Below are 115,343 nucleotides of genomic sequence, written 5' to 3' on the forward strand. Positions count from 1 at the left end.
CCTGCTGTTCTTCCTGCCTGCAGCGCTGGTGCTGTACCTGGGCCTGAAGGCCATCGGCAAGGGTGAGAAGTTCATCAGCATCGGCATGCTCAGCATGACCCTGGTGCTGGTCATTGCCACGCTGGTCCACGACAACACCCGGTTTGCCAATCTGCTGGAAGGCGATTGGGTCTACATGATCCCGGTGTTCAACATTGCCGTGTTCTGTTTCTCGGCCCAGTACGTGGTCCCGGAAATGGCGCGTGGTTTCAGCCACGCACCCAAGCGCCTGCCGCTGGCGGTGATCACCGGGATGCTGATTACCTTTATTTTGCTGGCGATGGTGCCGATGTCGGTGATCGCCCTGACCGGTCTGGAAAACCAGAGTGAAGTCGCGACCCTGGCCTGGGGCCAGGCGCTGGGGCAGTGGGCGTTCTACACCGCCAACACCTTTGCCCTGTGCGCGATGATGACGTCCTACTGGGGCCTGGGTGGCAGCTTCCTGACCAACATCTTCGACAAGTTCCAGAGCCTGGGTTCGGAGAGCAACCCCAAGACCCGCCTGATGGTCTTGGCCATTGTCTGCGTGCCGCCGTTTATCCTGGCCTACAGCGGCATGGTCGGCTTCGTCAGCGCCTTGTACTTTGCCGGGGTTTTCAGCGGGGTGATCCTGTCGATCATGCCGATCCTGATGCTACGCTCGGCACGCAAGAACGGCGACATCGTCCCGGCCTGGCAATGCGGCTGGATTGCCCATCCGCTGATCCAGGTCACGGTAGTGGTGCTGTACCTGATCAGCATGGCCTACGCCATCTGCGCGGCACTGGGTTGGTTGCCTGCCAGCTGGTAGGGTTTTGCGGCTACGCCAGTTGAGATAAAAAACGCCCCGACAGGTCGGGTAATGCTGTTCAGTTAAGTGAGTGCAGTACCTTGTAGGAGCGAGCTTGCTCGCGAAAAACGTCAACGATAACGCGTGTATTCAGTATAAACGCGGCGTCTTTGAGTTTTTCGCGAGCAGGCCGCAAGCGGGCACCCGCTCCTACAATGGTCGGCGTCGCTTAACTGAACAGCATTACCCGACCTGTCGGGGCGTTGTTGTTTTTGCGCGAGACACATCAGTAGCCGCTGTCGAGCAGCGCGAGGCTGCGTCGGCGGCAGCAGGATGGCAATACCGCTAGAGGGCTTTTTCCCGGCAATGCAGCAGGGCTTCGCGGATCATTGCGCTGACCAGGGGCGCGGACACGCCGAGGTCCCTGGCGATGTCCTTCTGCTTCATGCCATGGATGCGGCACATCTCGAATACATAGCGGGTGCGCTCGGGAAGGTCGGCCAGTGCGCCGCATACCCGCTCCAGCAGTTGCTGGTCGGAAACCAGGGCTTCCGGGGTTTCGGCGTGGTGCGCAGGCGCCTCGTTGCTATCGCTGTCCTGGCATATCAGGCGTTCCTCGAACTGGCGTCGACGGTAATGGTCGATCGACAGGTTGCGCACGACGCGTGTGAGGTAGGAGGCCTGGGATCGGATCTGCTCGTTGTCACCCGCATCGTCGACCTTCATGAAGGCTTCATGAACGATGTCTTCGGCGTGACTGCGGCACCCGGTGATCCGGGCTGCGAGACCGATCAGGCGTGAACGCTGGTCATAAAACACCTCAAGCAAGGGGGAACCATTTCTGGCTGCATCGATTTTTTGCATGAGGCACCTGATGAATTCTTGGTAGTACGCCAGCGAGGGTGAAAAATCTAATACTATTAAGAACTATTTGCAACAACTCCCTAAATCAATCTCCACCTGGTCATGATCCAAGGCCGCAAAAGCACCGTCTGAAGTTATTTCTCTGTCATTCGTCGATCTAGGAAACCGCGAGACAGGGCGTCATGCCCCTCGCATTGACTCCACAGATCGAGGAATTGCAAATGGCTTTCGACCGCGAAGATGCAACGTTCAAAGTACTGGTCAACGCAGAGGAGCAGTATTCGCTGTGGCCCGACTACAAGGCAGTGCCTGCGGGCTGGCGTGAGGCGGGGAAAAGCGGTCTGAAGCAAGACTGCCTGGACTACATCGAGTCGGTCTGGACCGACATGCGCCCCCTCAGCCTGCGTCAGCACATGGACGGGCAGGCCGGCCGGTGAGCGTTTTGCTGACCCTGTTCTGCCTGCCCTATGCGGGCGCCAGTGCCATGAGCTATGCACGCTGGCGTCGTAGCGCACCGGCCTGGCTGGACATTCGTCCGCTCGAGCTGCCGGGGCGGGGCAGTCGTGCCGGCGAGCCGCTGGCGAGCGACCTGGTCGACCTGGCCGCGCAACTGGCCCGCGAGCTGCGCGGTGAAACCTATCGGCATTACGCGCTGTTCGGCCACAGCATGGGCTCGCTGCTGGCGTTCGAACTGGCCTGTGCCCTGCGTGCGCAGGGCTTGCCGGCGCCTCGTGCATTGCTGGTGTCTGGCGGCTCGGCCCCCGCGCACCGCGACTACCTGCGCTTTCGCCAACCCCTGGGCGATGAGCAACTGATGGCCGAGTTGGCCTCCCTGCAAGGCACGCCTATTGAGGCCCTGCAAGACCCCGAACTGATGCGTCTGGCGCTGCCTGTGCTGCGTGCCGACTTCCTGCTGTGCGGCCGCTATCGCTATCAGCCGACGGCGCCCCTGCAGTGTCCGGTGCATGTGCTGGCCGGCACTGAGGATCGTGCCAGCCAGGCGCAACTGCTGGCCTGGCGCGAGCATGCCGGTGCAGGTTTCAGTCTCGAACTGTTCGCCGGTGGTCACTTCTTCATCCAGGAGCAGGAGCGGGCGGTGCTCGACCACCTGATTGCCTGCCTGGCGGCCACGTTGCCTGGCGCTGCCGCTGTGCGCCCTGACTCTCACTTTCTTTGCAAAGGTGCGACATGACAGTCCTCCATACGTCTCTGGTTGACGCGCTGAGCGCGCACGCGGTGCGGCGCGGTGACAAGCCGGCGGTGCATTTTCTCCTCGACGGCGAAGCGCAGCGCCTGACGCTGACCTATGCCGAGCTCGACCGCCGGGCCCGTGAGCTGGCGGCAGTGCTGTCACGCCATGCCGGCGTCGGTGAGCGGGCGCTGTTGCTGATGCAGAGCGGTCCGAGCTATGTGGTGTCGTTCTACGCCTGCCTGTACGCAGGCATCATCGCCGTGCCGGCATTGCCGCCCGAGTCGTTGCGCCAGTACGAACTGAGCCGGGTGCGCTCGATCCTCGACGATGCCCAGCCAAGCCTGGTGCTGACCGAGGAGCATCTGCGCGAGTCGCTGGTACAGGCCTTCGCCCAGGCGTTGCCGACCACCCTGTCGGTCGACGCGCTGGATGCATCGACACTGGAGGGCAGTGCCAACTGGCCGGTGCGGCAACCGGCCAACGAGGACATTGCCTTCCTGCAATACACCTCCGGCTCCACCGCGACCCCCAAGGGTGTGGAAGTCAGCCACGGCAACCTGGTCGCCAATGAACAGATGATGCTCGGTTGCTTCGACCTGCGTGAAGACGACACCTTCGTCAGTTGGCTGCCGCTGTACCACGACATGGGGCTGATCGGCTGTCTGTTGCTCTCGGTCTATCGGGGCGCGAGCCTGGTCCTGATGTCGCCGCGGCACTTCGTCGAGCGGCCTGCGCGTTGGCTCGAAGCGATCAGTGACTATCGCGCGAGCCACAGCGGTGCCCCGGACTTTGCCTTCCGCCTGGCCGCCGAGCGGGTCAATCAAAGCGTGTTGGCCAAGCTCGACCTGAGCTGCCTGCGCGTGCTGTTTTCCGGTTCCGAGCCGGTGCGCCAGGACAGCCTGCAAGCCTTCGCCCAGCACTTCGCGCCTTGCGGGTTCAAGCCGGCGGCGTTCTTGCCGTGCTATGGGCTGGCCGAGGCCACCCTGTTCGTCGCCGGTACCACCGCTGCGGAGCACTTCGTCAGTGCCAGTTTCGACAGCCATGCGCTGGGCGAACACCGCGCCGAGCCGGGGCAGGGCAGCTTGCTGGTCAGCAGCGGCATCCTGCACGAAGGGCTGCAGGTGATGCTGGTGGATCCGCACACCGGCGCCATCCAGCCGGACAGCCATATCGGCGAGATCTGGACCAGTGGCGACAGCGTCGCTCGTGGCTACTGGCGCAACCCGCAGGCGAGCGCGCGGACGTTTGTCAGCCGTGAAGGGCGCACGTGGCTGCGCACCGGCGACCTGGGTTTCCTGCGCGGCAACCGCTTGTTCATCACCGGGCGCCTCAAGGACATGATCATTGTCCGTGGCCAGAATATTTACCCGCAGGACCTTGAGCGCGCCGTCGAATACAACGTCGAAGGCGCGCGCAAGGGCCGGGTCACGGCATTCGTGGTCGAGCAGGTTGACGGCGAGGGTATCGGGATCGCGGTCGAGATCGGCCGCACCACCCAACGCAAGATCAGCGCTGCACAACTGTGTGCGCAGATCGACCGAGTCGTGGCGGATGTTTGTCAGCAGACGCCGGTATGGATTGCCTTGCTCAACCCCGGCGAACTGCCCAAGACCTCCAGCGGCAAACTGCAACGCTCCGCCTGCCGGCAGATGCTCGAACGCGCGGAGCTGGACTGCTTCCATCTGCGGCGCAACGACCAGCCGCTGGTGCGCGAGGGCCAGGCCTTGGTTGACGATCAGCAGCGACTGGTCGCGGCGGTCTGGGCCGAGGTGCTGGGGCAAGATGAGATCTTTGGCGACGACAACTTCTTCGCCCTGGGTGGCAACTCCATTGCTGCCGCGCAGATTGTCGGACGCCTGCGTGAGCGCCTGGGGGTGAACCTGGCGCTGGCGAGCGTGTTCGACCACCCCGAGCTGGCTGGCTTTGCAACATCTCTGGCCCAGGCCGTTGCCGGCCAGCCCCAGCCTGTCCTGAGCCCCAGTGTGACTGACGAACTGCTGCCGTCCTTTGCCCAGGAGCGCTTGTGGTTCGCCTGGCAGTTGGACCCCCACAGCTCGGTGTACAACGTGCCGCTGGCGCTGCACCTGCGTGGCCCGCTGGACGTCGATGCGCTACGTGCTGCGTTCGGCGCGCTGCAGCAGCGCCATGGGGTGTTGCGCACCACCTTTGCTGCGCAGGGCGAGGGTGTGCGCCTGCTGCTGCAGGAGACCCTGGCGCTGGAATTTGCCATTGACGATCTGTCCGACCTGTCGCCCGAGCAGCGTCTGGCCCAAGCTCGCCAGCGCGCCGCCGCGCACGCCCGGCAACCGTTCGACCTGAGTACCGGGCCCCTGCAGCGGGTGTGCGTACTGCGCCTGGATCAGCGCGAGCACGTGCTGTTGCTGACCACCCATCACATCGCGGTGGATGGCTGGTCAATGCGCAACCTGGTGGATGAACTGGAAGTGCTCTACACCGCCCGGTTGGCCGGCATCGACGCGCAACTGCCAGCGTTGACCGTGGGCTATGGCGACTTTGCCCGCTGGCAGCGCCAGCTGTTGGCCGGTCCCGAGCATGCCCGGCAGTTGGCTTACTGGCATCAAGCGTTGGCCGGCGAGCATAGCTGGCTGGAGCTGCATGGGCAGCGGCCCCGCAACAAGCAGGCGATGGCCGTCGGCGAACACTTCACCTTCAGTGCCGTGCAGACCAGCGCCTTGCGTGACTTCGCCAGGGCCCGCGCAGTCACGCCGTTCATGCTGCTGCTGGGGGCGTTCGCAGTCAGCCTGCGCGAGCAGAGCGGCCAGTCGCGTATCCGCCTGGGCAGCGACATCGCCAACCGCAGTCATCCGGCCACAGAGCCGTTGGTAGGGTTTTTCATCAATCAGTTGGTGCTGCAGGTTGATCTGGACCTGGCCGCCAGCACCGATGCCCTGCTGGAGCAGTGCCGGGGCGTAGTGCTGGGCGCCGCAGGGCACCAGGATTTGCCCTTCGAGCAACTGGTGGAAGCGCTGCGCCCGCCGCGTCGGGCCGGTCGCTCGCCGTTCTTCAGCATCAAGCTCAATTACCAGGAAGGCGAGCCACCGCTGCCGCGTCTGCGCGATGTGCGCGTGCAAGGGTTCGACGCCGGCCAACAGGCTGCCGAGCTGGACCTGATCCTCGGTTTCTACAGCAGTGCCAGCCGCCTCGAAGCGCGTTTCGAAATGCCCGAAGGGCTGTTCCAGCCTGGTGAAATTTCCCAGCTGTTCGCGCAGATCCAGGCCGTACTGCACTGCTGGCTGGGCAAGGCTGCGTTGACCCAGGCCGACCTGCTGGAAGCGGCCGCCCAGGTGCGGCGCGAAGCACGGGCGGTGGATAGCCAGCAGCGCCAGACCCTGCTCGCCAGCCAGCGCCCGATGCGCCGGCGCGCAGCGCAGCCGTCCACTCAACCGCACAGTGTCCAGGAGCAATGATGAGCGAGGTTAAAGTCACCGCACTGCCGACCATGGGTCGGGCACGCAGAAGCATCACCGCCAGCCAGGAGGAGCGGGTGGTGTTCACGCCCCTGCTCGAAGGGCACACGCTGCCACTGTTGTGTCGGCCACGGTTCGCCGGCACCGACCTGGTGGAATGGCTGGGGCAGCACCGCGAGCTGATCGAGGCGCGACTGCTGGAACACGGCGCGATCCTCCTGCGCGGATTTGATGTGGATGGCATCGATGGCTTCGACCGCTGCGTCCAGGCGATCTCCGGCGGGGCGCTCGAGTACCTGTTCCGGGCCTCGCCACGGACCCAGGTGACCCGCCAGTTCAATATCTACAGCTCCACCGATTACCCGAGCAATGAACGGATTTTCCCCCACAACGAGCATTCCTATTCGCCGGTGTTTCCGCTGCACCTGTACTTCTATTGCGACCTGCCGTCGCTGACCGGTGGCGAAACCCCCTTGGGCGATACCCGCGCATTGTTACAACGCATCGACCCGGCCGTGCGCGAGGAATTCCGCCAGCGCCGGATCATGTACGTGCGCAACTACGGCGACGGTATGGGCCTGCCCTGGCAGACCGTGTTCCAGAGCGAGGACCGGGCGGAAGTCGAGGCGTATTGCGCGCGCATCGGTATCGAACCGCAGTGGAAGAGCGGCAACCGCCTGCGCACCCGCCAGGTGGGGCCGGCCATCGTCCGTCACCCGCGCAGCGGCGAAGAGCTGTGGTTCAACCATGGCACGTTCTTCAACGCCCTGACCCTGCCTGAAACCCTGCGCGCGGCATTGATCACCGAGTTCGCCCCCGACGATCTGCCGCAGAACACCTTCTTTGGCGACGGCGCAGTGATCCCCGACGCAACCATCCGCCACCTGCAACAGGCTTACCGCGACGTGATGGTCGAATTCCCCTGGCACCAAGGCGACGTGGTCCTGCTGGACAACATGCTGTCGCTGCACGCCCGTAATGCATTCACTGGCCCGCGCAAGATTCTCACCGCGATGGCAATTGCGCAGAAAAGCGCCGACCTGGCACTCGATTGAGGTTCCCCTACATGCAACTGCCTGCCCACCCAGAAGCTTTCCCTCTTTGCGCACAGCAAGGCGCCGTGCTCAGCCGCCAGGACCGTCTCGGTCGGCCGTTGAACGCCTTGGTCCGTGTGTCTATCGCCGGCGTTTGCCAGCCGTCACGGCTGCAGGCCGTGCTCGATGAGCTGCAACAGCGCCACGAAGTCCTGCGTACTCGCTACCTGCGGATCGACGGCTTGCGCCGCCCGGTGCAGGCGGTGGAGCAGGAGGTTCGGTCGCCGTTGTATCCGGCGCTGGCGGGGGAAGCCGGCGAGGTGGTGCGCCGTGCCCTGGAGCAGGTGGCGTTCGCCGCCGCCGTGGTGCAAGAGGCCAGTGATGCCAATGGCTTCGTGGTGGTGCTTGGCGCGTCCCTGGCCAGCGTCGATGCCCAGGCCTTGCAGCAATTGGCCGAGGAGCTGCGACAAGGCTACAGCAGCCACTTGCCGGCCGCCGATGAGGAGGCCCTGCAGTACATTGACTACGCCACCTGGCAAGGTGAACTGGTGGCTGCCGACCTCGGTGCGCAAGGCGCGTGCTATTGGCGCGGGGTACAACAGACAGTGTTGCCACGCGGGCCGTTGCCGTTCGAACGAGACGTGCAGGCCAGCCGGGTCGAGCAGTTGCGGGTGCCTGCTGACGAATTGCTGCAGGCCTTGGACCAGCGCGCCGCAGCCCTGGGGATGCCGGCCGACGACCTGCTGCTGTGCCTCTGGGGTGGTTTCCTGTGTCGCTTGACCGAGCAGCCACAGGTAAACCTGACGGTGACCCTGGAGGGGCGCAACGAGCAGGTGCAAGGAATCCTCGGCCGCTTCGAGCGTCGTCTGCCGATCAACCTGGTGTATGCCGCCGATGCCAGCCTGGTGCGTACGCTGGAGGATCTGCGTGGGCGCCTGGACGAGGCCCGCTCGTGGCTGGAATGCCTGGATGAAGGTGCCGTGGCCGGGCTCGACAGCGACGGCGGCTTTGGCTTCAGCGCTGAGTGTCGGCAGGTGGCGGGCGTCGAGGTGGAGCTCGATGCCTATGAATTGCCATTGCTGAGCCTGGGCCGGGAAGGCCGGATGCTGCGCCTGGAACATGCCGCCGAGCGCTTCGAACCCGCAGTGGCGGCGCTGTGGCTGGAGCAGTTCGGAGTCTTTGCCGGTTATGCGCTGACCGATCTCGAGCAGCGCCTGGCCCAGGTCAGCCTGCTGGGCGCCGCGGAGCGGGCGCGCATCGCCGCCTTCGAACTGGGCCCGGACATGCCCCTGGCATCGCCGGGGCTGTTGCACCGTCTGTTCGAGGCGCAAGTTGTCCGCAAGCACAACCAACTGGCGGTGCGCCAAGGCGAGCAGACACTCGATTACGCCACGCTGGAGCAGCGTGCCAACCAACTCGCCCATGCCTTGCAGGCCGTGGGCGTGGGGCGTGAGCGGATCGTCGGGGTGTATGCACGGCGTTCGCTGTCCGCCCTGGTGGCGATGCTGGGGATTCTCAAGGCCGGTGGCACCTATCTGCCGCTGGACCCGGACTACCCGGCCGAGCGCCTGGGTTTCATGCTCGCCGATGCCGGCGCGTCGTGCCTGCTGACCCTGGACCCCCTCGACAGCGAACTGCGCCTGCCAGCCGGGCTGGCGGTGCTGTCCCTGGCATCGGACTCGGTCATCTGGCAGGGGCCGGACGCACCTGTGCCAGTGACGGTGAGCGGCGATGACCTGGCTTATGTCATCTATACCTCTGGCTCCACCGGCACGCCCAAGGGCGTTGCCGTCAGCCATGCCAACGCCCTGGCCTCGACCCTGGCACGTTTCGTCCACTACCAGGCACCAGTGGAGTCGTTCCTCTTGCTCTCGTCGTTGTCGTTCGACAGTTCCGTCGCCGGGCTTTTCTGGACCCTGGGCCAGGGTGGCTGCCTGCACCTGCCCACACCCGGGCAAGCCAAGGACCCGCGGGCCATAGCGCAACTGCTGGGTGAACAGCGGATTTCCCACTACCTGGCATTGCCCGGCCTGCACGGCGAAGTGCTGGAACACCTGGGCGAGCAGCGCCTGCGCGTGGTGGTGGTCGCCGGCGAGGCGTGCACGCCGGCCTTGGTCGCGCGGCATTACCAGCGACTGCCCGACACCTTGTTGAGCAACGAGTACGGGCCGACTGAAGGCAGCGTCTGGTGCAGCGCCTGGAACGCCGACCTGGGGCCGGTGACCATCGGCCGCCCGGCACCGGGAATGCGCATGCTGCTGCTGGACGCCCAACTGGAACCGGTGCCGATCGGCCAGATTGGCCAGCTGTATGTCGCAGGGCCGGGGGTCACCCGTGGCTACCTGGATCGCCCGGCACTGACCGCTGAACGCTACCCGACGCTTGCCGATGGCAGTCGGGGCTATTGCACCGGCGACCTGGCGCGCTGGCGCACCGACGGCCAGTTGGAGTTCCTTGGGCGAATCGACGCCCAGGTGAAGATTCGCGGGTTCCGCATCGAGCCCGGCGAAGTGGAAGCCGTGCTGGCGGGTTGTGCAGGGGTCAGCGAGGCGGCGGTGGTGGTTCGTGAAACGGCCAATGGCGCGCAATTGCTGGCGTTTGTCGTGGCCCGCGCACAGGGCGCCGAGGAACCGCTTGCCGAGCGCCTGTTGGCCCAACTGGCACAGCGGCTGCCGGCGCACCTGATTCCGAGCGCTGTGCACCAACTGGAACACCTGCCGTTGATGCCCAACGGCAAGGTGGACCGCCGTGCACTGTCGGCCGAAGCCGTCGTCGAGCAGGCCTACCAGGCACCGCAGACTGAACTGCAACGCATCCTCGCCGGTGTCTGGCAGGACGCGCTGGGGGTTGAGCGGGTCGGCTTGCAAGACAACTTCTTCGCCCTCGGCGGTCACTCGCTGCTGGCCACCCGCTTGCGCGCGCGCCTGGCGGAACAACTGGGCATCGAACTGCCGTTACGGCTGTTCTTCGAGGGCGAAACCCTCGAGCGTTTCTGCGCCAAGGTCGCCCAATTGCAACAAGCACCCGGCAGTGACCTGGATGCGCTGGAAAATCTGTTTGCCGAAGTGGAGGCACCATGACTGTCGCTGATCGTTTGCTCGCCCTGGCCCGGCGCTTCGCCGAACTCGACCCGGCCGCGCGTCGCCAACTAGGTGAGAAGCTCAAGTCCCAGGGCATGAGCATTGAAAGCCTGCCGATTCCACCGCGCCCGGACAATGCTTCAGCACTGGCGGCGTCCTATGCGCAGCGTCGCTTGTGGACTCTTTGGCAACTGGACCGGGAGTCGGCCGCCTATAACCAGGCAGGCGTGCTGCACCTGCAAGGTGAGCTGGACGAGGCGGCATTGCAGGCGGCGCTCCACAGCCTGGTCGCCCGCCATGAAATCCTGCGCACCCGCTTTGCCGAGGTTGATGGCGAGCTGTCGCAAGTGATCCAGGCCCCCGTAGCGCAGGCCTGGCCAGTCCTCGATCTGCGCGCCATGGCCGATCCTGATGCGGCCCTGGCCACAGCCTTGCAAGACGCTGCCGGGCAAGCGTTTGACCTCTATCAAGGGCCGTTGCTGCAGTTCACCCTGGTACGTTTGGGCGAGCAGCGTCACGCCTTGTTGCTGGCGTTGCACCACATCGTTTCCGATGGCTGGTCAATGCAGATCCTGCTCGGCGAACTCGCGCAGGGCTATGCCGCCTACCTGCAGGGGCAGGCCCCGCAGTTGGCGGATTTGCCAGTGCAATATGCCGACTACGCGCTGTGGCAACGCAATTGGCTGGAAGCCGGCGAGGGCGAGCGCCAACTGGCCTATTGGCGCCAGACCCTGGGCGAGCGTCCGCCGATCCTCGAACTGCCGGCCGATCATGCGCGACCGGCGCAAATGAGCTTTCGCGGCGCGAGCCTGGGCTTTGAACTGGAACCGGCACTGAGCACGCGCCTCAAGGCGCTGGCCGCTGCCAGTGGTTGCAGCGTGTTCATGCTGTTGCTGGCCGCCTTCAAGGTCCTGCTGCACCGTTATACGGCGCAACAGGAACTGCTGGTGGGGGTACCGGTGGCCAACCGTCAGCGCCAGGAAGTCCAGGGGCTGATCGGCTTTTTCGTCAATACCCAGGTGTTGCGCAGCGAGCTGCAGCCGCGCCTGGCGTTCCGCTCCGTGCTCGACGCGGTCCGGCAGACGGTCATCGCCGCCCAGGACTGCCAGGACCTGCCGTTCGAGGAACTGGTGGACGCCCTCGGTGTAGAGCGCAGCCTGAGCCGCAACCCGCTGTTCCAGGTGATGTTCAATCACGAGCAGCGCAGCACTGCCGAACTCTCCGGCATGCCCGGCTTGCACGCCCGGCTGCAGGTGGCTACGCCGCAGATGGCCAAGTTCGACCTCAGCCTCGATACCGAGGAAGACGCCAATGGCGTGCTCAGTGGTGCCTTCACCTATGCCACCGACCTGTTCGATGCCGCGCGGATCGAGCGCATGCGCGGGCATTTCCTGCGTCTGTTGCACGACTGCGCCGAGCGTCCCGACGCGGCGATCGGCGACCTCACGCTGCTTGACGCCGATGAACGCCAGCAGGTCCTCGATGGCTGGAACGCCACTGCAGTCGACTACGCGCAGCCGCAGTGCCTGCAGGTGTTGCTGCAGGCGCAGGCGCTCGCTACACCCGAGGCTACGGCGCTGATCGTCGGCGATCGGCAACTTAGCTACGGCGAACTCAACGCTGCCGCCAATCGCCTGGCGCATTACCTGCGCTCGCGCGGCGTCGGCCCGGAGCATCTGGTCGGGGTGTTCGCCGAGCGTTCGCTGGAGATGGTGGTCGGCCTGCTCGCCGTGCTCAAGGCCGGCGCTGCCTACCTGCCGCTGGAACCGGATCAGCCTGACCAGCGCCTCGCCTACATGCTTGAGGACAGCGGCGCCAAACTGCTGCTGACCCAGGAGCATCTGCTGGCGCGCCTGCCTGCCAGCGATCGCCAGGTGCTGTGCCTGGACCGCGACGCTGCGCTGTTTGCCGAGTACCCGGTGGATGACCCGGACCTGCTCAACCACCCCGACCAGCTCGCCTATAGCATCTACACCTCCGGCACCACCGGCCGGCCAAAAGGGGCGGGCAACAGTCACGCCGCGCTGTGCAATCGCCTGCAATGGATGCAGGCCACTTTTGCCCTCGATCAGCACGACCGGGTGCTGCAAAAGACGCCGTTTGGTTTCGACGTATCGGTGTGGGAGTTCTTCTGGCCGCTGATGACCGGCGCGACCCTGGTCATGGCCGCTCCCGGCGCCCATCGCGACCCGGCCGAGCTCAAGGCGATCATCGCCGGGCACGGCATCAGCGTCCTGCACTTCGTGCCGTCCATGCTGCAAGCCTACCTGGCCACCGAGTCCCTGGCTGACTGTCCGCGCTTGCGCCTGGTGATGTGCAGCGGCGAAGCCTTGCCCGTGGATCTGCAGCAGCGCTTCCTGGCGCAGAGCAGCGCCGGCCTGCACAACCTTTATGGCCCCACCGAGGCGGCCATCGACGTCAGCCATTGGGCTTGCCATGACACCCCGGGCCTGCACAGCGTGCCGATTGGCCGGCCGATCGCCAACCTGCGCCTGTACGTGCTCGATGGACAATTGTTGCCGGTGGCCAAAGGTGTGCCGGGCGAGCTGTACATCGGCGGTGTTGGCCTGGCCCGGGGTTACCTGGGACGTCCCGGGCTGACTGCCGAGCGTTTTATCGCCGATCCGTTCGGCCAGGGCAGCCGGCTGTACCGTACCGGTGACCTGGCGCGCTGGCGTGACGATGGTGCGATCGAATACCTGGGACGAATCGACCATCAGGTAAAAATCCGTGGCTTGCGCATCGAGCTGGGGGAGATCCAGGCGCGTCTGCTGGAACACCCAGCGGTCAGCGAAGCGGTGGTGGTAGTGGCGCAAGCGATAGCCGGCAGCAAGCAATTGCTCGGCTATGTGGTCGCGGCGGCCGACGACGGCCTGGCAGACGCCCTGCGTCTGCGCTTGGGTGAAGCACTGCCGGAGTACATGGTGCCGGCGCAGATCATCGTGTTGGCGCAGATGCCCTTGAGCGCCAACGGCAAGCTCGACCGCAAGGCCTTGCCGGAGCCGGTGCGCAAGGTCCGCACCCTGGACGCGCCACAAGGGCCGGTGGAGCAGGCGCTGGCGACGATCTGGAGCCAGTTGCTGGGTGTCGATGAGATCGACGCCCAGGATAATTTTTTCGAACTCGGTGGCGACTCCATCATCGCCATCCAGGTCGCCAGCCGCGCCCGGTTGGCCGGTTGGCAGGTCGGTCCGCGGGATCTGTTCCGCCACCAGACCCTGCGCCAACTGGCACAGGTGGCCACGGCCCTGGGCCAGCAACGCGAAGGGGCTGCACGCCCGGAGCCGGGCGTTATCGCCCTGACGCCAGTACAGCAAAGGTTCTTCGCCACGCCCATGGTCCAGCGTCAGCACTGGAACCAGTCGTTGTTGCTGACCGTGGCAACGCCGCTGGCGGTGGCGCAACTGGAACAGGCGCTCACTACCCTGGTTGCTCATCACGATGCCTTGAACCTGCGTTGGCATCAGGAGCCCGCGGGCACCTGGCATGGCGCCTACGCGGCGCCCACCGGGGTCGAGGTCTGGAGCCGCGAGGCGGCGGATGCCGACGCCCTGGCGCTGCTCGTCAACCAGGCGCAACGCAGCCTGGACCTGGCGCACGGTCCACTGTTACGGGCCGTGTTGATCGACCTGAAAGGCGCTGGCCAGCGCCTGTTCCTGGCGATTCATCACCTGGTCGTGGACGGCGTTTCCTGGCGCATCCTGCTTGAAGACCTGCAGCAATTGCTGGCCGATAGCACTGCGGCGTTGCCGCGGCGCAGCCATGCCTTCGGTGAGTGGACGGGTTTTCTGGCGCAGCGCGCGCAGCACAGCGAGGTGCTGGCGCAAATGCCCTGGTGGCTGGCACAACTGGGCGAAGCTGCGGCCAGTTTCCCCGGGGCGCGCCACGCTGGCCCGGCCGCGGTCAGTGAGGCCGTGACGCTGGCCTTGGAGTTGGACCAGACCCAGACCCGCCAACTGCTGCGCGATGCCCCGGCGGCCTATCGCACCCAGGTCAACGACCTGCTGCTGTGTGCCCTGGCCCGGGCCTGGTGGCGCTGGAGCGAACAGGGCGAACTGTTGGTAGAGCTGGAAAGCCATGGCCGCGAGGAACATCTGGCTAACCTGGACCTGAGTCGGACCGTAGGCTGGTTCACTTCTACCTATCCTGTGCGGCTCCAGGCCGGCGCTGACCTGGGCCAATCGCTCAAGGCCACCAAGGAACAACTGCGTCGGGTGCCGGACGGCGGCCTGGGCTTCGGCCTGCTGCAACAGTTGGCTCCCGCACAGGTGCGGGCGCAGTTGGCGGCGCGGCCGGTGCCGCGCATCACCTTCAACTATCTGGGTCAGTTCGATACCAGCTTTGACGCTGGCCTGCTGCGCCGTGCGACGGAGCCTTGCGCAGACAGCCTGGACCCGGCGGCGCCGTTGTCCAATTGGCTGTCGATCGACGGCGGGGTGAACGACGGTCGCCTGCAGTTGGCCTGGACCTTCAGCCCGCAGCAACTCGACGCGCCGCGGCTGGCCGAACTGGTGGCACTGTATGAGGCCGAACTGTTGGCGCTGGTCGCCCATTGCCTGACGCCAGGCGTCGGCGGTGCGACGCCGTCGGACTTCCCCTTGGCGACCCTTGACCAAGCGCAACTGGATGCCCTGGCGCTGCCGCTGAGCCAGGTTGAAGACCTCTACCCGCTGTCGCCGATGCAGCACGGCATGCTGTTCCACAGCCTGTATCAACCGGGCGATGGCAGCTACATCAACCAGGTGCGCATGGATGCCGAAGGCCTCGATCCCGAGCGTCTGCGTGCCGCCTGGCAAGCGTCTTTGGACAGCCATGGCGTGCTGCGCAGTGGATTTGTCAGTCCGGCGGGCGGGGTGCCGTTGCAGGTCATCATGGGTGCTGTCGCGCTGGACTGGAGCGAGGCCGAGGCGGGTGATATCGAAGCCCTCGCCGAGGCCGAGCGCCGTCCCTTCGACCTGCTGCGTCCACCCTTGATGCGGCTGCTGCTGGTGCAGACCGGCACCGACCGGCATCACTTGATCTGGACCTGCCATCACTTGCTGCTCGATGGCTGGAGCCAGGCCCAGTTGTTCGCCGAGGTGATGCAGCGCTATGCCGGGCAAGCGCTGCCGACCCCTGTGGGGCGCTATCGTGACTATATTGCCTGGTTGGCCGGCAACCCTGCGGCCGCCAGCGAGCGCTTCTGGCGCGAGCAGTTGGCGCCGCTGCAGTCGCCCACCTCGCTGGCGGCGGCTATTGCCCTGGAAAATCCCGGGCAAGGCACCGCCGAGCATCGCTCGCAGCTGTCCAGCGCGACCAGCGAGCGTCTGCGCCAATTCGCCCGCCAGCGCAAGGTCACCCTCAGCAGTCTGCTGCAGGCTGCCTGGCTGTTGCTGCTGCAGCGCTACACCGGCCAGGCGTGCGTGGCCTTCGGCGCCACCGTCGCCGGGCGTCCGGCCGAGTTGCCGGGGATCGAGCAGCAACTGGGGCTGTTCATCAATACCTTGCCGGTGGTTGCCAGCCCGCACCCACAGCTCACCGTCGGCCAATGGCTGGACCACGTCCAGGCTCTGGGCCTGGCGGTGCGCGAGCATGAACACTCGGCGCTGTATGACATTCAACGCTGGGCCGGGCAGGGCGGGCAGAGCCTGTTCGAGCAGATCCTGGTGTTCGAGAACTACCCGCTCGATAGCGCGTTGTTGAGTGGCCAGGGCGATGGCCCACGGTTCTCCAATCTGCTCAGCCGCGAGCAGGGCAATTACCCACTGATGCTGCTGGTCAACCAGGGCGACTCGTTGGCGTTCTGCTACAGCTATGACCGTGCCCGCTTCGATAGCGCGGCGATCGAGCGCCTCGACGGCCACCTGCAGCAGCTGTTGCTGGCGATCAGCGAGGACGCCAGCCTGCGTTTGGGGCAACTGCCGTTGTTGGGCGTCAGCGAACGGGCAGCGGTATTGAATGCCGGTGCTGCCCACGACCACGGGGTGGCCGATTTTGACCTGGTGCAACAATTCCAGCGCCAGGCCGCCCGTGTGCCGCAGGCGATTGCGCTGCGCCAGGCGCAACTGTGCCTGAGCTACGCCGAACTGAATCGCCAGGCCAACCGCTTGGCCCATCGCCTGCAAGCCGCGGGCGTGGGGCCGGATGTGTTGGTGGGCGTGTGCCTGGAACGCGGGCCGCAGCTCCTGGTGGCCTTGCTGGCCGTGCTCAAGACCGGTGGCGCCTACGTGCCGCTGGACCCTGAGTTCCCGGCCGAACGGCTGCGGCACATGCTCGATGACAGCGGCGCTGCGCTGTTGCTCAGCGAGACCGCGTTGCAGCCCGCGCTGCAGGCGCTGGGCACGGTCGCCGAGTGCTGGTGGCTGGATCAACTGGAGGAGCAAGGCCGCGACTGCAACCCAGCTCCATTGGCCGGCGGCGAGCACTTGGCCTACGTGATCTACACCTCTGGCTCCACCGGCAAACCCAAGGGTGTGGCCGTGCGCCGTGCCGGGCTGGGCAACTTCCTGGCGAGCATGGCCCAGGCGCCGGGCTTGGAGCAGAGCGGTCGATTGCTGGCCCTGACCTCGCTGTCGTTCGACATCGCGGTCCTGGAGCTGTATTTGCCGCTGGTCAGTGGCGCCAGCGTGGTGCTGGTGGACCGCGACACCGCCCGTGATCCGCAGCGCCTGTGGGCGCAGATCGAACAACAGCAAGTGACCGCGATCCAGGCCACGCCTTCGACCTGGCGCATGCTCGCCGAACACCCAAGCCTGCCGGCCCTGGCCGGCCGCCAGGTGCTGTGCGGTGGCGAAGCCTTGCCGGCCGATCTGGCGCGCAGCCTGAGCGCGGTCGCCGGTGGTTTGTGGAACCTGTATGGCCCGACCGAGACCACGGTGTGGTCGGCGCGTTACCGGCTGGACGCCGAACACCCGCAGGTGTTGCTCGGTGAAGCCCTGGCCAACACCGCGCTGCACGTCCTCGATGATGACCTTGAGCCGTTGCCGCTGGGAGTGGCCGGCGAGCTGTACATCGGCGGCGAAGGCCTGGCGCGGGGTTACCACGCCCGGCCGGCACTCACGGCCGAGCGTTTTGTCGCCGACCCATTTGGCGACGGCGCGCGGCTGTATCGCACTGGCGACCTGGTATGCCGCCGTGCCGATGGTGCGCTGGAATACCTGGGCCGGATCGACCAGCAGGTGAAGATCCGTGGGTTCCGCATCGAGCTGGGCGAAATCGAAGCCTGCCTGCTGGCAGAGCCGGGGGTGCGCGAAGCAGCGGTAGTCGCGCGGCACAACCAGTTGATTGGTTATGTGGTGGCCGAACCCGACGACGCCCTGTTGGGCCGCTTGCGTGAACGCCTGCAAGCACAGCTGCCGGACTACATGGTGCCGGCGCGGTTGATGCGTCTGGAGCACATGCCGCAGACACCGAACCGCAAGCTCGATCGCAAGGCCTTGCCGGAGCCGGAGCTGGAAACCCGGGTGCACGTGGCGCCGCAAGGCGCGGTAGAAACCCTGCTGGCCGCGATCTGGCAAAGCGTGCTGAACGTGCCTCAGGTCAGTGCCGAGGACAACTTCTTCGAACTGGGCGGCGACTCGATCGTCTCGGTGCAAGTGGTGGCGCGGGCCCGTGAAGCCGGCCTGACGCTGACCCCGCGCGACCTGTTCGAGCAACAGACGGTACGTCGCCTGGCCTTGGTCGCCGGGCATCTGCTACCGCAGGCGGCACCACCGCTCGCCGGTGGCACTGGTCTGGGTTGGCTGGATGACGCCGCCTGGGCGCGGTTGCCGGTCAGCCGCGCGGCACTGGCAGATGCCTACCCCCTGTCGCCGATGCAGCAAGGCTTGCTGTTCCATGGCCTGAGCGACACCACCGCCGGCGTCTACGTCAACCAACTGGCATTCGACGTCGATGACCTCGATCCCCAGCGCTTGCGCCAGGCCTGGCAACAACTGATCGCGCGCCATCCGATCCTGCGCACCGCCTTTGCCTGGGATGGCCTGGATCAGCCCCTGCAACTGGTTTACCAGCAGGTCCCAGAGGCCTGGGAAGAGCACGACTGGCGTGGCCGCGATGTTAGCCCAGAGGCCCTGGCGGAGTTCGCCGAGCAACAGCGTGGCGTGGCATTCAGCTTTGACGTGCCGGTGTTGCAGCGGGTCCAGGTATTGCGCCTGGACGCCCAGCGCTCCCGCCTGGTGTGGACGTACCACCATCTGCTGCTCGATGGCTGGAGCAGTGCGCGGATGATCGAGCAATGGCTGGGTCTGTATGTCGGTGAAGACACTGGCGCCCAGGCCGGCCGTTATGGCGACTACATCGACTGGCTGCAGCGCCAGGATCCGCTGCGTGGCGAAGCATTCTGGAAGGCCCGCACCGCGACACTCGATGCGCCGACCTTGCTCGCCGGGACCGCGACCGCGACCGGGACCGGGACCGCGCCGGCGTCGCAGCACCTGCTGGAGTTCAATCTGGAGGTCCAGGCGACCGACCGCCTGAAGGATTTTGCCCGCCGCCAGCGGGTCACCCTCAATACCCTGGTGCAAGCGGCCTGGCTGCTGCTCCTGCAACGCCACAGTGGCCAGCGCGTGGTGTGCTGCGGGGTCACGCTGTCGGGGCGTCCGGCCGATCTGGCCGGCAGTGCCGAGATGCTTGGGCTGTTCATCAATACCTTGCCGCTGATCGCCGAGCCGCTGGTCCAGCAGCCGTTGGCTGACTGGCTCTTGCAGTTGCAGGGCGAGACCTTGCAGTTGCAAGAGCAGGCGCAGGTGCCGTTGTACGAGGTGCAGCGCTGGGCGGGCAGTGCCGGCCAGTCACTGTTCGACAGCTTGCTGGTGTTTGAGAACTACCCGGTGGACGCAGCCCTGCGCAGCCGTGCGATCCAGCGGTTGGGCATCGCTGGGGTGCACCAGCGCGAGTCCAGCCACTATCCGCTGACCCTCACGGTCAACCCGGGTGAGCAACTGCAATTGGCCTTCGCGGCCCGTAGCGAGGCATTCAGCGAGGAATTCCTGGCACAACTGGCGGGGCACCTGGGTGAGTTGCTGCGCGCGCTGCCGGGGGATCCACAGCGCTGCCTCGGCGAGCTGGCGATGCTTACGCCAGAAGCCCGTGAGCGCGCCATCGACCGCGCTCGGCAAACCCCGGCGCTGGCGGAGGGGCTGAGCCTGCCGACGCTGTTCGCCGAGCAAGCGCGGCGCACGCCGTCTTTGCCGGCGGTCAGCGACGCCGCCGAAACGCTCGACTATGCCAGCCTCGATCAGGCCTCCACGCGCCTGGCCCAGCACCTGCTGGCCCATGGTGTGGGGCCGGCGACGTTGGTCGGGGTGTGCCTGGAGCGTCGGGCCCAGTTGCTGGTGACCTTGCTCGCCGTGCTCAAGGCCGGCGCTGCCTACGTGCCGCTGGACCCGGAGTTCCCGGCTGAGCGCCTGCGCCACATGCTCGATGACAGTCAGGCGCGCTGGGTGTTGACCGACAGTGCGTTGCTCGACCAACTGCCGCCAGCCACCCCCGGCCAGCAGCGCTGGTGCCTCGACCAACTGGACTTGCCGGCTGCCGAGCCGACCTCGCCAGGCCTGCCGAGCATCGACCCGCAGCAACTGGCCTACATCATCTATACCTCGGGCTCCACCGGGCTGCCCAAGGGTGTCGCCGTGCACCACGGGGCACTGGCCAACTTCCTGTCGAGCATGGCCCAGGCTCCGGGCCTGGCAATCGGCGAAAAGGTCCTGGCGCTGACTTCACTGTCCTTTGATATCGCGGCGCTGGAGCTTTACCTGCCACTGGTGTCGGGCGCTAGCGTGGTGATGGCCGATCGGCTGCTGGCCCGCGACGCCGGCCGCTTGCTGCAGTACATCGCCGACCAGGGCGTCGGCTGCGTGCAAGCCACACCGTCGACTTGGCGGATGCTCAGTGAGCATCCGCAGTTCAGCACCCTGAATGGGGTGCGCGCGTTGTGCGGCGGCGAGGCCTTGGCCAGCGATCTGGCGGCACGCCTGCAGACTGTGGTCGGTGAGTTGTGGAACCTCTATGGCCCGACCGAGACCACCATCTGGTCGGCGCGCAAGCGCCTGGACCGTGATGCACCGCAAGTGCTGCTCGGTGAAGCCATCGCCGGCACCGCCTTGCATGTTCTCGACGAAAGCCTGGAGCCAGCGGCCGAAGGCGTGGCCGGTGAGCTGTACATCGGTGGCGTCGGCCTGGCCCGCGGGTATCACCGCCGTCCGGGCCTGACGGCCGAGCGTTTCATCGCCGCGCCCTTCGGCGCTGCTGGCGAGCGTTTGTACCGCACGGGCGACCTGGTGCGCTGGCGCGGCGCGGCGCTGGAGTACCTGGGGCGGATCGACCAGCAGGTGAAGATCCGCGGCTACCGCATCGAACTCGGTGAGATCGAAGCCTGCCTGCGCCGCTTCCAGGGCGTGCGCGAAGCCGCTGTGGTGGCGCGTCCCGGACCTGCCGGGAGCGTGCTGGTGGGCTACGTCGAAGCGGATGCGGCGCCTGGGCTGGCGGCACTGCTCAAGCAGCAACTGCAAGCGGCACTGCCGGATTACATGGTGCCGGCGCAGATCGTGGTGCTGGCGCGGATGCCGCATACCCCCAATGGCAAGCTCGATCGCAAGGCGTTGCCGGCGCCTGGTTGGCAGGCACGCCAGCATGTCGAGCCGCGCACGGCGCAGGAGCGTCAGTTGGCCGCGATCTGGTGTGAGCTGCTGGGCCTGGAGCGCGTGGGCATCGACGACGATTTCTTCGAGCTCGGCGGACATTCGTTGCTCTTGACCCGCCTGGTGTCGCGGATCCGCGAGACCTTTGGCCTCGATCTGCCGATTCACACGCTGTTCGACTACCCCAGCGTCGGCGCCCTTGCCGCACAGCTGGCACATGCACCTGCCGTCGCTGACGACGGGTTGCAGCTGGATTTCATGAATGATTTGCTGGAAGAACTGGAGCAGGCCGAATGAGTAGTGTCCTAGACCCCAAGGTAGCGGCGCAGGACCGTGAGTTTCAGGCCATCAGTGCGCGCCTGGCACAACTGCCGCAGGACAAGCAGCAACTGTTTCTCGCCAAACTGGCCGCCGCGGGCGTCAACCTGCGGCGTCTGCCGGTACCGGGCCTGGCGCGTGACGGCGCCCTGGCCCTGTCTGCCGCGCAGAGCCGGCAATGGTTCATCTGGAAACTCGATCCCCAGGCGCCGACCTACAACCTGCACCGCGCCGTGCGCCTGACCGGCAAGGTCAACCAGGAGGCCATCGGCAATGCGTTGCGCGCTATCCTCGCGCGACACGAAAACCTGCGCAGCCGTTTCCATGAGGTGGACGGCCAGCCGCACCTGTTGATCGAACCCAAGGTCGAACTGGACGTGGTTTACCAGGACCTCGCCGAGCTTGCAGCGCCAGCGCGTCAGGCGCGGGTCGACGAGCTGCACATGGCGTGCGCCATTACCCCTTATGACCTGGCCAACGGACCGTTGCTGCGCGTGACCGTGCTGCGCCTGGCGGCCGATGAGCATCTGCTGTTGCTGGGGGTGCACCACATCGTCGCCGATGGCTGGTCGATGAACCTGCTGGTGGACGAGTTCACCCGTGGCTACAACGCCCATTGCCGAGGCGTGGCCACTGAGTTGCCGGTGCTGACGGCACAGTACGCCGACTGCGCCGCATGGCAACGCAAGTTGCTGGCAGCGGGCGAGGGCGAGCGCCAGCTGGAATATTGGCTGCAACGCCTGGCCGGTGAGGCGCCGTCCCTGGAACTGCCGTTCGACCACCAGCGTCCGGCGCGCCCCAGCGGCCAGGGCGCAGTGCTGTGCTTCGAGATCGAGCCCGCACTGGCCGGGCGCCTGCGCAAGGTGGCCCAGGCCCGTGGGGCGACGCTGTTCATGTTGCTGCTGGCAGCGTTCAAGGTGCAGTTGTATCGCTACAGCGGGCAGGGCGACCTGCGCGTCGGCGTGCCGATTGCGGGCCGGGGCAACAGTGAAAGCGAGCGTCTGATCGGCTTCTTCGTCAACACCCTGGTGATGCGCACCGCGCTGGATGGGCGTGAGTCCTTTGAAACCCTGTTGGCGCGTGTGCGCCAGGGCGCGCTGGCCGATCAGGCCAATCAGGACCTGCCATTCGAGCAATTGGTCGAGGCGCTGGCGCCGCAGCGCAGCCTCAGTCACAACCCGCTGTTCCAGGTGATCTATAACCACCAGTGGTACGCCAGTGCGGCCCTGCAGACCCTGGACGGGGTGGTCATGCAATCGTTGCCGCCGGTCATGCGCGCGGTGGATTGCGATCTGGCGCTGGACACTGCCGAGGATTCCACCGGCCGCCTGTTGTGTGAACTGAGTTACGCCACCGATCTGTTCAGCGCGCCGCGTATCGAGCGCTGGCGCCGGCACTTCGAGGCGCTGCTGGAGCAGATTGCCGACCACCCGCAAGCGCGCCTGTGCGATTTCGATTTGCACGAGCCGGCGGCCTGGCAGCAGTTGTTAGCCTGGAACGCGCTGCCTGCCAGCATCCAGGACGAGCAACGGGTAGACCTGCGGATCGCCGAATGGGCGGTGCGTACCCCAGACGCCCCCGCCGTGCGTTGCGGCGAGCAGGTCCTGAGCTTTGCCGAGCTTGAGCGCGAGGCCAATCAACTGGCCTGCTACCTGCACGCCCGTGGTGTCGGTCCCGAGTGTCGGGTCGGTGTCGGCCTGCCACGTTCGCCACGGTTGCTGGTGGCGCTGCTGGCGGTGCTCAAGACCGGGGCGGCCTATGTGCCGCTCGACCTGGACTACCCGCAGGAGCGCCTGGCGTACCAGATCCGTGATGCCGGCCTGGCCTGGTTGCTGGGCGACAGCCGTGACCCTCGCCGGGCGCCGCTGCCTGAAGGGGTCGAACGCCTGGACCTGGACCTGCTGGACCTGACGCGCGAGCCTGACCTGGCGCCGCCGGTCACCCCCCATGGGCACAACCTGGCGTATCTGATCTACACCTCCGGTTCCACCGGTTTGCCCAAGGGGGTAGCGGTGGCCCATGGTCCGTTGGCCATGCATTGCCGGACCATCGGCGCGCGCTACGAAATGACCCCGGCCGACCGTGAATTGCACTTCATGTCGTTCGCCTTCGACGGTGCCCACGAGCGCTGGCTGACGGCCCTGACCCACGGTGCCAGCCTGGTGCTGCGCGACGATAGCCTGTGGACGCCGGAGCAGACCTACCAGGCCATGGGCCGTTACGGGGTGACCGTCGCGGCCTTCCCGCCAGCCTACCTGCAGCAGATTGCCGAACACGCCGAGGGCCGCGATGACGTGCCTGCGGTACGGGTCTACTGCTTTGGCGGGGACGCGGTACCCCACGCCAGTTTCGAGCAAGTGCGCCAGGCCTTGCGCCCGGCGTGGATCATCAACGGCTACGGGCCGACCGAGACCGTGGTCACGCCTCTGATCTGGAAGGCCGGCCCGGCCGATCACTGCCAGGCCGGTTACGCGCCGATCGGCGACCGCGTCGGCGCGCGCAGTGCCTGGGTCCTGGACGCTGACCTGAACCCAGTGTCGACGGGCGTGTGTGGCGAGCTTTACCTGGGCGGCGAAGGCCTGGCCCGGGGCTATTTCCAGCGTCCGGGGCTGACCGCCGAACGCTTCGTCGCCGACCCGTTCGGCGCGCCGGGCGCACGCCTGTATCGCACCGGCGACCTGGTGCGCCAGCGTGCGGACGGGATCCTCGATTACCTGGGCCGGGTCGACCATCAGATCAAGGTCCGTGGCTTTCGCATTGAGCCGGGGGAGATTGAAGCGCGCCTGCGTGCCGACGCCCGGGTGCGCGAGGCGCTGGTGGTGGCGCGCGAAACCCTCACCGGCAAGCAACTGGTGGCTTATGTAGCGGCTGACGATGAGCAGTTGGGCGCTGAACTGCGGGCGTTGCTGCGTGAACAACTGCCGGACTACATGGTGCCGGCGCGGATCATGGTGATGCCGCAGTTGCCGCGCAACGCCAACGGCAAGCTGGACCGCAATCAACTGCCCGAGCCGGTGTGGCAGGCAGACAGCGAAGGCTACCAGGCCCCGGAGGGCGAACACGAGCAACTGCTGGCGCAGATCTGGAGCGAAGTGCTCGGCCTGCCGCAAGTCGGCGCGCTCGATCACTTCTTCGAGCTAGGCGGCCATTCGCTGCTGGCGGTGCAAGTGGTGGCGCGCCTGAAGAAACGCCTGGGCCTGGAAGTGCCGGTGCGCCAGCTATTCGATACGCCGCGCTTGCGCGACCTGGCGGTGACCTTGGCCCAGCCCGCCAACGCCAGCGGTGCGCCGTCGTTGCACGCGTTGACGCATACCGACGGCGCACCGCTGTCGTTCAATCAGCAGCGCCTGTGGTTCCTGTGGAAACTGGCCCCCGAGAGTGCGGCCTACAACATTGCGGGTGGCCTGCGTTTACGCGGCACGCTGCGGGTGACCGCGCTGCAGGTGGCATTCGAGCAACTGCAGGCGCGCCATTCGGCGCTGCGCACGGTGTTCGAGGACGATGGCGAGCGGGTGTGCCAGCGGGTCATTGATGACCTGCCATTGGCGTTCAGCGAAGTCAGCCTGCAACACCTGGCGGCCGATGAGCGCGAAAGCCAGTTGGCCCAGCGCATGGCCGAGGAGGCGAACTACGCCTTCGACCTGGCCGCTGGCCCGTTGATGCGGGTGTGCCTGGTGCGCCTGGCGGCAGAGGAACACGTGTTGCTGCTGACCCTGCACCACATCATTGCCGACGGTGCCTCGGTGAAACTGCTGCTGGAGGAGTTTGCCAGTTGTTACCGCGCCCAGTGCGCCGGTGCGGTCCCACAGTTGCCAGGGTTGACCATCCAGTACGCTGACTTCGCCGTGTGGCAGCGGCAATGGCTGGCCAGCGGCGAGTGCGCGCGACAGTTGGCGCACTGGTCGCGGCACCTGGGCCGCGAGCATCCGCTGCTTGAACTGCCCCTGGACCACCCACGTCCGGCGCAGCAGAGCTTTCGCGGCGACAGCTGCGAATTCGCCGTGCCGGCGGCACTGGCGCAGCAACTGCAGCGCCTGGCGCTGGAGCAGGGCAGTTCGCTGTTCATGCTGTTGCTGGCAGCTTTCGGCGTGTTGCTGATGCGCTACAGCGGTCAGCGCGACCTGCGGATCGGCGTGCCGATTGGCGGCCGGCAGCAAGAGGAAACCGAGGGCCTGGTGGGCTTTTTCGTCAACACCCAGGTATTGCGCCTGCAGATCGACGGCCAAGCCTCGTTCAGCCGGCTGCTGAGCCAGACCCGCAACGACGTGCTGGACGCCCAGGCCCACCAGGACCTGCCGTTCGAACAACTGGTCGAGGCCTTGCAGCCGCAACGCAGCCTCAGCCACAACCCGTTGTTCCAAGTGCTGTTCAATCACGATCGGGTCGACAGCCTGGCCAGCCTGGCACTGCCGGGGCTGACGGTCGAGGCGCTGGCCGGCGCCCGACGCAGCACCCAGTTCGACCTGGTACTGGACACCCGCGAGTGCGCCGACGGTCAATTGCTCGGTAGCTTCGGCTATGCCAGCGACTTGTTCGAGCGTGCCACGGTGACACGCCTTGGCGGGCACTTCCTGCGCTTGCTGCAGGCGATCGCCCAGGCGCCAGAAGAGGCGGTGGAGCGCCTGCCGTTGCTCGCCTTCGAGGAGCGCGAGCAACTGCTGCAAGGCTGGAACGCCACCGAGCGCGACTACCGCCAGGTGCCGATGCTGCCGCAACTGATTAGTCACCAGGCCGAAAAAACTCCCCACGCCTGTGCGCTGGTCTACGGCGAGCGCCAGTTCACTTATGCCGAGCTTGAGACACGGGCCAACCGCCTGGCCCACTGGCTGCGCAGCCAAGGGGTGGGTTGTGATGTGCGGGTTGGGGTGTTCGCCGAGCGCTCGGCAGAACTGGCCATCGCTTTGCTGGCGATCGTCAAGGCGGGCGGCGCCTATCTGCCGCTCGATCCGGACTACCCGGCCGATCGCCTGGCCTTCATGCTCGAGGACAGCCACGTGCCGTTGTTGCTCACCCAGCAGGCGCTGCTCGAGCGCTTGCCGGCGTGCAACGCGCCGGTGTGGTGCCTGGACCGCGACTGGGCGCAGACCGACGACCAGCCCGAGCACGCGCCCGCCATCGAGTATCCGCCGCAGAGCCTGGTCTACTGCATCTACACCTCCGGCTCCACGGGCCGGCCCAAAGGCGTGGGCAACCATCACGCGGGCCTGCTCAATCGCCTGCAGTGGATGCAGGACGAATATCGCCTGGATGGCGATGATCGGGTCCTGCAAAAAACCCCTTTCAGTTTCGACGTGTCGGTGTGGGAGTTCTTCTGGCCGTGGCTGGCCGGCGCCACACTGGTGCTCGCCGAGCCTGGCGCGCACCGTGATCCGGCGCGCCTGCGCGAGGTGATCGTCGAACAGCGCATCAGCACGCTGCACTTCGTGCCGTCGATGCTCCACGCGTTCGTTGCCGCCGGCGAGCTGGCGGCCTGTAGCGGGTTGCGCCAGGTGATGTGCAGTGGCGAGGCGCTGCCCCATGAGTTGCAGCAGCAATTCCAGGCGCAGCATCACGCGGCGCTGCACAACCTTTATGGGCCGACCGAAGCGGCCATCGATGTCAGCTACTGGCATTGCGTCGACGAGCCGGGTCGGCACAGCGTGCCCATCGGCCGGCCGATCGCCAACACCCGCTTGATGATTCTCGACAGCCAGTTGCAGCCGGTGCCGGTGGGTATCGCGGGCGAGCTGTACATCGCCGGCGCCAACCTGGCGCGGGGTTACCTGGGCCGGGCGGGGCTGACGGCTGAGCGGTTTGTCGCCGATCCGTTTGGCTCTGGGGGCGAGCGCATGTACCGCACCGGCGACCTGGCGCGTTGGCGCCCGGACGGGGTGATCGACTATGTCGGCCGGATCGACCATCAGGTCAAGCTGCGCGGCCTGCGGATCGAGCTGGGCGAGATCGAGGCGCGGCTGCTCGAGCATGGCGTGGTGCGCGAGGCGGTCGTGGTGGCCTGGCCGGGCGACGCGGGGGCGCAGTTGGTCGGTTATGTCACGCCTGACAGCCCGCAAGCCGACCCCCAAGGGTTGCTGGACGCGTTGCGCGAGCATCTGCGTGAGCACCTGCCGGACTACATGGTGCCGGCCCAGTTGCTGTACCTGGAGGTCATGCCGCTGAGCCCCAATGGCAAGCTTGACCGCAAGGCGCTGCCCGCGCCGCAATGGCAAGCACGCAGCTACCAGGCCCCGCAAGGTGAGCGCGAAACGCTGCTGGCGGCGATCTGGCAAGCGGTGCTGGGGGTGCAGCAGGTTGGCCGCGACGACGATTTCTTCGAGATTGGCGGACATTCGCTGCTGGCGGTGCGGATCATTTCGAAAATCCGTGAAGTGTTCGCCATCGAGTTGCCCCTGCGTTCGCTGTTCGATACGCCGAACGTCGCAGGGCTGGCCTTGGCCCTTGAACGGAGCCGCAGCACCTCTGCCGATGGCCCGCGGCGTCGGCAACGCCCGGCCCGTGCGCCGTTGTCGTTTGCCCAGCAACGCATGTGGTTCCTCTGGCAACTGGACCCTGCCAGCGACGCCTACAACATGCCGGTGGCCCTGGAACTGGTGGGCGCGCTGGACCGGTTGGCCCTGGAACGCGCCTTCAGTGGCTTGCTCGAGCGCCATGAAGCGCTGCGCACCTGCTTCCCGAGCGACGGCGGCGAGGTCTACCAGCAGGTGCTGCCGGCAAGCGGCTTCAGCCTGTCGTTCAGCGACCTGCGTGCCGCCGCCGATCCCCAGGCTGAGGCGGCAGCCTTGCGCGCGCAGCAGGCCCACGCCGGGTTCGACCTGGTCCAAGGCCCCTTGCTGCGCGGCCAGTTGCTGCGTTTGGGCGAGCAGCAGCACCACGTGCTGTTGACCTTGCACCATATGGTGGGTGATGGCTGGTCGATGGAGATCCTGGTCCGCGAACTGGGCCAGCTGTATGCCGCCGAGTGTGCGGGGGCTGACGCGGCGTTGGCAGTCTTGCCGATCCAGTACATCGACTATGCCCTGTGGCAGCGCGACTGGCTGGCCGGCGGGGAGGGCAAGCGTCAGCTCGACTATTGGCAGGCGCAGTTGCAGGACGCGCCGCGCATCCTCGAATTGCCGGCCGATCACCCGCGTCCGGCGCAGCAGAGCAACCGTGGCGCGAGTGTCAGCGTCAGTCTGCCGGAGACGCTGGCGGCTAATCTGCTGCGTCAGGCACAGGCCCATCACGTGACGCCATTCATGCTGTTGCTGGCGGCTTTCAATGTTCTGCTGCAACGCTTGAGCCGCCAGGATGACCTGTGTGTCGGGGTGCCGGTGGCCAACCGCTTGCGCGGCGAGTGCGAAGGCCTGATCGGCCTGTTCGTCAACACCCAGGTGCTGCGCACCCGCATCGATAGCGCGCAGCCGTTCAGCGCTCTGGTGCTGCAGGTACGCGACAGCGTGCTGGCGGCCCAGGCGCACCAGGACTTGCCATTCGAGCAACTGGTGGAAGCGCTGCAACCGCAACGCAGCCTCAGCCACAACCCGCTGTTCCAGGTGCTGTTCAGCCTGCAGCGGCACGACGTGGCGCTGCGCGATCAGTTGCCCGGGCTGCAGTTGTCGAGCCTGCCGGGCGAACGACGCACTGCGCAGGTTGATCTGGGGCTGTTTGTCGATCAGCGTGGCGAACAGCAGTTTGATTGCACCTTCAATTACGCCAGCGATCTGTTCGAGCGCGCCAGCATCGAGCGCCTGGCCGGGCATTTCCTGCAACTGCTTGAAGCCCTGCTGGCCGAGCCTGCCCGGGCGCTGGGGCGGGCGCCACTGCTGGCTGCCAGCGAACGGGCAGCGGTATTGGCTGCCGGCGCTGCCCACGACCACGGGGTGGCCGATTTCGACCTGGTGCAACAATTCCAGCGCCAGGCCGCCCGTGTGCCGCAGGCGATTGCGCTGCGCCAGGCGCAACTGTGCCTGAGCTACGCCGAACTGAATCGCCAGGCCAACCGCTTGGCCCATCGCCTGCAAGCTGCGGGGGTGGGGCCGGATGTGTTGGTGGGCGTGTGCCTGGAACGCGGGCCACAGCTCCTGGTGGCCTTGCTGGCCGTGCTCAAGGCCGGCGGCGCCTATGTGCCGCTGGACCCTGAGTTCCCGGCCGAACGGCTGCGGCACATGCTCGATGACAGCGGCGCTGCGTTGCTGCTCAGCGAGACCTCGTTGCAGCCCGCGCTGCAAGCGCTGGGCACGGTCGCCGAGTGCTGGTGGCTGGATCAACTGGAGGAGCAAAGCCGCGACAGCAATCCAGCACCATTGGCCGGCGGCGAGCATTTGGCCTACGTGATCTACACCTCCGGCTCTACCGGCAAACCCAAGGGCGTGGCCGTGCGCCGTGCCGGGCTGGGCAACTTCCTGGCGAGCATGGCCCAGGCGCCGGGCTTGGAGCAGAGCGGTCGATTGCTGGCCCTGACCTCGTTGTCGTTCGACATCGCGGTCCTGGAGCTGTATTTGCCGCTGGTCAGTGGCGCCAGCGTGGTGCTGGTGGACCGCGACACCGCCCGTGATCCTGAGCGCCTGTGGGCGCAGATCGAACAACAGCAAGTGACCGCGATCCAGGCCACGCCTTCGACCTGGCGCATGCTCGCCGAGCATCCGAGCCTGCCGGCCCTGGCCGGCCGCCAGGTGCTGTGCGGTGGCGAAGCCTTGCCGGCCGATCTGGCGCGCAGCCTGAGCGCGGTCGCCGGTGGTTTGTGGAACCTGTATGGCCCGACCGAGACCACGGTGTGGTCGGCACGTTACCGGCTGGACGCCGAACACCCGCAAGTGTTGCTCGGCGAAGCCCTGGCCAACACCGCGCTGCACGTCCTCGATGATGACCTTGAGCCGTTGCCGCCAGGCGTGGCCGGCGAGCTGTACATCGGCGGTGAAGGCCTGGCGCGGGGTTACCACGCCCGGCCGGCACTCACGGCCGAGCGTTTTGTCGCCGACCCGTTTGGCGACGGCGCGCGGCTGTATCGCACTGGCGACCTGGTGCGCCGCCGTGCCGATGGTGCGCTGGAATACCTGGGCCGGATCGACCAGCAGGTGAAGATCCGTGGGTTCCGCATCGAGCTGGGCGAAATCGAAGCCTGCCTGCTGGCAGAGCCCGGAGTGCGCGAAGCGGCGGTAGTCGCGCGGCACAACCAGTTGATTGGTTACGTGGTGGCCGAGCCCGACGACGCCCTGTTGGGCCGCTTGCGTGAGCGCCTGCAAGCACAACTCCCGGACTACATGGTGCCGGCGCGACTGATGCGTCTGGAGCGCATGCCGCAGACGCCGAACCGCAAGCTCGATCGCAAGGCCCTGCCGGAGCCGGAGCTGGAAACCCGCGTGCATGTACCGCCGCAAGGCCCGGTAGAAACCCTGCTGGCCGCGATCTGGCAAAGCGTGCTGAACGTGGCGCAGGTCAGTGCCGAGGACAACTTCTTCGAGCTGGGCGGCGACTCGATCGTCTCGGTGCAAGTGGTGGCGCGGGCCCGTGAGGCCGGGTTGGCCCTGACCCCGCGTGACCTGTTCCTGCACCAGAGTGTGCGGGCGCTCGCCGCCCAGGCGCGGCCATTGGAGGAGGTCGCGCCGCGCGCTGTGGCACGCATCGATCTCAGTGCGCTCAGCGCGCAGGCCCTGGCCGCGCTGCCGGTGGGGCTGGAGGCGATTGAAGACATCGTGCCGCTGTCGCCGATGCAGCAGGGCATGTTGTTCCATGCCCTGGACACCGGCAGCGAGCTGTATGTGAACCAGCTCGACGTGGTGATCGACGGCCTGGATGCACCGCGCTTCATTGCCGCCTGGGACGAGGTCAGCGGGCGTCATGACAGCCTGCGTGGCAGTTTTGTCTGGCAGGGTTTTTCCGATGCCATGCAAGTGATCCATCACGCCGTGACGTTGCCGGTGGAGCAATTGGACTGGCGTGCATTCACGCCCACCGAGGAACAGGCCCAGGCCGTGGCCCGAGAGCAGCGCGAACGGCCGTTCGATCTGAGCCAGGCGCCACTGCAACGGCTGTTGCTGGTGCAACTGGGGCCACGGCGCTATCGCCTGGTCTGGACCTATCACCACCTGCTGCTCGATGGTTGGAGCCTGTCGCTGCTGATCGGCCAGGTCCTGCGTCGCTATCTCGGCCAGCCACTGCCGGAACCGGGCCGCTACCGCGACTACATCGACTGGTTGCAAACCCGCGACCCGCTGGTCAGCGAGCGCTTCTGGCGCGAGCGCCTGCAGCCGCTGGAAGAACCGACCTTCCTCGCCCAGGCACTGACCGGCAAACGCAGCGAACGTGGTCACCAGGCGATCTACAGTCACCTGGACAGCGTGCGCACCGAGCGCCTGAAGGATTTTGCCCGCAGCCAGCGGGTCACCCTCAATACCCTGGTGCAAGCCGCTTGGCTCCTGCTATTGCAGCGTTATACCGGCCAGCGTTGCGTGGCATTCGGTGCCACTGTCTCGGGCCGGCCTGCACAATTGCCCGGTTCCCAAGACACCCTGGGGCTATTCATCAATACCTTGCCGATCGTCCAGGCGCCGCTGCCCGAGCAGCGCTTGGGGGACTGGTTGCAGGAGCTGCAGGCCTACAACCTGGCGGCGCGCGAACACGAGCACACACCCTTGAGCCAGGTTCAGCGCTGGGCCGGGCGCGGTGGCCAGGCGCTGTTCGACAGCATCGTGGTGTTCGAGAATCAGCCGGTCGACCGTCTCCTCAGTGAATGGGACGATGGCGAGTTGCAGTTCGAGACGGCGCGCGGCCATGGCGTGACCAACTTCGCCATGGACCTGATGGTCACCCTCGGCGACGCGCTCGAGATCGAGTACATGTTCCTGCGCGAGCACTTCGACCTGAGCCAGGTGGAGGGCATTCGCGGTCACCTCGAGCAACTGCTCGAGGGCTTCTGTGCCAGCGCCGACACAGCGCTGGGTGAGCTGGGCATGCTCGGCGAAGTCGAGTTGCGCGCCCGGGCCCAGGCCAACCACCTGGCGCAGCGGCGCAGCTTGCCGTCGGTCACCCAGGGCATCACCGAATGGGCGCGGCGCAGCCCGCACTGGGATGCGGTGCTCTGCGGTGAACAACGCCTGACGTTCGCTGAACTGGAATCGCGCTCCAATCGCCTGGCGCAGTTCCTGCGGGCCCAGGGGGCCGGGCCGGAAACCGTGGTCGGCGTGGCTTTGCCACGCTCGGTGGACTGGCCGGTGGCGTTGCTGGCAGTGCTCAAGTGCGGCGCCGCCTACCTGCCGCTGGACACCGCTCATCCGGCCGAGCGCCTGGCGTTCATCATGGGCGATTCGGGCATGCGCCTGTTGGTCACCCATTCCAGCCTCGCGGGGCAACTGCCGGTACAGCAGGGTGTGATTCCCTTCGCACTGGACCGCCTGGCGCTGGAAGGGCTGGACGATCAAGCGCCGGTAGTGGACCTGCATACCGACAGCCTGGCCTACCTGATCTACACCTCCGGTTCCACCGGACAACCGAAGGCGGTGGCGGTGGCCCACGGGCCGCTGGCCATGCACTGCGAAGCGATCGGTGAGCGCTATGGCATGAGCCCGGCGGACCGTGAGCTGCACTTCATGTCATTTGCTTTCGACGGTGCCCATGAGCGCTGGCTGGTACCGCTGCTGTTCGGCGCCAGCCTGCTGGTGCGTGACGATGAGCTGTGGACCCCGGAACAGACCTTGGCGGCCATGACCGCACACGGCGTCACGGTGGCCGCGTTCCCGCCGGTTTATCTGCAGGCGTTGGCCAGCCAGGCCGAGGCCGCAGGCAAGGCACCGGCGGTGCGGGTGTATTGCTTTGGTGGCGACGCGGTGCCTGAGGCCGCGTTCGAACGTGCCCGCGCGGCACTACGCCCGCAAGCGATCATCAATGGCTACGGACCGACCGAGACCGTCATCACGCCGCTGTTGTGGAAGGCCGAAGGATCGACCACCTGTGGTGCGGCCTATGCGCCGATTGGCCAGCGGGTCGGTGCGCGGACCCTGCATGTATTGGATGCCGACCTCAACCCGGTTCCCGAAGGTGTGGCCGGCGAGTTGTACATCGGCGGCGAAGGCCTGGCGCGTGGTTACCACCAGCGCTCGGGGCTGACGGCCGATCGTTTTGTGGCTGATCCGTTCAGCGTCGGCGGGCGCCTGTATCGCTCTGGCGACCTGGTGCGCCGCCGCGCTGACGGCACCTTCGATTACCTGGGACGACTCGACCATCAGGTCAAGGTTCGCGGTTTCCGTATCGAACTGGGTGAGATCGAAGCGCGCTTGCGTGAGCAGCCGGATGTGCACAGCGCGGTGGTGGTCGCCCGCGACAGCCAGACCGGCAAGCAACTGGTCGCCTACGTGGCGGCGGTGGCTGCCGAGGGCCTGGGCGAATCATTGCGCCAACGCCTGCGCGAGCGGCTGCCGGACTACATGGTGCCGACTCACGTGGTGGTGCTCGAGGCGTTGCCACTCAACCCCAACGGCAAGGTCGATCGCCTGGCCTTGCCGGCGCCGCAGATCAGCCTGGATAGCCGCTTCGTCGCCCCGCAGACCGCTGAGCAACGAGCCCTGGCGCAGATTTGGCAAGAGGTGTTGGGTGTGGAGCGGGTGGGCCTCGCCGATAACTTCTTCGAGCTCGGTGGCGACTCGATCCTCAGCCTGCAGGTGGTGTCGCGGGCTCGCAACCATCCGCAGTTGCAACGGGAGATCCGCCTGCGCGACCTGATGCGCAAGCCGACTATCGCCGAACTGCTGGCGGTCGTCGACGCGCCGACGGCGGGCGCGATCACCGCGGAGCTGGCCTTGCCCGAGGGTGAACTGTTCAACCTGCTGCCGATCCAGCAGTGGTTGTTCGACGTGCCGATGGATCAGCGCCAGCACTTTAACCAGGCGCTGCTGTTGGACGTGCTGCAACCGCTGCAGACCGACGCCCTCAAGCAGGCGGTGCAACAGCTGCTGGTGCGTCACGAGGCCCTGCGGTTGCGCTTCGTCCAGGGGCCGGGTGGCTGGGCGCAACGTTACGCCAGCCTTGAGGAGGTCGAGCAGGTCCCAGTGCTCTGGCAACAAGACCTCGCCGACAGCCAAGCCATGGAATCGGCCATCCAACTGGCCCAGCGCAGCCTCGACTTGACCAGCGGCCCGCTGCTGCGGGTGCTGCATGCACGGCTGGCAGAGGGCGGCGAGCGCCTGCTGCTGGTGGTTCATCACTTGGCAGTGGACGGGGTGTCCTGGCCAGTCCTGCTCGAGGACCTGCTGGCGACGTACCAGGCCGCATGCGCCGGGTGCGCGCCTGAGTTGGCGTTGCCTGGCAGTCGCTACCGTGACTGGGCGCAGCGCCTGCAGGCGCGGGCGCGCAGCCCTGAAGGCGAGGCTGAGCTGGATTACTGGAAGCACCAGTTGGGCGCGGATACGCCGCCGAGCCTGCCGGTCGATAACCCGCGTGGGCGCAATCTGGTGGGCACTTCGGCCGAGGTCCGGTTCACGCTTGATCAGCCGCGTAGCCAGTTGCTGCTCAAGGCTGTGCCGGCGGCCCTGCAGGCGCAGATCAATGATCTGTTGCTGAGCGCGCTGTCGCGTGCCGTATGCCGCTGGAGTCAGCACGATTCGGCGTTGATCCAGCTCGAAGGTCACGGCCGCGAGGACCTGTTCGATGAACTCGACCTCAGCCGCACCGTGGGCTGGTTCACCAGCATGTTCCCGGTGCACCTGCACCCGGGCAACGGCGAGGTGGCCGAGTCGGTCCGGGCGGTGCGCGAGCAGTTGGCGCGACTGCCGGAGCGTGGCCTGGGCTTTGGTGTCCTGCGTTACCTGGGGCGTAGCGAAGTGCGCGAGGCCCTGGCGCAACTGCCGCAGCCGCGCATCACCTTCAACTACCTCGGGCAACTCGACCAGGCGAGCAGCCCACAGTCGTTGTTCGGCGCCGCGCCAGAAAGCCTGGGCGACTTCCACAGCCCGTCGGCGCCGTTGGCCAACTGGCTGGAAATCATTGGCCAGGTGCATGACGGCCGCTTGGGAATGCGCTGCATCTATAGCGCCAAGCGCTACCGCCCGCAAACCGTGCAACGGCTGCTGGACGCTTTCCAGGCCGAGCTGCACAGCCTGATCGATCAATGCGCGGGGCTCGAATGAGCCGCGCGACCCCCTTTCAAGGATATTCATCCATGTCATTGCATCCTGAACTGAGCGCTTTCCTCGACCTGGTGGAGGAGGGGCGGCTGGCCGGCCGTCCACCGCTGCACGCCTTGTCGCCGGAATTGGCCTGCGACACCTTCGAGCAGGCTTCCGCTGGGCTGGTCTGGGCTTGGCCCCAGACCCAGCAAGTGGCACGCCGCGAGTTGACGGTTCGTACCCGCGACGGCGCCAGCCTGGCGCTGCGCCTTTATCTGCCCGAGGTCGCTGGCGCGCAGCCGTGGCCGGTGCTGTTGTACTTGCACGGCGGCGGTTATGTGGTGGGCAGCCTGGATTCCCATGACGGTATCTGCGCAGAGCTTGCCTGGCGCACGCCTTGTGCGGTGCTCGCGGTGGATTACCGGCGGGCCCCGGAGCACCGTTTCCCCACCGCGCTGTTCGATGCCGAGGATGCCTTGTTGTGGCTGGTGGCCGAGGGCGCCGAGCATGGCCTGGACGCGACCCGGCTGGCGGTTGGCGGTGACAGCGCCGGCGCGACTCTGGCCACCGTGCTGGCAATCCAGGCGGCGCAGGCACCGCAGCAATGGCCGCCGATCCGCCTGCAACTGCTGTGTTATCCCACTACCGATGCTTCGCGCAGCACGGTGTCCAGCGAGCTGTTCGACGAAGGTTACTTGCTGGAGAGCGCGACGCTGGAGTGGTTCTACAGCCACTACCAGCGCACCCCGGCCGATCGCCTGGACTGGCGCTTTTCGCCCCTGCTGTGTGAGCACTTGCAGGGCGCGGCCCCGGCGTTCGTCGGGCTGGCCCAATACGACCCGTTGCACGATGAAGGCCAGGCCTACGCCGAGCGCTTGCAACAGGCGGGGGTGACGGTGACCTGCCGCTCCTACGCCGCGACCCACGACCTGCTGCGGATGGGCGCGGTCATGCCGGGTGTGGATCAGGTCTACAAAGAGTTGGCGAGCCATCTGGCCCAGGCATTGGCGAACTGAGGACAAGACGGCCGGGCGCCAAGCGCCCGGCAGGGGAGGGTCAGCCCGCGAGCAGCGGGCCGAAGTCGTCGCGCTCAAGCACCATCAGTGCCGCGCGTTTGTGTGGGAAGTCGAACTCCTTGTGCTTGCCAAAGCCGACCGAGGTCATGTAGCCGATCATCTTGTCGTTGTCGGCCCGAGGCTCGGCCACCACGCGCTGGGTGCGCGGTTCGTCGAGCAGCAGCCAACTGACCAGCGAGCGCAGCCAGCAATCGACCTTGGCCGGGCCGCGATGATGCTCCTCGCCCACCAGCATATGGATGCCGCGGTCGAATTCAGCTGCAGGGTAGAACGGCGCGATGCGGTCATGCGCAGCCCAGTAGACCTCGTAATAGGCAAAGGGCTGGTCATTCAGGCAGCCGATGACGCTGAAGATGTGCGGGGTGTCGCTGATCTTCTGCAGGTATTCACGGTGCTCGTCGAGCGTGCCTTGCTCCTGCCAGAAGTGCGCGACGCGCGGGTTGTTCTGCCAGCGGTTGAACAGCGCCAGGTCCTGCTCGATGTCCAACGTGCGCAAGGACATCCACAGCCCCAGTTGCTCGTCGTAGCGACGGTAGAGCTCGCCTTGGGGTTTGCTGGCGATAGCCGCGGTCAGCGCTCCGGTGGTCATGTTCATCCAGGCAGCTCCATTCAGGCGGACGCCGACAGGGCAGTGTCGAGCAATTGCAGGTGTTCGTGCTCGCAGGACTCGGCCATCTCCAGCAACGCCTCGGAGATCTCCCAGGCGCGGGCCGGCAGGACCGACAGCAGGGTATCGCTGAGGCCGTGGTTGGCCTCCGAGAAACCCTGGACGAACACGCCGGCCTTGAGGTTCGGCGTGGCGCGCACGCGGTAGCTGCGCTCGACGTCGAAGTCGCCCAGGTAGTCGGCCAGCGGTGCCAGCAGGGTCTTGTGCGAGGTGCGTTCGTAACCGGTAGCGAGGATCACGGCATCGTAGTGCTGGACTTCTTCCTGGCCCGTGGCGACATCGCGCAGGTGCAGGCGCACTCCGTGTTCGCCGGACGTGGCGCTCTGCACCTGAGTCCGGCAGCGGAAGGCATGGCGCTCACGCTTGGAGACTTTCTGGCGATAGAGAATGGCGTAGATCTGTTCGATCAGGTTCAGGTCCACCACTGAATAGTTGGTGTTGTGGAATTCGCTGATCAGCCGCTCGCGCTCGGGCTCGGGCTGATCGAAGAACAGGTGGGTGTTTTCCGGAGCGAAGATCTGGTTGACGAAGGGGCTGTCGTCGGCCGGCTTGAGCACTTCGCTGCGCAGGATCAGGTCAACCTTGACGTTCGGGTAGCTGTCGTTGAGGTCGATGAACGCCTCGGCCGCGCTCTGCCCGCCGCCGACCACGGCAATGCGCATTGGCTCACCACGGGCGCAGCGTTGCTGGGTGATGCGGCTCAGATACCGCGAGTGGTGGAACACCCGGTCGTCGTCGCGCAGGTCCCGGAACACCGCAGGAATGCGTGGCGTGCCACCGGTGCCGACCACTACCGAGCGGGTGCGTCGGCGATGTTCACGGCCCTGGCTGTCCACCGAGACCACGTCCAGTAGTTCGACGCTGCCATCCATGCCAATCACCGGCTCGACCCGGTCCACGCGGTTGCCGTAGGCACACTGCTCGCGGAAATGCCCGGCGACCCAGCGCAGGTAGTCGCTGTATTCCATGCGGCAAGGATAGAACGTGCCCAGGTTGATGAAGTCGATCAGGCGGCCGTGCTGTTGCAGGTAATTGACGAAGCTGTGGCGGCTGGTGGGGTTGCGCAGGGTCACCAGGTCCTTGAGGAAGGAGATCTGCAATTCGCTCTGGCTGACCAGGGTATCGCCGTGCCAGTGATAGTCAGTCTGCCGGTCGAGGAACAGGCTGTTGGCTCGGCGACCCGCCGTTTCGGCCTGTTCCTCGAGGGCGATGGCCAAGGCCAGGTTGGAAGGGCCGAAGCCGACGCCGATGACGTCGAAGGGCTTGTTGCTGGACTGTCGCTGGGACATTCGCGAATCCTCCTTTGAAGTGGTGCCCTGAGCGAGCGGCCATGTGCAGGCCGTGTCAGAGGCGTTCATGAGAGTTGACGAATGAACCGACAGCTTCTTCAGAAGTGGTCGAAGGAGCGCGTAGGCAAATGAACGATTTAGAGTGAAACCAACCAAAAACCAAGTGGATGGAGTAAGCTTGGCGAAATTCTTCCGCTGTCTACCACCATGCCCAACCCCTCTGTTCCCCAGCAATCCCCGAGCGAAATGGCCGCCGACTGGTGCGTGCGTTTGCATTTCGAGGATTGCACCGACGCGGACCGTGCCGAGTTCCTGCGTTGGTACGATGCCGACCCGGAACACGCTGCGGAGTACCTGAAGATGTGCCGGGTGTGGCAGGTCAGCGAGCAGTTGCCGCCGCGTGCGCAAGTGCCGCTTGAGGCTCGTTCGCGGCGCCGCCGCGCGCCGTTGCTGGCCCGCGCCGCGGTGCTGGCACTGGCCGTGGGTGCTGCATGGGCGGGCGGTTGGTCGGGGGGCATGTTGCCGGGCAGCGTGCGCTACTTCATGGCCGAGCAAGCGCGGCGCCAGGTTCAGCTTCCCGATAACAGTCAGGTGGAACTCAATCAGCGCACCGGGATGCTGTACCTGGGCTTTCGTGATCGGCGCCAGGTGTTGCTGCGTGACGGCGAGGCCTATTTCGATGTACAACGCGACGTCGACAAGCCGTTCTTGATCAGTACCGACAACGCCAGCGTGCGGGTCACCGGTACGCACTTCAATATCTGGACCGCACCGGCGCAGACCACCGTCAGCGTGAGCGAAGGCACGGTACTGGTGTCGCGTGGCGAGGACGGCGACGGCCGCAACCAGGGCACCGAACTGACTGCCGGTTTGCAGGCCGTGGTGAGCCAGGGGCGCATGCTCCAGCTCAAGCGCATCGACCCCGCGCGTTCGATGGCCTGGCGCAACGGCAAGCTGATGTTGGACGACATCAGCCTGCGCGATGCCATCGTACAGATCAATCGTTACCTCAAGGTGCCTCTGCAACTGGAAGGCAACGAAGTCGGCGAGCTGCGTTTCGGCGGCATCTACGACACCAGCGACCTCGGCCAGTTGATCAGCGCGCTGCCACGGGTGCTCCCGGTAAAACTGCGCCGTGGCGATGACGTGATCCTGATTTCGTCCCGCTGACCTGCGCCTCGGCAGTTGTTTACAGCTAATTTGCTGAACAAACCCCACTCTCATTCGTCGATCAGGCATGCCCCTTAACACGCCCTCATTCCGGCCGTCTGCGGACGGGACGATGACGGGCGTCAAGCCTGGAAGCCGAGACAATGAGTGCACCTGCACGAAGTACCTTGCATGAATTGACGCAGGTTTTGCGTCCCTTCTGGCCGTTGCTGCTGGTTTCGACCGTGCTGGGCATTCTCGGCGGCTTGAGCATCACTGGCCTGCTGGCGACCATCAACCACGCCCTGCACGCCGAAGGCGGCGCCAGTCGCGGGGTGTTGCTGGGTTTCGCCGGGCTGTGCCTGATGGCGCTACTCGGCTCGGTGATCTCGGACATCGGCACCAACTACGTTGGCCAGCATGTGATCGCCCGGCTGCGCAAGACCTTGGGCCTGAAGATCCTCAGCGCGCCGATCGATCAACTGGAACGCTACCGCAGCCACCGGTTGATTCCGGTGCTGACCCACGATGTCGACACCATCAGTGACTTTGCCTTCGCCTTCGCGCCGCTCGCGGTGTCGTTCAGCGTCACCCTTGGCTGCCTGGTGTACCTGGTGCAGTTGTCGCCAGGAATGTTCCTCACCACCACCCTGGCGATTCTGCTGGGCTCGGTTGCCCAGTATTACGCCCGGGCTCGTGGCATCAAGGGCTTCTTCGAGGCCCGTGACCTGGAAGACGATCTGCAAAAGCACTACCGCTCCATCGCCGAGGGCGCCAAGGAACTGCGCATCAACCGTCCGCGCCGCCAGCGCCTGCTCAAGGACAGCATCGAAGGCACTGCCGACAGTATCTGCCGCAAGCAAGTCAACGCGATCAACCAGTTTGTGGTGGCCAAGGGGGTCGGCTCCACGCTGTTCTTCATCGTGATTGGCGTGGCCCTGGGGTTCCAGGCCATGTGGCCGAGTACCAGCACCGCGACCCTGAGCGGCTTCATCCTGGTGCTGCTGTACATGAAAGGGCCGCTGGAGCATCTGCTCGGTACGCTGCCCAATATCAGCCGTGCGCAAGTGGCGTTCCGCCGGGTGGCCGAACTCAGCGAGCAGTTCGCCTCACCCGAGCCGCACTTGCAGGAGGCAAACGACAAACCGCTGCCTGAGCAAATCCACAGCATCGAACTGCGTGACGTGCATTACCGTTATCCGAGCGAAGAGGGCGCCAGCGGTTTTGCCATCGGCCCGGTCAACCTGTCGATCCGCAAGGGCGAGATTGTGTTCATCGTCGGCGAGAACGGCGGCGGCAAGACCACCCTGATCAAGCTGTTGCTGGGCTTGTACGTACCCCAGAGCGGCAGCCTGCTGCTCGACGGCAAACCGGTCGACGCCACCCAGCTCGACGATTACCGCCAACTGTTCACCACCGTGCTGTCGGACTTCTTCCTGTTCGAGGACCTCGTCCAGCAGGGCGCCGATGTGCCGCCAGAGGCGATGGTGTACCTGGAACGCCTGGAGATCGCCCACAAGGTACGCATCGAAGACGGGCGTTTTTCCACCCTCGATCTGTCGACCGGCCAACGCAAGCGCCTGGCGCTGCTGCAAGCGTGGACCGAGCATCGCCCGGTGCTGGTGTTCGACGAGTGGGCAGCGGACCAGGACCCGACCTTCCGCCGCATCTTCTACACCGAGTTGCTGCCAGACCTGCAGCGCCTGGGCAAGACCATCGTGGTGATCTCCCACGACGACCGCTATTTCGATGCCGCCGACAGCCTGTTGCGCATCGACAACGGCCGTCTGGTGCAGCACCACGCCAGCGCTGTCGAGGCCGGCTGAGGTGAACCTGACCCTGGCCCAGCGCTTGCCGCCGGACCTGCAGCCGCTCGCAGCGCGGATGCGTGTGGTGCCCGGCAGTGAGGCGCCCGCGCTGAGCCGCTGGTTGCAACCGGACATGCTGGCGCCGGTGTTGGCGCGTTATGCCCGGCATTGGCCACAGGCGGATCCGCGAGCAGTTGCATCGCAATGGCACCAGCAGCTCTGCGCGCTGATCCTGCCACCGCTGCTGCTGGCGCGCCTGCTGTATGCCGAGCCTGTAAGCCTGGACCCGCAGCAGTTGCGTATCTGCGTGAGTGAACAGGGCGAGCCTGACGAACTGCATGTCCCGGCGTCAGGGCCGGCGCTACTCAACTTGGGCAATGGCGCACGCCAGCTGGACGCGTTCGATGAGCAACTGCTGCAGCCTTTCGTCAACCGTTTTGCCGCCCATACCGGGCTGTCGCCGCGCCTGCTGTGGGGCAACGTGGCGCTGTGTATCGACTGGGTCATGGAGGTGGCCCAGGGCTGTGTGCCAACCCGCGCGCTAGGGGAAGCGCGGGCGCATTTTTGCAGCAGCCACCAGGGGCAGGGTAGCCAGGCCTTGCGCAGTGCCTTGCGTCGCGACGCCGCTGGAGCGGTCAAGCGCCGGGTCTGCTGTCTGCGTGAGCGCCTGGGGTTCGAGCGGTGTGCGGCCTGCCCCCTGGCCACACGCCAAGCCCCATCCAATATGCCAACAAAACTATAAATCCATAGGGAACATCATGAGCGTTCATCCACTGAATCAACCGGCACAGCGCCTGCGTCGCTGCATCGCCGCCGCTACTCTCGGGCTTGCCATGGCGGTGGCGGTCCCGGCGCTGGCCGAGCCTGTGCAGATCAACATCCCGGCCAAGTCGCTGTCCTCGGCCTTGTACGAGCTGGGCAACCAGGCAAAACTGCAGATTATCTACAATCAGGACACCGTCTCCGGCCTGCGCAGCCGCAGTGTGTCCGGGCAGATGGAGCCCGAAGAAGCGCTGCGCCAGTTGATCCAGGGGACCGGCATCGCCTATCGGATCGAAGGCAATCATGTGACCTTGCAAGGCAGCTCCGACGATGCGGCGCTGACCCTGCCGGTCAGCAGCGTGGTCGGCCAGGCGTACAGCTCGGTGAGCGCCGATGACGGCTATGTGGCCAAGCGCGCTTCGGCGGGGACCAAGACTGACACGCCGATCATCGAGACGCCGTACTCGGTGTCGGTGGTGACCCGTGAGCAGATCGAAGCCCAGCAACCCAAGACGGTCTCCCAGGCCCTGCGCTACACGCCGGGGATCAACGCCGAACTGGCCGGCCCGCAGTTCGTCACCGACCAGTTCACCATCCGTGGCTTCCAGCAAGGCACCGGGCGCATGCTGCGCGACGGCACCCGCACCTTCCTGCCCGACTTCCTTGGCTGGGACGCCCCCGAACCCTATGGCCTGGAGCGGATCGAAGTCCTGCGCGGTGCCAGCTCGGTGCTCTACGGTGCTTCCGACCCCGGTGGCCAGATCAATCTGGTGAGCAAACGCCCGACCACCGAACCGCTGCGTCAAGTGCAGTTGCAGATGGGCAACCACGACTACCAACAGACCGCCTTCGACCTCGGCGATGCGCTGGATGAGGAGGGGGTGTGGAGCTATCGCCTGACCGGCCTGTTCCGCGAAGCCGATGCCCAGGCCGACCACATCACCAATCGTCGCGAGTACCTGGCACCGGCCATCAGCTTTCGTCCCAACGACGATACCGAGCTGACCGTGCTGGGCGAGTACCAGAAGCAGACGGGCAACTTCGCCAACCCATTGCCCGCCCAAGGCACGGTATTTCGCGACCCGCGTGGCCGCCTGGATCGCGATACCTACGTCGGCGACAGCGCCTACGACTACATGACCAACGAGAAGACGTCGTTGGGTTATGTGTTCGAACACGACCTGAACGAGATCTGGACCCTGCGCCAGAACGTGCGTTACAGCGACTACCGCCAGTCCAGCTCCGAGATTGCCTTGTACGGCCCGGCGGGCGACGTCTACTCGCGCTACAACGACCAGCGCAAGGGCGACGGCCGGCTGTTCACCATGGACAACCAGGTCCAGGCCAACTTTGCCACGGGGCCGGTGGAGCACACCTTGCTCACCGGGGTCGACTACAACAACGGCAAGTTCAACCAGGACCAGTCGCTGGACTTCATCCTGCAGCCGTTCGACGTGTTTAATCCGGTCTATGGTAAACCGCTGACCCTGGTCCCGTTCAGTGCCTCCAGCTATGAGCAGAAACTGTCGCAGACCGGCGTGTACCTGCAGGATCAGTTGAAGATCGACAAGTGGGTGTTCCTGCTCGGTGGTCGCTACGACTGGGCCAGCAACCAGAAGGACGACCGCGCACCGCAGACCCAGAAGGATGAGAAGTTCAGTGGTCGTGCGGGCCTGGTCTACCTGTTCGACAATGGCTTTGCACCGTACGCCAGCTACAGCGAGTCGTTCTTGCCAGTAATGGGCATGACGCTGGACAACTCGCAGCTCGACCCGGAAATCGGCAAGCAGTACGAAGTCGGCCTGAAGTATGAGCCGCCAGGCAGCAACAGCCTGTACACCGTCGCGGTGTTCGACCTGACCAAGCAGAATGCCACCGAGTACGTCAGCGGCTTCGCACGCCAGGAAGGCGAAGTTCGCTCCCAGGGTGTCGAGTTGGAAGCCAAGACCGAGATTACCCAAGGCTTCAATCTGATCGGCAGCTACACCTGGAACGACGTCGAGGTCACCAAGTCCGACGTCGGCAACAAGGGCAATACACCGTTCCGGGTGCCGGAGCACATGGCGTCGATCTGGGGCGACTATATCGTCCAGGGCGGCACGTTCGAAGGGCTGCGCCTGGGCGGCGGTGCCCGCTACGTGGGCAGCACCTTCGGCGACTCGGCGAACAGCTTCAAGGTCGACAGCTACACCGTGGTCGACGCCTTGGTCGCCTACCAACTGGGCAAGGTCGATGCCTCGCTCGACGGTATGGAAGTCTCGCTCAACGCCTCGAACCTGTTCGATAAAGAATACGTGGCAGGCTGCTACAGCAACGTTGGCTGCCAGTACGGCCAGCAGCGGACCGTGTATGGCACGGTGAGCTACAACTGGTAAGTCTCTTGGGACTGGGCCGTGCTTGATTGCACGGCCGTATACCGTCTGCTCAGAGACGATCCGGATGCCAAAGGTCCGGTACGCTGCGCTTATCCCTCTTCGTCGCTCCCCACTGCTCGTTCTTCGAATGCGTAGCGCACGGCTTCCACAACGCGTTCCGCCCGTTCAGCGTCGTCGAGTTGCGGATACGTTTTCTTCAGTTTGCCAGATACCCGCCAGCCATTTTCCTTGAGTGAACGAATGATCCGGTTCGCGTCCTGATCCGGCATTTCCAGCACTTCTTTGAGCCGCTCCTGGGCGTGCTGGAAAATGACCAGCACCCGGGCTTCCTCGGCCATTTCGGTACGGACCGTGTGCGCAACGACCTGCGCCGTGTACAGCACGTGTTCGGTCAAGTCGGGATAGCGCCATGCGAATTGCGCGTCGTCGTAATCATCGAAGACCAGGTTGCTCGTGGTGCCGTCCTCGTAGTCGACTAGTTTTGCGAACCGATGGGACGATGCGTAGCGTTGCATGAACGGCCGCGAAAATACCTCCAGCGTACGATCGTAGCGCGCCCGCAATTCAATCGAACTCGTGATGGTGGCTGATACCGGGAGGATCACGCCATCGGGCATCGCCTTATCGCGGATCAGGGTGTCGTTGATCAAAAATCGATGGATTCGACCATTACCGTCCCGCATCGGATGGATATACACAAAGGCAAAGGCGATAGCTGCTGCCCGGGCCAACGGCTCGGCACCCCGTGTTGCCAACTCGAATGCCTTCAGGCCATCGAGCAGTTGTGTTAACAACTCAAATTGCGGCGCAATGTAGTGCACGATGTCCTCGCGCATGGTCGCCTGGCCCACGAAAACCGGCGAGCGCCGCAGGCCAAGTCCGAAGGCCTCATGACCGAGGATGCCGGCTTGTAACGTGTGCAGGCTGTCGTTGCTCAATGGATCCTTGATATGGCCACAGTACTTGGCGATAACGTGGGCAAACCGCTGGATCCTGTCGGCCTTGTCGGCCTCTCTTTCAATCAGAAAGCTTGCGCGCGACTCCTTGAGTGTCAACCAACTGGCCGTGCGTATCAGGATGTCGGCGCCGAAGGTTTGGTTCAGCTCGCTTAATGCCGCAGCCAAGTCAAATTGCAGCGCTTGTTGCACGGCTTCGGTACGGCGGATCAAGGGGGAGAATTGCGGTACGCCGGGAAGATTGTCGTTGATGCGCCAGCGCCGTATCCGCAGGGGCTCAACGCGGGTCAGGTAGTGTTGCGGTGAAACGGCATCGATATAGCCGCCATTGGTGACGTCTGGCACAGCAAGTTGCTGACCGGTCAGCCACTCGTAGAGGAATCCGGTGCGGCGGGCATACTGACCAAAAGGCGCTTGCTGGCACCAGGCTTCGATGGGCTTGGGGCCAATCACCGCAAACAGCCGGGCGAAAAACTCAAGGTGAACTTCTTCGTACTTGAGCCCAAACTCAAAATGCCCCGCGAAATCATCTGCCGGCTGATAGCTCGCAGGATACTTGCGTTCGACATGTCCATCGCTCTCGCGGCTCATTCGCGTCGTACCGATTACCGACTCAACCCGTAAAGGTTGTGCAAGCGCAATGCCGTAGCGGTCGGCGAGTACCTTGAAGCCTACTTGCATTGTCGAATCCTCTACTGAGCACACAAAAATGATATCCAGAATCGCATCGTACGCGAAAACGTTAATTTCCTAATCGCGAAAATGCTAATGCGTACTTTAATTTGATAACAAATTGACGAGTTTAGACGAAAACGATAACTCGCAGAGCCCCGCGCTTGGACATTCGCCTTGCAGGCGAGTGTCAGGAAAGCCCAAGTCTGAGGGGCGTCCTACTGCTCAAGCATCAAGCTGCGCCACACAATCACTGGCGGTGCAACGGGCACAACGTCTGGTTGCTGTTTCTGCAACTCTAGCGGAGTCACCACCGGCGATGACTGCTGAAGCGGCAAAGGTTGCGCAGTGTCTGCGGTCGATTCATCGATAGGCGCCTTGGTCAATTGAGGGTCACTACCACCTTGCCCTTAGCGCGTCCCTGCTCGACGTACTGCAATGCCTCGGCCGTGGATTCAAAGTCGAAACAGCGGTCAACCACAGGCTTGATGATCCCCGCCTCGATGAGTGCGGTGATGTGTTGCAGTTGGGCGCCATTGGCCCGCATGAACACGAACCCATAGCTGACGTTCTGCTTGCGTGCCTTGCGCCGAATACCCAGGCTCAGCAGGCGCATGATTTGTTGCAGTGGCCAGGACAACCCTTGCTCCTGCGCGAACTGTGCAGTGGGTGGCCCGGAGATGGAAATGAGTTGGCCACCGGGCTTGAGGACCTTGAGTGACTGCTCCAGTACGTCGGCGCCGAGGCTGTTCAACACCAGGTCATAGTCGTGCAGGACACTTTCGAAGTTCTGCTGGCTGTAGTCGATCACCACATCGGCCCCCAGCGCCTTCACCCATTCGACATTGCGGGTGCTGGTGGTGGTCGCGACAAAGGCGCCGAGGTGTTTGGCCAGTTGGATGGCGAGGCTGCCGACACCGCCGGAGCCCGCGTGGATCAGCACTTTCTGGCCCTGTTTCAGTTGTGCGGTTTCGACCAGCACTTGCCAGGCCGTCAGCGCCACCAAGGGGATGGACGCAGCCTGTGCCATGCTGGTATTGGCAGGTTTCAGGGCGATCGCGTTTTGGTTAACCGCGATCAATTGAGCGAACGTCCCGATCCGCGCTTCGGGCGGGCGAGCATAGACGTGGTCTCCCGGTTTGAAACGCGTCACTTGCGAGCCAACCTCCACCACCACGCCCGCCAGGTCATTGCCCAGTATCAGCGGAAATGCATAGGGCAGGATCAGTTTGAATTCGCCTTTGCGGATCTTCGAGTCCAGCACGTTGACGCTGCTGGCGTGCACCTCGATCAACACATCCTCGGCGCCCACCGTGGGGGCGGGCGCTTCGCCAATGCGCCCGGTGTTCTTGCCATAGCGATCAATTAAAAATGCCTTCATCGTTGTGTGGCTCTTGTCGATTGCAATAAGGGTGGGCGCAGGGTTTGCGGCGTTGCCGTTCGCTACAAAACAATCACGCCGGGTTTTGGTAGCGCTGGGCAACCGCAGACTGGCGGATCTGCTGCAGCAGGCCCTGGCGTGCGGTCTGCAGGCCATCCCAGCGCTCAGCTTCCTGCAGCGGCGGGATAGTCACCGGCTCACGCCGATCAAAACCGACCAGTGCGGCATCCACCAGGTCGCCGACTTCCATGATTTCATTCAAGGTGTTGATGTCGACGCCGGAGCGATCCCAGATCTCCGTGCGGGTAGCGGCCGGCAGCACGGCCTGCACATAGACGCCCCGAGGCGAAAGTTCCAGGCTCAGGCCCTGGGAGAGGAACAGCACAAACGCCTTGGTCGCACCGTAGACCGTCATGCCGAACTCTGGCGCAAGGCCCACCACCGAACCGATGTTGATGATTGCACCATCGCCGGCCTTGGCCAGGCGCGGAGCGATGGCGCTGGCGAGTCGCACCAGGGCCGTGATGTTGAGGGCGACCAGTTGCGCAATGCTCTCGGTGCTTTGCTCGATGAAGTGGCCGGACAGCGCTGCACCGGCATTATTGACGAGGATGCCGATACGGGCGTCGTCGCGCAGTCGGGACTCCACGGTTGTCAGGTCGCCGAGTTGGGTCAAGTCCGCTGGAATGACATCGATGGCGACCTGGTGTGTGCTGCGCAACCGGGCTGCCAGTGCATCCATGCGAGCCTGGTCGCGGGCGACCAATACCAGGTCGTGGCCGCGTTGGGCGAAACGTTCGGCGTAGACGGCGCCAATGCCGGTGGAGGCGCCGGTGATAAGAACAGTAGGACGAGTGCTCATGGGGTCATATCTCTTGCAGGATGGGTGATGACAGCAAGCGCGATCACTGATGCTCAGCTTGCGCTGGCGCTAGATTCAGCCAATGTCGGGTAGTCGATGTAGCCCGCCGAGCCGCCGCCATAGAGGGTGGCGGGATTGAAGGCGGACAATGGCGCGCCACTGCGCAGGCGTTCCACCAGGTCCGGATTGCCAATGAACGGGCGCCCGAACGCGATCAGATCGGCCTGGTCTGCGGCGACCTGCGAAGTCGCCAGGTCCAGGTCATAGCCATTGTTGGCGATGTAGGTGTCTTTGAAGCGCCGGCGCAGGGCGCCGAAATCGAAGGGCGCCACATCACGCGGGCCACCGGTCGCGCCTTCGACCACATGCAGGTACACCACGCCGAGGGCGGCGAGTTGATCGACGACGTAATCGAATTGCGCCTGCGGATCGCTGCTGGAAACGCCATTGGCTGGCGACACCGGCGACAAGCGCACGCCAGTACGATCCCTGCCGATTTCATCGACGACGGCGGCCGTCACCTCGAGCAACAGGCGCGCACGATTTTCGTTCGAACCGCCGTAGGCATCGGTGCGCACGTTGGCGCTGTCCTTGAGGAACTGATCAAGCAGATAGCCGTTGGCGCCGTGAATCTCAACGCCATCGAACCCGGCGGCGACAGCGTTTGCCGCGGCCTGGCGGAAGTCGGCGACGATCCCCGGTAGTTCGTTGATGTCCAGTGCGCGCGGCTCGCTGACGTCTTCAAAGCGGTTATTGACGAATACTTTTGTCGCGGCGCGCACTGCCGAAGGGGCGACGGGGGCGGCGCCGTTTTCCTGCAGGTCAACGTGCGACACGCGGCCGACATGCCAAAGTTGCAGGAAGATTTTTCCGCCCTTGGCGTGGACGGCAGTGGTCACTTCACGCCAGCCCTCTATTTGCGCCTGCGTGTAGATCCCGGGGGTGTCCTGATAGCCCTGGCCTTGCTGGGAGATCTGCGTCGCTTCGCTGATCAGCAGGCCTGCGCTCGCGCGCTGGCTGTAATAGGTGGCCGCGAACTGGCTTGGCACCAAGCCTGCGCCTGCGCGGTTGCGGGTCAGTGGCGCGAGGACGATACGGTTCGACAGCGTAAGGGTGCCGAGGGTGTAGGGGGTGAACAGATTCTGGTCGCTCATCTGGTATGTCTTCCGTGCCCGTTGATGGAGGTCGGTGGTGCGTGCAATTAGGATGATGATCGAAATCTAAACTGTCAATGGTTTTGATTATGATCAACATCTATGTATCATTGCGGGCATGACTTCCCAATGCACATGAGGTATTGCACGTGAGAGTGACCAAGGCCCAGGCGCAGGCCAATCGGGAGCACATCGTTGAAACGGCCTCCGAGCTGTTTCGTCAACGCGGCTTCGACGGCGTCGGTGTGGCGGATCTCATGGCGGCCGCCGGCTTCACCCACGGCGGGTTCTACAAGCATTTCGCTTCGAAAGCCGACCTGATGGCCGAAGCCTCGGCTTGCAGCCTTGCCAAATCCCTGGCGGCTGCTGAAACGCTCGATGTTGCGGGCTTCATCGACGTCTATGTGACCCGCGAACATCGCGATGGACGCGGCACGGGTTGCACCATGGCGGCGTTGTGTGGCGACGCGGCGCGTCAAACGGATGATTTGAAAGCGACGTTTGCCGAAGGGATCGAGCACACCCTGCAGACACTGGGGGAGAAATACCCGACGAGGCCGGATGCCGCTGCGGATGAGGGGAGAAAGAAGATGATCGACCTGCTGTCCCGTGCGGTCGGTGCGATTGTTTTGTCGCGTGCCTGCCCGGATGACTCCGCCCTGGCGGATGAGATCCTGGAGGTGTGCCGCGCGCAAATGTTTGCTTCGTTGTCGCTCAACGAGGTTGAGGCGCAGTAGGGGGGCGCATCAACCACCACCCCACAGGCATTAACGTTGGGGGAGGTGTTCCAGGCGAGTTGCGGATGTGTTCGACAAACTGACCGGCTACTCAACTAAACTCGACCAGAGCTGCTCCTGACATCGCCTGGTGAGACTTCATGATTGCCCATACCCCCACGCTTTTTGCCTGTGTCGCCTTAGTAGCTACGATCATGGCGTTTTGTCTGATATTGGTCGGCCAGTTCAACCAGCGTGACGGCTTGCTGACCATTGGCTTTGGTTTGCTAGCACATGCCCTGGCTTACGTTGGATACACCTTATACGGCCATGCCCCGTTGTGGTTGACCTACGGGGTGGCGAACACATTGCTGGCGGTGGCCCTGGCTTTCTACGGGGCCAGTGTATTTCGGATCGTCGAGTTGCCCGTCGCCTGGTGGCAGATCTTCGCGCCGGCTGCATTGATGTTGGTATTGATGGCGAGTCTGATCGACACCCTGGAGCCGCGCATGCTCGCCGCCACGCTGGTGTTGATGGTGCAGTGCGGCCTGATCATCTACTGGACGCGCCGCTACGTCCCCGCTCAAGGGCGTGCGCGCATGCTGTTGATCATCGGCTCGAGTATCAGCCTGATCGGTTTGGGCATGCGGGTGCCCCGAAAACGCTGTGGCGGTTCTGGACGAGTTGCGCGCTTCGGTGGCTGAGTCACCGGCTCGGTTCGGTCAGGCAACCATCTCATTGCGCATCAGTGTGGGGGTGTGCTGCGTGGTGCCAAATGAAGATGACAGCATGGCAAGCCTGCTTGAGCGTGCGGATGCAGCGCTTTATCAAGCCAAGGGGCAGGGGCGCAATACCTTATGTTTGGCACCGCCGCATGTGCAGCACAGTAAAACCAACCGCGTTCATATCATTGAGCATTGACCGCCAGCACAAGCTGATACTCAGTAACCGTCCGATCAGCACCCTCTCCTGACCGTTCTCCAAATTAGCCAAGATAGTGGACACCATTTTTTAGTGGACACTATCTTGGATATAGCTCCCGCTCGTCGCCCCGGTCGCCGCTCGAACTTCCCAACCGTATTCAAACGCAAGGTCGTCGAAGCTTCATATCAACCCGGCACTTCAGTGTCGATGATCGCTCGCGAGCACGACGTCAATGCCAACATGGTTTTTCGCTGGTGGCAGCAATACCAGGACGGCGCATTCGGTCCGGTCAGCCAGAGCGCAACATTCTTGCCAGTCGAGGTGATCAAAGCACCCATCGACTTGCCATCCGCAGCGCCGCTGCCGCAAGAATCCCATTCCGAGATCCTTATAGAAGTCGGAAAAGCCAAGCTGCGCATCACCGGCACACCTGACCCGCAGACCTTGCACCTCACCTTGCAGCAGTTGCTGCGATGATTTCACCTCCCGCTGGAACCCGTATCTGGATCGCCGCCGGCGTCACCGACATGCGCCGTGGCTTCGACGGATTGGCAGCATTGGTACAAACTCAGCTAGAAGCCGATCCCTTTTGCGGCCAGAACTTTGCCTTTCGCGGACGACGCGGTGGGGTGTTGGGCGGACGCTTACAATGGACCTTTGATAGAGTTCATTTGGCGATGATGTAGTGGTCAACTTTTTCCGGACACCTCAATCGGTGATTGTCAGGCTGCTTGTCGCTCATATTGATTGGGCGGTAAATAGCCCAGCGTCGAGTGCAATCGCCCCTCGTTGTAGAACCGCACGATGTAGTCCGTGATGTCCTTTATCGCTTCACCTTGGTTGGCGTAATCCTTCCTCCAAGTGCGCTCCATTTTCAGGTTCAGGAAGAAGCGCTCCATCACTGCGTTGTCCCAGCAGTTACCCTTGCGGCTCATACTGCAACGCATCCCGTTGCGCGTCAGCAAGGTCTGGTAGGCCGCTCCTGCGTACTGACTGCCCCGATCCGAATGGACGATCAAACCCGGCTCTGGCTGCCGTTGAGCAATGGCCAACTGCATGGCGCTGATCACCAGTTCGGCCCGCATATGGGGGGCCATGGCCCAGCCCACGATCTTGCGCGAGAACAGATCCATGACCGCTGCCAAGTACACCCAGCCGCTGCGCGTGCGGATATAAGTAATGTCCGCGACCCAGGACTGATTGATCTCGCCAGGGTTGAACTGGCGATTTAGAAGATTTTCAGCCACCGGCAAGTTGTGATTGCTGTTGGTTGTGTGAACAAACTTACGCTTCCAGACCGGGCGCAGACCTTGTTGTTTCATAAGACGGCGCACCTTGAAACGACCAATGGACAGGCCTTCTTTGCGTAATGCGCCCAGCACGCGACGACTACCATAGCAATGCTCTGACGCTTCAAAGGTTGCCTTGATCCTGGTCGCTGCCGGGCAGGCGGGCTCGGGTTTCAAGCGACGCTGTTGGGCCTCGTAAAGCCCGGAGCGACTGATCCGCAGCACCCGACAGACACGAGCCACCGGGTAGGCCTTGCGTTGTAATTGGTGAACCATCTGGTGGATCACTTCAATTCGCGGGCAAAGAAGGCCGTAGCTTTTTTTAGAATGTCGTTGTCCATTTTCAGCTCGCGAATTTGCTGTTCCAACTGGCGAATACGCTGTTGCTCGCTGGTCAACGGCTTGCCAATTCCCGGGCCACCCAATAGCTCGGCCCTGTATTGCTCAACCCAGCGGCGCACCGCCGTATCGCTCAGGTTCATATCAAGGCAGACCGAGTTCACACTCTGGCCTTGATCGACGATGAGCTTGCAGACATCAAGCTTAAAGGCGGCATCGAACTTTCTGTACTTTTTGGTCATGGTGACTCCTCAATGGATATAGTTTCCCCCATTGAGGTGTCCGGGGTCATTAGACCAGCTCATGATTATAGTTGACGTCGCAGTTCCCTAACCCGGTTCGGGGGGAAGCGCATCGTTTGTGTTGGGATAGCTTTAGAGTGGGAGTTGAGCTGCGTTGTTATTTGGAGTTTTTTTTCAAATTCAATATCAATTTTTGGCATTGAAAAATTATTGTAAAGATTCTGCAATTGTTGTCCCGGTGTTTTTTGGTAGGCTAGTTCCTGTAGGTTTGGTGTTGCTCTCATAAAGCTGCGATTGTTCCTCCCGGAAATTCTGGTTTGGATATTTATGAAGTCTCCATCACTGTTTACATGTTTATAATATAGTTGTTTGCCCTGGCTGTTTGTTATTTGTGTTTGCGTACTCCAATACTCTCCGTTTTTATTTAACTTTCTATGTACAGGTGTTGTTACTGTTCTCCATTGTTCTCCGTAACTTTCCATTGTCACCCATTGTTTGTTTGTGGTGTGAGTTGTGGTTTTTGTTGCTGTTTCAAATAGGGTCTCAGGGCCGCTTTTGTAGGTTGAAGATATATTGAGTTTACGCTTTGCGGAACGCATAAAGTTTAAAATTCCGGCCAAAATTTCATTTGGGGATCGTCCGCTGGAATCGTATTTGTTAATTGGGTCGCCCAAGCAATACGCATACGAATTTGTCCCTCCCTTCCCAAATGGACTCAAACTGTCCGGGCTGTTAAATCGCATCAACACCGGATTAAACGCCCTATACCCATTCCCCAATAAATAATGCCCAGTCACCGCGTCCGGCCGTTCGCCGTTAAAGCCCAGAAGGCTGGTCAATCCGCTTTCGGCCTGGTGATGGCCGTAAGGCGAGTAGGCGATGGGGTGTTGCTGTTGATCGGCTGTGACGGCATGCAGCACTGAGCGTTGCAGGTCAGTCGCCAGCAACGTGCCTTTAACGGAACCGCCCTGGTTCTTGTGTTGCGCCAGCAGGAGGTCGCTATTCTGAAAGACACTGAATCCAATCGCCCCCTGTATTTCAGTGGCCAAGCGGCTTTTGCAGTAAAAACGCTGATGAGCGGGGGCTTCCGGTTGAAGCTGGCTGATCAGGCGATCCAGAGGGTCGTAGCTGTAGCGGCAACGCAGAATGGGTTGTGTGGATTCCATGGAGGTCGCTCCAGATTCTCAAAGGGAGGGCGATTGAGTATCGGTCGGTCGGCCGCAGGTGGGTACTAGCAGAACTGATAGGTTCAGTGGTCTTTGCGGCGGGCGGGCAGTCCGGAGCGCCGCAATCCCTGTGGGAGCGCTTGCTCGCGATAGCGGTGGGTCAGCCACCAAGTATGTTTGCTGTGCTGATGTCATCGCGGGCAAGCTCACTCCGTCCGGGGGCTCCGCTGTATTGAAATTTAGCCTTTTTCTGAAGCCGCACAGGCTTGCTCAACACCCCCAATTACCGTCTTGGCAAAAGTTGGAAAGCTTCTTGCGGTAGCTGCCCCGAGCCTGCTTCAGGCGTCAAAAGTTTGCTTTAAAGGAACGGGGAAAACCGGTGGATCGCTCTCAGTTAACCCTGCAGCGCTTCCATGGAATCAAACTCCGAATACAACACCACATCGCAGGCATAATCGATCTTGCTATGGCCTGCACACTGCAAGCCTGGTAGACAAGAAAATGTATGTGCTCTAAGCGTTGTGCAGGATGAAGTCAAAATCCAGGGTGTAATAAAGCGAGTCGATCGAGTTCTCGTGCGGATCGATTCCACTCTCATGGCGAACCCAGTCTGCAATCAGGGACGAACGGACACCGAATACCGCATCCGAATCCAGATAGTCGCCACCCTCTCTGGTTGGGGCCATGGCGCCGATCAGGATACCAGCAAGGCGATTTTCAACGCGTACGTCGAAGCGGGCGGCAACTTTATCGATGGCGCAGACGTTTACCAGTTTGGGCAATCAGAAGAGCTGCTCGGCACCCTGCTGGAGGGGCGGCGCGAGAACTTCATACTCGCGACCAAATACTCCACGGGTGCACAACCAGACGCTAACCGGCTTGTCACCGGCAACAGTCGCAAGGCGATGGTGGCCTCGGTGGAGGCAAGCTTGAAACGTCTGCGCACTGATCGCATAGACCTCTACTGGGCGCATTGGCCGGATGATGTCACACCTGCCGAAGAAATCGTTCGAGGGTTCGAGGATCTCGCGCGGGCGGGCAAGATTCTTTACGCCGGTCTCTCCAACTTCCCAGCTTGGCGGCTGTCGCGGGCAGTCACCCTCGCCGAACTCACCCATGCGGTGCCGATCGCCGCAGCGCAGTTCGAGCACAGCTTGGTTCGGCGTGAACCTGAGGCTGATTTGTTTCCAGCCTCTCATGCGCTGGGGCTCGGAATCGTCACCTGGTCCCCACTGGGCGGGGGCATGCTGACCGGCAAGTATCGCAACGGGGAGAAGGGACGTGCCGAGGCGTTGGGTGGCAAGGTTTTTCAACCGGAGAACAGCGAGCATCGCACTAAGGTGCTCGATACAGTGATCGCGGTCGCTGACGAACTTGGTGTCAGCCCAGGGCAGGTCGCAATCGCCTGGGCGGGTACACATGGCTCGGTTCCCATCATCGGCCCTCGGTCCGTTACCCAGTTGACCGACAACCTTGGTGCACTGTCGGTCGAACTGTCGGCGCAGCAGATCAGTCGCCTTGACGCCGTTAGCAGTCTGCTTCCTTCGGCGACGGCAAGGACGCCCATTCCCTGGGCTACGGGTAATGCAAGTCACGCCGTTGCCTGATGTATTCGATACTCGACATACCCACTCAGGTGCACCTGGATTTTCTGTTGGGGGCCGTTATTCGTTTTAAGCGGAGCCCGAATCGCCCCCGCCAGCTACACAAAATCCTGTGCACCCTCGCAAGCCTTCGAACGTGCTTGCACCACCCCCGAGCCGGCTACAAAATCTTCTTTGCGCAGCGCCGTCAGGGCAATCAACGACATCACACCAGTGCCAATGTAGAAATACCACGGTGAGGTAATGTCGCCGGTTTGCTGGATCAACCACGTTGAAATAAACGGCGCGCTGCCGCCGAATACGGCCACCGGAACGTTGTAGGCCACCGCGATGCCGGTCGAGCGGATACGCGTTGGCAACAGTTCGCTCATGGTTGCGTAGGTCGACGAGGCGTACAGCCCGAAGGTGATCGCCACCGCCATCAACGGAAGGAAAAACGTCGCCGGCGTCGCGTCCGGCGCGGATTTGAAGAACCAGTACATCGCCAGCGTCGCCAACACCCCGACTACCATCAGGAATGGTTTACGCCCGTACTTGTCGGTGAACGCTCCCCCCAGCGGCATCACAAGGGCCGCCGACAGGCTGGCGATGAACACGTAAAACAATGTGGTGCCGCTGTCGAATTTCAGGATGCGTGACATGTAGGTCGAGGCGAACGTCAGCACCAGGTAAAAGATTGAACTGTGCAAGGTGATGATGAAAAACACCAAGGTAATTGCCCGCTTCCACTGCCAGACTTCACGCAAGGGTGCCTTCGACGTTTCCCCGGCCTTTTGCAGCGCCAGAAATTCCGGGCTGTCTTCCAGCTTGAGGCGGATGTACATCGAAATCAGGCCCATGGGGCCCGCGATCAGGAACGGAATGCGCCAGCCTCCGGCCTGCATCGTTTCGGCGCCGAGCACCCAGGTCATCCCGTTGGCGACAGCACCGCCCAGCACCAGCCCCAGCACGGCCGTCACCATCAGCCAGCAAGTGGAGAACCCGCGTCGACCAGGGCCCGCGTACTCGGAAATGAAGCTGGTGATGGTGCCAATTTCGCCTCCGGCCGAGAAACCCTGCACGCAGCGGATCAGCACCAGCAGGATAGGGGCCGCGATGCCGATGGACGCGTAAGTGGGCAGCAAACCCAGCAAACAGGTCGAGCCAGCCATCATGAACAGTACGGTAATCAGGGTTTTGCGACGGCCGATCTTGTCGGCCAGCGGGCCGAAAAACAGGCCGCCCAACGGCCGAATGAAGAAGCTCAACGCGAACGCGGCAAAGCTGCTGAGCAAACTGGTGGCGGGGTCATCCGACACGAAAAACGCCTGGCCGATGTACACCGCCAGAAAACCATACACGCCGTAGTCATACCATTCGATGAGGTGCCCGGACGTCGCACCGATAAACGCGCGGCGGCGCTGCCGGGCGAGATTGTGTTGTTGAGTAGCCATCGTCGTATTCCTGTCTTGTTTTTATTGATGGAAATTTCTATTGATGGAAACAGGCGCTTCACTGGGATGTAGCAACGCTCGCGGCCTCCTTGAGCCATTGGCGCAGGTCGGTTTTGAGGATTTTTCCGTAGCTGTTTTTTGGCAGCTCGGTGCGAAACAGGTATTTCTTCGGCTTCTTGAACGACGCCATACGCTCGATAAACCAGTGGTTGAGCTGACCTTCATCCAGGCTGCTCTGGTCACGGGCGACCACGAACGCCACTACCGACTCGCCCCAATCCGCGTCCGGCTCGCCCACCACGCACACTTCGAATACGCCCGGATGTGCTGCCAGCACCTCTTCCACCTCACGCGGATACACGTTGCTGCCGCCGGTGATGATCACGTCCTTGGAACGGTCAGTCAGGGTCAGATAACCCTGCGCGTCGAGGTAGCCGATGTCGCCAGTGAACAGCCAACCATCCACCAGGACCTCGCGCGTCGAGGCGTCGTTGCGCCAGTAACCGTGCATCACCGTTGCCCCGCGCACTGCGATTTCTCCGGGCTGCCCGGTGCCAAGGGTTTCGCGCGTAGCGCCGACGATGCGAATCTCGATGCACGATTGCGCCCGTCCCACTGACGATGCCAGGCGTGCCCAATCCGTATGATTGCGATCAGCGATCAGTTCCCGGGGCAGGGCGCTGACCGTCATCGGGCTTTCACCCTGGCCGTAAATCTGCACCAGCCGAGGGCCAAAGGTGTCCACGGCATTCTGCAAGTCCGCCAGGTACATCGGCGCGCCACCGTAGACGATGGTTTTCAGGCCTTCACCGGCATACCCTTGCTGGCGCGCCTGCTCGACCATGCGCTTGACCATGGTCGGCGCGGCGAACAGCGTCACATTGCCAAGTGAAGTGGCCAGTTCAAACAACTCGACCGCTTTGAATCCGCGAGACACTGGCACCACATGCCGTGCGCCGCAACGCACATGGATGAAGTTGTACAGTCCGGCGCCGTGGGACATAGGTGCGGCGTACACCACCGAATCACCTTCGTGCACCGGGTCGACATCGATCGGGTAACACAGCGACATCGCCATCAAGTTACCGTGGGATAACATCACGCCCTTCGAGCGCCCGGTGGTCCCCGAGGTATAGAACAACCAGGCCAGATCATCGGCATGCCGTGGGACCGGAGTGTTGGTCGGCAGCAACTCAATCGAGAATTCGATCATGTCGTTCAGCCCAACCCATTCCCTGCACCCTTCAGGTAACTGGGCCTGGTCAAACAGCGTGCCGTCGTCGGTAAAGATCAGCCGCGCTTGTGCGTTGTCGGCGATCCAGCCGGCTTCGTTGCGATGCAGTTTGCAGTTGATCGGCACCGCAACCGCGCCGACCCACCAGATGGCGTACAGCAGTTCCAGGTATTGACAGCAGTTTTTCATGAAGAGGGCGACGCGGTCGCCGGGCTGAATGCCGTGTTGCTCGCTGAGCGTCATGGCCCGCCGCTGCACGTTTGTGGAGAATTGCTGGTAATCGGCCACTTGTCGATCACCTTCGAACAACGCAGGACGCATCGGCGAGCGATGGGCCGCGTCATTCAGCCAATTGGCAATGTTCATGGCTATGCTCTCCGTGCCTGAAGCACCGAGGCGTAGTTGGCCACGGCCATTCCGCCCATGTTGAACAGCAGCCCGAATTCGGCGTTGGGTACAGCGATACCGATGGCCTGTCCGGTCAGTTGTCGGAAGGCCATGGCGTGCATCGACACGCCCGTGGCGCCCACTGGATGACCCTTGGCCTTGAGCCCGCCGGACAGGTTGACCGGAAGTCGCCCGCCGGCCTGCACGATGCCGTCATCCAGCGCGCGATGGCCTTGGCCTCTCGGCGCCAGCCCCATGGCTTCGTAGATCAGCAATTCGGCGATAGTGAAACAGTCGTGGACCTCGGCGAAATTGATGTCGGTCAACGGCACGTCCGCGCTGCGCAACGCGTTCTGAATTGCTCGCTGCGGACCTTCGAAGGCCAACAGGTCGCGTTGGGAGATGGGTAGGAAGTCGTTGACCTGGGACATCGAACGAATCAGCACTTCGCGACGAAACTGCTTGGCGCGCTTGGCTGAGGCCAACACGATGGCGGCGGCACCATCGGTGATCAGCGAGCAATCGGTCAGGCGCAGCGGCTCAGCGATGTACGGGTTGCTCTCGGACACCGTGTTGCAGTGCTCGAAACTCATCGCCTTATGCATCTGTGCCAGGGGATTGCTCAATGCGTTGGCATGGTTCTTTGCGGCAATCCTCGCCATCGACATTAGCGGGCTGTGGTAACGCTGTTGATAGTGCTGCGCCGCCAGGCCAAACAACTGCGGGAAGCTGAAGCCGGATTCCTCGATATCATTCTGATAGCCCGCACCGGCCAGGGCCTTGGTCACCTGTGCAGTGCTGTTGGCGGTCATTTTTTCAGCGCCAACCACCAATACCAAGTCTGCCGAGCCCGAGAGAATCGCATTGATCCCGGCCTGAATGGCGGCTGAGCCTGAAGCGCAGGCGTTTTCGCAACGGGTGGCTGGTTTGAAGCGAAGCGCAGGGTCCGCTTGCAGCACCAGGGAAGCCGGAAAACCGTCAGGGACCATGCCCGAATTGAAGTGTCCGAGGAAAATTGCGTCGATCTCAGATGCATCGACGGCCGCATCGGCGAGCGCTTGGTGGGTGACTTGCACGATCAGATCTTCGAGGGTCAAATCATTCAGTCGACCGAAACGGCTGTGTCCGGCGGCGACGATGGAAACGGTGTGGTTAGCCATTATTGTTTTTCCTTTGCGATTGCAGGCGTTCCCTACAATGGCCCACCGCAAAGTCTGATCGCTACTTCGTGCAACTACGTATAGGAGTGAGTAGCCGAACTGACCGATACTGGGCTCATACCCATAAAAAGCAGCAGGACTGCACGATGAAAGATCCACTGGAAGACCTTGAACGGCTGGCGTTTCAAGTGTCGCCGGCTCCCCAAGTGATCACCGGCAACCGCAGCATGCTTGATCTCAACGTGGCATTTCTTGAGTTGTTCGGGTTCCAGCGCGACGAGTTGATCGGCGAGTTGATCCTCAAGCTCTATCCCTCCCAAGCCGACTACAAGGCCATAGGCGAACGCAGCCTGAGCTGGCTACAGCACAGCAAGAACGGCTCCTATTCCGATGAGCGCTTCATGCAGCACCACAGTGGTGAAGTGTTCTGGACCAGGGCCAATGGCTACACGCTGACGCCGGATGATCCGTTTCAGTTGATGGTCTGGCATTTCGAGCGTATGGACCGCGTGTTTCACGCGACGGTCAACTTGACGCCGCGAGAACGGGAAATCTCGGCGCACATTGTCAACGGCCTGACCTGCAAGGAAATCGGCCGTAAATTGAACATTTCCCACCGCACTGTCGAAGTCCATCGGGCCCGGCTGATGAAAAAGCTCCAGGCCAAGAACAGCGCGGAGTTGGTGTCAAAGATCATTGTGCTGAATTGAAGTCGACGTCCTCCCAGCGCATCTGCACCAGTTTGCCGGCGCGACCCGTCAACAGAACCAGCAGGCGCATCGCGACGGCAACGCTGCCGCCGTTGCACTCCACCCAGCCGCGCCGAGCCTTAGCCATTTTGCGCTGGCGACGCAGCTGCGTAATGATCGTGGCGATGTGTTCGAGCGTGATCTTGAACTGACAACCTTCGGGGTTGGCAGTGATATCTGAGAGGCACTCCAATTTTCATCGGCTGCATGTTCACCGCTGCGCTTAAAGTCTCAGGCCGGTCTATCGATTCGCAGAGAGTGCGGTCGACGCTGTTCTCATCAATAAAAGATCAGATGAACAGCCTGCCCGACAACGCCTAAAGACTATCCGGATCTCCAAAAATGACATGACCGGTAACCAGCAGATTCTGCTCATCTAGTCGGTGCCGGACGCGCATCATCCGCAGCAACTTGCGTTCGCACTGCTTGCGCATTTGCCGGACCCGCTGCTGCTCTTCATTCAGGCAGCCGCTGTCTCGCTCCACCAGACGAAAATGCCTGGGCGTTTCCTGATGTAGGGTCAGGTGTGCGTGAATCAGTTGCCTGTGTCTGTCGCGTTTTGCCAGGGCTGCTTGTTCGATTCGCCCCTCGGTGGCCAGCAGCTCTTCGTAGAACTCCTCGATCACTTCGATCAGCAGGTGCTGCTTGCTGGGGAAATGGTGATACAGCGAGCCCGGGGCAGGTCGCGAGCTCGCACATACCGACTTGACCGAAACTCTTGCTGGCACAGAGTTCCAGCACCTTGTCCCGGTATTCGGCGAAGCGTGAGCAACTCTCAAGCATAAGCATGGAAGCCGCGCCGCGTTTTGCGTCCCAGGTAGCCGGCGGCGACCATCTCCTTGAGCAGTGGAGCTGGGCGGTATTTGCTGTCGTTGAAGCCGTCGTAGAAGGCTTCAAGGATTGCAAGCACGGTGTCCAGGCCGATCAGGTCGGCCAAGGCCAGCGGGCCGATCGGTTCCCAGTGTCAGTGGAATTGAATACGGAAGGATCAGCTTGAACGCGCCTGTTCTGATCTTTCAATCCAGCACGTTCACCCTTCAAGACTGCATTTTGAGGCTAAGGAAGGGCATATCACCACTGGTCCTCACGAATATTATCGTCGAATTCGGCCAGATAAACTCAACGGTTCTCGCATCTCAGACGACCCAAAATTGCCTGTGCATTTCTCCGAGCGCAATCCCCTCCGTCGAAATTTCACTGAAATTCACCATGATCAGCATGAACATTTCGCGAGCGCTTAAAAAGCGAAATGAATGCTCTATCGCATGTCGTTTCTGTTAATGAAAATGCGCAAAAAATACCCCTAGCATCTGCCTAACATGAACCATCGATTACTGATGCATCACGAAGCTAGGAGACCTACCGTGCGCTTTGTAAATCCCATCAAGCATAGTTTAAAGAGCGCCAAACCGACCGTTGGTTGCTGGCTGACGCTCGCGAGTCCTGCCGTCGCTGAACTGATTGCTCATTGCGGTTTTGAGTGGTTAGTCATCGATGCTGAGCACGGCCCTAGTGATACCCAGGATCTTGCGGCTCAACTTAGAGCAATTGATGCAGCGGCCTTTAACGGGGCAAGAGCCGTAGGTGCAGTGCGGGTCACTGCCAACGATCCTTCATTGGTCAAGCGCGCAATGGATTGTGGGGCGCAGACCATTGTTTTCCCAAACATAAACAATGCGACTGATGCAAAAGCCGCAGTGGCATCGATGCTATTCCCACTACCCGAGCAAAGTGGTGTCAGGGGCGTCGCAGGGATGGTAAGAGCAGGGAGCTATGGTTTGGACAGCAACTACGTCAAATCCGCAAACAACCAGGCTTGCGCCATTGTCTTGATCGAGTCAGTGGATGGGGTAGAGAACGTTGACTCTATAGCTGAAGTCGAGGGCGTGGATTGCCTGTTCATCGGCACAGCAGACTTGTCTACAAGTATGGGCTATCTGGGGCAGACCAGACACGATGACGTCAAGGCTGCAGTCGAGAAAGTCTTGACGGCAGCACGCAAGCACTCGAAGGCAGTAGGAATCTTTGCAACTTCGGTGGAAGAGGCCCGCCAATACAGGGAAAAGGGCGTGACGTTTATCGCGCTTCATTCTGATACGGGATGGTTGACCAAAGGGGCGACAGACGCTTTGGATGCTCTCAACTTGAAAAGATAATATCAAATTGATCATTGAGTGAGCTCATTGAGTAATGTTGTTTAATTTTATATTGGAGATAGTAAATGTCGATGTCAGATCGTGATGGGAAAATCTGGAAAGATGGCGAGTTGGTTGAGTGGCGTGAGGCCAATACTCACATTTTGACCCATACACTTCACTATGGCATGGGCGTATTCGAAGGCATACGCGCATACGAAACTGCGCGCGGCCCGGCAATTTTCCGCCTGAAGGAGCATATTTGTCGTCTCTTTAACTCTGCTAAAATTTTTCAGTTGGAAATTCCATTTGATGAAGAAACTGTACGTAATTCTTGTGTAGAAGTCATTCGCGCAAATGAGTACGACTCGTGCTACCTGCGGCCATTAGTATGGATCGGCTCAGACTTTCTGAGTATTGCGGCAAAGAACAATACAATTCACGTCGCAACAGCTGCGTGGCCCATGGGCTCTTACCTAGGAGAGGAAGGGATGGAAAAAGGTATTCGAGTTAAAACCTCCTCGTTTACCCGTCATCACGTCAATGTTTCTATGGTACGCGCAAAAGCTTGCGGTTATTACATTAACTCTATCCTAGCAAATCGTGAGGTTACTTCGCTTGGGTTTGATGAGGCTCTGTTGCTAGACACTGAAGGGTACGTAAGTGAAGGTGCTGGCGAGAATATCTTCATGGTCCGCGATGGGGTCGTTTACACCCCCGACTTGGCGTCCTGTCTTGATGGCATAACCCGTGATTCGGTTATGGTTATTGCCAGGGATTTGGGCTTGGAGATTAGGGAGAAACGAATCACTCGCGACGAGCTATATTGCTGCGATGAGGCTTTCTTTACAGGTACCGCTGCTGAGGTAACACCTATTCGTGAGCTCGATGGCAGGACAATTGGAGCAGGCTCGCGAGGCCCGATTACTCAGCAGATTCAAGAGATCTACTTCTCCGCTGTACGTGGCACTAATGAAAAATATGCTCATTGGTTGACTTATGTTGACAGTCGCATGTGAATCAGTATCCATCCCATAAAACATAGGAGGCTTCGAACAGGCTGAGTACAGGTGCACAGGTAAGTGCGAGCCGTCAGCAATGTCTAAAATAATAATAATCACTTTGCTTAATTAATACTGCTAGCCATCTATGTAATTCAGTCTTGGAGTCTCCATGAGAAAAATTAACGTTGTATCGATGATGATTGCCTCTGCTTTGTGTTCGGCAGTTGGGGCGGCACACGCTGAAACGATCAGAATTGCAATCGCTGGGCCCATGAGTGGGCCTGTTGCGCAATATGGAGATATGGTGGCCGCCGGTGCATTGACGGCCATTGAGCAAATAAACGCAGCGGGGGGTGTGAGCGGTAAAACATTTGAAGCTGTAATGATGGATGACGCTTGTGAGCCTAAACAAGCGGTGGCAATTGCTAACAAAATTGTAAGCCAGAATATAAAATACGTTATCGGTCACGTTTGTTCTGGCTCTGCAATTCCTGCGTCAGATATTTATGAAAATGAAGGTGTGCTGATGATAGCGCCCTCTGCAACAGCTCCACAGTTGACTCAAGGGAAAAGCCGCTCTTTGATTTTTCGAACTATTGGTCGAGACGATCAACAAGGCCCTGCAGCCGGCAAATACATAATCGAACGCGCCAAGCCTAAGCTGGTTGCTATTTTGCATGATAAGCAATCATATGGCCAAGGTATTGCTACTTCGGTCAAGCAGACAATTGAAAAAGCTAAAGTTTCTGTGGCAATGTTTGAAGGTATCAATGTAGGTGATTCTGACTATTCCTCCGTGATCACTAAACTCAAAGTCCTTGGCGTTGACTTTGTGTATTTTGGAGGTTACCACCCAGAAATGGGACTGCTTCTACGTCAGGCACGTGAACAAGGGTTGAAAGCTGTGTTCATGGGGCCAGAGGGCGTAGGCAACCAGGATGTCGCTGCTATTGCAGGAGCCGCTTCAGAAGGAATGCTAGTCACATTGCCTGCTGATTTCTCGGCCGACCCAGCCAACGCATCACTCAACAAAGCATTCACAGACAACAAGCGAGATCCAGGTGGCCCGTTTCAACTGTCCGCATACACCGCTGTCAAGGTAATTGGCGACTCTATTAGTGCCACTAAGAGTTCGGATCCAAATACAGTAGCACAGTACATGCACAGTAATCATTTTGCGACCCCAATTGGGAACATTGCATTTGATGCGCAGGGTGATCTCGAAGCATTCAAGTTTGTTGTATATGTTTGGCACAAAGATGCCACAAAAACAGTAGCCGAATAGGACTTTATCAATTTCGCCTCACTGTTGTTTAGTGAGGCGTCTACACTGTTTTAGAGGCCTCTTTGGATGAGTAACTTACTTCCCCAGTTTATCCAACAGTTAGCCAATGGGCTAACTTTGGGTTCGATATATGCACTAATAGCAATTGGTTATACTATGGTGTACGGAATTATCGGCATGATTAATTTCGCACACGGCGAGATCTATATGATTGGCGCATATATAGGACTTGTTACCATAACGGCGATCGGGGTCACGGCGGGTTACCCTTTGCCTTTGGTGCTCGGAGGTGCACTTTTGGTGTCTGTCGCTGTAACGGGTTTGTATGGTTTTGCAGTCGAGCGAATTGCCTATCGGCCGCTACGTGGAGGGCCAAGACTTGTTCCATTGATCTCGGCTATTGGTATGTCAATTTTTCTGCAAAATTACATCCAGATTGGCCATGGATCTCGGGATATATCCGTGCCAGCGTTGGTGTCGGGTGCTGTAGAGTTTCAACTGGCTGGGAGTTTTTTTGATATAACTATCCCATATTCAAGAGTCATGATATTTGGTGCTACTTTTGTGCTGATGGTTGCTTTGACTCTTTTTATTGCCTATTCCCGTATGGGGCGAGCATGTCGCGCTTGTTCTGAAGATATGCGTATGGCCAATCTTCTAGGGATTGATACTAATCGAGTCATTTCGTTTACCTTCATATTGGGCGCAATGTTGGCTGCGGTAGGAGGGGTTTTGATTGCATTGGCGATAGGCAAGCTAAGTCCGTTTATTGGTTTTATTGCAGGTATAAAAGCGTTCACAGCTGCAGTATTAGGGGGTATTGGTAGCATTCCAGGTGCGATGCTTGGCGGAATACTTTTGGGCTTGGTGGAAACATTTGCAGCAGCTTACTTGCCCGCGGAGTACAAAGATGTTGTTGCCTTCGCTTTGTTGATTTTGATTCTCCTCTTCCGGCCTACGGGTCTGCTGGGAAAAACTAACGTCGAGAAGGTGTAAACTCATTATGAATCAAGACTCTAATGCCAGCGCAGCTTCGTTACATACCACGACTACGAGTATATCAGTAGCAAAAGGTAAGTCCTTACGAGCGGATGCTCTAGGGAAAAACCTCAAATCTGCATTTGTCGCTTCTGTCATAACAATTATTTTGACAACGCCTGTTTTGGGTCTACAGCTCAAAATGGTTAGCTATAAGGTTGTTTTAGAACAGCATTGGATGCCTGTGTGGTTGGCGGCAACCGCTGTGTTTGTTTTCCAATTACTCCGGCCCATATGGCTGGTAAATCGCTCAGCCATAAAACTTCCATCAGTTCCAGATCTGAATGCGCATCGTCAGAAAGCTATTATTCAAGCGTTATTGGTATTAGGTTTAATTTTTCCGTTCTTTGCCTCAAGGGGAGCGGTGGATGTTGGCACAATTGCGCTGATCTATATCATTCTCGGACTGGGTCTAAATATCGTTGTAGGTTATGCAGGACTTTTAGACTTAGGATATGTTGGATTTTATGCTGTCGGAGGCTACACATATGCTCTACTCAATCAGCATTTCGGTCTTTCATTCTGGCAGTGCTTGCCTGCAGCGGCCCTCGTGGCATCAATTTTCGGATTCGTATTGGGGTTTCCTGTATTACGGTTACGCGGCGACTATCTTGCGATTGTGACACTCGGGTTTGGTGAAATTATTCGTTTGTTATTGAACAATGCTACGAACGTTACCGGTGGCCCGGATGGTATCTCTGGAATCCCAAAACCGACATTCTTCGGTATTGAGTTCGCTAGAAAGGCCAGTGTGGAGGGAACTAAAACATTTCACCAAATTCTAGGGGTTGACTATTCTGGGAGTCATATGGTGGTGTTCCTTTACCTGGTAGCTCTTGCTTTAGTTACCTTTACCTTATTTGTTACCAGTCGCCTGATTCGTATGCCGGTTGGCCGTGCTTGGGAAGCCTTGCGAGAGGATGAAACCGCTTGTCGTTCGTTGGCTTTGAACCCAACAAAAATTAAGCTTTCCGCATTTACTTTAGGTGCAGCAATCGCCGGGCTTGGGGGCGCATTCTTTGCTGCTCGTCAGGGATTGGTAAACCCGGAGTCTTTCACCTTTATTGAGTCGGCGTTAATTCTTGCAGTAGTCGTACTCGGTGGCATGGGATCACAACTCGGTGTTGTACTGGCCGCTATATTGCTGACGGTTTTGCCCGAGGTGGCACGTGGCTTCGATGAGTACCGGATGTTAATCTTTGGTCTTGTCATGGTGCTTATGATGATATGGCGCCCACAAGGACTTTTACCTGCTAGCCGTCCACATGTGGAGTTGCCGAAATGACTAAAAATCTACTGGAAGTTTCAAACTTGCAGATGCGTTTTGGTGGGCTGCTAGCTGTTGATCAGATAAACTTTTCCGTTCGCAAGAATGAAGTGTTTTCAGTCATTGGCCCTAACGGTGCAGGGAAGACCACAGTATTTAACTGTATTAGCGGTTTTTATAAGCCAGCGGCCGGAAGTGTTGTGTTGGATGGCGTGCATATTGAGGGACTTCCGAGTCATGCTGTTGCGGAAAAAGGTCTGGTCAGAACCTTCCAAAATATTCGCCTTTTCAAGGATCTTACGGTGCTTGAAAACCTTCTTGTCGCTCAACATAGTCAGATAAAAACTGGTTTGTTGCAGGGGCTTTTTGCTACCCCAAGCTACCGTAAAGCGGAGCATGAAGCCCTAAAAAATGCAGCAGCGTGGCTTCATCGGCTTGGTTTGACATCCGTTGCCAACCGAGGGGCTGGCACACTCCCCTATGGTCACCAGCGGTTGGTTGAAATCGCACGCTGCATGATCACGAAACCCCGCCTCCTAATGTTGGACGAGCCAGCTGCAGGGCTGAATCCCCAGGAGAAGATCGAACTTGCGAAGCTTATAGATAGCTTGCGAACTGATTTCGGTATATCGGTATTGCTGATTGAGCACGATATGAGTCTCGTCATGGAGGTTTCAGATCGAATACTGGTTATGGAGTATGGCCGAGCAATTGCTACGGGTTTGCCCCTAGAGATTCAGAACGATCCGCGCGTTATCAAGGCCTATTTGGGGGAAGAGTGATGCTTAGGTTAGATAGCGTGCATACACATTATGGTGCTGTTGAGGCGCTCGCGGATGTTTCCATTGAAGTTAATAAAGGCGAGATAGTCACGTTGATCGGCTCAAATGGTGCCGGTAAATCAACATTGATGATGACGGTTTGCGGGTCTCCTGGCGCTTCTAGCGGCAATGTAATTTTTGAAGGGCAAGATATTACCAATACTCCAACGCACGAGATAATGAGAAACGGGATGGCCGTTTCTCCTGAAGGTCGCCGGGTCTTTCCTACACTCACAGTGTACGAGAACTTAAAGATGGGTGGGTTCTTCTCTAGTCGTAAAGACGCGCAGAAGGGTGTAGAGCACGTTTATACACTTTTTCCCCGCTTGCAAGAGCGATCTACACAACGTGCAGGGACGATGTCTGGAGGTGAGCAGCAAATGTTAGCAATTGGTCGTGCTTTAATGAGTCGTCCTAGATTGCTATTACTGGATGAGCCTACGCTTGGTTTAGCTCCCTTAGTGATCAAACAAATATTTGAAATTGTCAAAGCTATTCGAGATTCAGGTGTCACGGTATTCCTAGTAGAGCAAAACGCCAACAAGGCATTGCAAATCGCCGACAGGGGATATGTTCTTGAAAATGGTCGAGTTGTATTAGCAGATACAGGGCGAAACTTGTTGAAAAACGAGAGCATAAAAAGCTCGTACCTAGGCGGGTAGCGACAATAACCGCTGATAGGGGCAGACAACCTTACTAGCAGTGGCTAGATCTCTTGATGTGAGGTGATATAAGCATGAATGATTCCCAGCACGGTATTCTTGAAAGTTTAGAGTTTTCCGCCAACCAAAATGACGCGCAGGAGTCTGAAGAGTGGCGCGAAGCACTACTTTCATTGATTGAAAATAGCGGCCCTGAAAGAGCTCGCGAAATCATTGATGAACTGGTCAGCCTAGTGCGTGATCCCAGCATCGGCTGGAAACCCACGTTGGGTACGCCCTACATCAACACCATTCCAGTGACAAAGCAGCCTGCATTCCCAGGCGATTTGGCAATCGAGGAACGCCTGTCATCGATTATTCGGTGGAATGCTCTAGCCATGGTCGTACGTGCTAACCAAGCATATGGTGAACTGGGTGGTCATATTGCCAGTTACGCGAGCGCGGCTGACTTGTTCGAGGTTGGTTTTAACCATTTCTTCAGAGCGAGGAACGACGCTTCTGGTGGCGACTTAGTCTTCTATCAACCTCATTCAGCTCCAGGCGTTTACGCTCGAGCCTTTCTTGAGGGGCGATTGGGAGAAGAGAACCTTCTGCATTACCGGCAGGAAATCACTGCTTCTAGCCAAGGAGTGCAAGGCTTATCCAGCTATCCACACCCTTGGTTAATGCCGGACTTCTGGCAATTTCCAACAGGGTCGATGGGTATCGGCCCAATTAGTTCGATTTTTCAAGCCCGATTCATACGGTATCTCCACAACCGAGATCTGTTAGACACCTCAGGCCGTAAAGTGTGGGGAGTTTTCGGTGATGGTGAGATGGATGAACCGGAAAGCATGTCTGCTCTTACTTTAGCTGCAAGGGAGGGTTTGGATAACCTGATCTGGGTGGTTAATTGCAATCTTCAGCGGTTAGATGGGCCGGTGCGTGGCAACGGGCGAATCATTGACGAGCTGGAGGCATTGTTTGTTGGGGCTGGCTGGAATGTCATAAAACTGGTTTGGGGATCTGATTGGGACGGGCTTTTCGCCCGCGATACGGACGGAAGCCTGGTGCGAGCCCTTTCGGAAACCGTTGACGGGCAGTTCCAAACTTTTGCGGCGAAAGATGGACGTTACAACAGAGATCATTTCTTTGGTCAAAACGAAGCATTGGCAAAGCTTGCCCAAGGTCTCACAGACGAGCAAATCGACCGGCTGAAACGAGGCGGCCACGATATGGTGAAGATCTATGCCGCCTACCATGCTGCTTCAGTTCATAAGGGTCAACCTACGGTGATTCTTGCCCAGACCAAAAAAGGTTATGGGATGGGCGAAGCCGGCCAAGGGAAGATGACCACTCATCAGCAGAAGAAGTTAGATCGCGAAGCACTTATTGGTTTTAGAAACCGATTTAATCTTCCTCTTACTGATGAGCAGGTCGAGACTCTATCGTTCTACAAACCTGCCGATGATAGCCGCGAAATACGCTATCTCCTTGAGCGTCGGCAAAGCCTCGGGGGCTACACACCTAGCCGGCAAACGGATGTCCCTGTAGTCGCGGTACCCGGACTGGATGTGTATGGAAGCTTTGCCACCAAAGCGGAAGGCAAAGAAATGTCCACAACCATGGCATTCGTCAGGATGCTTAGCGGCTTGCTAAAAGATCCTGTCCTGGGGCGACGAGTAGTTCCCATTGTGGCAGACGAAGCTCGGACATTCGGGATGGCAAATCTCTTCAAGCAAATCGGTATCTATTCCAGCGTCGGTCAGCATTATGAGCCTGAGGACATTGGCTCCATCCTGAGCTATCGGGAGGCGCTGGATGGGCAAATACTCGAAGAGGGCATCAGCGAGGCCAGTGCCATTAGCTCTTGGGTAGCAGCGGCAACCAGTTATGCCACTCATGGGTTGCCCATGTTGCCGTTCTACATCTATTACTCAATGTTCGGTTTTCAGCGAGTAGGTGATCTCATTTGGGCAGCTGCTGACCAAAGGGCTAGAGGCTTCCTGCTAGGAGCCACGGCAGGCCGCACAACCCTGGGAGGAGAAGGTCTGCAGCATCAAGATGGCAATAGCCATTTGATGGCTGCTCTGGTGCCAAACTGCCGAGCTTACGACCCAGCATTCGCGGGGGAGTTTGCCGTAATTCTCGACCATGGCATGCGTCAGATGCTGGAGAAACAGGTTGATGAGTTTTATTACGTCACCCTTATGAATGAAAACTATGCTCAGCCTAACCTTCCGAATGATGTTGAGAAAGACATCATTAAAGGTATGTACCTCTTCTCAGAACACAAGTGTGGAGCAGAATCTAACCAAGTTCGGCTGCTCGGATCTGGAACTATCCTGCGCGAAGTGATGGCTGCAGCCGAACTACTAAACGCTGATTGGCAGGTTAGTTCAGAAGTTTGGAGTGTGACTAGCTTTACAGAGCTCGCAAGGAATGCCAGGGGCGTAGAGCGTTGGAATAGGCATCACCCAGAAAATGAACAGAAAACCAGCCACGTTAGTACGTGCCTGCCGAAGGGGAGCCCAATCATTGCCGCGACCGATTACGTACGAGCGCTGCCACAACTGATTGGCACCTATGTTGAGGATCACTACGTCGTGCTGGGCACCGATGGTTTTGGACGCAGTGATACTCGAACGGCTTTACGCAAATTTTTTGAAGTCGACCGTCATCAAATAGTCTTGAGCGCGCTGTCGGCCCTTGTTCGCGAAGGAAAGCTTAGTGCCGACGTCTGCTCTCGTGCGATTGAGAAGTACGACATCATATTTGACGAAAAAGCCCCTTGGGAATGTTGATTCGAGTTTGTGGTGGTGGGCGGCGAAATTGACGCCCCATTGCTTGCCATTACTCTGTTAGAAAAATTCTGGATGAACCTCATGAGTACGATGCGTGATATTTTAGTTCCTGATATTGGTGAGTTTAAAGAAATCAGTATTATCGAAGTGCTTGTTGCGCCTGGTGATTTGGTTGAGGTAGGGCAAACTATCATTGTTGTTGAAACCGATAAGGCAACAATGGATATTCCCGTTCCACACGACGGTAAGATAAAAGATATTAAAATCGTCGTTGGGGACAAAATCAGTGAAGGATCTTTGATTGCAACCCTGGAACAAATCGAGGCGTCTGCATGTCAGCCGCCCTCAACGTTAGGTGAAACACCTGAGGCTAATACAAAACCGCCCCAGCTTGCTGTTTCTACCGCAATATCTACTCCGGTTCACGCTCCTGTACAGATAATAGCTCCCTTACCGGAGCTTGCTAGCACGAAAATTATTGAGAAAGTGGTCTCAGGCGCAGTGTTGCCGTTTGCTTCACCATCAGTTCGTAAGTTAGCCCGGGAACTTGGGGTGCCACTGAATGAAATCAATGGTACTGGGCCGAAAGCACGTATTACTAAGGATGATCTACATGCTTTCGTTGGGCAAGTGATGGTCGGTGTACGAAAAACCGACGCGCAAAAGATGAGTCAGGCAGCTCAACCGTTCATGGCGGGAGTATTACCTTGGCCAGATATTGACTTTACAAAATTTGGTGAAGTGAAACGAGTAGATCTCTCTCGACTCAAAAAAATTAGCGGTGCGAATCTTTACCGTAATTGGTTAAGCATTCCACATGTGACAAATCATGATGATGCAGATGTAACGGATTTGGAGGATTTTCGTCGTAACATTAACGAGGGTAATGTGAAACACGGCGTTAAAGTAACGATGATTGCTTTAGTGATGAAGGTCTGCGTGGCTGCACTCAAAAAGTTCCCAGAGTTTAACTCAAGCCTGGATCGGGATCAGCTTATATTAAAAAATTATTTTCATATCGGTTTCGCTGCTGATACACCCAATGGGCTAGTAGTTCCGGTAATTCGAGATGTTGATAAAAAAGGCGTAGTAACTTTAGCTCGCGAGATGTCTGAGTTGTCAGCTAAAGCTCGCGCAGGAAAACTTGAACCATCCGATATGAGCGGTGGGTGTTTTACTGTTTCTTCCCTAGGTGGGATTGGTGGCACGTATTTTACCCCGATAATCAATGCTCCAGAGGTCGCGATTTTGGGCATTGGTCGAAGCAATAATCGTGTTTTTTTAGAGAATGGACAAGTAGTCCAAAGGTTGATTTTGCCACTTAGTTTGAGTTGGGACCACCGAGTTATTGATGGCGCCGCTGCTGGCCGGTTTAACGCCTTTCTTGTCGAGCATCTAGCTGATATGCGTCGATTGATAATGTGAGCAAGATCTCTTTATAGTTAAATTTTGAAGAGTGATTGAGCTTAGGAGTTAGATAAAATTTTTAATTTCGATGAGTCTTTGGGGGGGAAGTTCGAAGGTGATTGTCGATGTGGGAGGGAGAGTTATCCTAATTTTTCCCTTCTTGTATCTGATAGATTTTGTGGTGGTTTGACTGTTTTAAACGAAGTTTTGGTTAGGTGCAGTTTTCAAGGCAGATGAATACCATCAAAAGGCTTAGAGTTTTGTGAGGTCGCAGATGAAAATAACTGAAAAAAAGCATCGTATTGTGATGCTGAAGAGTAAGTTGGATTTACTTCGTTTTGAGCAAGTCAGAGCTGCTTTGGTTAAAGTGCTCTTCAATCCATCGTTGATGTTACTCATACTGATTTGTATTGTACGATTGCGCGAATAATTAAAGCTGCTATAAATTCTACAGCGTCTATTAGTTCTTAATTTCGGTTTGATAGTTGAGCGGGGCGTTTTTTATCTTAGGCTAGATTTGTAAGGGGTAATATGGAGCGGAGGCCGGTTACTGCTGCTTTGGAATGAGCCCCTATCGCCGCTGACAGCGCTAGCTGCTCAGTTTCCGATATGGCGGTTCTCACCTCAAGAGTCCCTTGTGGGGGCGCTTCAAGGTAGCAGGATCCCAATCCAAGCAGCAGGCTAACCGGTGGATAGATTCTACGATTTTTCAGTAAATACCTTGTGCTAAAATCCCTAGTTCGATTAAGAGAATACAGAATGAACATTCTGTATTTATGGGGTTTTTGAAATGAATATTCCGAAAGTAAAGATAGATGCCACTGATCGCCGCATTTTGGCTGCGCTCCAGAGAGATGCAAGGCTTTCGAGTGCGGAGCTTGCTGAGTTGGTGTCACTGAGCGCATCTCCATGCTGGCGACGGGTCAAAAGACTTGAGGAAATAGGTCTTGTACGTGGCTACCATGCAAGCATTAATACCGAAATGCTTGGGTACGCTATTACTGCCTTTGTACAGGTCTCCTTAGATCAAAAGGATACTGCCCATATGAAGGCGTTCGAGGAGTCGATAACTTCTTTTGAACAGGTTATAGCCTGTCACTGTGTTTCAGGTGTTTATGATTACCAGTTGACTGTATTGGCAACTGATTTGGCTGAATTCAGTGAGTTTGCAAGAAAGAATATAAATGGTTTTTCAAGTGTTAAAGATGTCTGTACCTCCTTTGTCGTAAAGGAAATTAAAGCGCCAGTGAATTTGATGGTCGGGTAGTATGGAGGATGCATCTAACCTATGTACTTTCACGCTGAAGCACCAATTGCCGTCTGACGACAACAATATGGATGTGATCATGAATCGCTTGGCGGAAGAAGGCTGTGATGATGCGTTGGTCGGCGTCGGACAGCCAGGCCGCCTGGCGTTGGAGTTTGTGCGTGAAGCCCCCTCTGCACATGACGCAATTGAGGGCGTCATAGAAGACGTGCGCCGAGCCGTACCCAACGCACGCTTGATCGAGCAGCTCTCGCGCCATGACTGACTGCAGGCGCCATACATCGCGTGGCTGCCGAGCGTCCCGTCTCCCATAACCTAGTGGCTTTTGCGGAGCGAAGAGAGGAGAGATGGTGTTCTGTGTTAACGCTGACGCCGAATTAACCTCCGAGCTGAAGCAAGACTGACCCACCTCTAAATCTGCACAAATCCCGCATAGGCAATGGTTCGAGAGGAACAGACTGGGTCAGTGACATCTCGGCAACTGGAGCAATTCGGCATCGGTGCCAACATGCCAGCGCTTTGAAAAGCGTCGGAGTGAGGTCTGAATTCAGCTTGGCAAGCTACACCTGCGATCCTAATTGCACAGGAGGTATCACTCGGTTGCTCACGCACTTGGGCAGAGGAGAGCATCTCATCGGTCTACCTTCACTCCGCGGTGTGTGGGAACAACAAAGGGTGACTTTTCTAGAAGGGAACTGTTGGACCTCAGGCTGGGGGCATCCTTTTCAAACCATCCAAAGCATGCCCTCAGATGTGCCCCCAATGTAGCAATCCACTGGAAGTGAATGGAGCTCCATGGTCTGTGAAAAGGCAGAAATGATCAGCCGAACAGCCTTCCAGACGATCCCTAAAGACTCTCAGGATCGCCAAAAAACATCTGAATCCGCGACCGCAACCAACGCTCCCCCGGATCGTTATCCTGGGACCCGCGCCAGGCCATGTGCAGCTCGAAGGTGCGGGTTGGTAGCGGTGGGTTTTCGGCGCGCAGGCCGCCGGCGGCGGTCAGGGCTTCGGCGGTGTAGTCCGGTACGGTGGCGAGGATGTCGGTGCCGGCCAGCAGGGTGCCCAGGCCGTTGAACTGCGGTACGGCGAGCACCACGTGGCGTTTGCGACCTTGTTTCTCCAGCTCTTCATCGACGAAGCCACTGAGGTCGCCGGCAAACGACACCAGCGCATGGGGGCGGGCGCAGAAGTCGTCCAGGCTCAGTGCACCGGGCACGGTGTCGGCGCGCAGCAGCTTGGGCTGGCTGCGGCGCAGCACTTTGCGCTTGGCATTGGCCGGCAGGTCGGTGGTGTAGCTGACGCCAATGGAAATTTCTCCTGAGGCCAGCAGGTTGGGCATCAACAGGTAGTTGACCCGGCGCACCACCAGGACAATGCCCGGTGCCTCGGCGCGCAGGCGCTTGAGCAGCATGGGCAACAGGGCAAATTCGACGTCATCCGACAGGCCGATGCGAAATACCGTGGTGCTGGTAGCAGGGTCGAACTCGGCTGCGCGGCTCACGGCCGTGGAGATCGAGTCCAGGGCTGGGGAGAGCAGGGCGAAGATTTCCACCGCGCGGGCGGTCGGTTCCATGCTGCGTCCGGTGCGCACGAACAGAGGGTCGTCGAACAGCCCCCGCAGGCGCGAAAGGGCCGCGCTGATGGCCGGTTGGCCGAGGAACAGCTTCTCGGCGGCACGGGTTACGCTGCGTTCGTGCATCAGGGTTTCAAACACGATCAACAGGTTCAGGTCGACACGACGCAGGTCATTACGATTCATCTGGAGTCCTGGCAGAGTCAGCAAGCTTGACGAGAGCGGCCATATGAGAACAATGACCGGCATGAATCTTACGGGGAAAGGCTGTTACTCTGCACCGAGTAATTCATTTTTCCCACAATGCTGGTTCGGTTTTCTAGATTGATTGACGGATTTCCGGAGCTGCGGAATCAATGACAGGCATGTCGACTATTAATAGCCACTGATGGTCTTGGCCACAAAGCCCGGATAAAGTTCATGGCATTAGAGGTTACTTTGACGAGGTTTGCGATGTCCCGCACGATCCGTTTTCACAAGTTTGGTCCAGCCGAGGTGCTCAAATGCGAAGAGCATGCGGCTGCTCTGCCGGCACCCGGTGAAGTACAGGTGCGTGTCGAGGCGATAGGCGTCAGCTGGTATGACATCCTCTGGCGGCAGAACCTGGCATCGTCCCATGCACGGCTGCCGTCCGGGCTGGGGCATGAGATGGCGGGCGTGGTCACGGCCCTCGGTGAAGGCGTGGATGACCTGGTAGTTGGCGACAAGGTGGCCAGCTTCCCGGCGGAAAGCCCCAATGACTACCCGGTGTACGGCGAGCAGATCGTGCTGCCGCGTTCGGCGCTGACCCGTTATCCCGATGTCCTGAGCCCGATCGAGGCGGCGGTGCATTACACGCCCTTGCTGATCGCCTATTTTGCCTACGCCGATCTGGCACGGGTCAAACCCGGGCAGTTTGCCTTGGTGACTGACGCCAGCCACTGTGCCGGCCCGTCCTTTGTGCAACTTGGCAAGGCCTTGGGTGTGCGGGTAATTGCCGCGACCAAGACTGCCGAAGAGCGTGAGTACCTGCTGTCGCTGGGTGCCGAGAAGGTGATTGTCACCGAAGAGCAGGACCTGCTCATGCAGATCAACAAGCTCACCGACAATCGTGGCGTGGATGTGGTGTTCGACGGCCTGGGCGGTCCACAGATGTCGCTGCTGGGCGACGTCCTGGCGCCACGGGGCAGCTTGGTGCTGTATGGCCTGCAAGGCGGCAACCAGACGCCATTTCCGGCCTGCGCAGCGTTTCAGAAGAACATTCAGTTTTTCGTGCACTGCATCGGTAACTTCACCGGCAAGCCAGAGCTGGGGATTGTCCAGGACCAGGCCGCGCTGCAACGGGCACTGCGCGAAATCAACCAATTGACCGCCGACCGCGTGTTGCTGCCGCTCAAGACCCGGGTCTTCCCGTTCGCCGAGTTCGTCGAGGCGCATCGCTATATGGACGAGTGTCCGTGTCGCGAGCGAGTGGCGATTCTGGTCGAGCCCTCCTGAGATCAGCTCAACAAACAGCCCGCGAAAGCGGGCTGTTGCGTTATGGCCCCAGGTAAACGCCGTACCCACTCCCCTGATAAACAGCCTGTTCAGCAACTGAACTGGTTTTTGTCTGTGATCTGTATCTTCTAATCAATATCCAAGCACTGATAATTGAATGATCACTTTCATCTCAAGGAATGAGTCATGGCTGAGCCTTTTGTTTTAGTCAGCGCTATTAACAGTGTCGGGTGGCGGGCGCATTGCTCGCCCACGCCGGGCGTTGGTGTTTGGCAAGTAGCGCAGCTAACTACTAGTTGCGTATTTTTTGCCGGGTTATGGCTTCTTGGTTTTACGTACTCATTGTCTGTGGGAAGTTGTCGGAATTGTCCTAGGCCTTTCCGTGTTTGCCTGAAAGCCCCTGATTCAGGCGCACGCAGACGAACTTTCCGGCGTGCTGAATCTGTTAGGGCAACAGTGTCAAATAGTTGCCGAAGGCATAACGCCACCATCGATCGCCGATAATTACACCTCGCACTAATCAATCGAGATTGATCACTGCCACAGCGGTTGAGCGATGTTCTTTTGATACCGACTTATTGAATTTCAGGTAAATAACGATGAGCACCATGCATGATTCAGCGATGAACAATGTCTATCACCAAGTACTGACTCGTCTGCTGAGTTTCTTCTCCCGGGCAGAGCGCACCGCACTGCAACTTTTGATCCAGCGTTTACTGGTAGCGGCTGGCGGCCCGGAAAGAATCGAGCATTTCAAAGTCCTGCTGGCCCACTCCGGTAGCCAGCACAGCTGCTACTCGCTGGCGTTGCTGCGTGCCGCGCAGTTGAGCATCGCCGCCCGGTCGCCAGCGACCTTCCATCTGCGGGTGGCAACCCTGCGCATGGGCTCGACGACGCCAGTGATCATGGACAGTATTCACCGCAGCTATGCAGCGCTGTTTGTCTACGATGACCCGCGCGTCGAGGTGCTGATGGTCGATAACCGTGAGGTATTGCCCTTTAGTCATTTACCAGCGCTGTCCGACGCCGGCCGAGAATGGAATCGCACCAGCCTGTTGTTGCTCGGCCATTCGCGAGAGCCGGGGAGTCCTTATGAAGCCTGTGATGACGGCTACCTGGCCACCGGCGAATTTTATGGGCAGATGAGCCGCTGGCAGGGTGGCGTGGATGCGCTGGTGGGCGGAGCAACGGCACGTCAGCAGCGGCAGTTCCTGGCCGGGTTGGCGCGAGCAGCCCAGCGCGCCAGCTTGCCGACGCTGGCAGAGCCGGCTCTGAGCATGGATGGCCTGCTGAGCAGCCTCGAACAACTGGACAACGATTGCTACCGCGAGCTGTATGCCGAGCAACAAACCGTGGCCTGGCGACCCCAGGCGGGTTTTGACGCGCGGCGCGGGACCACCTTTATCGATATCCAGGACCTGGTGACGGGCAACGCGCAAGAGCGCTGGCTGCTGCTCAACGAATTCCTCGGCCTGCAGGCGGAGGAAGCGGATGTGGCCCTGCGGGAAAACGACTACGCCAGCGCGCTGCTGTCGGCCCATTGTCGTGGATTGCAGGCCAGCTACCTGGAGGGCCAGCCGTATGAGCGCGGATTTGCCCAGTACGTGCAGCGCGGGTTGTTGCTCATGCGTAAAAAAGGCCTACCAGAGCCCGTTTGCCAGCAGGCCTCGGCGCTTTACGACAATCCCCCGGCATTGGCCGAGCGGCGCATCGAGGCCAACGCCGAACTCCAGCAGAACCTGGGTCTGTGCGAAGCGCAACTGGTGTGCCTGTTGTTCGCGCCCTTTGTCGGCCAGGGCGCGGGTCTGGAGAGATTTCTGCGACGTTGCCATCCCGGCATGCTGGTGGCTATTGGCGAGCTGCACAAGGCATTGCAGGGCGAGGCCGCGCCGGAGCAGGTGATGCACTGGATGGTGGATGTCAGCGGCTTGCCGATCAACCTGATGCGCACGCTATATCGCCGGCGTCCCGTGCTGGAGGCCGGCGTTGCGGACTCCAGTGGCGGGGCCTTGGTGCACGCGCTCAATGCTCTGTCAGCGCGACCTTGAGGAGCCTGGTTTGACTGATTCGAACTACATGGGCCGCGACACCTGCGCCCAGGCGTGTCTGCCCCAGGCTCGGCCCCTGACCCTTGCTGCGATTGGCCTGCGTCCATGAAAGAGCAGAGAGAGAGCGACTTTGCCTATCAGGCGGTGTACCGCTACCTGACCTGCCTGATCAATGAAATGGAGGCCGAGACGCCAATCAAGCTGCCGTCACTGCGGCAACTGGCCGAGCGCCTGAGCGTGTCGATTTCGACTATCCAGTACGCCTACTCGCTTTTGGAGAAGGAAGGGCGGGTGTACTCGGTGGCCAAGTCCGGGTACTACGCCTTGCCGGTGTCGCTGAACGCGGCGTTCTGCGGCGGCAATGACCTGCTGGAAACCCTCTACGTAAGCGCCAGGCGTCCGGGCATGTTGGTGATGAGCACCGACGAGCCGGCCCTGCTGCAGTCGCTGGACAGTCCGTTACTGCTGCTGGAGCGCGAACTGGTGCGCCAATATCCGCGCCAGCAGCAACCGCATTCCCAACCCTGTGGCGAACTGGAACTGCGTACCGCGTTGGCAGCGCGCTACACCACATCACCGATCCGTTGCTGGCACGCTGACGATGTCTACATTGGTGCCGATTTGCGCGGCGTGCTGGAGATCCTGATTGCGGTGCTGGCGCTCAAGGGCGCCACCGTGCTGGTGGAGTCGCCCTGTGACTGGGTGATCCTGCGTTTGTTGCAGGCGGCCGGGGTCCAGGTTATCGAGTTGCCGATCGGCGAGGATGGCTCGCTCGACCCGCAATGGCTGGCACACCTGCTGGCGACCGAAACAGTGCGCCTGGTGCTGCTGTCCTCCGGCGTGAGCATGCCCAGGGGCAGCCTGATGCCGGCCGCCAACCGGCAGGACATCGCGCACCTGTTGCAGGAGCATGGTTGCTGGGTCCTGGAGAATGATGTCTACGGCGAGCTCGGGCACGAGCCAAACGAGTTGCGCTTTCGCGACCTGCTCGATCCCGAGCGCTTGATCGTGTTTTCGACCTTCGAAAAGCTCATGGGGCCCGAGGCGCCTTACGGCTACCTGCTGTCGCGCCCGCTCAGCGCTGAACTGCAGCGGACCTTTTTGCTGCGCTCCTTTCGCTTGTCACCGATCCGCCAGAAAGCCATTGCCCGGCTGTACAGCAGTGGACGCATCGACCAGCACCTGCTGGTATTGCGTCGCCTGCTCAGTGAACGCAAAAGCCGCATGGTGCAGCTGCTGCAGGAGCGCCTGGGTGATGCGCTGGACTTCGTCGAGCCGGCGGGTGGCGCGACCCTCTGGGCCCGCTCGCTGCGTCCGGTCGATATGCGCCGAGTGTTCCAGCGCATGCTCAAGCAGAGTGTGGTGATTGCCCCGGGGGAGCTGTTCAGCTTGCATGGCCTGTATTCGCAGCATGTGCGACTGAGCCATGCGTTTAATGGCCAGCACGATCTGGACACGACCATGGCGATGCTCGGCGATGCCCTGAGGCTGGAGTTGATGGAGTAGTCGAGGGGCAAATAATCCTGACCTGGCGCGGATAGATATCGTCGCTCTATAGTCAAACTGCCAGTAAACTCCCTGCCTATTCCTGAACCACTCTTTTTCAGAGGTTTTGCATGACACTCAGTCCTTTTGCGGGCAAGCCGGCACCAGCAGAGCTCTTGGTCGATATCCCGCGACTGGTAACAGCCTATTACACCGGTCGGCCCGATGCCTCGGTGGCGACCCAGCGCGTTGCGTTCGGCACCTCCGGGCACCGTGGCAGCTCGTTCGAGCTGAGTTTCAACGAATGGCACGTCCTGGCGATCAGCCAGGCGATCTGCCTGTATCGCCAGGCCCAAGGCATCGACGGCCCATTGTTCGTCGGTATCGACACCCACGCGCTGTCGACGCCGGCCGGTGCCAGCGCCCTGGAAGTGCTGGCAGCCAACGGCGTGACCGTGATGATCGCCGCCAATGACGAATACACCCCGACCCCGGCCATTTCCCACGCGATCCTGTGCTACAACCGCGGCCGCACTTCGGGCCTGGCCGACGGTATCGTCATTACGCCGTCGCACAACCCGCCGCAAAGCGGTGGCTACAAGTACAACCCTACCAACGGTGGTCCGGCCGATACCCACATCACCAAGTGGATCGAAGCCAAGGCCAACGAGCTGCTGGCCAACCAGTTGGCCGGGGTCAAGCGCATCAGCTACGAGCAGGCGCTCAAGGCCAGCACCACCCATCGCCATGACTTCCTCAATACCTATGTCGCCGACCTGATCAATGTGATCGACTTCGACGCAATCCGTGGGGCCAATCTGCGCCTGGGCGTCGACCCACTGGGCGGCGCCGGAGTGCGCTACTGGTCGGCTATCGCCGAGCACTACCGCTTGAACCTCGAAGTGGTGAACACCGAGGTCGACCCGACGTTCCGCTTCATGTCGGTGGACTGGGATGGGCAGATTCGCATGGACCCGTCCTCCAGCCACGCCATGCAGGGCCTGATCGGCCTAAAGGAGCGCTTCGACGTCGCGTTTGCCTGCGACCCGGATCATGACCGCCACGGTATCGTCACCCCCTCCGGTGGTTTGCTGGCGCCGAACAACTACCTGGCGGTCGCCATCGACTACCTGTTCCAGAACCGTCCGTTGTGGCGTGCCGATGCGGGCGTGGGCAAGACCGTGGTCAGCAGCGGCCTGATCGATCGCGTGGCCAAGCGCCTGGGTCGACGCCTGTACGAAGTACCGGTGGGCTTCAAATGGTTCGCTGACGGGCTGTTCGATGGCTCCCTGGGTTTTGGTGGCGAAGAGAGTGCGGGCGCTTCGTTCCTGCGCAAGGATGGCGGCGTCTGGAGCACCGACAAGGATGGTCTGATCCCGGCGTTGCTGGCCGCGGAAATGACCGCCCGCACTGGCCGCGACCCGAGCCAGGCCTACCGTGCCCTGACCGATGAGCTGGGCGAGCCCTTCGCCGTGCGCGTCGACGCCAAGGCCAGCCCCGAACAGAAAGCCCTGCTGGGCAAACTGGCGCCGGAGCAGGTCAAGTCGACCCAACTGGCGGGCGAAGCGATCCAGAGCATCCTCAGCAAGGCGCCGGGCAACGACCAGGCCATCGGTGGCTTGAAAGTCATGACCGAAAACGGCTGGTTCGCCGCCCGTCCTTCAGGCACCGAAGACATCTACAAGATCTATGCCGAGAGCTTCATTGGCGACGATCACCTCAAGCAACTGGTGCAAGAAGCCCAGACCCTGGTGGATGGCGCGATCAGCGTCTGAACCCGGCTCCCACCCCTGTGGGAGCGAGCCTGCTCGCGATGGCGGTGTGTCAGGTACCGTCGATGTTGACTGTGCCGGCCCCATCGCGGGCAAGCCCGCTCCCACAGTGGTTCTGGGTGTTCGCAGATTCTGGGTACACCCACTCAACCTGTGGGAGCTGGCTTGCCAGCGATAGCGGTGGGTCAGGTACCGTCGATGTTGACTGTGCTGGCCCCATCGCGGGCAAGCCCGCTCCCACAGTGGTTCTGGGTGTTCGCAGATTCTGGGTACACCCACTCAACCTGTGGGAGCTGGCTTGCCAGCGATAGCGGTGGGTCAGGTACCGTCGATGTTGGCTGTGCCGGCCCCATCGCGGGCAAGCCCGCTCCCACAGTGGTTCTGGGTGTTCGCAGATTCTGGGTACACCCACTCAACCTGTGGGAGCTGGCTTGCCAGCGATAGCGGTGGGTCAGGCACCATCGATGTTGAATGGACTGGCCCCATCGCGGGCAAGCCCGCTCCCACAGTGGTTCTGGGTGTTCGCAGATTCTGGGTACACCCACTCAACCTGTGGGAGCTGGCTTGCCAGCGATGGCGGTGGGCCAGGTACCGTCGATGTTGGCTGTGCCGGCCCCATCGCGGGCAAGCCCGCTCCCACAGGGGGTCTGGAGGTGCTCGCAGATTTTGCATGCGCCACAGCCAACTTGTGGGCGCTAGCTCATGGGAAATTCGTACACCAGGAAAAGCCAGGCCGGCCGGTAGGCCGTCTCGCCCACCCTTACCACTCAACAGGCCGAGTGTTAGCTCGCCTGCAGCTCTTGATCTTGATCCACACGCCCCAACCGCGAACCCGCAAAGGGCCTCAGCGGCGCAGGTACGAGCCGAAATCGATGTCCCCGGCACTGAGGATCGCCTGCACCCGGTTGTGCACGTTGAGCTTGCGCAGGATGGCCGAGACGTGGGCCTTGACCGTGGTCTCGGCGATTTCCAGGGTGTAGGCAATCTGCTTGTTCGACTCGCCCTTGGTCATCCGTTCGAGTACCAGCAACTGTTTGCGAGTCAAAGCCTGGAGCAGTTCCGGCGGGAAACTCGGGGTGTCGTTCATGCGCCGCTGGCTGCTGCTTTTTTGCGTGCGGATGATATCGGGCGGCAGGTACACGTTGCCGTTGAGAATCTGCTCGATGGCTTCGGTCATCTGCGCCCTGGGCGAGGACTTGGTGATGAAACCCACCGCGCCATAGGTAATGGCTTGCAGGACGATCTGCTTGTCCTGTTCGGCGGAGACGATTACCACCGGGATGGTCGGCGCTTCGTTGCGCAAGTTGATCAGACCATTGAGGCCGTGCATGCCCGGCATGTTCAGATCCAGCAGGATCAGGTCCAGGTCGTCATGGCTCTGGGTCAGGGCCAGGGCACTGTCCAGGTCGGCGGTTTCCATCACCTCGCTGCCGGGAAAACCATCGCTGATGACGTTATGAATGGCTTCGCGGAACAGTGGGTGATCGTCGGCAATCAGAATTTTGTACATAGCCTTTCACCTCGTTATTTTGATTATGGTGTGGCAACAACACGCAAGGGTGCAACGTCAGGGAAAGGGCTCCGGTTGGGCCAGGGTCACGGGCAGGTTTGCTGCCTGCCAGGCATCCAGGCCGTCGCGGTACCAGTACACCGACTGATACCCCAGGGCTGCGGCGCGTTTTACCGCGTTCCAGCTCAGCCAGCAATCGGAGCGGCAGTAAAACACCAGCGCACGCCGGGTATCGCCCGCGGTCAATGTTTGCAGGTTACGCGCAAAGTAGGCCTGCCAGGCAGGGCTCAGATCGCCGTCACCGGTGTTGGCCAGCCAGTGGCTGCCGGGCAGGTTCTCGTGGGGCTGGTCTTCAATGAAACGCTCATGCAGCCATTGCCGACGGTAGACGTCGATCAGCAGCGGAGGCGGTGTCTGGCCGAGCAGGGTTTGCAGGCTGGCGGTATCGACAATACTCGCGCCCGGCGCCTGGTCGGGCGTCGGGCTGCGGTACAGGCCGATGCGGTAGCCCTGGGCGGAAAACAGCGGGCTGTCGGCGTGGGCCACGCCCAGCAGCAGGCACAGCGACAGGGCAGTGAGAGGAGGGCGCAACAGGCGATGGCAGGCACGCAGCATAGCGGTTCAGTCCTTATCGTTATGAACCTATTACATGCCAGACGTTGTGCCTTGGGAATGCGACGATAGACAGGAAAACCAGTACCAAAGTAGTAGTTTTGCGCCTTTGCTGGCAAATACCGCCTAACCCGCCTTGCGCAACGCTGCATGCTGCGGGTTGAACGTCAGCACCGCCAGCAGGCCGAACAGCAGCGTCAGCACGGCGCACACCGCCAATGCCAGGGGGTTGAACCGCTCATACAGGGCAAACCGCACCAGTTCCACCGCATGGCTGAACGGATTGACCGCACACAGCCAGTACAGCCATTCGCTGGAGTCGCGCATTTTCCACAGCGGATACAGCGCCGACGACAGGAAAAACAGCGGGAAGATCACGAAATTCATCACCCCGGCGAAGTTCTCCAACTGGCGGATCCCATTGGACAGCAGCAACCCCAGGGCGCTGAGCATCAAGGCCACCAGCAACAGCGCCGGCAGGGCGAGCAGCAGGCCCGCCACCGGTGGGCGCACCCCATACAGCCAGGCAATCGCCAGGAAGGCATACACCTGCAACAGCGAAACCAGTGCGGTCGCCAGCAACTTGCTGCACAGCAGGAAGGTCCGGGGCAGGGGGCTGGTGAGCAGTACGCGCATGCTGCCCATTTCCCGGTCGTAGACCATCGACAGCGAACCCTGCATGCCGTTGAACAGCAGGATCATGCAGGCAAGACCGGGGATGATGTAGACCTCGTAGGGGATGTAGGTGTCGTAGGGCTCGATGATTGCGATGCCCAGCGCCGCCCGAAAGCCGGCGGCAAACACCAGCAGCCACAACAGCGGGCGTACCAGGGCGCTGAGAAAGCGCGTGCGCTGCAGCACGAACCGCAGCCATTCGCGCAGCACGATCCCGCGCAAGCAGTGCCAGTAGGCGTTCATCGGGTGGCTCCCATGGTGGTCAGGCGGTTGAAGGCCGTGCCGAGGTCGCCGCCATGTTCCAGGCTCAAGTCCGCGGCCTGCCCGCTGGCCACCAGGCGACCCTGATGGAGAATCAGCAGGTCGTCGCTGGGCGACACCTCGTCCAGCAGGTGGGTGGTCCACAGCACGCTCAACTGTTGCTCGCGGCACAGGCTACGCAGGTGCTGGTTGAGGGCCAGGCGGCTGGCCGGGTCGAGGCCGACGCTGGCTTCGTCGAGCAGCAACAGGCGCGGTTCGTGTAGCAGGGCGCGGGCGATCTCCACCCGGCGACGGTGGCCACCGTTGAGTTCGCGCACCCGTTCACTGCGGCGCTCGGTCAGGCCCTGGCGCGCCAGTTCGGCGTCCACCCGCTGGCTGCTCTGGCGCCGGGACAGGCCATGCAGGGCAGCGTGGTAACGCAGGTTCTGTTCGACGCTGAGGTCCAAGTCCAGGGTGCTTTGCTGAAATACCACGCCCAATTGCTTGAGCGCCGGACGCGGGCGGTCGCGCAATGAATGGCCGCCGACCCGGATCTCGCCGCGCTGCAGGTCATAGAGTCGGGTGAGCAGGGCAACCAAGGTCGACTTGCCTGCGCCGTTGGGCCCCAGCAACGCGGCAAAACGCCCTGGTGCCAGACTGAAGCCGACCTGGTTCAGCGCCTGGCGGGCACCGTAGGCGAAGCTCAGGTCGCTGACGTCCAGGGCGTTCATGGCGTGACCACCACGCCCCAGGGGTAACGCCCGACCTTCACCGACTTGATGACCTTGAGGCTGTCGACATCGATCACCGAGACATCGCCGCTGACGCCGTTGGTGGCCAGCAATTGTTTTTGATCCGGGGTGAACGCCATCTGCCAGACGCGGCGTCCCACCAGCAGGTAGTCGAGGATTGCAAAGGTCCTGGCGTCGATCACCGCCACATGGTTGGCCGGGCCGAGGGCGACAAACCCGTACTTGCCGTCGGCGCTGAGCTTGACCCCCACCGGCTGGACCTTGTCCGGGTGCACGCCCTTGATCTGGAAGTTCAGGGTCTTGAGCACCTTGCGGCTGGCCACCTCGAGAATGGTCACGGTGCCGCCGATTTCCGCCGAGGCCCAGAGCTGCTGGCCATCCGGGGAGAACTCGACAAATCGTGGGCGCTGGTCCACCAGGGTGCTGTCGGCCAGGGTCTGGGTACTGGTGTCGATCCAGTGCAGCATGTTGGTGGTTTCACTGGTGTTCACCGCCCACTTGCCATCGGGGCTGACGGCCATGCCTTCGGGTTCGACGCCGACGCTGATCTGCCCGAGTACCTTGGCGGTCTCGGTGTCGATCACCGTCACCAGCGCATCGTCTTCGTTGGAGACGTACAGCCAGCGGTTGTTGGGGTGCAGGGCGAACTGCTCGGGGTCCTTGCCGGAAGGCAGCTCCTTGATGATCTTGCGGGTCGCCACGTCCATCACCTGGACCCGGTCCGAATCACTGGCGCAGATGTACAGCAGCTTATTGTCGTGGGACAGCAACAGGCCACGAGGGCGCTGGCCGACGGGCAGGGTGTCGGTGACTTGCAGGGTCTGCAGGTCGATCAGGCTCAGGCTGTTGTCCTTCTCGTTGGAGACCCAGGCGGTGCTGGCCGCGGCGTGCCCGGCGGCGAGCAACAGGGCGCATGAGAGCAGGGTGCGGCGCATGGCGGATACCTTCTGGTTGTTGTGGGGTGGGCAATTTCAGGGAAAGCGGCAACTGACCTCGGGCTTGTCGTAACCCAGGCTGTCCATTTCGTTGAAGGGGTGCAGGAAACCTTCCTGGGGTGAAGTGCTGACCAGCGCCCGGGGCTGCACGATGGGGATGGGTTGGCGTAACTGGCCATTCCAGGGGCGATAGCTGAGCTTGCGGCCCTTGAAGCCGTCCAGTGGCAGTTGGTCGCTGAGTTGCAGCTCGCGGATCGCCATGGGGTCGGCGTTGCGCAGTTTGCTCACCGCACTGGCGATGCTGCGCACGGCCATCCAGGCGGCGAAATCGCGGTCGTTCATCCAGCGCCCGGCCAGGGCCTCGAAGCGTTTTTGCAGCTGCGCGGCGCCGTAGGTTTCCACGGTCTTGTGCCAGCCCACGGGAGTCAGGCCCTGGGTGCCGGCGACCGGGCGCGGGTACCAGGTCTGGTAGGGCACGTACTCGCCGAAATCGCCGCGTTCATCGGCCACCAGCACCACGTCATACTCGGCGGTCTGGGTGAACAACGGCATGTCGGTCTGGGCGCTGCGGCGTTGGTCGTTGTCGAAACTCCAGGCCTTTTCTGCCACCAGTTGCAGGCCAAAGCGCTTGGCGGCGCGCCGCAGGGCGGCGGCATAAGCCTGGTCGTCTGCGGTCGGGCCGACGATCAGCAAGGCCCGCTGCCATTTGCGTTGCACCAGCAATTGCCCCAGGGCATCGGCGAGCATCGCCCGGCTCGGCAGACTGTGCAGCACATTGGGCAGGCAGTCGGTGCTGCGCAAACTGTCATCCGGACTCCCGGCATTGAACAGCAGGCTGTCGGGCAATGCCGCGCTCAGCTGGCGCAGGCTGGACGCCGGGGCGTTGACCACAAACAGCCGCAGCCCTTGCTCATGCTGGGCCTTGGCGGCGTCCAGCAGGGCTTGCGGGGTGACGACGCTGGCGCTGAGCAAGTGGTAGCTCTGGTTGAGAAAGCGCCCGGTGCTGTTGCTGTCGGTGATCGCCAGTTCGGCGCCGCGCAGGCCGGCGTCAGTCGGTTCGCCAATCACGTTGGACAACAGCGGACCCGGGTCGGGGCGATAGCCCAGGTAGCCGATCTGCACCGGTAACGGTGGGTCCGCCGCCTGGCTTTGGCTCGCCACGCCGGCGGCGCAGGCAATCGCCAGCAGGTAGATCAGGGCGTAGGGGGCAAGCTGGCGCATAGGGCACTCCGTTCCAGGTAGCGCCAGCATAGGAAGCCCACGAGCAGGGGGAAATATGCAGAAAGTACCAGTCAGCCAGTACCAAGGTAGTAACTGCGCCAAGGCGGCGTGGTTTTAGCATGGGCAATAACGGCTATTTCAGTGGAGGCGATTGATCATGCGAATTCTCAAGGCGCTGCTCCTGCCGTTGTTGCTGATCCTGAGCATGATCGGCGTCGACCGCCTGCACGGTCCGCAACCGGTCGCAGCGCGGGTCATGCCCGCTCTACCGGGGCGCTAGGCGTGTCGGCCCTGTGGCGGATCAACCTGTGGGTCTGCGGCTTTTTTGCCCTGGTGACCCTGGGGTGCATGGGCTTGCTGCTGCATCAGGCGCTGGCAGATGTCGAGCGGGAACTGCAGTCGGCAGAAGCGGTGGTCGAGTATTTGAGCGAAAGCGCCGCACGCGACCCGGTCAGCCTGCAGCCCCGGCTGACCGAAGGTCTGCGTCACGTGCGGGTACGCTGGTTGCAGCCGGGGGAGGCGGCACAGGCTCCGGCGCACAAAGGCATGGATGCCTGGCTCGCCCGACTGCTGTTTGCCGAGCGCCTGCACAGCCCCCGTCTGCTTGATCTGCGTGACGGCCGGCGGGTACAAATTGCCCTGGACCCGCGGGACGAACTCGATGAAGTCTGGGACTCGGTGCAGCAACTGCTCGGCCTGTGCGCCCTGGCGTTGCTCGTCAGCCTGGTCAGTATTCGCTGGGCGGTACGCCGTGGCACGAGCCTGCTCGATGAGTTGTTGCGGGCCTTGCAGCAAGTGTGCGCTGGCCAGCTCAAGGTCCGTCTGCGCGGTACCGGCTTGGCGGAAGCGCGCCAACTGGCCCAGCAGTTCAACCGCATGACCGAGGCACTGGAACAGGCCCATGCCGACAATGCCCGGTTGACCCGCACCCTGTTGGCCGTGCAGGAGCAGGAACGCACCCATTTGGCCCAGACCCTGCACGACGATCTTGGCCAGTACCTGGCGGGGATTCGCGCCCAGGCCTGTCTGCTGCGCCTGGTCGCGAACCAGCCCCAGACCATCGAGCGCACGGTGCGCGAGCTGGAGCACAACTGCGAACACCTGCAGCAGGGCTTTCGCGCCCTGGTCCAGGATCTCTATCCGGTAGTCCTGCAGCACCTGCCGTTGAGCGCGGCCGTGGGCTTGCTGGTGCAGCAGTGGCAGACCCGGCAGGGCATCGATTGCCGGTTGCGGGTCAGCGCCGATCTGCCGCTGCTGTCCGCACCGCACCAGACCCATCTGTATCGGCTGCTGCAAGAAGCCCTGACCAACATTGCCCGTCATGCTGGCGCCAGTCAGGTGCGGGTGCGCCTGCATCATTGCGGCGGACGATTGCGGGTGCTGGTGCGCGATAACGGTCGTGGTGCGCAGCAACCACAGCAACCGGGTGTCGGCCTGTATTCAATGTTCGAACGGGCCCGTTGCCTGGGCGGCGAACTGCGCATCATCAGTCAGCCCGGCGCCGGTTGGGCGCTGGCCTTGAGCATGCCTTTGGAGGTGTCATGAACATTTTGCTGGTCGATGATCACGCGGTAGTCCGCCAAGGCTACGCCAGCCTGTTGCGGGCGTTGTTGCCGGCGATCGAAGTGCGCGAAGCGGCCACCGGCGAGGAGGCGTTGAGCCGGGTCCAGGAGGCGCTGCCGAACCTGGTGATCATGGACTTTGGCCTGCCGGGCATCAGTGGCCTGGAAACCACCCGCCGCCTGCGCCAGCGCTTGCCGCAACTGCGGGTGCTGTTTTTCAGCATGCACGATGAACTGCCGCTGGTGCGCCAGGCCCTCGATGCCGGGGCGTCGGGCTACCTGACCAAAAGCTCGGCGCCTGAGGTGTTGATCGAGGCGGTGCGCCGGATTCTCGCCGGTCACGCCTATATCGAGCAGCCCCTGGCTACCCAGTTGGCGTGCCACCCGCAACAGGACGCCAGCGATCCGCGCCTGCAAAGCATGACCCAGCGTGAACTGGAGATCTTCGTGATGCTCGCCAAAGGCACCCCGGCACGGCTGATTGCCGAGCAGTTGAGCATCAGCAGCAAGACTGTTTCCAACCACCTGACCTTGCTCAAGAGCAAGCTGCAGGTCAGCTCTCATGCCGAACTGGTGCACCTGGGGATTGATATGGGGGTGGTGCGGGTGGCGAGCTGACGGAGCATTCAACATCGATGTCGCCTGACACACCGCCATCGAGAGCAAGCCGCAAGCGGGCGCTCGCTCCTTGTGTCGGTGTATGCAAAATCTGCCGCTATCGAAAAATCCCACTGAGGGCACGAGCCAGGTGTTCGTAGAGCCTGCGTAAAGCCAGTCATTTATCCCAGGTCGTTGGGCAACCGACACACCCCTCCATGTTCGCATCCTGAAAGTTGCCGTAATGCTGGCGCGAGCCGCTGAGGTTGGCCTGGGCCAGGTTGCTTTCGCCGAACTTGGCTTCCTGCAGGTTGGCGTCGCTGAGGTTGGCGCCTTGCAGGTCGGCCTTGCTCAGCCAGGTCATTTCCAGGTCGGCGGCGCGCAGGTTGGCGTTGTGCAGCTTGGCGCCGGACAGGCGGGCGAATTGCAGGTAGGCGCCGCCCAGGTTGGCGTCCTGGAATTGCGCGCCTTGGGCAAACAGGCCCCAGCCCTGGACCGCCAGCAGTGTCGCGCCGGTGAAGTCGGCCAGGCGCAGGTTGCTTTGTTGCAGGCTGGCGCGAGTCAGGTTAGCGCCTTGCAGTTGGGCCTTTTCCAGGTTGGCCAGGTCCAGGCGGGCGTGGCGCAGATCGGCATCGCGCAGGTCGGCGCCGCTGAGGTTCATGTTGCGCAAGTCCTGGTTGCTCAGGTTGGCGCCACGCAGATTGGCGCCGGGGCATTGGCTGTGGTCGGCGATGGTGCAGCCGTTGATGATCAGCGGGGTGTCGTCACCGTCGTCGGCGTGGGCGGGGGTGAGGCTCAGGAGAAGCAGCAGAGGTAGATAGTTCATCGCAAGGTTCTCGGAGGTGCCGATTTCCCTGTAGGAGCGAGCGGGCACTCGCTCCTACAAAGTATGTGTCAGTAGCGAGGATCAGCGTTTGGCGGTCGGGTTATCCCAGCTCGGGATCTTGAACACCCAGAACGAGCCACCCTGGGCCACGGGTTTGGTCAGCTCCGCCATGTCGCCGCCCCACAACGGCACCGCGCCGCCGTAACCGACGGTCACGCCGATGTACTGCTCGCCATCCTGTTCCCAGGTGATCGGCGGCGAGACGATGCCGCTGCCGGTCTGGAACTTCCACAGCTCCTTGCCGGTTTTCGCATCGAAGGCCTTGAAGAACCCGTCGCCGGTGCCGGTGAACACCAGGTTGCCCTTGGTCGCCAGCACGCCGGCCCACAGCGGCAAGGCCTCCTTGTGCTCCCAGACCACTTTGCCGGTGGTCGGGTTCATGGCGCGCAGGGTGCCGACGTGGTCGTCGTACATGCGCTTGATGCGGAAACCCATGCCCAGGTAGGCCGAGCCCTTCTTGTAGTTGACCTCTTCGGTCCAGTATTCCTCTTTCCACTGGTTGCCCGGGATGTAGAACAGCCCGGTGTCCTGGCTGTAGGCCATGGGGTTCCAGTTCTTGCCGCCGAGGAACGGCGGCGAGACTTCCACCGGCTTGCCCTTGGTTTCCCCTGGCAGGGGCTTGGCCGGGCGTTGGCCCTCGTTCTCCACCGGACGTCCGGTCTTGAGGTCGATGTGGCTGGCCCAGGTGATGTTGTCGACGAAGGGGAAGGCGTTCTGCAGTTTGCCGTTGTTGCGGTCGACCACGTAGAAGAAGCCGTTGCGGTCGGCGTGGCCGGTGGCCTTGACCAGTTTGCCGTCCTTGTCCTTGTAGTCGAACAGCACCAGCTCGTTGTTGCCGGAGAAGTCCCAGGCATCGTTCGGGGTGTGCTGGTAGAACCACTTGACCTCGCCGGTGCTCGGGTCGACCCCGACCTGGCCTGAGGTGTAGAGGCTGTCGTAATCGTGCGGGTTGCCGTCCTTGGAGGTACGCGCCCAGGTGTTCCAGGGCCCGGGGTTGCCAGCGCCGACGATGATGGTGTTGCTTTCCGGGTCGAAACTGGCGCTCTGCCAAGGAGCGCCGCCACCATGGCTCCAGGCCTCGACCTTGCCGGTCTCGGTAGTCGGGTCATTGGGCCAGGACGGTGCCTTGACGTCACCGGTGGGGGTGCTGTCCTTGCCGTTCAGGCGGCCCATGTGGCCTTCGACGAAAGGCCGCATCCAGACTTCTTCGCCGGTGTCCGGGTCGCGGGCGAACAGTTGGCCGACCACGCCGAATTCATCGCCAGAGCTGCCGTGGATCAGCAGCACCTTGCCGCTGGTCTTGTCCTTGATCAGCACCGGGGCGCCGGTCATCGTGTAGCCGGCGGCGTGGTCGCCAAACTTCTTGTTCCATACGACTTTGCCGGTGTTCTTGTCGAGGGCGATCAGCCGCGCGTCGAGGGTGCCGAAGTAGATCTTGTCGCCGAAAATCGCCGCGCCACGATTGACCACGTCGCAGCACGGACGAATGTTGTCCGGCAGGCGATGGTTGTAGGTCCACAGGCGCTTGCCGGTCTTGGCGTCGAGGGCAAAGACCCGGGAGTAGGAACCGGTGACGTACACCACGCCGTCGCTGACGATGGCCTGGGATTCCTGGCCGCGCTGTTTTTCATCGCCGAAGGAGTAGGACCAGGCCGGGGTGAGCTTGAACACGTTCTGGTCGTTGACCTGGGCCAGCGGGCTCCAGCGCTGGGCGTTGGTGCCCATGCCGTATTGCAGCACGTCCTTGGTGGTCAGGTGGTCGTTGGCAATGTCTTCCCAGCTCACCTTGGTGCTGGTCGGGGCGGTGGCAGCGTACCCGGTGGTGCCCAGGGACAGGCCGCCCACCAGCAAGAAGGCCTGCACGGCGAGGGTCAGGGGGGAAAGGGCGGGTAGCGATCTTATTGTCATGGTTGCAGTTCCCAGTGGAGGTTTTGGCCTGCACAGGGTGCTGCGCCGTGTCGGTGGCGCCTACGGAAAAAATCCCGCTGTGGCCGGGAAGACTTCCCGGTCGGGCTATGAATTGGGTGTGCGTCACAAGCCCTACTACCAAGGGAGTAGAGCGCGGCCACCAAAGCAGCATGGGGCTTGTGCCAAGGCCTTTCTAAGATGGCTGCCATAGCCTCTGCCAAGAGGTTTTGCGTGCAATCCTGAGGGCATAACAATGACAACAAAACGCAACGCCTTGCTCGTTGCCGGACTGCTGGCCGGCTTTATCAGTGCAGGTTCGGCCTGGGCCCACGGCAACGTGGTGCCACAAGCCGTCGAGACCCAGGGCCTGACCCCGATCAAGGATGCCGGCGTGACGCTGGATGGCGATGGCTGGGCTGCAGTGAACCCATACCGCACTTCGCCGGAACACGACAAGGCCGTGGCCATCGGTTCATCGGCCTACAACCAGAACTGCGCCGCCTGCCATGGCCTGGAAGCCAAGTCCGGGGGGATTGCCCCCGACCTGCGCATGCTCGACGCCGGCGATGCCGGGGACGAATGGTTCGTCGAGCGCGTGCGCCACGGTGCCGTGCGTGACGGTCGGGTGTACATGCCGAAGATGGCCGACTACCTGAGCCAGGAAGCCCTGTGGGCGGTACGCACCTACCTCGATAGCGTGCACGTCGAGGAGTGAGCCCATGCGCCTGCTCGCGGTGTTGATCAGTGCGCTGCTGCTGTGTTGCCCAGCGGCGCAGGCCCAGGTCCGGACGTATGACGAGATGATCGCCGCCGGGGAGTTGAAGGTGGCGGTGTACAAGGACTTTGCCCCCTACAGCTTCGAGGAAGCCGGGCAGCCCCGTGGGGTCGATGTGGAGCTGGCCCAGGCATTGGCCAAGGCTCTGGGCGTGCGGCTGCAACTGATCTGGGCGCCGGCCGGGGAAAAGCTCGACGACGACCTGCGCGATTACATCTGGCGTGCCAGTGCGTTGCACAACCAGCAACTGGCCGACCTGATGATGCGCGTGCCCTACGACCGCGACTTCGCGCAGAAACGCAATGAGCTGGGCGAGCTGGAAAACGGCCATGTGGTGATGTTCGGGCCGTACCAGAGCGAACAGTGGCAGGTGGCTTTTGACCGCCGGCGGCTGGACAAGGTGGCCAGTGTGGCGGTGTTCGAATACCAGCCGATCGGGGTCGAGGTCGACAGCGTGCCCTCGTTCTACCTGACCTCGGTGTTCAACGGCATGCTGGCGAAAAACACCCGGCACTATCCCGGTGTGCCGCAGGCCTTTGCCGCCATGCAGGCTGGAGAAGTTGATGCGGTCATGGCCATGCGCGGCGAGATCGACTGGCAATTGCACCAAGCCGCCGACCCGCAGTTGGCGCTGGCAGAGAACGCCTACCCGAACATGGGCAAGCAACGCTGGGAAATCGGCATGGCGGTGCACGAGAGCAACCGTCAACTGGCCTACGCCGTCGAAGAGGCGCTGGAAGGTTTGATCCGCGAGGGTGCGGTGCAAGCCCTGTATAGCCATTACGGCCTGCGCTACGACGTGCCCGAGATGTATCAATAGGAGCTGCGATGAACTGGCGAGCGAGTTGTCTGTTGGCCTGCTGGCTGCCGTTGTTGGCGGTGGCCGCGCCGGTCGACCCAGGGAAGGATCCGGTGCCGTCGGTGATGTGGGCCTTCTATCACAAGCAGATGCTCGGCGATGCGCCGTTCGTGTTCGATGAGCGGGTCAAGCTGCTGGCGCCACCGTTTGCCGAGGATGCGCGCCAGGTGCCACTGGAAATCGACGCCCGGGCATTCAAGGGCGAGGTGGTGAGAATCCTCGCCTGGGCCGAGTTGAATCCGTTGCCGAAGATCGTCGACTTCGAACCGCTCGGCGGGGTGCTGCCGTGGCTGGCGATCCGTATCCGTATCGAGCAGGCCACGCCCCTGCGCGCGGCGGTGCAGACCCGGGACGGCCTGTGGCACGTTGGCTCGACCCTGATCGACGCCGCGGGTGGCGGCTGCACGGCGCCGAGTGTGGTGCGCAGCCAGCCAGGCTGGGAAGAACACATTGGCGAAGTGCTCGGTGGCCGTTATCCGCGGGACAGCTTCAGCCGCTTGCGCCTGCAAGTGGCCCATCCGATGGACAACGGCATGGTTGGCGGGATCCCGGAATTCTTCCTCAACCACGCTGAACTGCGTGACCAGGACGACCAGCTCATGGCCCGCCTGGAGCTGTTCCCTGCGGTCAGTGAAAACCCCAGCCTGGCCTTCGATATCGAAGGGGCAGGGCAGACGCGCCTGCTGCTGCGTGACAACAGCGGCAACCAATTTTCCGCAACCCTGCCCTGAGCCCAAGGAGTACCTGATGCGCTGGATGCTGTTGTTGTGCCTGTCGCTGAGCCTGCCGGCCCTGGCGGATCTCGACTATGTGCTCAGCCCGCGACAGATCGCCGAAGACACCTGGCTGCTGGAGGGCAGCACCGACAATTTTGCCAAGGCCAACGGCGGCAATATCGTCAACACCGCGTTCATCGTCACCCGCCAAGGAGTGGTGGTGATCGACAGCGGGCCCTCCAAACGCTACGGCGAGGCCCTGCGCAAGGCGATCGCAACGGTCACTGACAAGCCGGTGATCCAGCTGCTGTTGACCCATCACCATCCTGACCACGTGCTGGGCAACCAGGCGTTCAGTGATGTGCCCATTGGCGCCTTGCCCGGGACCACCGAGCTCCTGCAACAGCAGGGTGACGCCATGGCCGAGAACATGTACCGGATGGTCGGCGACTGGATGCGCGGCACCGAAGTGGTGCTGCCAACCCAGACCCTGGCGCCGGGGCTGAAAAGTTTTGGGAATCACGATTTGCAACTGCTGAGCCTGGGTGGGCATACCGGCGCAGATCTGGCTATTCTCGACCAGCGAACCGGCGTGCTGTTTGCCGGTGACCTGGTGTTTTATCAGCGGGCCCTGACCACGCCCAACAGCCCGGGGTTGTCGGTGTGGCTGGCCGACATTGCCACGCTGCAGGGTTTGCCCTGGACGCAAGTGGTGCCCGGTCACGGCCCGGTGGCCAGCGATGCGCGTCCGTTCGAGCAGATGCGCGACTACCTGGCCTGGCTCGACCAACTGCTGCGTGACGGTGCCGCCAACGGCAGCGACATGGGCGAGATGATCCGCAGCCCGATCCCCGAGCGCTTCGCCGCCATCAACCTGAGCCGCTATGAATTGATCCGCAGCGTCAGTCATTTGTATCCGCGCTATGAGCGCGAGCAGATGCAGCGGATTGACGCCACCCCGTAATCCCATCGCATCGTTGCGCCGTAGTAGCGGCTATGGAATCGGACCCCCTACCAAGGAACTAACAATCTCCACACTGCGGGCAATTGTTGCCAGGGTCGTGGCGCTGAAGAATCTGCTCCAGACCGGGAAAATTTCCCGGGTATAACAAAAACCGCAGAGGTAGCCGCCATGACCCAACCCGCACGTCGCCAACCCTTCGTCCTGTGTGCACTGCTCAGCGCCATGCTGCTGTCCGGCACGGCCCTGGCCGCCGTCAGCGACCAGGACATTCTCCAGGACCCGAAAAACCCGGAGCAGATCGTCACCAACGGTCTGGGCGTCCAGGGTCAGCGCTACAGCCCACTGGACACCCTCAACGTGAATAACGTCAAGGACCTGCGCCCCGTCTGGGCATTCTCCTTCGGTGGCGAAAAACAGCGTGGCCAGCAAGCGCAGCCGATGATCAAGGACGGCGTGATGTACATGACCGGCTCCTACTCGCGGGTGTTTGCGGTGGACGCGCGCACCGGCAAGAAGCTCTGGCAATACGATGCGCGCCTGCCCGATGACATCCGTCCCTGCTGCGACGTGATCAACCGCGGCGTGGCGCTGTACGGCGACCTGGTGTTCTTCGGCACCCTCGACGCCAAGCTGGTGGCCTTGAACAAGGACACCGGCAAAGTGGTCTGGAGCAAAAAAGTCGCCGACCACAAGGAAGGCTACTCCATCAGCGCTGCGCCCCTGGTGATCAACGGCAAGCTGATCACCGGGGTCGCCGGTGGCGAGTTCGGCGTGGTGGGCAAGATCGAAGCCTACGACCCGAAAAACGGCGAACTGCTGTGGAGCCGGCCAACGGTCGAAGGTCACATGGGCTACGTCTACAAGGACGGCAAGGCGGTCGAGAACGGCATTTCCGGTGGCGAAGCGGGCAAGACCTGGCCGGGCGATCTGTGGAAGACTGGTGGCGCCGCACCGTGGCTTGGCGGCTACTACGACCCGGAAACCAACCTGCTGCTGTTCGGCACCGGCAACCCGGCTCCGTGGAACTCGCACCTGCGTCCTGGCGACAACCTCTACTCCTCGTCGCGTCTGGCCCTCAACCCGGACGACGGCACCATCAAGTGGCACTTCCAGAGCACGCCCCACGATGGTTGGGACTATGACGGGGTGAACGAACTGGTGTCGTTCAACTACAACGAAGGCGGCAAAGAGATCAAGGCTGCTGCCACCGCCGACCGCAACGGCTTCTTCTACGTGCTGGACCGCACCAACGGCAAGTTCATCCGTGGCTTCCCGTTTGTCGACAAGATCACCTGGGCCACCGGCCTGGATAAAAATGGCCGGCCAATCTACAACGAAGCCAGCCGACCGGGTGCTCCGGGCAGCGAGGCCAAGGGCAGCTCGGTGTTTGTCGCGCCGGCGTTCCTGGGGGCCAAGAACTGGATGCCGATGGCCTACAACAAGGACACCGGGCTGTTCTATGTGCCCTCCAACGAGTGGGGCATGGACATCTGGAACGAAGGCATCGCCTACAAAAAAGGCGCGGCATTCCTCGGTGCCGGCTTCACCATCAAGCCGCTGAACGAAGACTACATCGGCGTGCTGCGGGCAATTGATCCGAAAACCGGCAAGGAAGTCTGGCGCCACAAGAACTTCGCGCCACTGTGGGGTGGGGTGCTGACCACCAAGGGCAACCTGGTGTTCACCGGTACGCCGGAAGGTTTCCTGCAGGCGTTCAACGCCAAGACCGGGGAAAAAGTCTGGGAGTTCCAGACCGGCTCCGGGGTCCTGGGCTCACCCGTGACCTGGGAAATGGACGGCGAACAATACGTCTCGGTGCTCTCGGGCTGGGGCGGCGCCGTACCGCTGTGGGGCGGCGAAGTGGCCAAGCGGGTCAAGGACTTCAACCAGGGCGGCATGCTCTGGACCTTCAAGTTGCCGAAGGAGCTGGTGGCCAAGCACTGATCCCGACTCCACCGCATAACCCCTGTAGGAGCGAGCGCCCGCTTGCGGCCTGCTCGCGATGGTCGTCAACGATAACGCTGGAAACCTGATACCCCGTGGCGTTCTCGGGTTCATCGCGAGCAAGCTCGCTCCTACAGTGATCTGTGCAAAATCTACGACCAAATAACGAGAGCCCCCCCTGCCAACGGCGCATACGTCTGGCACGCGGGGCTCTCTACTATCGGTGCATCGCCTGTTTGCCCGACAGGCATTGACCAAGACAGAGGCCCAGCATGATCTACGCACAACCCGGTACCCCAGGCGCTGTTGTTTCCTTCAAGCCGCGCTATGGCAATTTCATCGGCGGCGAATTTGTTGCGCCGATCAATGGCCAGTACTTCACCAACACCTCGCCGGTCACCGGTGAGGTAATTGCCGAGTTCCCGCGCTCCAGCGCCGCCGACATCGACCGAGCCCTGGATGCCGCCCATGCAGCGGCAGATGCCTGGGGCAAGACCTCGGCCCAGGATCGCTCCCTGGTGCTGCTGAAAATTGCTGACCGCATCGAGCAGAACCTGGAAATCCTCGCGGTCACCGAAACCTGGGACAACGGCAAGGCCGTGCGCGAGACCCTCAACGCCGACGTACCGCTGGCCGCCGACCATTTCCGCTACTTCGCCGGTTGCATCCGCGCCCAGGAAGGCGGTGCCGCAGAAATCAACGAGCTGACCACCGCCTACCACTTCCACGAACCCCTGGGCGTGGTCGGGCAGATCATCCCCTGGAACTTCCCGCTGCTGATGGCCGCCTGGAAACTCGCCCCGGCGCTGGCGGCCGGTAACTGCATCGTGCTCAAGCCCGCCGAGCAGACGCCGCTGTCGATCATGGTCTTCGCCGAACTGATCGCCGACCTGCTGCCCGCCGGCGTGCTGAACATCGTCCAGGGTTTTGGTCGCGAAGCCGGTGAAGCCCTGGCCACCAGCAAGCGCATCGCCAAGATTGCCTTCACCGGCTCGACCCCGGTGGGCGCGCACATCATGCATTGCGCCGCCGAGAACATTATTCCGAGCACGGTGGAGCTGGGTGGCAAGTCGCCGAACATCTTCTTCGAAGACATCATGAATGCCGAGCCTGCGTTCATCGAGAAGGCCGCTGAAGGCCTGGTGCTGGCGTTCTTCAACCAGGGCGAAGTCTGCACCTGTCCGTCCCGGGCGCTGGTGCAGGAGTCGATCTACGAGCCGTTCATGGCCCAGGTGATGAAGAAGATCGTCAAGATCAAGCGCGGCAACCCGCTGGATACCGAAACCATGGTCGGCGCCCAGGCTTCCGAGCAGCAATACGACAAGATCCTCTCGTACCTGCAGATTGCCCAGGAGGAGGGCGCCGAGCTGCTTGCTGGCGGTGCGGCCGAGCGTCTGGAGGGCGACCTGTCCAGCGGCTATTACATCCAGCCAACCCTGCTCAAGGGTCACAACAAGATGCGCGTGTTCCAGGAGGAAATCTTCGGCCCGGTAGTCGGTGTCACCACCTTCAAGGACGAAGCCGAGGCCCTGGCGATTGCCAACGACAGTGAGTTCGGTCTCGGTGCCGGCCTGTGGACCCGCGACATCAACCGCGCCTACCGTATGGGCCGGGCGATCAAGGCTGGCCGCGTGTGGACCAACTGTTACCACCTGTACCCGGCCCATGCCGCGTTCGGTGGCTACAAGAAGTCCGGGGTCGGCCGGGAAAACCACAAGATGATGCTCGACCACTACCAGCAGACCAAGAACCTGCTGGTGAGCTACGACATCAATCCGCTGGGGTTCTTCTAACTTCGCACTAACGACAACCACCCTGTAGGAGCGAGCTTGCTCGCGATGGACGTCAACGATGACGCGTTCTGTCTGTATGTACGCGCTGTCTTCACGTCCTTCGCGAGCAAGCTCGCTCCTACAACGTTTGTGCGTGCATGACGATCGCACCCCCCTACCAAATCACCCCGCCAACTCCTTCGAAAGTAGCATTCGGTCACCTCAAGCCCCGTGCATTAATGCCTGTACCGGAATCGCCCGGCACAAGAAGAGGAATGACCCATGTGGACTAAACCCGCGTTTACCGATCTGCGCATTGGCTTCGAAGTGACGATGTATTTCGCCAACCGTTGATTGTCCACCCGGCCAGCCATAGCGTTGGCCGGGCCTGCCTTCTGGAGCAATGCCCATGCACATCCGTGTCCTCGGTTCCGCCGCCGGTGGCGGTTTTCCGCAGTGGAACTGCAATTGCCGCCAGTGCGCTGGCGTGCGCGCGGGCAGCCTGCGTGCGCAACGGCGTACGCAGTCCTCGATTGCCCTGAGTGACAACGCTGTGGACTGGGTGCTGTGCAACGCTTCGCCAGACATTCGCGCGCAGCTGGAAAGTTTCCCCGCGCTGCAACCGGCGCGCCGGCTGCGGGATACGGCGATTAACGGAATCATCCTGATGGACAGCCAGATCGACCACTGCACCGGCCTGTTGAGCCTGCGCGAAGGCTGTCCGCACACCGTGTGGTGCACCGAACGGGTTCATCAGGACCTGAGCAGCGGGTTTCCCTTGTTTGACATGCTGGCCCACTGGAACGGCGGCCTGCAGTGGTCACCCATCGGCCTGGACCGCGCGCCGTTCAGCATCGCTGCTTGCGCGCACCTTGAGTTCCGGGCCATCCCGTTGGTCAGCAACGCACCACCGTATTCGCCGAATCGTGGCAACCCGCAGCCGGGTGACACCATCGGTCTGTTCATCGAGGACCGGCGCAGCGGTGCGTCGTTGTTCTATGCCCCGGGCCTGGGCCAGGTCGACGACGAATTGCTCGGCTGGATGCAGCGCGCCGATTGCCTGTTGCTCGATGGCACGCTGTGGCGCGACGACGAGATGCGCCTGTGCGAAGTCGGCCAGAGCCTGGGCCGCGAGATGGGGCACCTGGCGCAAAGCGGCCCGGGGGGCATGCTTGAGGTGCTGGAGGGCTTTCCACGCCAGCGCAAGGTGCTGATTCACATCAACAACACCAACCCGATCCTCGACCCGGACTCGGCCGAGCGGGCGGAGCTTGAGCGGCGCGGAATCGAAGTGGCCTACGACGGCATGCACATCGACCTGTAGGGCCTTTCGCCAGCAGGCTGACTCGGACCCTTGTGGGAGCGGGCTTGCCCGCGATGCCCCCAGACCTCACCGAACCGCCAGGAGAAGCACAATGATTGACCAGCCAATGACCCCCAGGGAATTCGAAGCCGCCCTACGTGCCAAGGGTGCCTATTACCACATCCATCACCCGTTCCACCAAACCATGTACGCCGGGCGTGCCACTCGCCAGCAGATCCAGGGCTGGGTCGCCAATCGGTTCTACTACCAGTTGAACATCCCGCTGAAGGACGCAGCGATCCTGGCCAATTGTCCAGACCGCGAGGTGCGGCGGCAGTGGCTGCAACGCTTGCTCGATCACGACGGCGCACCGGGCAGCGAAGGCGGGATCGAAGCCTGGTTGCGCCTCGGCGAAGCCGTCGGGCTGACCCGCGAACAAGTGCTGTCCCAGGAGTTGGTGCTGCCGGGGGTGCGGTTTGCCGTGGATGCCTACGTCAATTTCGCCCGGCGCGCCTGCTGGCAGGAGGCAGCGAGCAGTTCGCTGACCGAGCTGTTCGCCCCGCAGATCCACCAGTCGCGCCTGGACGCCTGGCCCCAGCATTACCCCTGGATCGACCCGGCCGGCTACCAGTATTTCCGCACGCGCCTGGGGCAGGCCCGTCGCGACGTCGAGCATGGGCTGCAGATTACCTTGGCGCATTACGTCACCGCCGCCGGCCAGCAACGCATGCTCGACATCCTGCAATTCAAGCTCGATGTGCTGTGGAGCATGCTCGATGCCATGAGCCTGGCCTACGAACTGGAGCGCCCGCCGTACCACACGGTGACCAGCGCCAATGTCTGGCACCGGGGGATCGCCCTGTGAATCTGATCAAACACGAACAGGCACCCGTGCTGCGCCGTGGTTTTCGCCTGCAATGGGAACCGCGCCAGGACTGTCACGTGCTGCTGTACCCCGAGGGCATGATCAAGCTCAATACCAGCGCCGGGCAGATCCTCAGCCTGGTGGACGGCCAGCGCAGTGTGGCGGCGATCATTACTCAATTGAGCGCCAGTTTCCCTGGGGTGCCGGGGATCGACGAGGATGTCCTGGCGTTCCTGGAGGTGGCCCATGCGCAATTCTGGATTGAGTGAAGCGCCACCTGGTCCACCGCTGTGGTTGCTGGCGGAGCTGACCTATCGGTGCCCGCTGCAATGCCCCTATTGCTCCAACCCGCTGGATTTTTCCCGGCACGGCGAGGAGCTGAGTACCGCCGAGTGGATTCGAGTGTTCCGCGAGGCCCGCGACATGGGCGCCGCGCAACTGGGCTTTTCCGGTGGTGAGCCGCTGGTGCGCCAGGACCTCGCCGAGCTCATCAAGGCCGCCCGGGACATGGGCTACTACACCAACCTGATCACCTCGGGCATTGGCCTGACCGAACAGAAAGTGCGGGATTTCAAAGTGGCCGGGCTGGACCATATCCAGATCAGCTTCCAGGCGGCCGACGAAGCGGTGAACAACATGCTCGCCGGCTCGCGCAAGGCTTTCGCGCAAAAACTGGCGATGGCCCGGGCAGTCAAGGCCCAGGGTTACCCGATGGTGCTGAATTTTGTCACGCACCGGCACAACATCGACCGCATCGAGCAGATCATCGAGCTGTGCCTGGAGCTGGAGGCCGACTTTGTCGAGCTGGCCACCTGTCAGTTCTACGGCTGGGCCGAACTCAACCGGGTGGGCCTGCTGCCGACCCGCGACCAGTTGCAGCGCGCCGAGGCGATCACCCAGGAGTACCGCAAGCGGCTTGAGGCGCAAGGCCATCCGTGCAAACTGATTTTCGTTACCCCGGACTACTACGAGGAGCGTCCCAAGACCTGCATGAACGGCTGGGCCAACCTGTTTCTCGACATCACCCCCGATGGCACCGCGCTGCCGTGTCACAGCGCCCGGCAGTTGCCCGTGGCGTTCCCCAATGTGCGCGAGCACAGCATCGAGCACATCTGGAATGACTCGTTCGGCTTCAACCGCTTTCGCGGTGATGCCTGGATGAAGGAGCCGTGCCGCTCCTGCGATGAAAAACACAAGGACCTGGGCGGCTGTCGTTGCCAGGCATTCATGCTCACCGGCGACGCCGCCAATGCTGATCCGGTGTGCAGCAAGTCGGCGCACCACGGGGTGATCCTCAAGGCCCGGGAAGAAGCCGAGGCACCCGGGCCGGGCATGGAGGCGCTGACGCTGCGCAATGAAAAGGCTTCGCGGTTGATTTATCGCGGATAGATAGTCAGATCTGGTTCGCTCTGGGGGTACCCAATGGTCTGATTGCATTCACCACCGGATCGGTTAGTGTGGCTGTTACCTTTCAAAACAATAAAAAACAGGCTTTCCAATGAGCCAGAGTCTCAGCCAACTGCGTAAGTTCGTTTCCCCTGAAATCATCTTCGGTGCCGGTTGCCGGCACAACGTCGGCAACTATGCGAAGACCTTCGGTGCCCGCAAGGTACTGGTGGTCAGCGACCCGGGGGTGATTGCCGCCGGCTGGGTGGCCGATGTCGAGGCCAGCCTTCAGGCCCAGGGCATCGAGTATTTCCTCTATAGCGACGTGTCGCCCAATCCGCGGGTCGAAGAAGTCATGCTCGGCGCCGAGCTGTACCGGGAAAATCACTGCGACGTGATTGTCGCGGTCGGTGGCGGCAGCCCGATGGACTGCGGCAAAGGCATTGGCATTGTGGTCGCCCACGGCCGCAGCATTCTCGAGTTCGAAGGCGTGGACACCATTCGCGTCCCCAGCCCGCCGCTGATCCTGATCCCGACCACTGCCGGCACCTCGGCGGACGTGTCGCAGTTCGTGATCATTTCCAACCAGCAGGAGCGCATGAAATTTTCCATCGTCAGCAAAGCGGTGGTGCCTGACGTGTCGCTGATCGACCCGGAAACCACCCTGAGCATGGACCCGTTCCTGTCGGCCTGTACCGGCATCGACGCGTTGGTGCATGCCATCGAAGCCTTCGTGTCCACCGGGCACGGGCCGCTGACCGACCCCCACGCCCTGGAAGCGATGCGGCTGATCAACGGCAATCTGGTGCAGATGATTGCCAACCCGGCGGACATCGCCCTGCGGGAAAAAATCATGCTCGGCAGCATGCAGGCCGGGCTGGCGTTCTCCAACGCGATCCTGGGTGCGGTGCATGCCATGTCCCACAGCCTCGGCGGCTTTCTCGACCTGCCGCACGGGCTGTGCAACGCGGTGCTGGTGGAGCACGTGGTGGCGTTCAACTACAACTCGGCGCCGGAGCGCTTCAAGGTGATCGCCGAGACCTTTGGCATCGACTGCCGTGGCCTCAATCACCGGCAGATCTGCGGGCGCCTGGTGGAGCACCTGATCGCGCTCAAGCACGCCATCGGTTTCCACGAAACCCTGGGCCTGCATGGGGTCAGTACGGCGGACATCCCGTTTCTCTCGCAACACGCGATGGATGACCCGTGCATCCTCACCAATCCGCGCGAGTCCAGTCAGCGGGATGTCGAGGTCGTCTATGGCGAAGCCCTCTGAGCAGCAGCAACAGGCGCTGGCCGGGCTGCTGGGGCTAGGCAACCACTCGGCCCGCAAGAGTCATTACCCGGAACTGGCGGCGCGCCTGCAAGAGCTGGAAGCCGAGCGCAATCGCTACAAGTGGCTGTTTGAAAACGCCGTGCACGGTGTGTTCCAGGCCAGCTTGCTGGAAGGCATGCGTGCGGCCAACCCGGCGTTGGCGCGGATGCTCGGCTACACAGACCCGCAGGATGTCCTGTTCTCCCTGACGGACCTGGCCGACACGCTGTTTGTCGGCGGCGCCCGCGAGCTGGAGCAGATCCGCGAGATCCTGCAGCGCGAGCGCAGCCTGCTGGGCTACGAAACCCAACTGCGGCGCAAGGACGGCAGCGCACTGGACGTGCTGATGAACCTGTTGCTCAAGCCCGATCAGGAGGGCTTGGTGGAAGGGTTTGTCGCCGACATTACCGAACGCAAGCTGGCCCAGGAGCGCCTGCAACAGCTCAATGACCAACTGGAGCAACGGGTCACCGCACGCACCGACGAATTGCTCGAGGCCAACCGCAACCTGCAACAGCAGATCGCCGAGCGCGAGCAGATCGAGCAAGCCCTGCGTGATGCCCGGGACGCCGCCCAGGCCGCCAACCACAGCAAGGACAAGTACCTGGCCGCGGCCAGTCACGACCTGCTGCAACCGCTAAACGCCGCGCGGCTGCTGGTTTCGACCCTGCGCGAGCGGCATCTGCCCGAGGTCGAGCAGGTGTTGGTGGAGCGCACTCACCAGGCCCTGGAAGGGGCCGAGGATTTGCTCACTGACTTGCTGGATATCTCGCGCCTGGATCAGGCAGCGGTAAAACCCGACGTAGCCCTGTATCGGCTCGACGAATTGCTCGGCCCGCTGGTCTCGGAGTTCCAGTCGGTGGCTGAAGCCGCCGGGCTGAATTTGCGGGTGCGCATGGGTGACTTCGGGATCCGTACCGACCTGCGACTGATGACCCGCATCCTGCGCAACTTCCTCAGCAACGCCTGCCGCTACACCGAGCAGGGCAGCATCCTGCTGGCCGCTCGCCGGCGGGGCGCACTGTTGCGCCTGGAGGTCTGGGATACCGGGCGTGGGATTGCGGCAGATCGCCTGGAATCGATCTTCCTCGAATTCAATCAACTGGATGTCGGCCGCGCGGCCGACCGCAAGGGCGTCGGCCTTGGGCTGGCGATCGTCGAGCGGATCGCCAAGATCCTCGATTACCGGGTCCAGGTGCATTCCTTGCCAGGACGCGGTTCGATGTTCAGCATCGATGTGCCGATTTCCGACGACATCCCTCTGCCCATCAGCCTCGCGGTGCCCCAGGCGGGCACCGGCAATCCGCTGCCGGGCCGACGGTTGCTGGTGCTGGACAACGAAGTGAGCATCCTGCAGAGCATGAGCGCGTTGCTCGGGCAGTGGGGCTGCGAAGTGGTCACGGCCACCGATGAAAGCTCGGCCCTGAGCAACTTGATGGGCCAGGCTCCGGAGTTGATTCTGGCGGACTATCACCTGGACCACGGGGTAGTGGGCTGTGAGGTGGTGCGGCATTTGCGCGAGCATTTCCAGCAGGTGATCCCGGCAGTGATCATCACCGCCGACCGCACTGACCAATGCCGGCAATCCTTGCAGAAACTCGATGCGCCGCTGCTGAACAAACCGGTGAAGCCCGGCAAGTTGCGCGCGGTGTTGAGCCAGTTGCTGGGTTGAGCGGTAATCATTGGCGGCCCTCGGCGTACACGTTTCGTTTCGTGTGTCGCCAATGCTAGTCTTGGACAATGCCGCTGACAGGGAGCCCCCATGGGCAATCACAAGATCGAGATCCGTCGCAGCAACGTCGAGAAAATCCTCCTGGCCGCGGAAAAAGTCTTCGCCGAAAAAGGCTTTGGCAGCACCGCGATGGCGGACATCGCCAGGGAAGTGCAACTGCCACGCTCCAACCTGCATTACTACTTCAGCACCAAGACCGAACTCTACAGCGCGGTGCTCTTCGACTTGCTGGAAGTGTGGAAGCAGGACGCGCTGTGCTTCGAGATGTTCGACGATCCGCGGGTGGTCCTGAGCAGCTACATTCGCGCCAAGATGAACCATTCGCGCAGCCGACCCTATGGCTCGAAAGTCTGGGCCAATGAAATCATCCACGGCGCACCGACCCTGGGCCAGGCGCTGGACGCCAGCCTGTACGACTGGGCCAAGATGAAAGAAGCCAAAATCCGCCAGTGGGTCGACGACCAACGCATCCTCCCGGTCGAGCCTTCCAGCCTGCTGTACATGATCTGGGCCTCGACCCAGCACTACGCTGACTTCGATCACCAGGTGAACATTCTCAACGAGCACCAGCCGCTGTCGGACATGCAGTTCGAGAGGGCGGTGCAGACGGTGACGAGTGTGATCTTGCGGGGGATTGGGTTGGAGCCTTGAGGTCGGGATTGTCCGGGCTGGCTTCATCGCGAGCAAACGGAGCGACGCCCGGATCGCTCCCACCAGCAAATGCATTCCTCCAGTGGGAGCGATGACGGTCGGTCAGATTGCAACGTGGTAGGGGTTCCTCGGATCGTGGTTCCAGTCGAGGAAGGGTTTGCCGTTATCGACCGCCACCATCTCGATGCAGTCCTGCACCGGGCAGGTGATCTGGCACAGGTTGCAGCCCACGCATTCGTCGTCGATCACCTGGTACTTGTGGCTGCCGTCGGCCTGCTTGAGGCTGGCCACGGCCTGGTGCGAGGTGTCTTCGCAGGCGATGTGGCAGCGTCCGCAACCGATGCAGGCTTGCTGGTCGATCCGGGCGATCACTTGGTAGTTGATGTCCAGGTACTTCCAGTCGGTGGTGTTGCCCACCGCGCGCCCGGCGAAGTCCTGCACGCTGGCGTAACCTTGGCTGTCCATCCAGCGCGACAGGCCGTCCTTCATGTCCTCGACGATCCGAAAACCATGCAGCATCGCTGCGGTGCACACTTGCACTGCGCCGCTGCCCAGGGCCAGGAATTCGGCGGCGTCGCGCCAACTGCCGATGCCACCGATACCGCAGATCGGTAGGCCCTGAGTCTGCGGGTCGCGGGCGATTTCGGCGACCATGTTCAGGGCAATCGGCTTGACTGCCGAGCCGCAGTAACCGCCGTGGGTACTCTGGGTGCCAACCATGGGCAGGGCGACCATGCGGTCGAGGTCGACGCTGGTGATTGAGTTGATGGTATTGATCAGCGACACCGCATCGGCCCCACCACGATGGGCCGCTCGAGCGGCGACGCGGATGTCGGTGATGTTCGGCGTAAGCTTGACGATCACCGGCAACGAGCAATAGGTCTTGCACCAGCGGGTGACTTGCTCGACGTACTCCGGCACCTGGCCCACTGCCGCGCCCATGCCGCGCTCCGGCATGCCGTGGGGGCAGCCGAAGTTCAGCTCGATGCCGTCGGCGCCGGTGGCTTCCACCAGCGGCAGGATGTGTTTCCACGACTCTTCGACGCAGGGCACCATCAGCGAGACGATCAGGGCGCGATCCGGCCAGTCTTTCTTGACCTGGGTGATTTCCCGCAGGTTGATCTCCAGCGAGCGGTCGGTGATCAGTTCGATGTTGTTGATGCCCATGACTTCACGGTTGGCACCAAAGTGCGCGGAATAGCGGGACGAGACGTTGACCGCCGCCGGGTCCTCGCCCAGGGTTTTCCAGACCACGCCGCCCCAGCCGGCCTCGAAGGCCCGGACCACGTTGTAGGCCTTGTCGGTGGGCGGTGCGGAGGCCAACCAGAACGGGTTGGGGGCCTTGATGCCGGCGAAGACAATCGAGAGATCGGCCATTACGCAGCCTCCACGTTGAGCATGAGTTGGGCATGCATGGCGTGCGCGGCGAGCTTGCCGTGCTGCACCGCTTGCACGGTCAGGTCCTGGTCGAGGCTGGTGCAATCGCCGCCGGCATAGACCCCGGGAATGCTGGTGCGCATCTGTTCGTCCACCTGGATTCGCCCGCCCTGGCGCTGCAGTTGGCAGGCCAGCGGATCGCTCAGGGCGTGCTCGTCGAAGCTTTGGCCGATGGCCTTGAAGATCGCATCGGCGGCCAGTTCGAAGGTCTCGCCGGTGTTGACCAACCGACCCTCATCCAGGCGGGTGCGGGCGAAGCGCATGCCGCGCACCTGGCCTTTAGCGTCGAGCAAGACTTCCTCGGGTTGGGCCCAGGTCATCAGCCGCACCTGATTGGCCTTGGCGATGTCTTGCTCGTGGTCGGTCGCGCCCATCTCCTCCAGGCCCCGGCGGTACACCAGGTTGACGTCACGGGCCCCCAGGCGAGCCATTTGCACGGCCATGTCGATGGCTGTGTTGCCAGCGCCGAGGACGATGCAATGCTCGGCCAGGGGCAGTTGGCTGAGGTCATCGCTCTGGCGCAGTTCGCGGATGTAGTCGGTGGCGGCCAGCAGGCCCGGCGCGTCTTCGTGGGGCAGGCCCAGTTGTTTGCTGGCGGCCAGGCCGAGCCCGAGGAACACTGCGTCGAACTGTTGGTGCAGGTCGCTGAGGCTCAGGTTGTCGCCGAGCTTGTGCCCGTGGCGGATTTCGATGCCGCCGATTTGCAGGAGGAAATCCAGTTCGTGCTGGGCGAAGTCATCCACCAGCTTGTACTTGGCGATCCCGTATTCGTTGAGTCCACCGGCTTTTTCCCGGGCTTCGAAGATCACCACTTCATGGCCGTGCATGGCACTGCGGTGCGCGCAGGACAACCCGGCGGGGCCGGCGCCGACCACGGCAATGCGCTTGCCGGTGGCGGCGGCGCGCTGGAACGGATGCTCGCGAAAGTGCGCGTTGTCGATGGCATAGCGTTGCAGTAGGCCGATCAACACCGGCGCGCATTCCTCGGCGTTGTTGCGCACGCAGGCGTGCTGGCAGAGGATTTCCGTCGGACAGACCCGGGCACAGCTGCCGCCGAGAATGTTCGCCGAGAGGATTTTCTGCGCGGCGCCCTGGACGTTGTCCTGGTGGATGTTACGGATGAAGGAGGGAATGTCGATCTCGCTGGGGCAGGCGTTGACGCAGGGCGCGTCGTAGCAATACAGGCAGCGCGAGGCTTCGACTTCGGCCTGGCGCGCAGTGAGGGGCGGGGCCAGGTCGCTGAAGTGGCCGGCGAGGGTAGCGCCATCCTCAAGGGGATGGGGCAAGTGGTTCAGAGAATTGATCACGGTCTAGGCCTCACGGTTATTTGAGGGTTTGCCTCTGGCGGGCATTGGTTTTTGTATGGCCTGTGTGGGCCCGGATCTCAGCGTTTCACCGCCACCGGCTTGCGCAGTTCGGCGCGCTTGCTCAACAGGTCGAACACCGCCGGGTAGGCCGGGCGTTCGATGTAGCGCCCGGCACCCCGTTCGGCCCGCAGGTCGCCATCGGCCCAGACCAGCCGGCCCTGGCTGATGGTATGGCTGGGAATGCCGCGCACGGTCTTGCCTTCGAAGATGTTGAAGTCGACTTGCTGGTGATGGGTCTTGGCCGAGATCGTGCGAGTGCCCTGTGGATCCCACAGCACCAGGTCGGCATCGGCGCCTACGCGGATCGCGCCCTTGCGCGGGTAGAGGTTGAAGATCTTCGCGGTGTTGGTGGAGGTCAGCGCGACGAATTCCTGCATCGACAGGCGCCCGCTGTTGACCCCTTCATCCCAGAGCACCGCCATGCGGTCTTCGATGCCGGCCGTGCCATTGGGAATCTTGCTGAAGTCGTCGCGACCGGCGGCTTTCTGATCGGCGCAGAAACAGCAGTGATCGGTGGCGGTGGTGTGCAGGTTGCCCGATTGCAGGCCGTGCCAGAGTGCCTCCTGGTGGCCGCGGGGACGGAAGGGCGGGCTCATCACGTAACCGGCGGCGGTGTGCCAGTCCGGGTGCTGGTAGACGCTGTCATCCAGCAGCAGGTGCCCGGCCAGCACTTCACCGTAGACCGGTTGCCCCTTGCTGCGGGCGTAGGTGATTTCGTCCAGGGCTTCCTTGGTCGAGACGTGCACCAGGTACAGCGGCGTGCCGAGGGTTTCGGCGATGCGGATCGCCCGGCTTGCCGCCTCGCCCTCGACCTGTGACGGCCGCGACAGCGGGTGTGCTTCCGGCCCGGTCATGCCCTGGGCCATCAACTTGCGTTGCAGGTGATAGACCAGTTCGCCGTTTTCCGCATGTACGGTGGGCACGGCCCCGAGTTCCAGGCAGCGTTCGAAACTGGCGACCAGGGTGTCGTCGGCCGCCATGATGGCGTTCTTGTAGGCCATGAAGTGCTTGAAGCTGTTGACCCCGTGCTGGCTGACCAATTCGGCCATTTCCTCGCGGACCTGCTCACTCCACCAGGTGATGGCGACATGAAAGCCGTAGTCGGCGGCGGACTTCTCGGCCCAGCCGCGCCACTGGTGAAAAGCTTCGAGCAGGGACTGCTGGGGGTTGGGGATCACGAAGTCGATGATCGAGGTGGTGCCGCCGGCAAGGCCCGCAGCGGTGCCGCTGTAGAAGTCCTCGCTGGCGACTGTGCCCATGAAGGGCAGTTGCATGTGGGTATGGGGGTCGATGCCGCCGGGCATCAGGTACTGGCCGCTTCCATCGAGCACTTCGCAGCCTGCGGGAATTTCCAGATTGTTACCGATGGCTTTGATCAAGCCGTCGGCGCAGAGGACATCGGCGCGGTAACTTTCATCATGGGTAATTACAGTGGCGCCACGGATCAACAGAGACATTCCGAGTTCCTCGCAGGCAAGACCGGCTTGTGCCGGTTCTAAGTGTTTTATATGGAGCAGGCCAAGGAAGTTGTATTCCTGTCAGCGCTGTCAGGATTAAACGCTAGCTGGAGTTAAGCGAATGAGCAAGAATATTTTTTATATGCTTATAACTATCTTAAGTTATTGAATATAAACAGATAAAACTAAAAATACGCATATTGGTGCGACCGTTCACCATTTTGACGCACTTGACAGGAACCCAATATGGTCGAGATTTGTCATGTGAAATCAGCTATTTGAGGTCAGCCTGTGGCGAAGGAAAAATTCATCTATAAATATAACGCACCAGAATGAGTCCTGACGGGTTGGACAACTTGCCTGGCAGTTAGCCTGAGTGTGCGGGCGGGTTGCTGCAGGCGGGATAGTTTTGAAACAGAAACCAATTGATATCAGTTGTTTACATGGATTTTACTGATCCGCACCGAAGCCTGGCAGCGTCCGCGGCACGCTTATTGATTGCCGCCGCTGACACCTTGGCCGGAAGGTAAAAGTCGTCAGTTCTCCGGCCATCGTTTGGCTCGCGGTTACTCCGTTGGCCAGCCCGATGAGCAAAATAATCAAAAGAACAGTGGAGCGGCCATGCAACAGAACAGATCCCAGGTCACCGAGCGCGACGGGTTGTACGAGCTGGACGCCGGCAGTGACGTCCTCGACAGCCCCAGGTACAACCACGACATTGCCCCGACCAAGGTGCATGAGCGCACTTGGAACAAATGGCACATCACCGCGCTGTGGGTCGGCATGTCGATCTGCGTACCGACCTATACCCTGGGCGGGGTGCTGACAGCGTACTTCGGCCTGAGCGTCGGCGAAGCACTGCTGGCGATCCTGCTGGCCAACGTCATCGTCCTGATTCCGCTGACCCTCAATGCCTTTGCCGGGACCAAGTACGGTATTCCGTTCCCGGTATTGCTGCGGTCCTCCTTCGGGGTGATCGGCTCCAACGTACCCTGCCTGATCCGCGCCCTGGTCGCTTGTGGCTGGTTTGGTATCCAGACCATGTTCGGCGGGCTGGCAATCCATCTGTTTCTGGGCTCGATCTTCGAGGGCTGGAAATCCCTCGGCGGCACCGGCGAGGTTATTGGCTTCATGGTGTTCTGGGCCCTGAACCTGTGGGTGGTGCTGCGCGGGGCCGAGTCGATCAAATGGCTGGAGACCCTATCGGCGCCGCTGTTGGTGCTGGTGGGGCTGGGGCTGCTGGTGTGGGCCATGCCGAACGTTTCCCTGACCGAGTTGATGGCGCAGCCGCCCAAACGGCCGGAAGGCGCCAGCGTCTGGAGTTACTTTTTCGCCGGTTTGACCGCCATGGTCGGCTTCTGGGCCACCCTGTCGTTGAACATTCCGGATTTCAGCCGCTACGCAAAAAGCCAGAAGGACCAGATCGTCGGGCAGATCATCGGCCTGCCGCTGACCATGTTCCTGTTCGCCGCCCTGGGCGTGGTGCTGACCGCCGCCTCGGAAAAACTGGTGGGGGTGACAGTGTCCGATCCGGTGACCCTCATCGGCCACATCCAGAGCCCGCTCTGGGTCGCGCTGGCCATGGCCTTGATCATCATTGCCACCTTGTCCACCAACACCGCGGCGAACATTGTGTCGCCGACCAATGACTTCCAGAACCTGGCGCCCAAGCTGATCAACCGGACCATGGCGGTGATGCTCACAGGGCTGGTGGGCCTGGCCCTGATGGGCCATGAACTGCTGAAAAAACTGGGTTGGATCGTCTCCGAGATCAGCCTGGAATCGGTGTATTCCAACTGGCTGCTGGGTTATTCGAGCTTGCTTGGACCGATCGCCGGGATCATGGTGGTGGACTATTTCCTGATCAAGAAACAGCAACTGGACCTGGCGGGGCTGTACCGCGATGACGTATACCCGGCGTGGAACTGGTTCGGTTTCATCGCGTTCGGCGTACCGGTGGTGCTGACCCTGTTGTCCCTGGGCAGCGATGCGTTCAGTTGGTTCTACAGCTACGGCTGGTTCACCGGTTCGGCCCTGGGAGGCCTGATTTACTACGGGTTGTGCACGATGCGGCCGGACGCTTCCATTGCGAAATCGGCGGTATGACTGCAGGCCTCATCGCGGGCAAGCCCGCTCCCACAGAGCGGAGCATGTGCCTGGTACCTGACAAAACAATAACAGCCTGAGGAGATCCCCATGAACGCGGCCGTAGACGTTCTGCAATCGAACCATCAGCACATCAATCGCGACCGCCTGTGGCAGTCGCTCATGGAGCTGGCCAGGCTCGGCGCCACGGTCAAGGGCGGCGTCTGTCGCCTGGCCCTGACCGACCTTGATCGTCAGGCCCGGGACATCTTTGTGCGCTGGTGCGAGGACGCTGGGTGCAGCGTGAGCATCGATGCCGTGGGCAACATTTTTGCCCGTCGCCCCGGGCGCAACCCGGACCTGCCACCGGTGATGACCGGCAGCCACATCGACACCCAACCCACCGGCGGCAAGTTCGACGGCTGTTTTGGCGTGCTGGCCGGGGTCGAAGTGCTGCGCACGCTCAACGACCTGGGGGTGGAGACCGAGGCGCCACTGGAGGTGGTGGTCTGGACCAACGAGGAAGGTTCGCGGTTTGCCCCGTGCATGATGGGTTCCGGGGTGTTTGCCGAAAAGTTCACCCTGGAAGAAACCCTGGCCAAGGTCGATGCCGAGGGGGTGACGGTCGGTGAAGCACTCAACGCGATCGGTTATGCCGGACCGCGCCAGGTCAGCGGGCATGCGGTGGGGGCTTACTTTGAAGCGCACATCGAGCAAGGGCCGATCCTGGAGGACGAGCGCAAGACCATCGGTGTGGTGATGGGCGCGCTGGGGCAGAAATGGTTCGACCTCAAGCTGCGCGGTGTCGAGGCCCACGCCGGGCCAACGCCGATGCACCTGCGCAAGGACGCCCTGGTGGGGGCCGCAGTGATAGTCGGAGCGGTCAATCGCGCGGCCCTCGGTCATCAGCCCCACGCCTGTGGCACCGTCGGTTGTCTGCAAGCCTATCCGGGATCGCGCAACGTGATCCCCGGCGAGGTGC

The 115,343-nt window shown here is 61.6% G+C and carries 78 protein-coding genes and 3 pseudogenes (2 of these 81 only partly in view); 54 read left to right on the plus strand and 27 right to left on the minus strand.

Features of this window, described 5'->3' with window-relative positions:
* Positions 1-829 carry the 3' portion of an aromatic amino acid transport family protein gene (locus PspS04_RS12795; RefSeq protein ID WP_095168291.1) on the plus strand. The gene continues 428 nt to the left of window position 1, outside the view, so only the last 829 of its 1,257 coding nucleotides appear in the window; its start codon lies off the left edge, out of view; its stop codon occupies positions 827-829.
* A gap of 324 nt (positions 830-1,153) precedes the next feature.
* Here the strand turns inward: PspS04_RS12795 and PspS04_RS12800 are convergent, their stop codons facing one another.
* The gene (locus PspS04_RS12800; protein WP_095168290.1) at positions 1,154-1,672 is read right to left on the minus strand and encodes an RNA polymerase factor sigma-70; all 519 of its coding nucleotides are present in this window, start codon (positions 1,670-1,672) and stop codon (positions 1,154-1,156) included.
* 215 nt (positions 1,673-1,887) lie between these two features.
* Between PspS04_RS12800 and PspS04_RS12805 the strand changes: the two genes are divergently transcribed.
* The 8 genes from PspS04_RS12805 to PspS04_RS12840 are packed head-to-tail and all read left to right on the plus strand — an operon-like array spanning position 1,888 to position 36,431.
* On the plus strand, positions 1,888-2,109 hold the full coding sequence (locus tag PspS04_RS12805) for an MbtH family protein (protein WP_269467581.1): 222 nt from the start codon (positions 1,888-1,890) through the stop codon (positions 2,107-2,109).
* Positions 2,106-2,864, plus strand: coding sequence for a thioesterase II family protein (locus PspS04_RS12810; RefSeq protein ID WP_257792324.1), 759 nt, complete (start codon positions 2,106-2,108; stop codon positions 2,862-2,864). The genes PspS04_RS12805 and PspS04_RS12810 overlap by 4 nt, the downstream gene beginning before the upstream one ends.
* Positions 2,861-6,292, plus strand: a complete 3,432-nt coding sequence (locus PspS04_RS12815) for a condensation domain-containing protein (protein WP_159995661.1) — start codon at positions 2,861-2,863, stop codon at positions 6,290-6,292. Before PspS04_RS12810 ends, PspS04_RS12815 begins: the two co-directional genes overlap by 4 nt.
* Positions 6,292-7,347, plus strand: coding sequence for a TauD/TfdA family dioxygenase (locus PspS04_RS12820; protein ID WP_095168286.1), 1,056 nt, complete (start codon positions 6,292-6,294; stop codon positions 7,345-7,347). Before PspS04_RS12815 ends, PspS04_RS12820 begins: the two co-directional genes overlap by 1 nt.
* 11 nt (positions 7,348-7,358) lie before the next feature.
* Positions 7,359-10,406: a non-ribosomal peptide synthetase gene (locus PspS04_RS12825; RefSeq protein WP_159995663.1), complete on the plus strand. Its 3,048-nt coding sequence runs from the start codon at positions 7,359-7,361 to the stop codon at positions 10,404-10,406.
* The gene (locus PspS04_RS12830) at positions 10,403-21,322 is read left to right on the plus strand and encodes a non-ribosomal peptide synthetase (RefSeq protein WP_159995665.1); all 10,920 of its coding nucleotides are present in this window, start codon (positions 10,403-10,405) and stop codon (positions 21,320-21,322) included. Before PspS04_RS12825 ends, PspS04_RS12830 begins: the two co-directional genes overlap by 4 nt.
* Positions 21,319-35,436 (plus strand): non-ribosomal peptide synthase/polyketide synthase, encoded by a 14,118-nt coding sequence (locus PspS04_RS12835; RefSeq protein WP_159995667.1) that lies wholly within the window; start codon positions 21,319-21,321, stop codon positions 35,434-35,436. Before PspS04_RS12830 ends, PspS04_RS12835 begins: the two co-directional genes overlap by 4 nt.
* A 32-nt stretch (positions 35,437-35,468) precedes the next feature.
* Positions 35,469-36,431, plus strand: a complete 963-nt coding sequence (locus PspS04_RS12840; RefSeq protein ID WP_159995669.1) for an alpha/beta hydrolase — start codon at positions 35,469-35,471, stop codon at positions 36,429-36,431.
* 40 nt (positions 36,432-36,471) lie between these two features.
* Here the strand turns inward: PspS04_RS12840 and PspS04_RS12845 are convergent.
* Together PspS04_RS12845 and PspS04_RS12850 are read right to left on the minus strand one after the other, a co-directional pair.
* Positions 36,472-37,050: pseudogene (locus PspS04_RS12845) on the minus strand (GNAT family N-acetyltransferase); the annotation flags it as partial.
* A 50-nt stretch (positions 37,051-37,100) separates the two neighbouring features.
* Positions 37,101-38,447: a lysine N(6)-hydroxylase/L-ornithine N(5)-oxygenase family protein gene (locus PspS04_RS12850; RefSeq protein WP_095168276.1), complete on the minus strand. Its 1,347-nt coding sequence runs from the start codon at positions 38,445-38,447 to the stop codon at positions 37,101-37,103.
* 207 nt (positions 38,448-38,654) lie between these two features.
* On the opposite strand from PspS04_RS12850, the gene PspS04_RS12855 reads away from it, so the two are divergent.
* From PspS04_RS12855 to PspS04_RS12870, 4 genes are all read left to right on the plus strand, one after another.
* Positions 38,655-39,617 carry a FecR family protein gene (locus PspS04_RS12855; RefSeq protein ID WP_237234993.1) on the plus strand — a complete coding sequence of 321 codons (963 nt, stop codon included), beginning with the start codon at positions 38,655-38,657 and terminating at the stop codon, positions 39,615-39,617.
* 143 nt (positions 39,618-39,760) lie between these two features.
* Positions 39,761-41,422: a cyclic peptide export ABC transporter gene (locus tag PspS04_RS12860; RefSeq protein WP_159995673.1), complete on the plus strand. Its 1,662-nt coding sequence runs from the start codon at positions 39,761-39,763 to the stop codon at positions 41,420-41,422.
* 1 nt (position 41,423) lies between these two features.
* Positions 41,424-42,146 carry a siderophore-iron reductase FhuF gene (gene fhuF / locus PspS04_RS12865; protein WP_174244575.1) on the plus strand — a complete coding sequence of 241 codons (723 nt, stop codon included), beginning with the start codon at positions 41,424-41,426 and terminating at the stop codon, positions 42,144-42,146.
* A gap of 16 nt (positions 42,147-42,162) precedes the next feature.
* Complete coding sequence (locus PspS04_RS12870; protein ID WP_159995675.1) at positions 42,163-44,541, plus strand: TonB-dependent siderophore receptor; 2,379 nt, start codon at positions 42,163-42,165, stop codon at positions 44,539-44,541.
* Positions 44,542-44,630: 89 nt separating this feature from the next.
* Here the strand turns inward: PspS04_RS12870 and PspS04_RS12875 are convergent, their stop codons facing one another.
* The 4 genes from PspS04_RS12875 to PspS04_RS12890 form a co-directional block, all read right to left on the minus strand.
* Entirely contained in the window at positions 44,631-46,178 is a 1,548-nt protein-coding gene (locus PspS04_RS12875; protein ID WP_159995677.1) for a Fic family protein, read from the minus strand.
* Positions 46,179-46,551: 373 nt separating this feature from the next.
* Positions 46,552-47,550 (minus strand): NADP-dependent oxidoreductase, encoded by a 999-nt coding sequence (locus PspS04_RS12880; RefSeq protein ID WP_159995679.1) that lies wholly within the window; start codon positions 47,548-47,550, stop codon positions 46,552-46,554.
* Between the two features lie 73 nt (positions 47,551-47,623).
* The gene (locus tag PspS04_RS12885) at positions 47,624-48,412 is read right to left on the minus strand and encodes an SDR family NAD(P)-dependent oxidoreductase (protein ID WP_159995681.1); all 789 of its coding nucleotides are present in this window, start codon (positions 48,410-48,412) and stop codon (positions 47,624-47,626) included.
* A 53-nt stretch (positions 48,413-48,465) separates the two neighbouring features.
* Entirely contained in the window at positions 48,466-49,566 is a 1,101-nt protein-coding gene (locus tag PspS04_RS12890) for an alkene reductase (RefSeq protein ID WP_159995683.1), read from the minus strand.
* Between the two features lie 149 nt (positions 49,567-49,715).
* On the opposite strand from PspS04_RS12890, the gene PspS04_RS12895 reads away from it, so the two are divergent.
* From PspS04_RS12895 to tnpB, 5 genes are all read left to right on the plus strand, one after another.
* A complete protein-coding gene (locus PspS04_RS12895; RefSeq protein ID WP_174244576.1) occupies positions 49,716-50,303 on the plus strand; it encodes a TetR/AcrR family transcriptional regulator in 588 nt (195 codons plus the stop codon).
* Positions 50,304-50,443: 140 nt separating this feature from the next.
* Positions 50,444-50,986, plus strand: a complete 543-nt coding sequence (locus PspS04_RS12900; protein ID WP_413787311.1) for a hypothetical protein — start codon at positions 50,444-50,446, stop codon at positions 50,984-50,986.
* A complete protein-coding gene (locus PspS04_RS28110; protein ID WP_442966635.1) occupies positions 50,979-51,203 on the plus strand; it encodes a GGDEF domain-containing protein in 225 nt (74 codons plus the stop codon). Before PspS04_RS12900 ends, PspS04_RS28110 begins: the two co-directional genes overlap by 8 nt.
* A 105-nt stretch (positions 51,204-51,308) precedes the next feature.
* Positions 51,309-51,683, plus strand: coding sequence for an IS66-like element accessory protein TnpA (gene tnpA / locus PspS04_RS12905; protein ID WP_159995687.1), 375 nt, complete (start codon positions 51,309-51,311; stop codon positions 51,681-51,683).
* Positions 51,680-51,892, plus strand: a complete 213-nt coding sequence (tnpB, locus tag PspS04_RS12910) for an IS66 family insertion sequence element accessory protein TnpB (protein ID WP_159995689.1) — start codon at positions 51,680-51,682, stop codon at positions 51,890-51,892. The genes tnpA and tnpB overlap by 4 nt, the downstream gene beginning before the upstream one ends.
* Positions 51,893-51,928: 36 nt before the next feature.
* Here the strand turns inward: tnpB and PspS04_RS12915 are convergent.
* A protein-coding gene (locus PspS04_RS12915) for an IS3 family transposase (protein ID WP_159995691.1) occupies positions 51,929-53,076 on the minus strand; the annotation gives its coding sequence in 2 pieces (ribosomal slippage) (positions 51,929-52,821 and positions 52,821-53,076; 1,149 coding nt in all).
* A 65-nt stretch (positions 53,077-53,141) separates the two neighbouring features.
* The gene (locus PspS04_RS12920; RefSeq protein ID WP_159995693.1) at positions 53,142-54,242 is read right to left on the minus strand and encodes an RHS repeat-associated core domain-containing protein; all 1,101 of its coding nucleotides are present in this window, start codon (positions 54,240-54,242) and stop codon (positions 53,142-53,144) included.
* 575 nt (positions 54,243-54,817) lie between these two features.
* Between PspS04_RS12920 and PspS04_RS12925 the strand changes: the two genes are divergently transcribed.
* Positions 54,818-55,849 carry an aldo/keto reductase gene (locus PspS04_RS12925; protein ID WP_335929847.1) on the plus strand — a complete coding sequence of 344 codons (1,032 nt, stop codon included), beginning with the start codon at positions 54,818-54,820 and terminating at the stop codon, positions 55,847-55,849.
* A gap of 95 nt (positions 55,850-55,944) precedes the next feature.
* Here the strand turns inward: PspS04_RS12925 and PspS04_RS12930 are convergent, their stop codons facing one another.
* From PspS04_RS12930 to PspS04_RS12940, 3 genes are read right to left on the minus strand one after another with little or no spacing between them, the layout of a single operon-like run.
* On the minus strand, positions 55,945-57,279 hold the full coding sequence (locus PspS04_RS12930) for an MFS transporter (protein ID WP_159995695.1): 1,335 nt from the start codon (positions 57,277-57,279) through the stop codon (positions 55,945-55,947).
* A 58-nt stretch (positions 57,280-57,337) separates the two neighbouring features.
* A complete protein-coding gene (locus tag PspS04_RS12935; protein ID WP_159995697.1) occupies positions 57,338-58,879 on the minus strand; it encodes a class I adenylate-forming enzyme family protein in 1,542 nt (513 codons plus the stop codon).
* 2 nt (positions 58,880-58,881) lie between these two features.
* Entirely contained in the window at positions 58,882-60,060 is a 1,179-nt protein-coding gene (locus PspS04_RS12940) for an acetyl-CoA acetyltransferase (RefSeq protein ID WP_159995699.1), read from the minus strand.
* Positions 60,061-60,206: 146 nt separating this feature from the next.
* On the opposite strand from PspS04_RS12940, the gene PspS04_RS12945 reads away from it, so the two are divergent.
* On the plus strand, positions 60,207-60,770 hold the full coding sequence (locus PspS04_RS12945; RefSeq protein ID WP_159995701.1) for a LuxR C-terminal-related transcriptional regulator: 564 nt from the start codon (positions 60,207-60,209) through the stop codon (positions 60,768-60,770).
* Here the strand turns inward: PspS04_RS12945 and PspS04_RS12950 are convergent.
* The 3 genes and pseudogenes from PspS04_RS12950 to PspS04_RS12960 form a co-directional block, all read right to left on the minus strand.
* Positions 60,754-61,002, minus strand: a complete 249-nt coding sequence (locus PspS04_RS12950) for a hypothetical protein (RefSeq protein ID WP_413787312.1) — start codon at positions 61,000-61,002, stop codon at positions 60,754-60,756. The genes PspS04_RS12945 and PspS04_RS12950 overlap by 17 nt on opposite strands.
* Before the next feature lie 148 nt (positions 61,003-61,150).
* Positions 61,151-61,598 (minus strand): annotated as a pseudogene (locus PspS04_RS12955) (TetR/AcrR family transcriptional regulator); the annotation flags it as partial.
* Positions 61,585-61,767, minus strand: a pseudogene (locus tag PspS04_RS12960) (3-hydroxyacyl-CoA dehydrogenase family protein); the annotation flags it as partial. The pseudogenes PspS04_RS12955 and PspS04_RS12960, both read right to left, overlap by 14 nt.
* Before the next feature lie 406 nt (positions 61,768-62,173).
* Here PspS04_RS12960 and PspS04_RS12965 point away from each other — a divergent pair.
* The 11 genes from PspS04_RS12965 to PspS04_RS13015 all read left to right on the plus strand — a co-directional run bounded on the left by PspS04_RS12965 (position 62,174) and on the right by PspS04_RS13015 (position 74,743).
* On the plus strand, positions 62,174-62,965 hold the full coding sequence (locus PspS04_RS12965) for an HpcH/HpaI aldolase family protein (RefSeq protein ID WP_202982086.1): 792 nt from the start codon (positions 62,174-62,176) through the stop codon (positions 62,963-62,965).
* Between the two features lie 65 nt (positions 62,966-63,030).
* Positions 63,031-63,963, plus strand: coding sequence for a branched-chain amino acid transaminase (locus PspS04_RS12970; protein WP_159995705.1), 933 nt, complete (start codon positions 63,031-63,033; stop codon positions 63,961-63,963).
* A gap of 154 nt (positions 63,964-64,117) precedes the next feature.
* Entirely contained in the window at positions 64,118-65,233 is a 1,116-nt protein-coding gene (locus tag PspS04_RS12975; protein ID WP_159995707.1) for a branched-chain amino acid ABC transporter substrate-binding protein, read from the plus strand.
* Between the two features lie 66 nt (positions 65,234-65,299).
* The gene (gene livH, locus PspS04_RS12980) at positions 65,300-66,229 is read left to right on the plus strand and encodes a high-affinity branched-chain amino acid ABC transporter permease LivH (protein WP_159995709.1); all 930 of its coding nucleotides are present in this window, start codon (positions 65,300-65,302) and stop codon (positions 66,227-66,229) included.
* Between the two features lie 7 nt (positions 66,230-66,236).
* Positions 66,237-67,556, plus strand: a complete 1,320-nt coding sequence (locus tag PspS04_RS12985; RefSeq protein WP_159995711.1) for a high-affinity branched-chain amino acid ABC transporter permease LivM — start codon at positions 66,237-66,239, stop codon at positions 67,554-67,556.
* Positions 67,553-68,320 carry a high-affinity branched-chain amino acid ABC transporter ATP-binding protein LivG gene (gene livG, locus PspS04_RS12990; protein WP_159995713.1) on the plus strand — a complete coding sequence of 256 codons (768 nt, stop codon included), beginning with the start codon at positions 67,553-67,555 and terminating at the stop codon, positions 68,318-68,320. Before PspS04_RS12985 ends, livG begins: the two co-directional genes overlap by 4 nt.
* A complete protein-coding gene (locus PspS04_RS12995; protein WP_159995715.1) occupies positions 68,320-69,021 on the plus strand; it encodes an ABC transporter ATP-binding protein in 702 nt (233 codons plus the stop codon). The genes livG and PspS04_RS12995 overlap by 1 nt, the downstream gene beginning before the upstream one ends.
* 74 nt (positions 69,022-69,095) lie before the next feature.
* Complete coding sequence (gene mdeB / locus PspS04_RS13000; protein WP_159995717.1) at positions 69,096-71,804, plus strand: alpha-ketoglutarate dehydrogenase; 2,709 nt, start codon at positions 69,096-69,098, stop codon at positions 71,802-71,804.
* An 81-nt stretch (positions 71,805-71,885) separates the two neighbouring features.
* On the plus strand, positions 71,886-73,229 hold the full coding sequence (locus PspS04_RS13005; RefSeq protein WP_159995719.1) for a dihydrolipoyllysine-residue acetyltransferase: 1,344 nt from the start codon (positions 71,886-71,888) through the stop codon (positions 73,227-73,229).
* Positions 73,230-74,001: 772 nt separating this feature from the next.
* Positions 74,002-74,478, plus strand: coding sequence for an Lrp/AsnC family transcriptional regulator (locus PspS04_RS13010; protein WP_159995721.1), 477 nt, complete (start codon positions 74,002-74,004; stop codon positions 74,476-74,478).
* Between the two features lie 79 nt (positions 74,479-74,557).
* Complete coding sequence (locus PspS04_RS13015; protein WP_237234994.1) at positions 74,558-74,743, plus strand: hypothetical protein; 186 nt, start codon at positions 74,558-74,560, stop codon at positions 74,741-74,743.
* 582 nt (positions 74,744-75,325) lie between these two features.
* On the opposite strand, the gene PspS04_RS13020 is transcribed toward PspS04_RS13015, so the two are convergent.
* Complete coding sequence (locus tag PspS04_RS13020) at positions 75,326-76,240, minus strand: LysR family transcriptional regulator (RefSeq protein WP_095168879.1); 915 nt, start codon at positions 76,238-76,240, stop codon at positions 75,326-75,328.
* A 267-nt stretch (positions 76,241-76,507) separates the two neighbouring features.
* Here PspS04_RS13020 and PspS04_RS13025 point away from each other — a divergent pair, with 267 nt between their 5' ends.
* The 4 genes from PspS04_RS13025 to pgm all read left to right on the plus strand — a co-directional run bounded on the left by PspS04_RS13025 (position 76,508) and on the right by pgm (position 82,838).
* On the plus strand, positions 76,508-77,530 hold the full coding sequence (locus PspS04_RS13025; RefSeq protein WP_159995725.1) for a zinc-dependent alcohol dehydrogenase family protein: 1,023 nt from the start codon (positions 76,508-76,510) through the stop codon (positions 77,528-77,530).
* A gap of 599 nt (positions 77,531-78,129) precedes the next feature.
* Positions 78,130-79,578, plus strand: a complete 1,449-nt coding sequence (locus PspS04_RS13030) for a hypothetical protein (protein WP_159995727.1) — start codon at positions 78,130-78,132, stop codon at positions 79,576-79,578.
* A gap of 105 nt (positions 79,579-79,683) precedes the next feature.
* The gene (locus PspS04_RS13035; RefSeq protein ID WP_159995729.1) at positions 79,684-81,084 is read left to right on the plus strand and encodes an aminotransferase-like domain-containing protein; all 1,401 of its coding nucleotides are present in this window, start codon (positions 79,684-79,686) and stop codon (positions 81,082-81,084) included.
* 110 nt (positions 81,085-81,194) lie between these two features.
* Positions 81,195-82,838 carry a phosphoglucomutase (alpha-D-glucose-1,6-bisphosphate-dependent) gene (gene pgm / locus PspS04_RS13040; protein ID WP_095168875.1) on the plus strand — a complete coding sequence of 548 codons (1,644 nt, stop codon included), beginning with the start codon at positions 81,195-81,197 and terminating at the stop codon, positions 82,836-82,838.
* An 841-nt stretch (positions 82,839-83,679) separates the two neighbouring features.
* Here the strand turns inward: pgm and PspS04_RS13045 are convergent.
* The 6 genes from PspS04_RS13045 to PspS04_RS13070 form a co-directional block, all read right to left on the minus strand.
* Positions 83,680-84,345: a response regulator transcription factor gene (locus PspS04_RS13045; RefSeq protein ID WP_095168874.1), complete on the minus strand. Its 666-nt coding sequence runs from the start codon at positions 84,343-84,345 to the stop codon at positions 83,680-83,682.
* Between the two features lie 57 nt (positions 84,346-84,402).
* Positions 84,403-84,960 carry a PQQ-dependent catabolism-associated CXXCW motif protein gene (locus PspS04_RS13050; RefSeq protein WP_159995731.1) on the minus strand — a complete coding sequence of 186 codons (558 nt, stop codon included), beginning with the start codon at positions 84,958-84,960 and terminating at the stop codon, positions 84,403-84,405.
* A gap of 123 nt (positions 84,961-85,083) precedes the next feature.
* Entirely contained in the window at positions 85,084-85,875 is a 792-nt protein-coding gene (locus PspS04_RS13055; RefSeq protein ID WP_159995733.1) for an ABC transporter permease, read from the minus strand.
* Complete coding sequence (locus PspS04_RS13060; protein WP_159995735.1) at positions 85,872-86,603, minus strand: ABC transporter ATP-binding protein; 732 nt, start codon at positions 86,601-86,603, stop codon at positions 85,872-85,874. Before PspS04_RS13060 ends, PspS04_RS13055 begins: the two co-directional genes overlap by 4 nt.
* Positions 86,600-87,559: a YVTN family beta-propeller repeat protein gene (locus PspS04_RS13065; protein WP_159995737.1), complete on the minus strand. Its 960-nt coding sequence runs from the start codon at positions 87,557-87,559 to the stop codon at positions 86,600-86,602. Before PspS04_RS13065 ends, PspS04_RS13060 begins: the two co-directional genes overlap by 4 nt.
* Before the next feature lie 36 nt (positions 87,560-87,595).
* Entirely contained in the window at positions 87,596-88,780 is a 1,185-nt protein-coding gene (locus PspS04_RS13070) for an ABC transporter substrate-binding protein (RefSeq protein ID WP_159995739.1), read from the minus strand.
* A 157-nt stretch (positions 88,781-88,937) separates the two neighbouring features.
* Here PspS04_RS13070 and PspS04_RS27930 point away from each other — a divergent pair, with 157 nt between their 5' ends.
* The 3 genes from PspS04_RS27930 to PspS04_RS13080 are packed head-to-tail and all read left to right on the plus strand — an operon-like array spanning position 88,938 to position 90,960.
* Complete coding sequence (locus tag PspS04_RS27930; protein ID WP_256585469.1) at positions 88,938-89,060, plus strand: hypothetical protein; 123 nt, start codon at positions 88,938-88,940, stop codon at positions 89,058-89,060.
* Between the two features lie 2 nt (positions 89,061-89,062).
* Complete coding sequence (locus PspS04_RS13075) at positions 89,063-90,325, plus strand: sensor histidine kinase (RefSeq protein WP_159995741.1); 1,263 nt, start codon at positions 89,063-89,065, stop codon at positions 90,323-90,325.
* Entirely contained in the window at positions 90,322-90,960 is a 639-nt protein-coding gene (locus tag PspS04_RS13080) for a response regulator (RefSeq protein ID WP_159995743.1), read from the plus strand. Before PspS04_RS13075 ends, PspS04_RS13080 begins: the two co-directional genes overlap by 4 nt.
* A 157-nt stretch (positions 90,961-91,117) precedes the next feature.
* Here PspS04_RS13080 and PspS04_RS13085 read toward each other — a convergent pair whose 3' ends face one another.
* Together PspS04_RS13085 and exaA are read right to left on the minus strand one after the other, a co-directional pair.
* Complete coding sequence (locus tag PspS04_RS13085) at positions 91,118-91,765, minus strand: pentapeptide repeat-containing protein (RefSeq protein WP_159995745.1); 648 nt, start codon at positions 91,763-91,765, stop codon at positions 91,118-91,120.
* Between the two features lie 81 nt (positions 91,766-91,846).
* Positions 91,847-93,733: a quinoprotein ethanol dehydrogenase gene (gene exaA / locus PspS04_RS13090; RefSeq protein ID WP_159995747.1), complete on the minus strand. Its 1,887-nt coding sequence runs from the start codon at positions 93,731-93,733 to the stop codon at positions 91,847-91,849.
* A 253-nt stretch (positions 93,734-93,986) separates the two neighbouring features.
* On the opposite strand from exaA, the gene pedF reads away from it, so the two are divergent.
* The 14 genes from pedF (at position 93,987) to PspS04_RS13160 (ending at position 108,015) form a co-directional block, all read left to right on the plus strand.
* Entirely contained in the window at positions 93,987-94,448 is a 462-nt protein-coding gene (gene pedF, locus PspS04_RS13095; protein ID WP_095168864.1) for a cytochrome c-550 PedF, read from the plus strand.
* A 4-nt stretch (positions 94,449-94,452) separates the two neighbouring features.
* Positions 94,453-95,328, plus strand: coding sequence for a substrate-binding periplasmic protein (locus PspS04_RS13100; RefSeq protein WP_159995749.1), 876 nt, complete (start codon positions 94,453-94,455; stop codon positions 95,326-95,328).
* Between the two features lie 8 nt (positions 95,329-95,336).
* The gene (locus PspS04_RS13105) at positions 95,337-96,098 is read left to right on the plus strand and encodes a quinoprotein dehydrogenase-associated SoxYZ-like carrier (protein WP_095168862.1); all 762 of its coding nucleotides are present in this window, start codon (positions 95,337-95,339) and stop codon (positions 96,096-96,098) included.
* Positions 96,099-96,114: 16 nt separating this feature from the next.
* Entirely contained in the window at positions 96,115-97,047 is a 933-nt protein-coding gene (locus tag PspS04_RS13110) for a quinoprotein relay system zinc metallohydrolase 1 (RefSeq protein ID WP_159995751.1), read from the plus strand.
* 168 nt (positions 97,048-97,215) lie between these two features.
* Positions 97,216-98,991, plus strand: a complete 1,776-nt coding sequence (locus PspS04_RS13115) for a PQQ-dependent methanol/ethanol family dehydrogenase (RefSeq protein WP_159995753.1) — start codon at positions 97,216-97,218, stop codon at positions 98,989-98,991.
* 272 nt (positions 98,992-99,263) lie between these two features.
* Positions 99,264-100,784, plus strand: coding sequence for an acetaldehyde dehydrogenase ExaC (gene exaC / locus PspS04_RS13120; RefSeq protein ID WP_095168859.1), 1,521 nt, complete (start codon positions 99,264-99,266; stop codon positions 100,782-100,784).
* A 261-nt stretch (positions 100,785-101,045) separates the two neighbouring features.
* Positions 101,046-101,117 carry a pyrroloquinoline quinone precursor peptide PqqA gene (gene pqqA / locus PspS04_RS13125; protein ID WP_003253598.1) on the plus strand — a complete coding sequence of 24 codons (72 nt, stop codon included), beginning with the start codon at positions 101,046-101,048 and terminating at the stop codon, positions 101,115-101,117.
* A 55-nt stretch (positions 101,118-101,172) separates the two neighbouring features.
* Complete coding sequence (pqqB, locus tag PspS04_RS13130) at positions 101,173-102,087, plus strand: pyrroloquinoline quinone biosynthesis protein PqqB (protein ID WP_159995755.1); 915 nt, start codon at positions 101,173-101,175, stop codon at positions 102,085-102,087.
* Between the two features lie 91 nt (positions 102,088-102,178).
* Positions 102,179-102,931 (plus strand): pyrroloquinoline-quinone synthase PqqC, encoded by a 753-nt coding sequence (pqqC, locus tag PspS04_RS13135; RefSeq protein ID WP_159995757.1) that lies wholly within the window; start codon positions 102,179-102,181, stop codon positions 102,929-102,931.
* Positions 102,928-103,200, plus strand: a complete 273-nt coding sequence (gene pqqD / locus PspS04_RS13140) for a pyrroloquinoline quinone biosynthesis peptide chaperone PqqD (protein WP_095168856.1) — start codon at positions 102,928-102,930, stop codon at positions 103,198-103,200. Before pqqC ends, pqqD begins: the two co-directional genes overlap by 4 nt.
* Positions 103,178-104,320, plus strand: a complete 1,143-nt coding sequence (gene pqqE / locus PspS04_RS13145; protein ID WP_159995759.1) for a pyrroloquinoline quinone biosynthesis protein PqqE — start codon at positions 103,178-103,180, stop codon at positions 104,318-104,320. Before pqqD ends, pqqE begins: the two co-directional genes overlap by 23 nt.
* A gap of 109 nt (positions 104,321-104,429) precedes the next feature.
* The gene (ercA, locus tag PspS04_RS13150; protein WP_159995761.1) at positions 104,430-105,593 is read left to right on the plus strand and encodes an alcohol dehydrogenase-like regulatory protein ErcA; all 1,164 of its coding nucleotides are present in this window, start codon (positions 104,430-104,432) and stop codon (positions 105,591-105,593) included.
* The gene (locus PspS04_RS13155) at positions 105,577-107,304 is read left to right on the plus strand and encodes a PAS domain-containing hybrid sensor histidine kinase/response regulator (RefSeq protein WP_095168853.1); all 1,728 of its coding nucleotides are present in this window, start codon (positions 105,577-105,579) and stop codon (positions 107,302-107,304) included. The genes ercA and PspS04_RS13155 overlap by 17 nt, the downstream gene beginning before the upstream one ends.
* Positions 107,305-107,394: 90 nt before the next feature.
* Positions 107,395-108,015, plus strand: coding sequence for a TetR/AcrR family transcriptional regulator (locus tag PspS04_RS13160; RefSeq protein ID WP_159995763.1), 621 nt, complete (start codon positions 107,395-107,397; stop codon positions 108,013-108,015).
* A gap of 102 nt (positions 108,016-108,117) precedes the next feature.
* Here the strand turns inward: PspS04_RS13160 and preA are convergent, their stop codons facing one another.
* The 3 genes from preA to hydA all read right to left on the minus strand — a co-directional run bounded on the left by preA (position 108,118) and on the right by hydA (position 112,276).
* Entirely contained in the window at positions 108,118-109,392 is a 1,275-nt protein-coding gene (gene preA / locus PspS04_RS13165) for an NAD-dependent dihydropyrimidine dehydrogenase subunit PreA (protein ID WP_159995765.1), read from the minus strand.
* On the minus strand, positions 109,392-110,759 hold the full coding sequence (locus PspS04_RS13170; protein ID WP_159995767.1) for an NAD(P)-dependent oxidoreductase: 1,368 nt from the start codon (positions 110,757-110,759) through the stop codon (positions 109,392-109,394). The genes preA and PspS04_RS13170 overlap by 1 nt, the downstream gene beginning before the upstream one ends.
* Positions 110,760-110,836: 77 nt before the next feature.
* Positions 110,837-112,276 (minus strand): dihydropyrimidinase, encoded by a 1,440-nt coding sequence (hydA, locus tag PspS04_RS13175; protein ID WP_159995769.1) that lies wholly within the window; start codon positions 112,274-112,276, stop codon positions 110,837-110,839.
* Between the two features lie 621 nt (positions 112,277-112,897).
* On the opposite strand from hydA, the gene PspS04_RS13180 reads away from it, so the two are divergent.
* Together PspS04_RS13180 and PspS04_RS13185 are read left to right on the plus strand one after the other, a co-directional pair.
* Positions 112,898-114,382 (plus strand): NCS1 family nucleobase:cation symporter-1, encoded by a 1,485-nt coding sequence (locus PspS04_RS13180; RefSeq protein WP_159995771.1) that lies wholly within the window; start codon positions 112,898-112,900, stop codon positions 114,380-114,382.
* A gap of 90 nt (positions 114,383-114,472) precedes the next feature.
* Positions 114,473-115,343, plus strand: partial view of a Zn-dependent hydrolase gene (locus tag PspS04_RS13185; protein WP_095168845.1) — the 5' portion only. It continues 401 nt past the right edge of the window; the window shows 871 of its 1,272 coding nt (coding positions 1-871); its start codon is at positions 114,473-114,475; the stop codon falls past the right edge of the window.

Origin of the sequence: Pseudomonas sp. S04 (genome assembly GCF_009834545.1) — a bacterium.
Taxonomy (GTDB): domain Bacteria; phylum Pseudomonadota; class Gammaproteobacteria; order Pseudomonadales; family Pseudomonadaceae; genus Aquipseudomonas.

Bases quoted from the DNA above. Each gene is read 5' to 3' on its own strand.
- PspS04_RS12800 (WP_095168290.1), bottom strand. From the start codon at position 1,672: ATGCAAAAAATCGATGCAGCCAGAAATGGTTCCCCCTTGCTTGAGGTG.
- PspS04_RS12815 (WP_159995661.1), top strand. From the start codon at position 2,861: ATGACAGTCCTCCATACGTCTCTGGTTGACGCGCTGAGCGCGCACGCG.
- PspS04_RS12820 (WP_095168286.1), top strand. From the start codon at position 6,292: ATGAGCGAGGTTAAAGTCACCGCACTGCCGACCATGGGTCGGGCACGC.
- PspS04_RS12825 (WP_159995663.1), top strand. From the start codon at position 7,359: ATGCAACTGCCTGCCCACCCAGAAGCTTTCCCTCTTTGCGCACAGCAA.
- PspS04_RS12830 (WP_159995665.1), top strand. From the start codon at position 10,403: ATGACTGTCGCTGATCGTTTGCTCGCCCTGGCCCGGCGCTTCGCCGAA.
- PspS04_RS12835 (WP_159995667.1), top strand. From the start codon at position 21,319: ATGAGTAGTGTCCTAGACCCCAAGGTAGCGGCGCAGGACCGTGAGTTT.
- PspS04_RS12840 (WP_159995669.1), top strand. From the start codon at position 35,469: ATGTCATTGCATCCTGAACTGAGCGCTTTCCTCGACCTGGTGGAGGAG.
- PspS04_RS12850 (WP_095168276.1), bottom strand. From the start codon at position 38,447: ATGTCCCAGCGACAGTCCAGCAACAAGCCCTTCGACGTCATCGGCGTC.
- PspS04_RS12855 (WP_237234993.1), top strand. From the start codon at position 38,655: ATGCCCAACCCCTCTGTTCCCCAGCAATCCCCGAGCGAAATGGCCGCC.
- PspS04_RS12860 (WP_159995673.1), top strand. From the start codon at position 39,761: ATGAGTGCACCTGCACGAAGTACCTTGCATGAATTGACGCAGGTTTTG.
- PspS04_RS12870 (WP_159995675.1), top strand. From the start codon at position 42,163: ATGAGCGTTCATCCACTGAATCAACCGGCACAGCGCCTGCGTCGCTGC.
- PspS04_RS12875 (WP_159995677.1), bottom strand. From the start codon at position 46,178: ATGCAAGTAGGCTTCAAGGTACTCGCCGACCGCTACGGCATTGCGCTT.
- PspS04_RS12880 (WP_159995679.1), bottom strand. From the start codon at position 47,550: ATGAAGGCATTTTTAATTGATCGCTATGGCAAGAACACCGGGCGCATT.
- PspS04_RS12885 (WP_159995681.1), bottom strand. From the start codon at position 48,412: ATGAGCACTCGTCCTACTGTTCTTATCACCGGCGCCTCCACCGGCATT.
- PspS04_RS12890 (WP_159995683.1), bottom strand. From the start codon at position 49,566: ATGAGCGACCAGAATCTGTTCACCCCCTACACCCTCGGCACCCTTACG.
- PspS04_RS12900 (WP_413787311.1), top strand. From the start codon at position 50,444: ATGATTGCCCATACCCCCACGCTTTTTGCCTGTGTCGCCTTAGTAGCT.
- tnpB (WP_159995689.1), top strand. From the start codon at position 51,680: ATGATTTCACCTCCCGCTGGAACCCGTATCTGGATCGCCGCCGGCGTC.
- PspS04_RS12920 (WP_159995693.1), bottom strand. From the start codon at position 54,242: ATGGAATCCACACAACCCATTCTGCGTTGCCGCTACAGCTACGACCCT.
- PspS04_RS12930 (WP_159995695.1), bottom strand. From the start codon at position 57,279: ATGGCTACTCAACAACACAATCTCGCCCGGCAGCGCCGCCGCGCGTTT.
- PspS04_RS12935 (WP_159995697.1), bottom strand. From the start codon at position 58,879: ATGAACATTGCCAATTGGCTGAATGACGCGGCCCATCGCTCGCCGATG.
- PspS04_RS12940 (WP_159995699.1), bottom strand. From the start codon at position 60,060: ATGGCTAACCACACCGTTTCCATCGTCGCCGCCGGACACAGCCGTTTC.
- PspS04_RS12945 (WP_159995701.1), top strand. From the start codon at position 60,207: ATGAAAGATCCACTGGAAGACCTTGAACGGCTGGCGTTTCAAGTGTCG.
- PspS04_RS12970 (WP_159995705.1), top strand. From the start codon at position 63,031: ATGTCGATGTCAGATCGTGATGGGAAAATCTGGAAAGATGGCGAGTTG.
- PspS04_RS12975 (WP_159995707.1), top strand. From the start codon at position 64,118: ATGAGAAAAATTAACGTTGTATCGATGATGATTGCCTCTGCTTTGTGT.
- livH (WP_159995709.1), top strand. From the start codon at position 65,300: ATGAGTAACTTACTTCCCCAGTTTATCCAACAGTTAGCCAATGGGCTA.
- PspS04_RS12985 (WP_159995711.1), top strand. From the start codon at position 66,237: ATGAATCAAGACTCTAATGCCAGCGCAGCTTCGTTACATACCACGACT.
- livG (WP_159995713.1), top strand. From the start codon at position 67,553: ATGACTAAAAATCTACTGGAAGTTTCAAACTTGCAGATGCGTTTTGGT.
- PspS04_RS12995 (WP_159995715.1), top strand. From the start codon at position 68,320: ATGCTTAGGTTAGATAGCGTGCATACACATTATGGTGCTGTTGAGGCG.
- mdeB (WP_159995717.1), top strand. From the start codon at position 69,096: ATGAATGATTCCCAGCACGGTATTCTTGAAAGTTTAGAGTTTTCCGCC.
- PspS04_RS13005 (WP_159995719.1), top strand. From the start codon at position 71,886: ATGAGTACGATGCGTGATATTTTAGTTCCTGATATTGGTGAGTTTAAA.
- PspS04_RS13010 (WP_159995721.1), top strand. From the start codon at position 74,002: ATGAATATTCCGAAAGTAAAGATAGATGCCACTGATCGCCGCATTTTG.
- PspS04_RS13015 (WP_237234994.1), top strand. From the start codon at position 74,558: ATGAATCGCTTGGCGGAAGAAGGCTGTGATGATGCGTTGGTCGGCGTC.
- PspS04_RS13020 (WP_095168879.1), bottom strand. From the start codon at position 76,240: ATGAATCGTAATGACCTGCGTCGTGTCGACCTGAACCTGTTGATCGTG.
- PspS04_RS13025 (WP_159995725.1), top strand. From the start codon at position 76,508: ATGTCCCGCACGATCCGTTTTCACAAGTTTGGTCCAGCCGAGGTGCTC.
- PspS04_RS13030 (WP_159995727.1), top strand. From the start codon at position 78,130: ATGAGCACCATGCATGATTCAGCGATGAACAATGTCTATCACCAAGTA.
- PspS04_RS13035 (WP_159995729.1), top strand. From the start codon at position 79,684: ATGAAAGAGCAGAGAGAGAGCGACTTTGCCTATCAGGCGGTGTACCGC.
- pgm (WP_095168875.1), top strand. From the start codon at position 81,195: ATGACACTCAGTCCTTTTGCGGGCAAGCCGGCACCAGCAGAGCTCTTG.
- PspS04_RS13045 (WP_095168874.1), bottom strand. From the start codon at position 84,345: ATGTACAAAATTCTGATTGCCGACGATCACCCACTGTTCCGCGAAGCC.
- PspS04_RS13050 (WP_159995731.1), bottom strand. From the start codon at position 84,960: ATGCTGCGTGCCTGCCATCGCCTGTTGCGCCCTCCTCTCACTGCCCTG.
- PspS04_RS13055 (WP_159995733.1), bottom strand. From the start codon at position 85,875: ATGAACGCCTACTGGCACTGCTTGCGCGGGATCGTGCTGCGCGAATGG.
- PspS04_RS13060 (WP_159995735.1), bottom strand. From the start codon at position 86,603: ATGAACGCCCTGGACGTCAGCGACCTGAGCTTCGCCTACGGTGCCCGC.
- PspS04_RS13065 (WP_159995737.1), bottom strand. From the start codon at position 87,559: ATGCGCCGCACCCTGCTCTCATGCGCCCTGTTGCTCGCCGCCGGGCAC.
- PspS04_RS13070 (WP_159995739.1), bottom strand. From the start codon at position 88,780: ATGCGCCAGCTTGCCCCCTACGCCCTGATCTACCTGCTGGCGATTGCC.
- PspS04_RS27930 (WP_256585469.1), top strand. From the start codon at position 88,938: ATGCGAATTCTCAAGGCGCTGCTCCTGCCGTTGTTGCTGATCCTGAGC.
- PspS04_RS13080 (WP_159995743.1), top strand. From the start codon at position 90,322: ATGAACATTTTGCTGGTCGATGATCACGCGGTAGTCCGCCAAGGCTAC.
- PspS04_RS13085 (WP_159995745.1), bottom strand. From the start codon at position 91,765: ATGAACTATCTACCTCTGCTGCTTCTCCTGAGCCTCACCCCCGCCCAC.
- exaA (WP_159995747.1), bottom strand. From the start codon at position 93,733: ATGACAATAAGATCGCTACCCGCCCTTTCCCCCCTGACCCTCGCCGTG.
- pedF (WP_095168864.1), top strand. From the start codon at position 93,987: ATGACAACAAAACGCAACGCCTTGCTCGTTGCCGGACTGCTGGCCGGC.
- PspS04_RS13100 (WP_159995749.1), top strand. From the start codon at position 94,453: ATGCGCCTGCTCGCGGTGTTGATCAGTGCGCTGCTGCTGTGTTGCCCA.
- PspS04_RS13105 (WP_095168862.1), top strand. From the start codon at position 95,337: ATGAACTGGCGAGCGAGTTGTCTGTTGGCCTGCTGGCTGCCGTTGTTG.
- PspS04_RS13110 (WP_159995751.1), top strand. From the start codon at position 96,115: ATGCGCTGGATGCTGTTGTTGTGCCTGTCGCTGAGCCTGCCGGCCCTG.
- PspS04_RS13115 (WP_159995753.1), top strand. From the start codon at position 97,216: ATGACCCAACCCGCACGTCGCCAACCCTTCGTCCTGTGTGCACTGCTC.
- exaC (WP_095168859.1), top strand. From the start codon at position 99,264: ATGATCTACGCACAACCCGGTACCCCAGGCGCTGTTGTTTCCTTCAAG.
- pqqB (WP_159995755.1), top strand. From the start codon at position 101,173: ATGCACATCCGTGTCCTCGGTTCCGCCGCCGGTGGCGGTTTTCCGCAG.
- pqqC (WP_159995757.1), top strand. From the start codon at position 102,179: ATGATTGACCAGCCAATGACCCCCAGGGAATTCGAAGCCGCCCTACGT.
- pqqE (WP_159995759.1), top strand. From the start codon at position 103,178: ATGCGCAATTCTGGATTGAGTGAAGCGCCACCTGGTCCACCGCTGTGG.
- ercA (WP_159995761.1), top strand. From the start codon at position 104,430: ATGAGCCAGAGTCTCAGCCAACTGCGTAAGTTCGTTTCCCCTGAAATC.
- PspS04_RS13155 (WP_095168853.1), top strand. From the start codon at position 105,577: ATGGCGAAGCCCTCTGAGCAGCAGCAACAGGCGCTGGCCGGGCTGCTG.
- PspS04_RS13160 (WP_159995763.1), top strand. From the start codon at position 107,395: ATGGGCAATCACAAGATCGAGATCCGTCGCAGCAACGTCGAGAAAATC.
- preA (WP_159995765.1), bottom strand. From the start codon at position 109,392: ATGGCCGATCTCTCGATTGTCTTCGCCGGCATCAAGGCCCCCAACCCG.
- hydA (WP_159995769.1), bottom strand. From the start codon at position 112,276: ATGTCTCTGTTGATCCGTGGCGCCACTGTAATTACCCATGATGAAAGT.
- PspS04_RS13180 (WP_159995771.1), top strand. From the start codon at position 112,898: ATGCAACAGAACAGATCCCAGGTCACCGAGCGCGACGGGTTGTACGAG.